Consider the following 105078-nt stretch of genomic DNA (forward strand, 5'->3'; position numbering starts at 1 on the left):
TTGATTAACGTGGTTGATGCATCAAACCTTGAGCGTAACCTCTATTTGACATTGCAACTGCTTGAGCTTGGTATTCCGTGTATCGTGGCATTAAACATGCTCGATATTGCAGAACACCAAGATATGCAAATTGATATCAAGGCACTTTCAGAACATTTGGGTTGTCCTGTTATTCCAATGATTTCAACCAAAGCATCTGGCATTGATAAGCTCAAAGAAGCCATTGATACCTTCCCGGCTGAAAAGAAAAAACCACAAGAATTACTCACTTCTTATCCACTATGGTTATTAAATGAAGTTGAGGTACTTGCTGAAAAAATTAATCATGATGAGTTTAATTTACAGCAACGTCGTTGGATGGCATTACAGTGTTTAGAGGGCGATATTTATACTCACCAACGAGCTCAAATCACGAGTGAAGATATCAAAAACATCCGCCAACGCATTCAAGACGAACAGAATAATGAACCAGAATTAGTCATTGCGGATGCCCGTTACCAAAATATTGAGCGCATCTGTCATACCGTGATCAATATGGAGTCCATTAAGCCGAATATTCTGACACAAAATATCGATAAAGTGATATTAAACCGTTGGTTAGGTGTTCCTATCTTCCTGTTTGTTATGTATTTAATGTTCGTTCTAGCAATTAACATTGGTGGTGCATTACAACCTGCTTTTGAAGGTGGCTCCGAAGCTATCTTTATTCATGGTATTCAATGGGTTGGTGCAACGTTTAACTTCCCTGAATGGCTGACAATTTTCCTTGCTCAAGGTGTCGGTGGCGGTATCAATACTGTTCTTCCATTGGTGCCACAAATCGGGATGATGTACCTCTTTTTATCTATCCTTGAAGACTCAGGTTATATGGCTCGTGCCGCATTTGTTATGGATAGATTGATGCAAGCTCTGGGATTGCCGGGTAAATCATTCGTACCACTGATTGTCGGTTTTGGTTGTAACGTACCTTCCATTATGGGTGCGCGTACTCTAGATGCACCCAGAGAGCGATTGATCACCGTATTAATGGCACCGTTTATGTCTTGTGGTGCTCGTTTAGCGATCTTCGCGGTATTTGCGGCAGCTTTCTTTGGTAAAAACGGCGCGAGTGTTGTTTTCTCGCTTTATCTTCTGGGTATTGTGGTTGCTATCCTCACAGGCTTGTTGCTAAAACACACCATTATGCGCGGCGAAGCGTCACCTTTCGTGATGGAACTGCCTGTTTATCATGTTCCTCACCTAAAAACGTTACTAATGCAAACTTGGCAACGTTTAAAAGGCTTCGTGGTACGTGCGGGTAAAGTCATTATTATTGCCAGTATGTTTATCGGTGCATTAAATAGCTTCACTTTCTCAGGTAAGCCTGCCGATAACATCAATGACTCTGCATTGGCAGAGGTCAGTAAAGTGATCACACCATTATTGCAACCTATTGGTGTTCATAACGATAACTGGCAAGCAACGGTAGGTTTAGTCACCGGTGCAATGGCAAAAGAAGTGGTTGTGGGAACATTAAATACCCTTTATACCGCGGAAAGCATTGTGAACGAGCCTTTTGATCCTGAAGAATTCGATCTGTGGGGTGAAATTGGTGACGCCTTTGGTGAAACATGGGATAGCTTAAAAGAGACTTTCACGCTAGCTGCACTTTCTAATCCAATTGAAGCAAGTAAAGGTGATGGTGAAATGGATACCGGCACAATGGGAACTATGGGGGCAAAATTTGGCTCCGGCATTGCTGCATACAGCTATTTAATCTTTGTTTTACTGTATGTGCCTTGTGTTTCAGTGATGGGTGCTATTGCGCGTGAAACCAGTCGTGGCTGGATGACCTTCTCTATTCTTTGGGGATTAAATATTGCTTACTCACTGGCTGCGCTGTTCTATCAAACCGCAACCTTTAGCGAGCATCCACAAAGTAGTGGTATCACCATTGCGGCTGTAGTTATCTTCAACTTAATTTTGTTTATCTTGTTGCGTAATGCCCGTAATCGTCTAACAATTAACTTAAGCAATAAACCTTCATTGGCTAAACAATGTTGTTCAAAAGGTAGTTGTCACTAAGTGACCAAGGAAAAGTAAGATGGCTAGTTTGATAGAAGTACGTGATTGTATCGCCCTTAATGGTCGAGCCGATGCCCGTCTTATCAGCCATCAACTCAATATGCCTGAACCGTTGGTGCAAGCAATGTTAGAGCGGCTCACATTGATGGGTAAGCTTCAAGAGGTAGATGTCGAGGATTGTCTTACGGGCAGTTGTAAAAGTTGCCCTGAAGCCACCGCCTGCCAGACAAAGCTTTATCAATTACGCTAACAATAATAGTGTATAACCGACTTAAATCCCCTATTTTTATAGGGGATTTTTCTATCATCACACTCGGTTCTATCTTGCTTGGTGCATAATAGTAGTTCATTCTTTACATGCGTGAATAAGTGCGTCACTAAATTCATCTGGATGTGAAATAAACGGTGCATGAGCCGCATTACGGAAAATAACCGAAGGTGATTGTGGATAAATAGCATCTAATAACCCAGCTACTTTTCGAGGTACTAACCCATCTAAATAACCGTAAAAACGAATAAAAGGGCAACTCAGCATTTTCAACTCTTCTCGTAAATCCTCTGTGCGCAGAATTTCTAATCCACCATTAAGCACTTCAACAGAAGGAAGAGGTTGCTCTAATACCACTGATTTTAATGCCTTCATATCTTCACGCGCACTTTGAGTACCTAATGTTTGCAGTGCTAAAAAGCGCTCAACTGTACGATGAAAATTCTCATTTAACTGCTGTTCAAACCCTCTTAAAACCTCAGGTTTGATACCAGGCCAATCGTCATGAGCACCAAAACAAGGTGAAGAAGCTACGGTAATCAACGCTTGCACATTATTAGGATTATCTAAAACAACACGGCTCGCGACTAATCCACCTAGAGACCATCCTAGCCAAATAGCATTAGCAGGCGCTTTTGTAAAAACAATCTCTGCCATCTCTTTTAATGTGAGGGCAGGAAAACCTTGGCTACGCCCATAACCCGGTAAATCAACAAGATGCAGTGTAAAATGCGAGCTTAGCCGCGGTATTAATGATTGCCAGACCTCGGCATTCAATCCCCACCCGTGTAATAGCACAAGATCTGTTTTTCCTTCACCGATTGTCTGCCAATACAATTTATTCATTGTTATGATCTCTTCTCTTAATACAGGGATTTTGATTATGTGGATAACAATAGCAGGATATTGTTGGTTATGTCGCCAACCCTTACATTATGATACTAAAGGTATTTGTTCGAGTTGTATTCGCTATTTACCTAAACAACATAACCGTTGCCCATGCTGTTTATATCCCTCATCTCACGCTATGATGCTATGTGGGCGCTGCTTACAATCACCTCCACCATGGAAACAGATGTTGACAGTCACAGACTATCAACCTCCATTAAATAAATTATTACACCTTTATAAATACCAACCTCGCCCTCAAATAGCTTTATGTCTCGCACGACTTTTTCTATTGCGATGGCTTTCACATCATAGAGAAAATGGGGTGCAGAAACCCGATAGAATTATTAGCGTTCCTTCGCATCGCCATCGCCGTTGGTCTAGGGGCTTTGAGCAAGTAGAAGCGATTGCTAAGCCTTTGGCAAGGTGGCTAAATTGTGCTTATCAACCAGATACCCTGATAAGAACTCGTGCTACACTGGTGCAAACGCATCTTAATGCCAAGCAAAGGCAACAAAATTTAAAGAATGCATTTATATTAAATAACACAGTGTCGGTATCAGGGAAAAATCTGGCACTAATTGATGATGTTATCACTACAGGCGCGACATTAAAGAGTATTGTCCCCTTGTTATTTCGTGCGGGAGCACGCTCTGTTGAGGTATGGGCGATTTGCCGAACCTTGTAGTTAACCGCCAATTGGGCGTATGATAACCAACCAGAACAGTCAACTATTGAGCAAGACGATATGATTATTATTACTGATGCCGCACAGGCGCATTTTGCCAAACTACTGGCTAACCAAGAACCCAACACCCAAATTCGTGTATTCGTTATCAATCCAGGCACACCTAATGCTGAATGTGGCGTTTCATACTGCCCACCTGATGCCGTAGAACCAAACGATACTGAAATTAAGTTCGAAAAACTTTCTGCGTATGTTGATGACATCAGCGCACCTTTCTTAGAAGATGCAGAAATTGATTTTGTTACTGACCAACTAGGCTCACAATTAACCCTGAAAGCACCTAACGCAAAAATGCGTAAAGTCGATGCTGATGCACCATTAATTGAACGCGTAGAATACGTACTACAATCACAAATTAACCCACAATTAGCAGGGCATGGTGGTCGTGTTAGTCTAATGGAAATCACAGAAGATGGTTATGCTATCTTACAATTCGGTGGTGGGTGTAACGGTTGTTCAATGATTAATGTCACATTAAAAGATGGTATCGAAAAAGAACTGTTAAACCAGTTCCCAAATGAATTAAAAGGTGTGAAAGACTTAACTGAACACCAACGTGGTGAACATTCCTACTACTGATCCTTCAGTATCACATCCCCTATGATACTCACCTGCACGGATATCATGGGGGATTTGTTTATTAAAATAATCATTTACAAAGTATAACGTCATCTTTACCTATTTGACGTTATGATAAATGTACCGTTCTCTCGCTCAGAACAAATAAATCAATTAACAATATAATAAATAAGACAATTATGGATAAGTTTCAATTTCTCAGCATTGAACAAGCCTATCAATTCTGGACATCTCAATCGGCAATCTTAGTTGATGTTAGAGATCCTCAGAGTTACCGCATGGGTCATGCTACCGGCGCATTTCATCTCACCAATGATACGCTAAACAAATTTTTACAAGATGCTGACTTTGATGTGCCTGTGATGGTGATGTGTTATCACGGTCATAGCAGTCAAGGAGCAGCTCAATATCTGGTCAATATGGGCTTTGAAACCGTTTACAGTGTTAATGGTGGTTTTGAAGCATGGCTAAGAGAGTTTCCACAAGCGATAACCTCTCTGCAATAACTACAGATGAGTTTTGTTAATGATCCACATTATTACGCTTTCTAACCCTCAAGCAGCTGATTTATTTGTCAATTATATGGCAACAAAAGGTGTGCGAATTCACGCAAAAAATGAAAATCAGCAGATCTCACTTTGGTTAGAAGACCAACATCAATTGGATATGGTTGAAAAAGAACTCAATACTTTTTTACGCGAGCCTTTTCACCCACGTTACCAAGCCGCAAGTTGGCAAACCGGTAATCCGCAAAATACGGGTATCAAATATCGCCCAGCTTTTTCGATAAAAAATATGGTGCAACGTTCAGGGCCGTTAACGGTACTGGTGATTATTTTATGTATCCTCGTTTTTATCTGGCAACAAGTGGTTGGTGACTATGATGTCATGCTCCATTTAGCATGGCCTTATGAAGAGAGCTTAAACCTTGAAGTTTGGCGCTATATTACCCCAGCGTTTATTCATTTTTCACTGATGCATATCGCCTTCAACCTTGCTATGTGGTGGTATCTCGCAAGTCAAACAGAGCAACAATTAGGCACCGGTAAATTATTTGTGATCATGCTCGTTTCTGCGCTCTTTAGTAATTGGGCACAATCCTTGTTTACAGATTCCAACTTTGGTGGGCTTTCTGGCGTTGTTTACGCATTAATTGGCTATGTCGGTTTAACAGGAATACGTAATCCAGAAAAAGGTATTGGCGCTCCAACAGGTTTAATCGTCTTTTCAATTTTGTGGATTGTTGCTGGTTATATGGGTGTTTTAGGTGACTCTATCGGAAATGCTGCACATTTTGCAGGCTTCCTTATCGGCTTATTGATGGCTTTGTGGGATAATCGACATCAATTATCTCGTAGATCATAATAAAATTAACATGATATTTTTAACATTAGGGGATACCTGTGAAGCAAACGCAACGACATGATGCCATCATTGAACTGGTACGCCTACAAGGCTATGTCAGCACTGAAGAATTGGTGGAGCATTTTGAAGTCAGCCCACAGACCATCCGACGTGATTTAAATGAATTAGCGGAAAAGAACAAAATCCAACGTCATCACGGTGGTGCGGCATTACCTTCAAGCTCAGTGAATACGGCTTATCATGATCGTAAAATTATGTGGTCTGATGAAAAATCACGTATCGCACAACGAGTAGCAAGCTTAATTCCTGATGGTGCAACACTGTTTATTGATATCGGTACAACACCTGAAGCGGTCGCACATGCATTAATTAACCACAAAAACCTACGTATCGTGACCAACAATCTCAATGTGGCAACGTTACTGATGGGCAAAGAAGACTTTCGCTTAATTCTTGCGGGTGGTGAAGTACGTACACGAGATGGTGGCATTGTCGGTGAAGCGACACTTGATTTTATCTCTCAATTCCGTCTTGATTACGGTATCTTAGGGATAAGCGGTATTGATATGGATGGTTCTCTACTTGAGTTTGATTACCATGAAGTTCGCACTAAACGCGCAATTATCGAAAATTCACGCTGTGTAATGTTGGTGACTGACCATTCTAAGTTTGGTCGTAATGCGATGGTGAATTTAGGTAATATGAATCTAATCGATTACTTATTTACCGATCAAGAACCCCCCGCAGGGATCCAAAAAATTGTTGAGCAACACAACGTTCAACTCGAATTATGTTAATTGAATAAATTCCTCAAAAAGTACCTTATCAGGTACTTTTTTTTCGCCTATTTCCTACTAAACTCAGATTAATCCATTCTATTTGCTCTCATTTTTGATCTGTCTACACTCTTTTTCATTAATACATGAACAATGTTGCTTATTATTAATAAACCCACAAAAAATGTGGATATGATAATAAATTGTTACCCATATCACGCGGTTATGTTTTTTATCAGTTATATAGTTGGCATTTTCATCAAACTTCATTACAATTGTGAGCGAAAACGAACATTAAAGAATTATTTCGCGCATTCGTAGGAGGATGTTATGAAAACTCAAGACTTGATTGTCATCGGCGGCGGGATAAACGGCGCTGGAATTGCGGCGGATGCAGCTGGCCGAGGCCTTTCAGTACTTATGCTGGAAGCTCAAGACTTAGCAAGTGCGACATCTTCCGCGAGCTCTAAACTTATTCATGGTGGTTTACGTTATTTAGAACACTACGAATTCCGCTTAGTTAGCGAAGCACTGGCAGAGCGTGAAGTATTATTACGCTTAGCACCACATATCGCATTTCCAATGCGGTTCCGCCTGCCACATCAAGCACACTTACGCCCAGCTTGGATGATCCGTATTGGTCTATTCCTTTATGATCATTTAGGAAAACGTGTCAGTCTACCAAGCAGTAAAGGCATTAAATTTGGTGCAAACTCTGTTTTAAAACCAGAATTAACACGCGGTTTTGAATATTCAGATTGTTGGGTTGATGATGCACGTTTAGTGGTACTCAATGCACAAGAAATCGTCCGTCGTGGTGGTGAAGTGCGTACTCGCACAAAAGTAACCCGCGCTTGGCGTGAAAATAATTTGTGGATGGTAGAAGCGCAAGATTTACGTACTGGTAAAACATCGCTTTATCAATCAAAAGCTCTTGTCAATGCGGCTGGCCCTTGGGTTAAAACCCTGTTTGACGAAGGCCTAAAACTGAAATCACCTTATGGTATCCGCTTAATTAAAGGTAGCCATATTGTTATTCCTCGTGCTCATAACGAACCACAAGCTTATATTTTACAAAACGAAGATAACCGTATTGTCTTCGTTATTCCTTGGATGGATGAATTCTCTATCATCGGTACTACGGATGTTGAATATAAAGGTGATCCTAAAGATGTCGCTATTGATGACAACGAAGTTCAGTATTTACTGAAAGTCTATAACGATCACTTTAAAAAGCAGTTAACCAAAGAAGATATCGTTTGGAATTACTCTGGTGTACGCCCATTGTGCGACGACGAATCCGATTCACCACAAGCGATAACCCGTGATTACACCTTAGATGTTCACGATGATAATGGTCAAACACCACTATTATCTGTATTTGGTGGTAAATTAACGACTTATCGTAAATTAGGCGAACACGCCGTTGATAAACTCGTAAGCTACTTCCCTAACATGGGTAAACCGTGGACCAAAAATGGTCAATTACCGGGTGGTAATTTAGAAGGTTGTGATCGTGATGGTTATTCACGTTTAATTCGTCAACGTCATCCTTGGTTACCAGAAGCACTAGCGCTGCGTTTTGCCCGCACTTATGGTAGCAACACTGAATTACTGCTTGAAGGTATTACTGATTTAGCCGGTATGGGCGAAAACTTCGGTCATAATCTGTATGAAGCAGAATTACGTTATTTAGTGAAACATGAATGGGTTATCGAAGTTGATGATGCGATTTGGCGTCGTACCAAACTCGGCATGTGGCTAGATGACGAACAAAAACAACGTATTAGTCAATGGTTAGCGGCTAATACACAAAATTCATAAGAATAGTCACCCTATTCTCTGACTCTGTTCGATGTTTTTATTAGCAATTTTTGTGGCGCCTAATACCGCGCCACTTTTTTTTGCTTTTTTTACCAAAACGCTAAAATTACTCATCATTGATCATGAGTTAACTGCTTTTCTAGAAAAGCTTTTAACACTGTTGCATTATTTTGTTGCTCGTCTTTACCTGAATAAAGTAATACCAGCGGTTGCTTTTTGGCTATTGCGACAAGTGATTGCCAATGTTCAGGTGCAGCCATTAATTCTTGCGTATAACGTTGCCTGAATTCAGTAAAATCGCCCCCTCCGCCATGAAACCATTTTCGTAATTCAGTCGAAGGCGCGACACCTTTATTCCATTCATCATAATGAAAATCGGTCTTTTTCACACCCCTTGGCCAGAGCCTATCGACTAACACACGATAACCTTCATGCTCGCCGTCTTTATCATCATAAACACGTTTACAAGTGATCATTTCGCCTCTCATCAATACGTTAGTTAACTTTATTGTAGAAGAAAAATGAGAAGATTGACCTCTCAATACGCTCATTTTCATCATAGAGTCTCTTTCAACATGAAATTTTCTCTCCTTTTGATTGAATTATCCTCATCAAAAACAAGGTGAATAGTTGTTGACTAAATAACCTAATTAAGAGAATCTACATCTAGACGTCTAAATGGTTAGATGGGTAACTAGGTAGTGATACTTAAATAAGAATAACAACACAGTGACATGATTGATGAGGTATAGGTATGAGCTTTTATCACGCAAGCCAACATGAAGCATTAAACCAAAATCTTGCCGAGCTTGATGGCCAGATCCAAGTTTCTTTTGAGTTTTTCCCACCTCGTACCGAAGAGATGGAAAATACTCTTTGGCAATCTCTTGCGCGCTTAAATACCTTAAAACCGAGCTTTGTTTCTGTGACTTATGGTGCAAACTCAGGCGAGCGAGATAGAACGCACTCGATTATTAAAGGGATCAAAGAGCGTACAGGATTAGAAGCCGCACCGCATTTGACTTGCGTTGATGCTAGCCGTGAAGAACTACAGCATATCGCACAAGATTATTGGCAAAGTGGTATTCGCCATATTGTTGCCTTACGAGGTGATTTACCGGACAACACTCAAAAGCCCGATATGTACGCCACCGATTTAGTTCATTTACTCAAAGGCGTGGGTGATTTTGATATCTCCGTTGCAGCTTATCCTGAAGTCCATCCTGAAGCAAAAAGCGCACAAGCGGATTTAATTAACTTAAAAAGAAAAGTCGATGCGGGAGCAAATCGCGCCATCACTCAGTTCTTCTTTGATGTCGAAAGCTATTTACGTTTTCGTGATCGCTGTGTTTCAACAGGTATTGATGTGGAAATTGTGCCAGGTATTTTACCTGTCACTAATTTTAAACAGTTAAAACGCTTTGCCGATTTAACCAATGTAAAAATTCCGGGATGGATGCATAAAATGTTTGATGGGTTAGATAATGATCCTGAAACCCGTAGTCTGGTAGGTGCATCAATTGCAATTGATATGGTGAAGATCTTAAGCCGAGAAGGCGTCAAAGACTTCCATTTTTATACACTTAATCGCTCAGAACTGACCTATGCTATTTGCCATACGCTAGGCGTTCGTCCTGAACTGGTACAAGCCTGATCCTAACTTACAATTACCCCGCTAATTAAGCGGGGTGACATCGTGATAGATTACTCACCAAAGTGATATGGCTTTTCTACTGGCAATAGGCTGTATGCGGTGTCGAGATCACCATTAGCAATACAATTATCTATTTTACGTGCCTTATCGGTAATATCCGTAATATTCACAATCCACTCTTGGCAATATTTTTCAACTGCTTGATTTCGCAAACCAATTTGGATAGTGCGATAACTGAGTCGATTCAGATAAATATCACGTTCAGGATCCCACTGAATACGGATATTACTGGTTTCTGATGCCGCTTTCCAAGCCTCAGCACTGACATAGCGGTCTGGGTCAAAATGACTCACAACACCTTGTGTCAGCATCTCTTGAAAGCCTTCATGGGTAATATCAACGGCAAGAATAGAAGCTTGGTTAGCATCTTTACGTCCCCAACCAGAACGGTACATCATCCAAAGAAAGGAAGGTTTTACCCAAGTCATGCGGGTCATACTAAAGGGGGGCGAAACAAATGTTCCGTTTGCGACTGCGCTCTGAGCAATAGTATTTGAATAGGCTTGATAAACACGAACAAAATCATTCGTATAATATGCCCTTACTTCGCATTCAGGACATCGGTCAACATCATCGTTCATCTTTCTTTAATATCCTTTTATATTAATAAAATGGAACTATCCGCTTAAATTATGAGCCTCTGATTACAGATAATCAAGAGTCCCCATTTTTTATAAGGCTATATAAATAGCGTAACGCGTGCCCACAGAAATAAAAAAAGAATAACAATAAAACGAGCAGACTCATGTTCCTATTGTGTTTTATTTATACAGTGATAAGTCAATTAATCTTGCTAATCTACTCACAAAGTGAGGCGAATAAGCAATTTAATTGACTCACTGGATAGAGATTAGGCGCTCGATAAGCTGTGTTTTGATAAGTGAAGGGGATTTCACGGTATTACCTGAAATTTTTGCCGTCATGATTTCAAACGCTTTTTCGACTAATAAAGCCTCATCTTGCTTCATTGACCACACGTTATTAGGTAAAAAGCTCAACATCACATGATCATCGAAGGTACCAATATGGAGGTGAGCAGGAATAACACCTTCACGCTGACGAATAACACTCAATAGACCTTCAAGAATAGGCAGTGATGAGGCAATAAAATGAGTCGGTATTTGCTGATGTTGCTCTAAATACTGTTTCATCATTTGTTCGCCATCTTTGGTCGTATTCTGTTCTGCATAAGAGACCGTGACACGACTATCATCGCCATAATGCTCTTTTATCGCTTGCACATAACCGCGCAAACGCGCTGCAATCGTAGGCAGTAATGCATCTCCCGCAAAAAAATGGATTGGTGCATCTTGCTTTATCATCGCTCTTGTCAGTTGAGCACCACTGTCACAGTTATCTGAAGCGACACAAATAGCCTCACTCACAGAGAAATCTCTATCTAAAAATACCAATGGTTTTTGACGATGCTTAACATGGTGTAGCTGATTTTTGCGGCTTGATGAAACAATGAAAATACCATCAACATTGCGTTCATCCATTGATTTAACAAGCTTATTTTCATTTTTGATATCACCATAGGTACAGCTAATTGTTAGCTGGCAACCAATTTGGTGACAATGCATCTCTAATTTTTCTGCTAAAGCAGCGAAGAATGGGTTAGAAAGACGAGGGATAACCAATCCGTAGGTATCTGTTTTATTCAGCTTTAAACTTCTAGCTGCATGATTGACGGTATAGCCAAACACCTCAACATAGTCCGCTATTTTCTTTTGCGTTTTTGCACTGATCCGGTATTGATCACCTTTGCCATTTAATACCAATCTGACTGTGGTAATAGACAAATTCAGGTCATTTGCAATCTGTTCAACTGTTTTTGCCATTAATATTCCATTATTGATATTGTGCCCTCATCGTAATGATGAGGGCCTGTTAACCTTTACTGAGCAGGCTTAGCTCGGTATTTCTTCCACATCGCTTTTAACGAAGGTCCAATAATGGGTAGGATCAACGTCAGTATCGCAATACCTAAGAATGTCGCTGTAATCGGGCGTGTATACAGGATAGATAAATCACCCTGAGACATCATTAAAGCACGACGTAAGTTTGATTCTGCCATCGGCCCTAAGATAATCCCGATAACCACAGGAGACATGGAAAAATCGAGCTTAATCATAATGTAAGCGAGCAATCCTGCCCCCATCATCACAAATACATCGATGATACTATGGTTCACAGAATAAGCACCGACACTACATAATACAAAGATAATAGGTACTAATACACGGCGTGGCACATCCATCACTCGAACAAAGAGTTTCATACATAAGAAACCTAAGATACCGAGGAAAATATTCGCCATCATCAAGCCAATAAAAATACTGTTTACTTCAACGGGATTGTCCGTAAAAAGCTGAGGCCCCAATGCCAATCCTTGAACCATAAACGCACCCATAATAATGGCGGTTGCGCCATCACCTGGGATACCTAAGGTCATTAACGGCACCATGGTTCCGCCTGTGACTGAGTTTGCACCAGCCTCTGGTGCAGAAACACCTTCTGGTGAGCCGTGACCAAATTCTTCAGGGTGTTTAGACCAACGTTTCGCTTCGTTATAAGAGATAAATGATGAGATATCTCCGCCCGTTCCCGGAATAGCCCCAATCGTTGTACCAATGGCAGATGAACGAAAATAAGTTGGTAATACACGTTTAAAATCAGCCCATGTCGGTAATACACGGTGAATACGTGCGTTAATTTTTTCGCTCTTCTTCTGTTTGCGTTCACGGTACTCTTCTTCAAAGCTAATAAGTCCTTGAGAGAAAGCAAACAGACCCACCAAGATAGGGATAAACGAAACGCCACCCATTAGGTAAACGGTATCAAAGGTGAAGCGAGGCCCAGATGTCATTGGATCAAGACCAATAGTTGCAATCGCTAAACCTATCGCACCACCCATTAATCCTTTCACAATCGATTGCGATGATACACTGGTAATAATACTTATGCCAAATACAGCGAGCGCAAAATATTCAGCCGCCGAGAAACCCGTCGCCACTTTTGCTAATTGAGGCGCAATAACAATCAGGGCGATCGTACTAAAGACGCCTCCAAACATAGAGCCCATCGTAGATAAACCCAACGCTCTGCCTGCTTCCCCTTTTTTCGCCATTGGATAACCGTCCAATACCGTTGCAGCGGAAGCGGGAGTACCCGGCGTACTAATCAATATCGCAGTAATTGAGCCGCCATAAACGGCACCACAATACATGCCTAATAACAGGAGGATCCCTGTCATTCCTTGGAAGGAATAAGTTAATGGGAGAAGTAATGCAATCCCCATATTCACTGTTAAGCCTGGTAATGCGCCGATAATAATACCCGCGAACACCCCTAACAGGATCATCGTTATCGTTTCCAGACTGAAAACGACCATTAAAGCGTCTAGTATTTCCATCTCAAAGCTCCTTTACCGCTTACTCAAAAAAGACGGAGGTTGGCAGAGGTGAATTAAAGATAATGTCAAAGAAGACATAAACGACGGCAACTATTACAACCGGAATAACAACCAATGCAATAGGTTTTCTTTCATTCATCAGCCACATAATGATCGGGATAAGAAGCAGTGACGGAATAATAAAGCCAAAAAAGTGCAGGCCTGTGGCATAGACCAACATAAAGAGGCCCAAACCGTAAGCGCGTTTAACTGCAGTAGAACTCAGGTCAACAGACTGGTGTACATGTTTGATTTTATCAACCACAACACTGATCCATTGAAAAATCCCCAGTAAAATAAATAAGATGGCTAAACCGTAAGGCCAAAAACGTTCCCCTGGTACACCATAATCATCAAACATGCTCATATCACGGGAGAGATAGATAATTAGTGCCCCGAAAGCCACTGAAATCGCACCGATGATTGTATTGATTTTTGTCATGTCGGGATCTCCCCGACCCTACCTGCCGTAACAGGTAGGGTGGTTTATAATAATAGAAAGGTTATTTTTTCAGGGTTGTTGAAATTAACTCAGCATACATCTCGTGGTCTTCTTTCATCATTTGGTAAGCATCGTCACCAGTGATGAATACAGGCATAATACCTTGTTTTTTCAATGCTTCTTGATATTCAGGTTTTTGAACCACTTCAGAGAATGCATCCACTAACTCTTTCTTCACGTTATCAGGTACATTAGCGGTTGTTGCTAATACAGCCCAAGCACGCATTTTCACGTTAGTATCTAATTTCAATGCTTCTTTGAAAGTCGGTACTGCTGGGAATAATGGGAAACGACGTTCATCCATTACACCAAGAACACGTAAAATACCCGCATCAACTTGAGATTTAACCGCACCTGGTGTGGTTAATACGCCATCAATGTGATTACCCACTAATGCTGCGATTGAAGGACCTGTACCTTCGTTATAAGGGATATGGTTAAATTTAGCGCCAGTAGTACGTTCGATATTCACGCCCGCTAAGTGATAAATAGCACCCATACCCGAGTTACCGACTTTCAGTTTACCCGGATTCGCTTTCGCGCCATCGATAAACTCTTGTAACGTGGTGTAAGGTGATTCTGCATTAACAACTAATACCACTGGGTCGGCAATAGTTGTTGCGATTGGGGTAAAGTCTTTATAAGTAACAGGTGATTTTCCTTGGTGTGGGAACATCGCCAATTCGACGGTTGTCATCACTAATTTTGTGCCATCTGGGCGCGCATTAGCAACTTCAATCAGACCCGTTAAACCATTACCAGCAGGCTTATTCACAGGAACAAAAATACGTCCAGCTGGCATAACATCTTTTGCAAATTCAATGATAGTACGAGCAGAAGTATCAGTACCACCGCCCGGATTTTTCGGGATGACAACATCAATATTTTTTGTAGGATACGTTAACTGTTGGGCAACAGCATTCCCCATGCCCAGTGTCATCGTAATCGCCAACGCTGCGAGTAGACTCTTTTTCATAAAACCCTTTCTCCACATTTTTATTGAGTAGCCATTAATTGCTGATAAACAATGTTTTTTCGATTCCAAGTAAAGGTCACGTGTAGGGTATTGTTTTCAGCAATAATAGCCGGATATGAAAATTCGCCTTCCCCATCGAGTAAATCGAATGGTTCAGACCAAGTACTGCCATTATCGGATGAAAGACTGACAGAGATAGGATAACGACGGCTCCAGTTACCTGAATTCGGGTTATACACCAATGCCAGTTGACCATCTGCGAAGGAGACGACATCAATGCCGCTATTATTATTTGGTAATATTGTTGCATAAGCCGGACACCAACTGCGCCCATAATCCGTTGAATCGCTACGATAAATAGTACCGCGCGTACTCCGCATCATGGCATGCACATGCCCAGGCTGGGATTCCCATAGTGTTGGCTGTATCACGCCATCCCATTGAAAAACACGTTGTAGATCAGTCTCCCATAGGGCATCGTCCTTTAAACCCTGCCAGATTTCATGTTCCATCTGCCCACCTTTATGATGTTCAATCGGAATATCCACTCGCAACCAGTGTTGACCGTTGTCACTTGAAATATCGACAAACGCATCCCAGAATTGGTCATCCTCAACCGATCCTGGTGCCAACCACTCGCCATTCGACATCACTAATACTTTGTTCTTCACAGGACCTCTAGGTGCTACATCACCAGAAACCAATTCACTCGGTAAACTCCAGCTATTTCCGCCATCCTTCGAGATAACGTATTGGGTCGTCCAACTATGTACATCGGGACCCGTTTTATAAAACAGCCAGATATTACCTGTTGATGGGTCAACATGTAAAACTGGATTCCAGTGTGCAACACCCGGATTTTTAACAACAGGTTGAGCGTGTTGCCAATGATCACCCTCTTTCATCACTAGCCAGATAGCGGTATTACCGCTACCTTCTTTATCGCCAGCGAAAAAAGCGGTTAACAAACGCTCAGAGTTAGGCACACGCACAATCGTTGAAGCATGGCAGTGATTAAAAAGTGAATGTGCATTATCAAGCACAAACTGGGTTTCCTTCATCACGAAAGGCATATTCCTACTCCTGTGTCCTAAATTAATCTAACGAAAGCCACTTCTTCATATTCTCACCCAATGCAGTCATGCTATTGACGGCAGAAGGGAAAAATGAGTTTTCAAACTGACTGCTGTTACGGGAACGGCAGACCAGTGTGCTGAAGTTACCAATCAGGCGCTGATGATATTTAGCGCATGCTGGATAATCCAGTGTTTCGGTCATCGCTGCTGTTGATAAATAATCTGCTAACACCGCAGCCTGCTCTGGTTTATCTTTCCAATTCTCATAAAGCCAAACATAAAGCTCTGGATGGAAATTTGCCATAACACCGCTATATGCCTGACATCCTGCTTGGAATGAAGCTAATAGCGTTTGACTGTTGGCGTTTGCAAGATGCAAGCGAGTTCCTTTTGATAATGCCAAACGGCGCTCTATCATTGGTAGAGAACAACACGTATCTTTGATGAAAGTAAAGCGATCACTTTGTGCACACCACTCTACAATCTCTTCAGATAACAAGCATTTGTAAGGATGAGGACATTCATAAATGCCCAAATCAATCTCTTTTGGTACCACATTGGTTAAGACTTGCAGTGTTTCCAGCGCTTTATCATCAGACTCACCAATAAGCGCTAAGCGATTACTGATCATAATGACGCCATCAACACCTGTACCTGCCATTGCCTGCAATTGTTCTTTTTGCTGGCTTAATGCGGTTGCAGTATGGCCAGAAGCCACTACAGGTACTCTTCCATCTGCTTTTTCAACGATAAAGCGGGTAAGCGCTTGAGTTTCCTCATCACTTAAATAAAACATTTCGCTTGATTGGCAGGCAGCAAAGAGTCCATGTACACCAGAATCGATATACCAGTCTACAAGGCGCTCTAATGACGCCCAATCAATCTCCCCTTTGGCATCAAAGGGAGTTAACATAACAGGCCAAACACCGACGTATTTTTGCTGGCTCATCATCAATTCCTTACAGTAAGTTAATGGCATCGCCTGCCACTTTCACTTGGATACCTTGAGTCAATGCTTGAGCAACGAATGCTTTAAGCACAAACGCCAATTTATCTTCATCAACATAAGCCACGGTAATGTGGTTACTTTGATGCCCCGCCATAAGGTCATCACGTGTTACGCCATCTAACGTACAGTTCAGTAATGGCCATTCGTAGTTAGTTGCTCTACGACGACGTTCAAATTCTGCTTCAGGTAATTCCACCGCTACGCCAGTACCAATATGCATAATTACATCAGTACCTTCATAGTGTGCACGCGCCCATAACAAACGCCCTGCTTTACCTTGACCTGCGATAGTTGATCCTCCTTTAGGGAAGAACATCGGAGGCTGACGATAACCTGTCGCACCTTTTAAGCCGCCTTTGAGGTGTTCAAAAGGAACCGATCCTGAAATTTCCATATCCCAGTAGAACGTGCCTTCATACTCACTACCCCAACGAATATCATGCAATGTGGTTTCCGCCGGTAATCCTAATGAGGTTAATAAACGCCATAACATCGTTTGAGGAATAGCCGTACCCATATCCACTTCGTTGATACAAGGAATTGGCGTATTAGGGCAGATAATCTCGCCGTTTTCATCTGGTAGTGGGAAACGCGCGGTTGAACCAATCGCACCTTCAGCAAAGTCAGACGCTGGGCAACAATCTTTTAAGCCCTGCTGATATTGCACGCCCACCGCAGTTAAACCAAAACGTTTGACGAAACGCGCCATTGCAATCATCATGGCGCACTGTTCCATCACCTGTTCACGAGTGAGTTCAGTTTTGTCATCTTGACCAAACATAAACGTCATCCCGTTATCTTCGTACCACTGTAAACATGCCTCTCTTAATTCTGTCGGCACTTTCGCCATTTCGACCAGTAACGCAGATTGAGAAAGGGATTCAATTGGCATACCAATATTGATCATCGCCTGTTGTGGGAAGACCCCGTTAATCATTCCCATACAGAATGTATCGAACAAACCAATTATTTCTTTATTTTTAATTATATATTCGCCGACTTTACGACCCACTTCGCCAGCGTCTGTCGCCATTACCCTGTGTGTTGGCGCAATATCTGTAAGATAGCTAAGCTTATGATTTACATAACCATATTTTAACCAAGTCGCTAAGCCATCTACAAAAAATTCATCATCAAATTCTTCTGACCATAAACGTGAATAATTTTTACCTAAACTGGTCATCGTGCCCGCTAAACACAACATTCCTACCAAACCCGGCCATGTACCATCAAAGTTAGCTAGCAGTAAAATAGGACCACGATGGTGTGCTAATGAAGAGGCAATATGGTGTGAATATTGCCATGCAGTTAATAACACGATAACCGGCGCATCAGGATCGATAGCGGCAAACATGTCGCAACCTTCACGCTGACTACTGATAAAACCATGACCGCGAGCTTCATTAATTTCATGAGCACGCTTCATTTTGTAACCTTGAGCTTCTAATGCTGCAGCCAATTTATCTTCAAATTTTTTCTGTACAGGCCAGCATGTTACGTTTGCAGGCTCACGTAAGTCTGCGTTGGTGACCATCAGGATCTCTTTCTGACCTGCTGTGATGGTTGTTGGTAATTTTGGTAGATTTAAGTTCAACATAAGATATCCCTGGTGAGGTAAACTTGGTTCATAATCGGAAAAATTAGAGGTCAACAATCTGACATCATTTCGTTATAACGCTGCTGATCTTGATACATCTGCAAATAAACTTGATATTTAGCTTGATGGAAAGCAAACGTGTCGCTATCTGGTGTGATAATGCTGCCTTCTCGTACCATTGCGCTGGCAGCTTTTGAGAAATCATCAAAGGCTTTACACGCGACAGCACCGAGTAACGCAGCCCCTAAATTCACCGCATCTTCTTCTTGTGCTAAATGAATTTCACGACCTGTCGCATTGGCGTATTCGCGTAGCCACAATGGATTTTTCGTTGCTCCACCGCACATCACAATGCGATTGATTTGATGTCCAGCATCTTCAAGTGTGTCGATAATATGGCGTGTGCCATAAGCAATAGATTGCAGTGTTGCAAGATAATAACGAGCCAATGCAACACGACCACTTTCCAGTGTTAATCCGCTTACCATACCTTTTGCAGCAGGATTGGCGCGCGGAGAACGATTGCCATGATGATCAGCTAAAACATGAAACTGTGTCGTTGGATATTGTTCATTCTCTTCCAATTCAGCGACAGCTTCGTTTAATAAGGCATAGTAGTTAACGCCTTTTTCATTCGCTTCTTGCTCTAATTCAGCCCATGACTCATGACGGCGGATAGACCATTCAACTAACGCACCAGCGGCACTTTGACCACCTTCGTTTAGCCACAATTCGGGTAACATCGCGCCAAAGTAAGGTCCCCAAACACCGGGCACCATAATGGGATATTGGCTCACAATCATATGGCAGTTAGATGTACCACTGATAATTGCCAAACTCCCTTCAGGTTGTGATGCCGTTAATGCCAAGCCACCCGCATGTGCATCAATAATGCCTGAAGCAACAATGACACCTGTGTGCAAGCCAAACGCATTGGCAACCGACTCATCTAAACAACCTGCTTGTTCACCCAATGCCAGAATGGTTTGTGGTACTTTTTCTAATAATTCATCCAAACCTACATCGGCTAACAAACTCTCACTGAATTGTCCCTGATGTGCTAAATAGTTCCATTTACAGGTTAATGTGCAGGTACTTGCTACATCTCCTGATGTTGCTTTCCAAACTAAAAAGTCTGCTAAATCAAAGAATCGCCATACATTTTGATAACGTTCTGGGTAATGGTTTTTCAACCACAGAATTTTTGGCAATTCCATTTCAATACTCACTTCACCACCAACATATCGCAGTGAAGGATCATTGGTCAGATTGATGGTGACCGTTTCTTGTACAGCTCGGTGATCCATCCACATGATGATATCTTGTTCAGTGTTACCGCTTGGTGAAACAGAAAGCCCTTTACCGTCCTTACCCACTGCAACTAAAGAACAAGTGGCATCAAAACCAATAGATTTCACATGGATAGGATCAATAGCAGATAACGCCACCGCCTCTTTTACGGTAGTGCAAACCTGCTGCCAAATATCGGTAGACGATTGCTCAACGAAATCCGTTTTTGGACGGAATTGAGCAATAGGGCGGACAGAAAAGCCCAAACGCTTTCCATTGCTATCAAATACCGCTGCACGGACACTGGCTGAGCCAACATCAACGCCAATAAAATATTGTTGTTCCATGCGAACCCTCATCATTTGCTAACGCTATGCTAATTTTTGCTACTTCGAGTTAGCAAGTTAATTCGAGCATGACGAAAAAACAATCACAATAAGAGTAGTTTGTGATGCAGATCTACATAGATAATTTAACTATATGATTTTATAGGTAATTTATTTATTTGGCTTTATGCATTATTTAGATGACGTACTGAATCGATTATGTTCGCTATGAAACTAACGAACATTTAATTAATAATGTAAGTAAAAACACTTAAAATAATATTAACGCCTCAACAATACCCTCTCTTCTATTAAAAGATATCTCACTAATAATGAAAGATATTATTCAAAAAATAATGAAATCAGGGAAAACAATAATATTCCTATTGCTATAACGCTCTATTACTTTATTTTTAATAAGTTAATTTAAATTTATATATTCATTTTTGGAGTGTTTGATCATGTTAAAAAATATTGCTGTCAGTCTCTCTCTACTACTTTTTCAGCGACATTAGCAGAAAAAGAATCACATCAAAAAATACTTAACAGTATTGCTGTTTATTAATTAGATAACAGATTGAATAAGTTTTTTAGAATAATCATGTGTAACATTACCTAGATTATTTACCTCACATAATTCAATTTTCTTACCTTGTAAAAAGAACATCACTTTATCGCAGAAATAAGCCACCGTTTGAATATCATGACTAATAAAAAGATAAGAGAGTGCAAATTCTTCTTTTAACTGTTTTAATAAATCTAATATTTGAACTTGAGTGGGAATATCTAAAGAGCTAAGCGCTTCATCTAATACAATAAGTTTTGGATAAGACGCTAATGCACGACATAAACATACCCGCTGAGCCTGACCACCAGACAGTTCAAATATATAACGGGTATAGCAACTTTTAGGTAATTCTACTTTATCTAAAAAAGCAAAAATAAGTGTTCTGAGTGCTTGATGGCGAATACTTGGATTAATGATTTTAATCGGCTCAGCAATAATTTCGCCTACCGTTAATGTCGGATTAACAGAAGTCAGATAATCTTGAAAAACGATACTGATTATACCTTGGCGATGAAGTCGTTTTGTAACGGGCTTATTATTTAAAGAGATAACACCACTATCAGGTAATTCTAATCCACAAATTAAACGAGCTAAGGTACTTTTACCACTACCACTTTCCCCTACTAAACCAAAAGTTTCTTGGGTATTTATATTAAAAGAAAGCGCATCAATAACCTTCACTTTTTCACCGAATAAAGTGTTATTTCTTTGAGTATAAAACTTACTGATATTCTCAACGTTTAATAACATAGCATCTCTTTTATTATGATGATATTAATCTGTTTTTTTATTAATCAATTGCTCAAAACGTAATGAAAGCTGTCGGCGTGCATTAATTAAATAACGCGTATATTCCTGTGTTGGAGATGTTAAAACGGTTGCTTTATCACCACATTCAACCATTTTTCCCTCTTGCATCACGACAATATCATCAGCAATTTCATTAACGAGTCCTAAGTCATGGGAAATAAAAATCAGCGTTGAATGATGAGTGGTGACGACATGCTGGAGTAGCTTTAAAATCTCTCGACGAAGGGGTGCATCAAGCGCCGTTGTCGGTTCATCAGCAATTAATAGTTTAGGTGACAACGCGAGCGCAATTGCAATCATCACACGTTGTAGTTGTCCGCCACTTAATTGATGAGGGAATGCCTGCATAATAGATTGAAATTGATGAGGAAAAACATGAGATAATGCCAACTGAGTTTCTTCCAGCGCTTGCTTTTTAGTATAGGAAAAATGGTAGATTAAAGTTTGGCTGATTTGCTTACCTATTTTCATCAAAGGATCAAACGCACTCATGCCATTTTGAACAATCAAACCTAAAGATGTTCCCAATAAAGCTCGACGTTGAGAAAATGCCTCATCACTGATTTTCTTTCCTTCAAAGAGGATCTCCCCTGATACTACTAATTGTTCAGGCAGTAATCCCATAATGGCTTTACTCATCAAGCTTTTGCCACTTCCACTTTCTCCGATAATTGCGAATGTACGCCCTTGCTTTATCGAGAAAGAGACATCATCAATCAGCTTTTTTCCGCTTTCTTGATGAGTAATAGAAACATGCTCAAGCGTCAGTAAGTTGTTCATGCTTTTCTCCTACTGACTGGCGATTATCAGGATCAAACACATCACGTAAAAAATCACCCCAAAAATTAAAGGCAGTGACAACAAGAGTGATAGCAATCCCCGCAGGCAACATCTGTTCTGGATGTAATACCATGACATTTTTTGCTTCACTGAGCATATTTCCCCATTCTGGGATCGGTGGTTGTACGCCTAACCCTAAAAAAGAGAGCGCCGAGATCATTAAAATAACACTGCCAATATCGGTTGATGCTAAGACGATAGTTTCAGCAAACGTCACAGGTAATAAGTGGCGTCGTAAAATATGGTGAGAAGGCGCACCAATCACGCGGGCGTAAGCAATATAGTTACGATGTGAATATTGGCGAACAACCCCCCTGATCATTCTGGCATACCATGCCCATTTCACTAAAACAACGGCAATTAAGATATTACCAATGCCCGGCCCCATTATTCCCACTAACGCTAAGATCATAATTTCTGCAGGAAATGACAAAACTACATCACATAATCGCATAATCAAGGTATCTGTCTTTCCATGGAAAAATCCGGCTAACATCCCCATTAACCAACCAATGATTAATGTCACACTCATGGCAAATAAGGCATAAAATACTGTCGTTCTTACACCAAACAATAACCTTGAAAAGATACAGCGCCCTAAATTATCCGTACCTAACGGATAATCAACACTCATGGGCTTAAATTTCAAACGTATTGAAGTTAATGTGGGATCATGCGGTGCTAACCAAGGGGCGAATATTCCTGCAATAACCACAATCATAATCACCAATAAACACAGTTGTGCACTTTTATCTTTTGCGAGCCGTTGCCAAAAAATCCGCCACATTATTCTCTCCTTAACCGTGGATCTGCCATCATTTGAATGACGTCCATCAGAAAATTAAAAAACAGAAAGAGCAGTGACATCAATAAAATATAAGCTTGTATCATCGGATAATCACGACCAAATATGGCGCTGATACATAGTCGCCCAATTCCCGGCCATGCAAAAATATTTTCAATGACCACTGTACCTGCAATAAGCTTCGGAATACTCATACCCAGTGCCGTTAAACTGGAATACAGCGAATTTCGTAAAATATGGCGACGTAAAATCAGGTTATCCGGTAATCCTCGTGCTTTGGCATAAAAGACGTAAGGCTGATGCCATTGGTTTAACATCGCACCTCTTAACAAGCGTAAATAAGTACCGATATACCCTAAAGAAAGCGCCAGAGCAGGCAAAATAACAGATTGTGGTGATAACATTCCACTGACAGGGAGCCAATCTAAATAAACGGCGACTCCCCAGATTAATAGCAATCCTAACCAATAATTAGGTATAGCCGTTAAAACAAACACAATGAAACGAATACATTTATCTATAAAACTTTGAGGTTTAGCCACACACCACAATGCTAAAGGCAGTGCCAAAATAATCGTAAAGAATAGCGCCGTCGAGGCTAGCCAAAGTGTTGGAGGTAATGCCCTTAACATCTCTTGAATAACAGGGGTTCTGGTAAGAAAAGACGTACCAAAATCGAGCTGGAACCCCGCCATTAACCATAAAAAATAACGCGTAAAAAAAGGCTTATCTAAACCTAGCTCATGACGCATGCCTTCAATGGCTTCGGGTGTGGGTACGATTTCATTGACACGTAGCGCAACCTCCGCAGGATCAGACGGGGCTAATTCCAACAGAATAAAAGCAATAAATGAAATCATCAGTGCCAGTGGGAAGATCGCCAGCACTCTCCAGAATATATAACGTAGCATAAGATTTAATCAGTGTGGCATGTTGATATTACGTGCCACACTTATTTGGGTTAATCTCATTGATGTATTAATTAAGGCTTAAAACGCATCTTTTCAAACGGTATTTCATATTGAGACGGATTAAAGCCAACATTTTCTAATTCACTGCGATGGATAGCCTTAGTACGTGAATAGGTTAATGGGATATAGACCGCTTGCTCTGCTAATGAAGTAAATAAGGTTTTATAGAGTTCCTGACGTCGTGTTTCATCAGGTGTAATTAATAGCTCACCAATCATGGCATCTAATTCGGCTTTATTAGCCAACCCTTTTTGCCCTTGATAATCCGCATGAGCCGGTATTCTAAATGATGAAACAAAAGAAGCCGGATCGTAAGGTGTTCCCCATGAGAGTGAATATTGTAAATCGAAATCACCATTTTTTTGTCTATCTAAATAGGCTTGTTTCTCTTCACCTAAAATCGTTAAACCGACACCAATCTTTTTAAAATCATCTTGAATAAGTTCAGCTATCTCTTTCTCAACCGCATTGTTCACATTATAAGAGAGCAACAGCTGTAATTTCTGACCTTGTTTCTCACGGATAGCCTGACCTTTTGGTAATACCCAGCCTTCGGCTTCTAATAGCTCAATCGCTTTTGTCGGTCGATAAACATAAGTTGGAGAAGTAAAATCACAGTAAGGCACGCTACGCGCCATTAAAGTATCAGCGACTTTTTCACTGCCCGCTAAAATACCTTGTGCTATCCCCTCTTTATCGACGGCATATTGTAATGCTTGACGAACTTTTTGGCTGGATGTTATTGCACGACTACTATTGAGCACAATCGCGCGAGACGCGATCGGTGCACTCATTTCAGTATTGAATTTATCTGATGCCATAAGAGCTTCAAATGAATCCATATCTAACATGTCGCCATCTGCACCAAAAATAAGCTGAATATCCCCTTTTTGTAGAGAAAGTAACATGGTTTGTCTATCGGGGATCACTCGCCACATTACCCCATTTAATACAGGTTTTTCTCCCCAATAATTTGGGTTAACTTTAAACTCTGCATATTGGTCTTTTTTATGTTCAGTTAATACCCAAGGCCCCGTACCAATATAGTTCGCAACACCTGTTTTTGTTTTGCCATTAATAAATGAATTTGGCGAAATAAAGCGGAATGGGCGAGTTAAACCTAATTCAGTTAATGTTGGGTAGTAAGGATGTTTTAAATTTAATTTAACGGTAAATTCATCGACAATTTCAACGTTATCAATCTGACGCACTAATTCTAACCATGCATGTCGTTCATAGTTGTCTAGCACAGCTTCAATGTTTAATTTTACCGCGTTGGCATTAAACGGTTCGCCATCACTAAAGGTCACATCATGACGTAAATAAAAGGTATAACTTTTGCCGTCTGGGGAAATATCCCAACGTTCCGCTAAATAAGGTGCAACACCTTTTTCGGTATTTAATACAAGGGATTCAAATACCATATTTTGAGCCGCCATCTCACCTGAGTAGAGATGCGGGTTAATATCACGAATATCTTTTGTGCTAGCATAATCCAACATATTATTACTTTTATCTGCTAACGCAGGAAAAGCACATGTAAATGTTAATAATAGTGTTGAGAACACTGAAAATAAGGGCTTCACGTTATTCTCCTTTAATCATTTATTCTTTGTTTTTGAGCGTGGATCATAAACATCGGTGTTGAACCATAATTAATTTTTTCTTCTTCGTTCCATACAAAATCACCAATGCGAGTATCTATCATATATCGACTAAAACCGACTTCTAACAAAGTATTAATATCCCATTGAGGACGCTTTATTTGACTCAATGGAAGTTGGCGGGCAATTCGTTCCATCTCTTTGGTATCTGTATTGACGTAATGATCTTCAACTTGCTTTTCAATTGAACGCTCTCTATCTGCTACAAAACCTTGCCAATAATTCTCATCAAAGAGATGTAAATACCAATTAGCATCAAAATTAATTAAACTGCCTCCCGGTTTTAATACACGAAACCACTCCGAATACGCTTTTTGCGGCGCTTTTAAATTCCAAGTGACATTACGGCTGACAACAAGATCAAACTGCTCATTGGCAAAAGGCAGTTGATGTACATCGCCTCGAATAAATTGAATATTTACCTGATGTGTTTGTGCATTTTGTTTAGCTTCCTGCAACATGCCCTCAGTTGCATCAATTGCCGTGACATCATGACCCGATAACGCTAATAAAATGGCAAAAAAACCAGGGCCTGTCCCAATATCAAGCACCTTTAAGGTTTCGCCTTCTTTGATATGCCCCAATAACAGATGACGCCATTTCTGTTGTTTCTCGCTCAGCAATTCCTGTTGATTAGACTCACTATAACTTTCAGCTCTGATATTCCAGTAGCGAGTTACATCATTAAGTAATTGGTTATTATTTATTTTATTTGTCATCAGAAACCTGCTGTTATATCCACATAAAAAGAGGAATAAATTCCCCTAAAAGCGAATGATTTGGCTATTTTTTAGTGTGGGTAACATACCTTGTAACCCCAAGATGCTCTATGTGCTATATCAATATTCACCAGTACTTAATCAGGAAGATCAGCCAATTTGCGATCTTCCTCTTTAACATAAATACGCATCCCAATAGGGGTGAAGATAAATAAGCAAATGGATTATTTCTCCTGTTAAAATAGAGAAATAAATTGAGCGAATTTAGAAATAAAAATAAAATTTGTCTTGTATTAAAAAAGTGGGCGCTTTAATTTCACCTTTTTTATAAAACCGTTATAGTCAATAATATTGTTATCTTAAATTTCTTTCTTTAAACGAATAAAGCCGTCACATAAGGCTCTCTAAAATATGAATCGAATCTCACGATTAACGGCTGATATTACCCGCGCCGATTTTGCCTTCACGCATCAACAGCAATTACTTCAATTGCTGACCCAACATTTTCCGACTAAGTATCATTCTCTATTTGCTACTCCAGAGAAAAAATCGGATGACGTGATTGAATGGTATTCTCCTGTTTCTGGCAACCCTGTCGCTTTAACCTCGTTACAAGACCAAGAACAACAAGAAATAAGACGCATTTTAGATGAACGCCTTAACGATATTAAAACGCAAACAGCGTTATTGGCTTCACAAAATAGAATTACGGATGAAGAGCGCCACCTTTTAGATACCGCATCAACGCTGCCTGATAGCGAAAGTGTCTATGTAATTAATGGGCAACCTGTTATTACATGGTGGCCTCGCACAACCCCATTGCCACCACCTATTGCTCAAGTTACTGCGGGTGCAAGTGCCGCGGCGGCGGGTGCTGCACTCGCTGATGTGCCAGCCAAAACACGCAATCGCTGGTTACGTTGGCTATTACTCTTCTTATTCTTGCTGTTTTTAATTTTATTGGCATCTTGGCTAAAAGGGTGTTTTGATCCCAAGACCGTTCCTCCTGTTGTGGAAGAAAAACCGGCTGTTGTTATACCGCCAAAACCAGAGCCTGCCCCTGAGCCAGAGCCGACCCCTGAACCCACTCCTGAACCTGTACCGGAGCCTATTCCTGAACCAGAGCCAGAACCAGTCCCAACACCTGCACCTGTGCCCAAGTCTATGCCAGTGAAAAAACTCACACCACTAGAAGCTTGTGTACAAGATGAATTGAAAAAAACCGGTGTGACAGAGAAAACGGCAAATGCAACTTGTGAAAATCGCTTGGCAAATAAAATTAAGCAAATGTGTCCAGCCGAACGTCCACCAGAATTAGCACCACAGGTCATTCTTATTTTTGATGCTTCTGGCTCGATGGCACTGAGCATGAATTTAACAGAAAGTGATTTAGATTATATTGCTTCAACTGGACAACTTTTCCCAGGTTATGATGCCGAACCCCGACGGATCACGACAGCAAGAAACGCCGCAATAAAAATCATTAATAACATTCCGTCAGATATGAAAATCACTACCGTTGTGGCATCTGACTGTGGTGTTGTGAAATCAAGCCCTGCTTATGGGGGTAATGAGCGGTCAAAATTGCTTAACTACATTAAGCGTATTGAGCCAGATAGTGGCACACCATTAGCCGAGTCGATTAAACGTGCGAGTAATCTAATTAAAGGCAATAATCGTGACACCATTATTGTGTTGTTATCTGACGGTTTAGAGTCTTGCGATCAAGATCCATGTTCAGCAGCCAGAACATTAAAACGTGCTCATCCTCGCGCGGTTATTAATGTTGTCGATATCTTAGGAACGGGTGCAGGTAACTGTGTGGCGAATGCAACGGGCGGTAAAGTCTTCACTGCACGTAATGCGAATGAAGTCAGTTTAATGACTCGCAAAGCGATTGAAGATTATATTCCGAAGAACTGTAAATAATGATTAATTACTATTTCTAATATTTAATTCACCCTCTTTGGTTTCACATTGAGGGTGAACTTTTTCACGTATCGCGTGTATTTTATTATTATATTGAAGTTAGCAATCTCTATATCTTATCGATTGCAGACCATTCTTTAATTATGTTTTTTTCTTTTCTTGCTCTCTCATTATTCAGAATAAACCTATTTTGTGATTATTATCACAGTGACTAGATGATTATTAATAGTTTATTCTTTTATATTTTTTCTTTTTTTCTTCTATTTCCTTATTTTTTAATGTAAAACCCAACATTCCAGTGATTTAATCTATATATTTCAAAAAATATAGCGCAACCTATATTGCCACGATTTAATTATCATAATCGCTATCTCAATATTCCCGCTTTCACGCAAGAAAAATAAAAAAGTCTTTAATAATAATCAGTTAATTAACCCTAAATAATCCGCTAGATAGACACCTAATTTCTGATAATATAAAATGTATATCAATTTTATATCTTTATTTTTAGCCTTAAAGCCTATTTACGGATAAGCCAACTTACCCATAGATAATCTTGCCTAGCGGAATGATCGTCGTGAATAAAGCATTCTTACGAAGTGGTAAATTAGAAAGTTACCTCCCGATGGGAGAAAATGGACAGGCTGTTTATATCTCTGCACTGCAGCTACGTGAAACTCTGCGTTTGAAAGGAAAGGCACATATTTCTCAATGCCTTGCCATTCCTCAGCCGAATGAAACTGGCGAGCGCATTGACTGGTATTCACCGATTGATGGCTCGGTTATTCCTTGGTCTGCAGCTTCCGAAGAAGAGCGTACAGCTGCTTATGCTGTGCTGAAAAAAAATCAAGATGATTTAATCGCTTTTAGTGAACAAGAGAGGCAAAAGGCTGGAAATAAAGAAAGTCAGCTTTTTGGCGCACTCCTCAGTAAAACCATCCAATTTCCTGACGAAAACCATATTTTTATTGTTGATGGCCAACCGATTATTACCTTTTGGGGATTTGTCAGCGCCAATCAACAACTAAGAGTTGATCCTGTTGCTTGCTTAAAACCCGTTGTTGCGACAATCGCACCAACATCAACAACGATCCCACCAGCGCAAGAAAAAGTCATTATCACTGAGACTAAGCGCCCTTGGTGGCGTTTCTTATGGTGGCTGTTACCTTTATTATTACTTCTACTCGCTATTTTCTTCTTAAGAGGCTGTTTCTCAGCGCCAACGTTACCTACGGTCGATATTAAAACACCCAATATTGAAGCGCCTCAACTACCCGATCCTACGCTTGAAAAGCCAAACGTTCCCACTGTGGTGACTAATGGTCATACCGTTGGTATACCAACAGGTACCGTTCACACAGGTACATTAGGCACCGTAGATGCAAATGGAAATGTGATTAATAGCACTGATGGGAACAGTGCAGTAGTTGATCCTAATACGGGGTTACCTGTGGTTGATCCTCAAATAGATAATAACCAAGGTGCTTTACCTGAAGGAGCCGCGCCCAACGATGCGCAACAATCGAATGTGCCTCCTGTTGATCCCACAACACAAAATGAGCAACCGAAAACAGATACTCCTCAAAATGCAGGGAATGAGAACAATACCGCCAACCCTCCGGTTGATCCTAATGCACCACCCGATGTCACACCACCAGCCACGGCTGATAACACAACACCACTGACTATTCCTGCAAATGCGTTAGCTAATGGCTCAACCCAATTCCTTAATGGCCAATGGAAAGCAGGTGCAGGTATTCAAGATCAAAAAACAGGTAAACCACTGAGCTTGAACTATCAATTAGATAATGGTAAAGGGCAAGTCGTCATGACACGCAGTGATGGCGTGACCTGCAAAGCCCCTGTTAACGCAGCCGTCAATCACGGTGGGCTGAATATAAATAACCAAGGTCAGGCTCTGTGTAGTGATGGCTCAAACTATTTGATGCCAAATATTATTTGCCAACCTGGAAGCCAAAATATTGCTGATTGCCAAGGGAAATATGAGAACAGTCAGCCATTCCCATTATCAATGAAGCGGGAGAATAATTAATTCATGTTAGCGCCACTGACCGATTATAAAGATAAAATCACCCTTATCCGTGACAGCAATATTCAGTTTCTGGATTTTGGTTTTACGCTACCACAGCGCAAAGAATATGGTGAGTTTGTTAAAAAAGGCGAAAACGGCCCGTTAATGCGACTCATCTATAATGAGCGAGACGATAACTATCTTTACCCAGCGCCGAAAAATCAACCACAAACACCGAGAGAAGCAGAATTTAGCTTCTCTCTTGAAGAGTCATTAAATTTACTCAATGACACTTGGTTGCCAGTGCCGTTTTTTCGCTTTAATCCGCCACGCTCATTCTCTCAAGGCCCTGATAACTGGGTGAGAATGATGTTTCACCAACTGCCAGAGCCAGATGAAGATGGGCATACACATCGCATTGTAGTGGCTTTTGATACTCGCATTGAGCCCAATCGCACTAATACGGCTTATCTCGCACCAAACGAAGAAGATGTTCGTTCTGGTGTTGCTTTTGCTCTCGCCTATCTAGGTTATGAGGTGGAAAATTTCCTTGAAACACCTTGGATTGATGGTTGGTTAAAGGAAGTCTTTAGTGAAAGAGCGCTGACTGTAACCAAAATGTACCATGATGAACTGGATGAGGCGCTGAAAGAGTTTCAACATCAGGCACATTATCTCAATTTGCTCAATATATTAGGTGAGAAACTCCACTTACCTGAGATCAAAATTAATGAATCCAAACCGCAAGAGCCTGCCATTGAAGTTGACCTTATCCTTGATGTGGGTAACTCACGTACATGTGGGATCTTAATTGAAGATCATATCAATGATAATAAAGGGTTAACTCAACTTTATGAAATGACATTGCGTGATTTAAGCCACCCCTATCAAATCTACAACGAGCCATTTGAAAGCCGTGTTGAATTTGCGCAAGCGGAATTCGGTAAACAAGATTTTTCAGTTAATAGCGGTCGAAATAATGCCTTTATGTGGCCAACTATTGGTCGCGTTGGCCCTGAAGCTAACCGCATGGCAGCACAACGCTTAGGAACCGAAGGCTCAACAGGTATTTCAAGCCCTAAACGTTATTTATGGGATGACTCACCCTATTCTCCAGGTTGGCGCTTTAGTCGCTCTTTTGGCCAAACAGACAGAGAGCCACTGGCAACCGCTGTACCTATGACATACCTTCTAAACGATCATGGTGAACCGTTATTCCGTTTAGAGCCTGATGAGCGTATGCCTGTCTTTACGCCAAACTACACACGTAGTTCATTAATGACCATGATGTTAACCGAGGTGTTAGCACAGGCATTAACGCAAATGAACAGCCCAGCTCAACGCCTTAAAATGAGTCACGCAAGTGCGCCTCGTCAATTGCGTAATATCATTTTAACGATCCCACCTGCGATGCCAAAACCAGAGCGCGCGATTTTTGAAACGTGCATGGAAAATGCATTAGGCCTCATTTGGAAAGCGATGAATTGGGACCCAACTGATGAAAAACTGCGTTTTGATGGTAAAGATGAACAATGTCGTATACCAATGCCAAACATCCATGTGAAATGGGATGAGGCCACTTGTGGTCAATTAGTTTACCTCTACAACGAAACACAAATTAAATTTGGCGAGCGTACTGAAGCCTTTTTTGCCAGCCAAGTGCGGGAAGATAACCGCGCATTAACCGGTGATAGCACGTTAAAGATTGCCTCAATTGATATTGGTGGCGGAACAACCGATCTCGTTATCACGCGCTATAAACTGGATACGGGTACCGGTAGCAACGTCAAAATTATTCCAACACAACTATTCCGCGAAGGATTCAAAATCGCGGGTGATGATATTTTATTAGATATCATCCAGATCTGTGTTTTGCCTGCATTACGCACAGCATTAACAGATGCGGGTATTTCTGATGCCGATGCTCTGATGTCTTCTCTTTTTGGTAGTGAAGGTTTAGATGCGGGTCAGCAAGTATTGCGTCAACAGCTTACCTTACAAATCTTCAATCCAATTGGATTACGTATTTTAAGCCAATACGAAAACTTCGATCCATTAGTGCCTCATGAAGGTATTAACAGCACCTTTGGCGAATTGCTAGATGTCCAACCAACAGAGCATGTGCGACGTTATATTGACGATGCCGCCAATAAAGAGTTAGGTGGCGGAGATAGCTTCTCTATCTTGAATGTGCCAGTACAAATTAACTTTACACAACTACACGCTGAATTTATTTCAGGTGAACGTATTAACATCACCCGTAGTTTAAAAGCATTGTGTGAGGTACTTTATTACTACTCCTGTGATGTTTTACTACTCACAGGTCGCCCTTCTCGCTTACCGGGTATTCAAGCACTGTTAAAAGTATTACAGCCTGTACCACCTTCTCGTATATTGCCATTACATGGTTACAAAACGGGGGGTTGGTATCCGTTCAATAAAAAAGGCCGCATTGACGATCCAAAATCAACCGCTGCGGTTGGTGCAATGTTGTGTTTAATGGCTGAGAATGCACGTTTACTCAACTTTTACTTCTCGACAGGTAATTTTAAAACTTACTCAACAGTCCGTTATTTAGGGATGTTAGATAATAACAACACGATTTCCGATAATGACGTTTATTACCGAGATATTCAGGATAAATTTGAACCTGATCCTGATACCTATTTTGAAGTCAGAGGCGGAATACGTTTAGGTTTTCGTCAATTAGATAACGCCCGTTGGCCTGCCTCGCCACTTTATACCTTACGCATTAAAAATCCGAAGTTGGCACAACAGTTAAGCCAAGAAGACAGCGTATTGCATATTAAGCTAGGCGAAGAGCGCGGAGCCTCTAGCCATAATAATGACAATAAATCTGAAAAATTACGGATTGAAGAAATGGAGCTTATTAATGGCAAAGGTGGCGTTAATAAAAACGGTTTAAGCTTCAAACTCAATACGTTAGCAGATAGTGGTATTGGTGAAACATCCTATTGGCTGGATAGCGGGAGTGTATTAGGTAAATGAATATGATGGATGAAAAACAGTTAACAGCCAAATGGGATGCCATTTATCAAGGTGCAGGCAAAGCCATTGATTGGGTAAGTGCTGTAAGAGGTAATGCACCTCGTTTAAATACCGAAGCCGATAGCCTTATCTATCGCCTGCGCCGTAGCCGTAATATGGCAAAAAATCTCAGCTTAGCGACCCAACGCCCAATGTCAGTGGGCTTTTTTGGTCTGTCTCAGGCAGGAAAATCGTATCTGATCTCAGCCCTTGCCGCAGGACAAGAAGGTCGTTTAAGAACCAGCATGTCAGGTAAAACACTTGATTTTATCGACCATATCAACCCACCGGGTAGCGGTAAAGAAGCCACTGGCTTAGTCACTCGCTTTAGTCGCAACGCCACAAAAGGTACACAAGCGTTTCCTGTCGAACTGCATCTTTTTAGCGAAATTGAGATCGTTAAAATTCTCGCTAATGCTTACCTGTATGACTTTAATCAGGAAAAAATTGATTTTGAATTAGATGAAGAAAAAATCTCTCGTTTAATCAATTCATTAAGCACACAACGCAGTGCGACACCTGTTGCTGGTATTACTCATGATGATGTTGTTTCATTATGGGATTACCTGCAACGCCACGCGGAAAAAAGTCAGAAGAAATTAGCAACAACCTATTGGCCTAAAGCGATTGAATTAGCGCCTTATCTCAGCATAGCCCAACGTGCTAAGTTATTTTCAGTGTTATGGGGCGACATTGCAGAACTGACATCTGCTTATCAGCGTTTTAGTACCACACTTGCCTCTTTAGGCAATGCACCTTTAGTTTTGGCTCCGCTTTCTTCTTTAGTCAAAGAACAAGACGGTGTGTTAGTACAAAACGACAGTATTATGAACGTAGATATGTTAGAGCGTCTCAATACTGCCAATGATAGCCAGATCAGCATTTGTCCTGTTCATGGTGATCGTATTGATGCCCCTGTAACCCTTTCATTAGCAGAGTTAACTGCACTCACGGTTGAATTAGTCGTCCCGTTATTAGATGCACCAAGTAAAACGCTGTTTGAACAGGTTGAGCTACTGGATTTTCCGGGTTATCGCGGGCGTTTAGGAGTTGAAACCATGGCGGATGTGCGCCGTCAGGTTAATGATGATAGCGCAAACCCACTCGCTCAGCTTATTCTTCGGGGTAAAGTTGCCTATCTGTTTGAGCGTTATACCGATAACCAAGAGATGAATGTGCTGGTGGTATGTACCGCATCAAACAAACAATCCGATGTAAAAGAAGTGGGAGCTGTCCTCACAGAATGGATCAATAACACGCAAGGTAAAGATGCACAAACTCGTGCTAAACGCCCTTCTGGCTTGATTTGGGCGATGACCATGTTTGATATGCGTATTACCAACTCCTTAACCATGAATGAAGCGTTATTACGCCAATCATGGGGTAAAGGGGGCATGATCAAAATGGCGATGTTAGAACGCTTTGGTCAATACCCTTGGATGTCAGATTGGATGAATGGAAATGCCTTTAATAACACCTTCTTGGTGCGTAAACCGAGTATGCCTACCCCGTTTATTCAAATCAGTAATGGCAAAGAGAGTGTGCTCAATGAGGACAGCGTTTCACAATTACATCTGATGAAAAAAACCTTTGCTGAAGACGAAACTGTCCAACGTTATATTCGTGAGCCTGACCAAGCATGGGATGCCATGTTGTCGCTTAACGATGGGGGTATGCAACGCCTTGCCGATTATCTTGAAACCGTTGCCTTAAAATCACTAAAACTTGAACGTATCAGTGAGCAACTGCAAGAAATTCAACGTGATTTAATCGGTCATCATCTTGAGAAATGGTATCAATCAGGTGGTGAAGAGGAATTACAAGTAAAACGTCGTAATGCCGCGACTATTTTGCGTTTTATGCAAAGTCGCCCTTATTTACAAGGTGCTTTACTAGATTACCTGTTGCCGTCTCGTAAATCTCTCTACGACCTGTATATGCAGGAAAAAGAGGTTGTCGATACCCTTTCAGACAACAAAAAAGCAACACAAGCCCCAGTTTCTGCCTTTGCTGCTATGGAACAACCGACTTTTGATCTCTTTAGCGATGCGCCAATCTCTTTGGTGCCAGAAGAAGATGAAGCCCCTAAAGGCCACGGCAATGAGGTTACCTACCCTAAAAAAGTGATGGCATTATGGATAAACCATCTGCGTAGTCTACCTGATAACAATACATTGTTAACCTATCTCGGTATCGACCAAGAAATTATGGTGCTGTTAGTTGATGAACTTATTACCGCGATTAATCGTCTTGGTGTTGAACAACGCATGTTGAAAACTCTGGCAGGAACTGAAGCCATTGCCCGCCGTGATGACTTAGCCGAACAGCAATCATCTCGTGTTTATAATGTATTGGGTGATTTTATTACTTGGTTTAATTTCAAAGATAACGGTGTTGAGAAGCCAGATAGCAAAATCAATGTAGGCCATAAAATCTTTGAAAGACCCGATAACACTAGCGTGCAATGGGGTGATGATGAGCGCTTAGTCCGCTTACCTACCAACCCAGTTAACTATACCCTTTTATTTGTGATTGATTGGCTTATCGCTTTATCGGCGGTTATTACTGAGAATGCAGGTCATTCAGCAGGAAGAGAAATCAGTGCTGAACAAAACGCACAGTTAGGCCAAATCATTCAAACCATGAAATCATCCGTCGTGGAGTCATAATTCGTGTTTAATCCAGAATTAAAACCCGTACAACCTGCTCGTCCTGGCTTTGCGGTATTAAGTATTCGTAATTGGGAAGGTGACGCTTCCCCTGTTTATTTAAGCATTCAGCGCAACCAAGATCGCTATTTCTTAAATGATAAAGGGGAGTGGGTAGGTAATGCCTTTTTCCACCAGCTGTCTCTTGAAGATGCTGATGACGGTTATCAAATCGTTCTTGATAAAACGTTAGTTGATCCCCTCGTTAGCAACTTACAAATGGCGTATCAATTTACGTTAAAAGACGATAATGAAACACAAGATATCGGTCGATTACGTATTCGTGATGGTGTATTAGCTTCTCAAGCACAAGGTCAAAGTGAAGCATTAAAATCAACGGCAACATTAGATACTCAAGCCGTTCCACCCGCTCCGATTGTCGAAACACCACCAGAGCCGAAGCCTGAAGCAATCAAAGAGCCTGAGCCGATTATTCCTGAAATTAAGCTAGATGAACCGCCACAACGACCGACACCACCTGCACCGAAAAAATCTAAAATTGGTTTAATTTTAGCAATTATCCTGATCTTAATTTTAGCGGGTATCTTAACGTGGTTCTTCTTACTAAGAGGCAATCCAGCAGGTGAACCAGCACCACAACCGATATCAGCGCCATCAACACCAAGTGTGTGTAGTGTTGAAAATATGAAATCAGGTACGGCGCTCGCTTTTGTACAAAGTTGCATACAGAGCCAACCAGATAGCAAAACTATCCTCGCAACGATCTCACTCGCAAAACAGAACAATCAATGTGATGTTGCTCAGCGTTTATATGCATATAAAGCGCAATCAGGTGATGTTGAAATCGCACTAAATTATGCTCGTGAATACGATCCAGAAACCGCATCAGCACAAGGTTGCTTTAGTGCAGACAAAGAGACCGCTATTTATTGGTACGAAGCGGTTTTAAATCATGATCCACAAAACAGTGACGCAAAAGCGCGTCTTGAAGCTTTGAAAAAATAGGAAAGTCACATGAAAAAGGCGCATTGGCTGACACTTATTCTCAGCGGTTTAATTCTAACAGCACCTGCCAGTGCTGAAGAGAAAAAACCGCTATTACAAGAGGGGAAAAAGACGCTCTATCAGCGTGTATTAACCTACCCAGGTTGCCAAGTGGCAGACACAATTGGTGCAGCAGGTAAAGAACAACCCGCATTTAGCCGTTTTTATGTTTATCAACGTCAAAAACAAGGCACCAATGAGTGGTTACAAGTCGGCCCTGATAGCTTGGGACATATTAGCGGTTGGATGAATGCAAGCTGCACATCTGAATGGAAAATGCAGTTAACACTCGCATTTACTAACCCTGCGGGTCGTAACCCAATGCTGTTTTTCAAAGATAAGCAAACGGTTGAAGGCTTACTTGAAAGCCCTACTCCCGAAAAACAGTATCAACCTTTTTTAGCTGATATCAAAAATCAAAAAGTCAATCCGGCTATTTTAGCTAAAGAGCCCGATTATATGATTGATCAGAAAAGTAATTTTTATCTGTTACCTGTACTAGGCTCAGATGAAGTCTTTACTGACGCGGGCTATAAAGTGCGAGTGCTTAATGTGGCATCGGTCTCTTCACAAACCAAAGACAGCAAAGACGCACAGAATACAAATGCAACCGCAAACAATACAAAACCAGCAACGCCAGATAGCAAAGATGCTGACAATATGATGCAAGGTTTTTCTGCGGCTGTCGTGTTTGTTATCGACTCAACAATATCAATGGACCCTTACATTGATAGAACCAAAGAAGCGATTCAGAAAGTTTATACTCAAATCGAAAAAGACAATATGTTGGATAAGGTAAAATTTGGTTTAGTGGCGTTTCGCTCTAATATCAAAGCCGTTCCCGCATTGGAATACGATAGCAAAATGTTTGTAAACCCCAATGACGTAAAAGATGGCCCTGATTTCCTGAATAAAGTAAAAGAATTGCGTCAAGCAAAAGTCTCAAGTAGTCGTTTTGATGAAGATGCATATGCTGGTGTTATGCAAGCCCTTGATGATGTTGATTGGACTCGTTTTGGTGCGCGTTACGTTATTTTAATCACCGACGCGGGCGCATTAACGGGCGATGATCCTCTGTCATCCACTAAACTCGATGCTGAACAAATTCGCCAAGAAGCCGCTTATCGTGGTGTTGCACTTTATACCCTGCATTTAAAAACCCCGTCAGGTGCAAAAAATCATGCTTCAGCACAAACGCAATATGAAGCATTAACGCTGAATCCGTTCTTACACAAATCGCTTTACTACCCTATCAACTCAGGAGATGTAAATAGTTTTGGTCGTATGGTAGACAGTTTAGCAACTGCTGTCACCACGCAAATTCAAACCGCTTATCGTGGTGAAGCTACTGTGGGAAGTGCATTAAATGCTGATCCTACTTATGGCAAAGATAAAGAGACTGACACCTTACTTAGTGATGCACACGATTTAGGCTATGCCATGCGTTTAGCGTATTTAGGTGAAAAACAAGGTACAAAAGCGCCTCCGGTCTTTAAAGCATGGATAAGTGATCGTGACTTATTACAGCAAAATATCCCAACCACAGAAGTACAAGTGTTACTGACCAAAAGTGAGCTTAGCGATTTAAGTGACGTGATGAAAAAAATCGTTAATGCGGCTAATGAAGGTTTGATCTCACCTGACAATATGTTTGCAGATTTACGCTCGATTGCTGCCACAATGGGTAACGATCCTAATCAAATCAAACAGGGTTCGGCAACCAAATTAGGTGAAATGGGCTTACTCGGTGAATATATCGAAAATCTCCCTTATTTAAGTGAAGTTTTAGGCTTAGATGAAGAGACATGGAAAAGCTGGGATGGCCTTGAGCAAGAGAAGTTTATCCGTCGACTCAATACCAAGTTGCAATATTATCAACGCTATAACGAAGATGTTGATCGTTGGATATCCCTCGCACCACAAAGCGATCCGCGCGATCACGTTTATCCTGTCCCACTGGAAAACCTGCCTTAATGATCCAGATTGAAGACATGGCAATTACGCGTGGTGATGCGCAACACGGTTTTCGTGTTGCGCTTCCTTCATTGACCCTTAAAAAAGGGGAAATTGGCGCGCTAACAGGATTAAGTGGTTGTGGTAAAAGCACCTTACTAGAAATGATCGGGTTAATCTTACGTCCTGATAAATTAACCCATTTCCAACTCGGTGATGATGTCATTATCACACAAGCGGTGTTGAGTAATGAGCAGGCACAACTCGCATCATTGCGTGCCGAAAAATTGGGTTTTATGCTCCAAAGTGGCGGATTACTTCCCTTTTTAACCGTCATGCAAAATATTCAATTACCTCGCAAAATGCTGGGATTACCGCCGCACTCCGCTTGGCTTGATCACGCCATTGACCATCTGCAATTACGCCCATTGTTAACTCGTCTTCCTCGCCAACTCTCTATTGGTGAGCGCCAACGGGCAGCGTTTATTCGCGCAATCGCTCATGAGCCTGCTTTATTACTTGCTGATGAACCTACAGCAGCCCTTGATCCCCATAATGCACAAGCGCTGTATGCACTCATTGTAGAGATGGTAAAGCAACTGGAAATTTCTGCGCTGGTTGTTAGCCACGATTGGTCTTTAGTCGAGCGTTTTGGATTTAGCCACTATCACGCACAACTCGAAGGAGGCGGTAGTGTCTTTATCAAACAATAGTGCCAATCCTAATCGCCTAGGGTTACTTAGCTCACTCGCTTGGCGCGACTTAATTTACGATCGCAAAGTCGCATTATGTATTGTGTTTTCTTTGGTCTCAGTCATTGCCCCACTGCTACTGCTGTTTGGATTAAAGAATGGCATTGTAACGCAGCTTCATAATCAACTGCTAAATGATCCTCGTAACCTTGAAATACGGATGTTGGGCAATGGTAATTATCCACAAAGCTGGTTTGATGAAATTGCGCAAAAAGAAGAAGTCCGTTTTGTTATCCCATTAACACGTAGCTTAAACACACAAGCCGATATTGTAATTGATGGGCAGCATTTTATTGATAACGCTGAAGTTATCCCGACGGCAGACAACGATCCTTTATTAGAAGGTGTCGCTATTCCCCAAAATGCAGACACTTTAGTCCTTTCTGCCAATGCAGCACAAAAGCTACAGGCAAATGTAGGCGATAGAGTGCGCTTATTTATCAGCCGTAAGCTTAATGGCGTTAATGAACGGGCCAAACGCACCTTTACTGTCGGCGCCATTATCAGTGATAGCAAATTTTCAAGAGCGGCGGCCTTTGTTTCTCTTGATGTTTTAGTCGCAATGGAAGATTACCGAGATGGTTATCAGGCGCCTCTTTTTGGTATTACACAAGGAGTTGAGTCAAAACCAAGAACCCAGTTTGCTAAAGCTCGCCTTTACGCCACAAATTTAGATGCCATCACACCATTAGATGATTGGTTTAGGCAACAACACATTGATGTAATAACACAAAAAAGCCAAATAGAGTCTGTAAAAGCGATCAGTTATGTCCTTAACGTTATTTTCTCTGTTATTGCTTGGGTCTCACTATTAGGTTGTATTGCCTCATTAATTGGCGCCTTTCTTGCCAATATTGATCGTAAACGCAAAGACATGGCAGTCCTTCGCCTATTAGGTTTTCGTCAATTTGCTGTTTCTTTATATATTGTATTGCAAGCGCTGCTATTAACGAGCGTTGCCTTTATTTTAGCCCTTGGGCTTTATGGCATTGGTAGCACCTTATTTACCACATTATTAGGCACCCATTTACCTGAACAAGCCTTTGTTTGTCAGTTAACGTTTTGGGATTTATTGATCGCCATGTGTAGCGCCTTACTTGTGGCCTTAGTAGTGGCAAGTATTGGCGCATTACGTGCCGTTTCGATTGAACCTGCGGAGAGCTTACGTGAAATTTAATTTATCGCTTTTAACTTTATCATTTGCGCTGTTATCTAGCAGTTTTACCGTATCTGCCAAATGGGACGATAAATTCGTTAACCCAAAAGCGTTGCCTGATGATGTGATCTTGCCTTTCCCTTGTGAAGGTTCAATGGTATTTCGCCAAGTGACTATCCCTCTCAGTCAGCCCTTACAAGACTACAGCGTGACTTTAGGGCAAGAAGGTGATGAATGGGGGTATTTAGAACAATCACGAGCTGAACATATCGCGGGTAGCTTTCCACTAAAAGGCAAAGAAAAAGGCCGTTACTACCTTATGGCAAAATACCCCGTTACCGATCTGCAATATAACGCCATGCAGAGCGTGATTAACAATAAAGAGTGCCCTGTCGCTTCAAATAAATTACGTTTACCAAAAGTGAATATTAGTTGGTACGAAGCGATGCAATTTGCAGACCAATATAACCAATGGTTAAGAAGCAAACATCCCGAGGCATTACCCGTTGAAGATGGCGCAAAAGGTTTTGCACGATTACCGACAGAAACAGAATGGGAGTTCGCAGCGCGTGGTGGCCTAAAAGTCTCAGCCTCCGAGTTTCGTGATGTGCGTTTTCCAATGCCAGAAGGTACCAAAAATTATATTTGGTCAGCAGGCAGCCAATCCGCTAATGGCTCATTACAACTCACCGGTTTATTATCACCCAATCCATTAGGCTTACATGATATGTTGGGTAATGTCGCTGAAATGATGTTTGAGCCTTTTAGATTAAATAAACTCGACCGCTTACACGGGCAAGCAGGTGGATTTATTGTACGTGGCGGTAGTTATCTCACGCCGGAGAGTGATATGCGCAGTTCATGGCGTCAAGAAGAGCCTTATTACACTGACACTGGTGCAAATAAAAACAAATACACAGGCTTTCGTTTAGCCATTGTTGCCCCAGCATTAACATCACGCGACAAAATCAAAGAGATAGAAAAAGAGTGGCAGCAATTAGGTAATGAGAAACCAGCAAATAATAAATCGAAATCCAATAGCGATAATTCCATTAATAGCCTGAATACACTCTCAACTCAAGTGCAAGATGAAGCATTGAAAAAACAGTTAGCTGAATTAAAAAATACATTACGGGCTAATGCACAACTGCGTGATGAGCAACGTGATCAAGCTATCCGTACTTCACTGCAATTAGGTGCTTTTTTGTGTACCAAATTAAAAGATGATGGCGAGTTCTACGACCGATTAATCGCATTACATGAAAAAAACTGCCCTACTGGCACTAAAGATGCCACTTGTGAACGACGTCAAGAACAAGTCAACGAACATAAGAAAACCCTCGACTTTGTTGTGAGCTATTACGCTGACACGTTAGTGGATATGGCAACAACATACGACGCCTCTTTAGTAAAACCGCAAATTGACGTTGTACGCCAATTGATGGAGGCCAGAGGTAAATCAAATTTAAATACGTACCTTTCAACGTATATGCAAGGACTTCAAGGATATTGGGCTAACGGTAAAGTTTCACGGAATGAATGGCTTGAAGCGTGTAAAAAACAATAACAGAGACTTTGGGATAGGTGTGGTATGAATAAACAACTTATGGCGGTACTTAGCATTAGTGCTTTACTTGCCTTATCAGGGTGCCAAAGTAATAACGGTACTGATCCTCGTTTGAAAAACAACAGTGATATGGAGTTTTTCAGCAAATCAGGTATTACAGCCTGTGCGGGGGGTGCCGCTATTGGTGCATTAGGCTGCTTAGTTTCAAATTCCAGCAATAAAGGCGCATGTATGCTCATTGCTGCTGTCGCGGGTTGTGGTGTTGGTATTGGTGCCAATGCCTATTTAGACAATAAACGCCAAAATTACGCGACAAAAGAAGAGATGCTCAATTCCATGATTGCTGATATTCAAAATGAAAATCAGCGCTTACAAAATGCTTCTAACACGGCGAAAGCCGTTATTGCTGATGATAAAAAAGCCATCGCTAAAATTCAGCAAGAGATGAAACAACAACGTTTAAATAAAGACGCCGCAGAGAAACAACTCAAAGGTATTGATGCCAATATTGCAGCGCTTCGTTCGCGCTTAGCTGATATGAAAAAACGTGAAGGTGAATGGCGTGATATCGCTGCTCAAAGTCGTCAAGATGGCTTAAAAACCGCACAGCTTGATAAACAAATCGATGGGATGAAGCAGCAAGTTGCCTCTTTACAAGAAGAGCTTGATAGTCTTTATACTCAACGCACAGCAATAAGACTTAGTTAACGTTAAAAAGGATGATAATGAAATTTTTACCTCTTTCCCTTGTTGGCATGAGCTTACTTTTAAGTGGATGTGTCACCAATCCCGCGGATTGTGATCCGACAACGGGTGATGTCAGTATAATTACCAAATTTAACTGTAATTATTCAGGGACTTATGACAACCGTATTGAACAAAAAAAAGCGATTTTAGGTAATGAACAAGCATTAAACACCGAGTTTAAAGCCGTTCTTGCTGCCATTGAGAAAGAAAAACAACAGACCAATGCAGACCTAAAAAGTAAACAAGCTAGTCAACGTGCATTAAGTCAATCAATGAATAATCTGTTAAATCAAATTCGCCAAAAAACCAAAGGGCAAAATGATATTCAAAAGCAGATCAATGAAATTGATAAGCAAATGAAAGCAGCACAAAACAACCCATCAAAATCAGTGATGGAAAAACAGCTTGAATTAGAAAACTTACAAAATCAAGTCATTAGTCTACAAAGTGATCTAGGACTTAAATAAACCTAAAAAGGCTCTCTATTATTATTTAGAGAGCCTTTATTTTAATTCTTATTTATTTTCATGATAACTTATATCGCATATATATTATTATTTAAATAATATTGACTATAATTAATAGGCCACTTTAATAAAACAACCATATTTAAATTCTCGTGCTATTTTTTATTCCATTATAAATGGACTCGTTATTATAATTTCATCGCTTAATAATGCGTTCTTATTATTTTAATTATGGGATATAACTAATGAAAACCAAATTACTATCAGCTTTATTTATCTCTAGTTTATTAGCTGCATCTTCTGTTTATGCTCAAGAAGATCTTAACTTTGGCAAAACAACACTTTCAGCGGGTTACGCACAACTCAAAATGGAAGGCCAAAAACCGATGCATGGTGGCACAATTTCGTTACGCCAAGAACTTAATCAACAACTCGGTGTTCTTATCACAGGTTCATACGCTCAAAAAGATTACGATTTAGATAAACCTGTTAAACAGTTCTTAAAAGATGTAGATACTCGCTATTATTCTGTTATGGCAGGCCCTACTCTACGCTTAAATGATTACCTAAGTGTTTATGGTGCCGCAGGGATTAGCCAAATTGAGATGAAGAATATTAAAGGTGTGGATCTCAACGAAAAAATCAAGAAAAATGCATTTAGCTGGGGAGCTGGCTTGATCATTAATCCTGCCGAAATGGTTTCTATTTCACTTGGCTATGAAAATAGCCGCTATAAACTTGATAAGTTGAGCGATAGTAAAATTGTCATGGATGGATTTATCGCTAATATCGGTTATCGATTCTAATAAAAAAAGCACATATTATTTTTATAATATGTGCTTTTTTCTTATTTTGATTATTATTAAATTCATTATTCTTATGAAAAAAATATTATTATCACTATTCTCTTCTACATTACTTTTTACTTCTTTCACTTATGCTAAAAGTGATCGTCCTTTATATTCTATTGGTTATGCTTATATTAAAGTGAAAGATTTACCCACAGCAAATGGGATTAATATGAGAATTCAAGCATTACCGGCAGCTAATAAAAAAATCTCAATACAACTTGCAGGAACTTTATCGAATCAATCATTATCAGATAATGGCAGGTTACGTTATGTTTCTATCGCTTTAGGACCTGCTTATGCTCTAACATCTTTTATTGATCTCTATGCCACAATTGGTGCCAGTGGAATAAGTTATCAAACCAAAGAAAATATAAATAAAGATAATTCATCTAAATCTGTCAGTTGGGGAACAGGTATCACATTTACATCACCACAAAATATTACACTTACTTTAGGCTATGAAGGCAGTTACTTTAAAATGGCAGGGAAAAGCTATCCAAGTTATGCACTTATCAGCAATATTGGTTATCGGTTTTGATTTCTACGGTGGTAAAAACAAAAACGCCTCTGCGTTATAACAAACAGAGGCAAAATAACTCAAAAAGACCCACACCAGGGAATAACACAGACATCAATCATCCAAATCACATTCCAAATCATTTCATTAAATCTTGATACGTTCCCAATTGATAACCTCGTTCAATAATCGCTTGTTTTAACGTCATATCTGTTAACACTTCAAGTTCCATTAAGCGCTGAAAACAATAACCACTCGCACGTAATGGATTATCCACAAAAGCTGGATGTGTCATCACTTCAATAGAGTGCTCATGACGCGCTTTCGACTCATCAAGCACCTTTAAAAATAAAGCTTGAGTGATTTCATCTCCATAAAATTGACTATCAAAACCATCACTACTTATCACACCTTGGGTATCAATCCCTTCTTTTTGCGCTAACGGTCTATCAACCCGTATCGGTAGCGATTTTTCTTTGGCAAACTCCGCCACGATAGGAAAAACTTGCTTAAACATATGTACATGATGGTGGCTATCAATATGGTCAGGCTCACGACCAAAGATCTCAATAAAACGCTGATATTGTGCGTTAAGTTCAACTCGAATTTCATCAAGCGGTAAATTGCCCTCTTCTGCCATTTGCCATACCCATTTCCCTAGTACACCTTCACGCGTTAAAGAAGGTAAAGGAGACAGCGGCTTACCCATCGTCAAAGTAAAATGAAGCCCAACACCCAGACCGGGTAACTCATGGCACAATTGTGCTGCATGTTTAATTCCTTCAGCGTTGACAAGTGCCGTTGTTGAACTAACCACTCCATGACGAAAACACTCTACAATGCCGTAGTTTTGGCCTTTACTCAGTCCGAAATCATCTGCATTCACAATTAATAAACCAGCCATTCTGTCTCCTTATTACTTATTTTTATCTACCGACAATTAATGAGCGGCTTTTTCTAACTCAGCAATTGTTTTAGCAAAATTAGGTAGATGCGCTTTATGTGCTAATAACATTTCGCGCGTAAGCACTTCTGAATCTTTATCTGAAAGTACTAATGGCGTTAAATTCATTGCTAATAAAGCATCATTTAATTCACCACTAATAGCCGCTTTGCTGGCCGCGATTTCAAAAGCTTTAATGGTATGAATTAATCCCATCACTTTTTCATCAAAATGTGTTAAACGTGGATGAGGTTTAGCACCATCACGCCCTAAAATCGCGGTCACTTCAATTGACCAATCTGCTGGAATATTATCGACATGACCATGATGAGGAATATTCACATAATGCTCAGCTTGTTTATCATTATAAATAGCATTAATCACTTCACAGGCCGCATCCGAATAATAAGCCCCTCCACGTAATTCCAACTCTTTCGGTTTGATATTCAAATCAGGATTTTTATACAATTCAAACAGTTGCTTTTCGACTTTTTGTACTACTTTAGCGCGAGCACCACCTTTATAGTATTCGCCCATTTCAATAGCTAACATCTCTTTTTGCTTGAAGTAATACAGCAAATAAGAGCACGGCAACAGATTAAGAGAGCGGATCAATCCCTCACTAAAGGGTAGGTCAAAAATGTTCTTCACAGAGCCAGCAGTTAATGTGCCTGAAGCAACACCGTCTAATAATTCAGGGAAACGAGACTGGCCATTTACAATAACGTCTTTAATAAACACCATGTGATTTAAGCCAAATAAATCAATGGAGAGTTCATCTTTATCTGTTAACTTAAGAACATCTGTAATAAACATCTTCATACCAATTGGGATATTACAAACCCCAATAAATTTCTTAAAGTTGGTATGACGATAAACCGCTTCTGTTACCATGCCTGCTGGATTGGTAAAGTTGATGATCCACGCATTAGGGCAAATTTCTTCAACATCTTTAATAATATCGAAAATAACAGGGATCGTGCGTAGCCCTTTAAATAACCCGCCCGCACCATTGGTTTCTTGTCCTAAATAGCCGTGACTTAACGGAATAGATTCATCAAGTTCTCTTGCTTTCAATTGACCAACACGCAATTGTGTTGTGACAAAATCAGCATCTTTTAACGCTTCACGACGATTAAGGGTTTTATAAATGGTTAAAGGAATACCCGCCTTTTTTACCATGCGTTGGCAAAGCTCAAAAATAATCTCGAGCTTCTCTTTTCCTTCTTCTACATCCACCAACCATAATTCAGTGATCGGCAGTTCATGATAACGTTTAATAAAACCTTCTAATAACTCAGGTGTATAACTGCTTCCGCCACCAATGGTAACAACTTTTAATTTATGACTCATAAAACACTCCCATACAGCGTAATCATGCTGTTATTTGTGTATTAATGGCAAAATTAAGGCGTAAAGAGCCATAAAGAAAATAAGCTTATTTTCTTCTTTCTCTTTTATTTTTAATAAATTTAATCTTTATTGTTGATTAATTTATTACGCCCAATAATGAATTAGTTTGTTTCTTTAATACTACATAAATTTTTTCGATAACTATTTGGGGTTAGCGAAGTTATTTTCTTAAATGTCTTAATAAATAAACTAGGACTACTGTAACCCGCATCAAAGGCAATATCTGTTATCGAATAGTTTGTAATTTCCAATTGCTTTTTCGCAAAATTAATTCGAATATCATGAATAATTTGCATTGGTGTTTTATCGTAATAACGCCGAGTTGCTCGGGTTAAATATTCTTGTGATTTCCCTGATAACATCACCATATTAACCAATGCATTTTCACCAAATTTTTGTTTGTCATGCATCTCGCTTACGGTATCTCTTAGCCATAAAGGAATATCATCTTCAATACGATTATCTCGATGGTGTCGTAATCTGTTCACCACATTAAAGGTGACAATTTCAATAAATTCATTAAATTCCGTATGGCGAAAATTCAAAGAGCCAATAACGGATTCAATATAGGAAAGAAATTCATTTTTTAATTCATAAACTTGTGAAGCGATAAAATAAGCAGGCAATAACGAGAAGTAATGTTTATCAAAAAAGGCCTTACTAATTCCCACATTTAAAATACGTGTTGCACCAAAATCATAGAAACTTTGATGATGAGAGCCTATAGGGATAAAAACAAAATCTCCTCGCTCTAATAACACCTTCTTACCATTAATCTCTTGATAATAACGCCCTGTTAAAACAATGGTGAATTCATAATAATCATGTTGATGCAGTCCGCTGACACTTTCTGTTTTATTATAAATAAAGACATGAAAGTTTTTGCCATTAAATAGCTGATCTTCATAGACCATGCGTATTTCGCTTGGTGCTCTCAATGACTCCACCACAATATTCATCTTATTTTATCTTCTCATGTAACTCGATTAATTCTGTCACTAACTCTCTGGCTAACATTGATGTCATTAAATGATCTTGCGCGTGAACTAATACTAAACTGACTTTCGTTTTTCCTACACCTTGGTCATCACCAATTAAACGAGTCTGTATTTTATGTGCTTCATTTAATGCTTCGCGAGATTGTTCCATTAACTTTCTAGCGCCTTCAAAATCGCCTTCTTTGGCTTTTTTTAATGCGCCATAAGCCACACTACGAGCTTGGCCTGAGTTAATGATAAGCCCCATAATGATCTCTTCAAATTCATCATCGGTTGCACTGCTATCAACGACATTTTCAATATCTAACATCATGTTTCCTCTTTGACACTGGCAAGTGCAGAGAAACCTCTGCACTTGTATTTTCTATCACTTAAAATTTCAACGCGTTAGCAATATCTTCTTCACTTTCTTCTTTTTCAATTTCAGTTTGAGCTTTATTTGAAATAATCACGAAAGGAAGATAAATCAGTGTTGCTACACCCAAGTTAAACAGCGCTAATAACAGTGCTGCGATACTGCCGTTAGTGTTAAAGAATGCACCTAATCCTGTTGGCATCGTCCATGGCGCTATATTTGTTACCGGTGGGATTATCCCTAAGTAATAAGCCGTCACAGTAATTGCGGCAAGAATAGGCTGAATAAGAATAAAGGGAATAAACATCACTGGGTTCATGATAATAGGCAAACCAAAAATAATCGGTTCATTAATTTGGAATAAACCTGCTGGTAATGCCAGTTTTGCCACTTGGCGATGATCGGCGCGACGAGATGCGATAAAGATAGCCAGAATCAGCCCCAGCGTTGCCCCCGTACCCCCTAAGAAGATAAAGGAGTCTAACATCGGTTTGGCCCAGAGATGGAATGTCTTACCTGCCGCTAATGCGGCTTCAACAGAACCGTACTCTGTATAAATCGCAATATTCTCTAATGCCCATGGTGTCATAATGCCACTATCAAGCGCTGTCAACGCTAGTGAACCATGAATACCAAAGAACCATAACAATGATGTGAAGATAACATACGCCCAACCCACTACAGAACCTAACGAGGCTAAAGGTGTTGAGATAGAGTCCAAAATAACTTGGTGGAAATGTGTCTCATAATGTCCTAATCCCCACGAAACAATTCCCATAACAGATAAGATAATAAAACCAGGGATTAAGGCCGAGAATGAACGTGAAACAGAAACGGGTACGCTATCAGGTAAGCGGATCACCCAATTACGACGCACAATAAAGGTAAACATTTCAGCCACAACAAGACCGATAATAATACCTGAAATAACATTCGCGCCCCCTAACCAATTGGCGCCAACAGCATACGCTCCCCCAGCATTATAAGGTGTGACAGTCATAAACGCAGCGATAGAGAGTAACCCCGCGGCGATAGGATCGACCTTTCGCTCTTCGGCTAATCCCATACCGATAAAAAAGGGTGTCATTAATGACATGATACCCAATGTTCCGTTATAGACATTCCCCCCAATGGCTTTAAAACTATTGAGTGTTTCTATTGTTGATGCATCAAGGCGGATACCTAAAGAATAAAAAAAGGAGCCCTCACCAAAACTAAGAAAGACGTTATTGATAAGTACAAACATTGCCCCTGCAAGGGTTAACGGCATTAAACGAATAAAACCATTTTTAATCGCATTAACGTGAGGTTGCTTTCCAATTTTAACCGCAAAAGGAAGGAGTAACTTTTCAAGTGAACCAATGAACTTACTCATAGAAAAATACCCTTAAAATGCCGCTAATTACTCGGCTTGCTGAAAAATTCGCTCTTTGACTGGAATAAAAAATTAAATAATAAAAAAATAAAATTAATTTGTTGTTGCAGATGCTTTTTTAATAGAGGCGACAGCGGCTTTTAACACGCCTAAGCCATCTACTTTTCCATATAACAGAGAGTCGATCACCTCGACCGGTTTATTTGGGAGTAATTTTTGGATATCAGGCAACATCCAACTAATTTGTGGACCAAGTAAAATGAGATCCGCATCCTGTCCTTTTTGTGCTGCTAAGGTTTCAGGAAATGCTTCAATAACCACAGGCACTTGATATTTTTCTGCTTGTGCTCGCATTTTGGTCACGAGAAGAGATGTTGACATGCCAGCAGAACAAAATAAGTAAATATATTTCTTTTGCATAAAACCCTCTTGAGTTGGCAACGATTTACCCTAGAGATAACAAGGCTTTCTCTTGTGCATTCATTACTGTGTCAGTACAGAAACCGAAGTAAGATTAAAATAAGGATTGTTTCTGCTTGAATGAAGTATACGCAATGATACTGGCTAACGATATTTCTTAGTGGTTCAGAATTGTCTCTCCTTGACCTACTCTTTTGACACTCTTCACAAATTGAGCAAATAATCTTAAGAGTTCTTTCACGTCACAAAATTTGTTCTTTATTTTCCTTTAATGATCTCTCACAAAATTTCGCCATTTTAGTCAAGTTAATCCTTTATTATTATGAGAATGTGAATTAGTATCATTACTCTTTATGTTTTTGATGGTATTATCGCCTTCTTTGTGGATCGACATTTAAGCCACTGCTGTAAAGATCCGTGTTATTTCGTGTTGCAACAATATGGGAAAGAGAATGTTTAAAAAGTCATTAAGCCCACTGTTTTTACTGCTTTCTTCACTTGTTATCGCAGGTTGTGATAACGCTCAAGACGCATCAACAGCACAATCAGCGGAGAAACAAACTCTCACGATTGAACATTTCCAAGGGACAACTGAAATCCCTGCACACCCGCAAAAAGTGGTTGTGATGAATATGGAAACCCTTGATATTATTGATGCATTAGGTGTTTCTATTGTTGGCATTCCACAAACGAATGTTCATTTACCAAAATTCTTAGAGAAATACACCAATCCGAACGACTATATCAATGAAGGTGCTTTATTCGAGCCAAACTATGAAAAGCTCAGCACAACAGCGCCTGATTTAATTTTAAGTGGTAGCCGTGCTCGTGATGCATATGCAAAATTAAGTGAAATTGCACCTGCGATTTCAATGGATATCGATCCGAAGCGTTTCGTTGAAAGCCTTGCTGAACGCACCACAACATTAGGTCAAATTTTTGGCAAAGAAGAACAAGCTAAAAAATTACTGGCTGATTTCAATAGCAAAATTGATACCGTAAAAGCCAAAACACCAGACGCAGGTAAAGCAATGGTGGTTTTAGTCAGTGGCGGTAAAATTTCGGCTTATGGCCCAAGCTCTCGCTTTGGCTTTATCTATGACGTATTAGGTTTTGAACCCGCTTATGTTTTTGATAGCCCTGGTTCACACGGCAACATTGTCAACTCTGAATTACTGTTAAAACTTAATCCAGATTGGCTGTTTGTCATTGACCGTGATGCAGCCATTGGTCGTGAAGATTCACAACCAGCTCAACAAGTTCTTGATAATGCACTAGTTAGAAAAGTAAATGCTTGGAACAAAGACCAAGTTATCTATCTTGATGCAAGTTCCATTTATATCTCCGGCGGGATCCAAACTTACTCTCGTTTAATGGATACAATTAATCAGGCCTTGGATCAAAAAAATAAAGTAACTGAATGAAAACGTTCCATTTATCATTGGGGGTAGGGGGTATCGCTATCCTCTCAATGATCAGTCTATTCATCGGCGCAGGAGATATTACTCCTGCTTCGCTTTTTACTGATCCCGATATGCGCGATATCTTCTTTATCAGCCGTGTTCCAAGAACACTATCATTATTACTCGCCGGTGGTGCCATTAGTGTTGCAGGATTGATTATGCAACTGCTCACCCAAAACCGCTTTGTCGAACCTTCTCTTGCCGGAACAACGCAATCTGCAAGTCTTGGATTATTAGTCGTCATGCTGCTCTTTCCAGCGGCAGGCATCTTCACCAAAATGATGGTCGCAACTGTTTTTGCCCTTCTTGGTACATTGTTGTTTATGTTGTTGCTGCAAAAGATCACCTTAAAAACAACACTGATAGTGCCTTTGGTCGGCATTATGCTTAGTGCGGTTATTGGCGCACTTACCATCTTCTTAGCGGTGTATTTCGATTTACTGCAATCATTAGATGCATGGACAAGTGGTGATTTCTCAAGTGTGCTACAAGGCCGTTATGAGCTGTTATGGCTTGTTGGTGCTCTAGCAATCATGGCGTGTTGGGTTGCAGATAGTTTTACTGTTGCCGGAATGGGACGAGAGTTCTCCATTAACGTGGGGCTGAATTACCGCAAAGTGATGATAATAGGATTATCGATTATTGCACTGATTAGTGGTGTTGTGGTGTCTGTTGTTGGTGCATTGCCTTTCCTTGGTTTGATTGTGCCCAATCTGGTGAGCTTAGTGATGGGGGATAATATCCGCAAAACCATCCCTTGGGTTTGCTTAAGTGGTGGTGCGATTGTTTTATTATGTGATGTCATTGGCCGACTTATTCGCTACCCATTTGAAATTCCTGCCAGTGTTATTTTAGGCGCGGTGGGTGCCGTTATTTTCCTTTTTTTACTACTAAAGCAGCAACGTTATGCAAAAAGTTAATTCATCCATAATTAGCAAATGTACTGGCGCTGCCGAACATAAGAAAACGCGCCTTTCGCCCATGTCACGTATCTGGTTATTATTAGGGGTATCGTTATTATCTATTGTGTTATTTATGACGATAAACCTAAACGGCAATATCTCTTATATTTTGACTCATCGTGCTTACATTATTCTCACCATGATTGTAGTGGCTTTTGCCGCGGGTGTTTCAACAATATTGCTCCAAACTATTGCAAATAACCGTATTTTGACACCATCACTTATGGGGTTAGAAGCCCTGTTTGTATTGCTACAAACCGTGTTTGTCTTTTTTGAAGGCGATATGCCTGCGTCATGGATGTTGAACTTATCAAAATTCTTTTTAGAATCAACATTGTTGGTGCTATTTTCGGTTGTACTTTATCGTTGGTTGTTTAGCTCGGTACGTTTTAACATCAATTTAGTCCTGATGATTGGGATCATCTTAGGTACGTTATTTCGTAGTTCAGCCACACTATTACAACGTTTGATGGATCCTAATGAGTTCTCCATTTTACAAGGTCGCATGTTTGCCACCTTCACCCGTGCAACCCCTGATCTTATCTTTTGCGCTTTAGCCATTATCGTTGTCGTCGGTGTTTTACTTTGGCGTATGCGCTATAGCTTTGATGTAATGGCATTAGGCCAAGCGAATGCGATTAACCTCGGTATTAATTACCGCAAACAGACCACTTATATTCTGTTACTCATTTCTGTCTTAGTGGCTGTTTCGACCGCTTTAGTCGGCCCGTTAACCTTCTTAGGTTTAATTGTCGCTAACCTTGCTTACCATATCAGTGGCAGTAGCCAACACCGTTTCTTAATGCCTGTTGCCTTCCTACTAGGTACTATTGCCTTAATCGGTGGGCAACTGGTTTTAGAATATGGCTTAAAAATGACAGGAACACTTTCTGTTGTGATTGAGTTTGTTGGTGGGATGTTCTTTATCTATTTGGTGTTAAGAAGACTTTAATATGATTGAAATCAGTAAGATATCAAAGCATTATCAAGATATAACCGTTCTCGATAATATTACAACAACCATTCAACGTGGCGGTATTACTTCGATCATTGGTCCTAATGGCGCGGGTAAATCCACACTACTTTCTGTTATTGGGCGTTTATTGCTTCCTGAAAGTGGCATGGTCAGTGTTAATGGTATGGATGTTGCGGCAACAGATAGTGATGTGCTGGCAAAAAACCTCTCAATACTGCGCCAAGAAAACCAGTTCGTCAGCCGTTTAACCGTAGAAGAATTAGTTGGCTTTGGGCGTTATCCTTACAGCAAAGGGCGGTTAACACTCGACGATAAAAAAGTCATTGATGAGTCATTAGCCTTTTTAAATTTGACTGAATTTCGTCATCGCTATCTAGATGAGTTATCAGGCGGACAACGTCAACGTACCTATGTTGCGATGGTGCTATGCCAAGATACAGAATATGTCATGCTTGATGAACCACTGAATAATCTTGATATGAAACATGCGGTAATAATGATGAAACTTCTGCGAAAAGCCGCAGATGAATTAGGAAAAACCATTATTATCGTTATTCATGATATTAATTTTGCTTCAGTCTATTCAGACTATATTTTAGCCATGCGTAATGGACAGCTGTATTATCATGGTTCACCAAAAGAGATCATGAAAGCCGATATTATCGAGGATATTTTCGATACCCCCGTTGACGTTAAAGAGCTCGATAATAAACTCATTGCTATGTATTACTAATTCCATTTAGCCATATTATCTTCAATAAAAAGCATGTTGTTTTTATTATTAGCAACATGCTTTTTTATTGTTTTTTCTCTTGTTCAAGCAACTCTGAATCAATATCTTCAAAGATAGATTGCCATTCGTTATCATCAATATCCATTAGTCCAAAATAACGCAATAAAAAGGTGCCTTCTGTCGCTAAAAATGCCAATCGTGCACGTTTTCCAACCTCCGTTGTTGTATCTAATCCCGCCAATCGCTGTTGATACCACTCTTTGGTACTTTGTAAATACTCAGGCGTCTGTAACAATGCCGCCATCAAACTCGCACCTTTGGCAAAAGCGACTTTGTCATGATTATGGGTCGCATGAATATGTGCAGCAACACGATTTTCTGGCGAGTTATCGTTTTCAACACTCTTTTTAAACTGCGCTTCATAGTGACCTTCCCAGTGTTCAAACATGGCATCAATCATCGCCTCTTTACTGCTAAAACAGTATTGAACACCCCCTTTAGAGATCCCCATTTTTTTTGCAACGGTATCAATCGTCAGTGCGGCAGCACCTTGTTCCATAACGATATCGAAGATCGCTTCTAATAATTTTTCTCTATCAATCGTTCTTTGCCGTCCCATAAAAAAACCTCTTTTCAATACGACCGTATGGATTTATATTGTAGCCGTTAGTAAAAATAATACACATAAAAATAACTGAGATTTCTATGATAAAAGATTATAAACGTTGGATAGTACTACTTTTGGTATCGAGTATGCTGTTTCTCATTGTTGTTGATGTCACAGTGCTTTATACCGCATTGCCACGTTTAACTCATGATTTAAACGCCAGTGCATCAGAAAAATTATGGATAATGAATGCTTACCCGTTAATTGTTGCTGGATTACTACCTGCAGCGGGTATGCTCACAGACAGGATTGGCCATAAAACACTCTTTATTTGTGGGTTACCGCTATTCGCTCTCGCTTCTTTGTGTGCAGCATTTTCACCCACCGCAACGACCTTAATTGCCTCTCGTGGTTTTTTAGCAGTTGGAGCCGCAATGAGTATGCCAGCTACTCTGTCAATAGTGCGCCAAGTCTTTAGCGACTCGCAAGAACGCGCTATTGCGATTGGCATTTGGTCTGCGGTTGCTTCTGGCGGTGCGGCTTTAGGGCCTTTAATTGGTGGGATGTTGCTTGAACATTTTTGGTGGGGCTCTGTCTTCTTAATTAACGTCCCTATTGTGCTTTTGGTATTACCATTTTCGATTTGGCTTATTCCTAAGTTTGCTGGACATGGTAACCATAAAATTGATTATTTAAGCTCAGTACTGATCCTAATAGGTTTAATCAGCGCTATTTATGCTTTAAAAGAACTAGGAAAACCTTATACACAGTGGAATGAAGTCACTATTACAGGTGTAATTGCGGTAATTTTTCTCACACTATTTACCTTGCGCCAACGTAAACAAACTCACCCGATGATTGATTTTGGGTTATTTAAAAACCGCTTTTTTAGTATCGGGATTTTAATGGCAGTGCTTTCTATGGTGATCATTGTGGGCATTGAATTACTACTTAGCCAGCGTTTACAGCTTGTTGCGGGTTTTACCCCTTTAAATGCAGCATTAGTGATCTTACCTATTCCAATTGGCTCTGTGTTGGCATCCCCTTTAGCGGGCTATTTTTTAACACGACTAGGGGAAATTCGCTTAATTATTGCTGGATTTATGCTTACTTTGATAGGAAATCTGTGGTTAATTGCTGTTTATCAAACAACATCACCCATGGTGTTAATTGGTAGCTTATTTTTAATCGGCTTTGGTTTAGGTATTATTTTTACCACCGCATCGACATCCATTATGTTAAGTGTCGCTGATAAGCAAGCAGGAATGGCGGCCTCCATTGAAGATGTGGCTTATGAGCTAGGGAGCGTGATTGGAGTGACATTTATGGGCAGTTTGATGAGTACAGTGTACACCTTAAAACTCGTACTACCTGATTCATTAGCTATCAATGATGCAGCCTATGACAGTTTAGATGAGGCTCTTATTGTGGCAGAAAAATTACCAAATGATGTGGCTTCTCTTGTGATATCTCAAGCAAATTTAGCCTTTGAAAATGCCTTTTTTGTTGTATTAATTGCCACGGCTATTATGACTGCATTAAGTTTATTCTTTTTGCCTTATTGTTTACGTCATACTGTAAGAAAAAAAACAATTAACCATAATTCACTATTAGATCAATAGTATAAATAACCTCACGCATCACCATGGTACGTGAGGTTATTGATTGCAATATGAGAGAATATTAAAGCGTAATAATTCCTTTCATCAGTAAACCGATAACTATCACATCAAGTAGTAATAAAATAACGAGATAAAGCGTCTCTTTTTTCTGAAAAATAGGTTTATTATCGTGTTTCTCTTTACGTGACCAGATAAAAACAGGCAGTCCACATGTCAATAAAATTGGGACTAATGCAACATATTGAATTTGGCTTGCATACAAAATAAAGAGGCAGAAAATAACACCTAATACACCACTTAATAAGGCTAATCCTCTTCCTGTTTTTGCATATTGATCATATTGGCGGTTAATACAAATCTTAGTGATATATAACGTTGTAGTGATGTAAGCGGGAACAACCATTAATGCGCTAATGTTATACATGGTATTCCATGCATTATTTGAGAAATAAACCAATAACATCGCTGCTTGCATCACAATACTGCTCACCCATAGAGATGTATTTGCGGCTTGGTTTTTATTGGTGCGTGCAAAGGCTTTAGGAAATGCACCTTTTTGCCCTGCGACCATCGGAATTTCTGCACATAACATTGTCCATGCTAACCATCCCGCTAAAACCGAAATAATCAGCCCGACATTCATTAACCAGTCCCCCCAATTACCAACAACTTTGGCTAATACACCCGCAGTTGATGGATTACTTAATTGAGACAGTTGTGGTTGTGGCATAATGCCAAAAGGTAAGATGGATAATAAAATATAAATAATTAATGCTAATAAAAAGCCTAATAAGGTTGCTTTACCAACATCTTTTTTATTTTTTGCTCTACCAGATAAAACGACAGCACCTTCAACACCAATAAATGCCCATAGGGTTACTGTCATCGGTGCCAGTATTTGGGACATTAATGACACTGGCTCTGCCTTATTATCCACCGTACTCATAATTTGTGGTGATGTACCCCAGAAGTTACTAAATAACTGGTAATAATCATTCAGCACACCCAGAATAATAACAAATAAAATCAATGGCACTAATTTAGCAATGGTTCCGAGTGTATTAACAAAGCCCGCAACTTTCGTTCCTGATAACACTAAAAAGTTATAGCCCCAAATTAAAATGGAACCACAAATAATGGAATTTAAATTATTGCCATCGGTAAATACACCGGGGAAAAACTGATCGAATGCATCCATCAAGATAACAGCGAAAGCCACATTACCAAATGCGGTCATTAACCAATATCCCCATGCAACATTAAATCCAATAAAAGACCCAAACCCTTCTTGTGCGTACATATAGACACCAGCTTGAAGATCAGGTCGTAAATCAGATAATAAGCGAAACGCATTAGCAATAAAGTAAATACCAATACCCGCAATAATCCATGCGATCAAAACCGGCCCTATCGCTGAACTTGCCGCCGTATTTTGTGGCAAGCTAAACACACCACCGCCTAACATAGAGCCCACAACAATTGCAATCAGGGCAAATAAACCCAACTTTGCACCATTATCACTCGCCGCGGGGGGGGGTATTCTTTGACGATGTGGTTTCTGATTTGTTTGCCATAAAAACCTCTTACCTTAAGATAATAATATCTGGCGCCTAATCCCACGCCAGATATTTTCATCGCATCATAATGTTGTCATTAATTACTGACGGCCTTTTTTAATTGCTGACACACGGCGTTTGAATTTCACATGTGAAGGTAATTCTTTCGCAATGCGTTCATCTTCAACAATCGCTCTTACCCAAAAATCACCCTTCTCATCGACATTGATCCCTTGTATTTCATGCTCAAACCCTGGAAATGCCTTATCAAAAATTTGTAAGGCTTTTAGGTAACCAATAATACCTTGATCTCCTTTAGGTAAGCGTTCACCCGGCATAAGAACAGGAATTCCCGGTGGATAAGGAACTAACATACTCGCCGAAATACGCCCTGAAAAATCATCTAAAGGGATATGTTCTGCTTTATAGCGAACGACTTTTTGATAAGCCTCCGCTGGTGACATGACAGGTTCTGGATCACTATTTACTGCATCATTAATATGTTTCATTAAATCAAGCTCATCCATCTTTTCATGCATAGATTGGCAGAGTTGTTTTAATGTCATTTTTGCATATTGAGGAGCGATTTCTTTTAGTGAGGGAATAGCATCTATCGCTAACGCATCGGAATCATAGAGCTTTTTAAAGGTCAGTAAACTTTCTAATAACGTTCCCCATTTACCTTTAGTTACCCCTACAGAAAAGAGGATTAAAACGGTATAGTCCCCCGTTCTTGCAATTTCAATACGCCGATCGTCCAAGAATTTAGTAATGATATAACCTGGGATACCCATCTTTTGATATTGACCATCGGCAGTAATACCAGGGCAGGTAATTGTGACTTTAACAGGGTCTAACATACTGTCGGTATCAGCAATATCTTCATCAGAAAAACCATGCCATTTATCACCGATTTTTAATGTCCAACAATCAGACTCTTGGCTTAACAAATCGAGAGGTGCTTGCTCAAAGCTGTGATTTTCGCCAGTTTTCGGATCACGTACTTGAGTTGGCTGTAATACATCGAAGAACCAATCAGAATCACCATTTTGCTCTTTTAATTGGCGTTTGACAGAAACGACGGCCTTACGAAATGCAATGGCTTCTTCTATCGATTCTTGTACTAAAGAATAACCAGATTCTCCTTTCATCATTCCGACTGCAACATCAATGGAAGCAATAATAGGATAATAAGGTGAAGTGGTGCCATGCATCATAAATGAGTCATTAAAGTCATCGAAATTTAACGGCGCTCGTTCGCTTTTTTCACGTGGATCATTGATGCCATAGAGAGTGATGGCAACATTTTATGTGTTGATTGCACGGCAAAAAGGGTAGGACAATTAGGAATATCTTCAGATACATCCATCGCAAAACGATTTTTATATAAAGGATGGAAACGCGCATAAGCATACCATGCTTCATCAAAATGAATTCGAGGTACGCTGGTTGCTAAATTTTTCACCACATCATTTACGTTGTAACAAAAACCATCATAAGTACAGTTTGTCACAACAGCATAAGTCGGTTCAGGGCTGATAGCACCTTCGGCTAGCGGACTCTCTTTTATCAGTTTGCTAATACTGGCTTGTGTTAAGCGTTTGGTTGGGATCGGACCAATTAAACCGTAGCCATTTCGTGTAGGTTTTAAATAAACAGGACGTCCTTGTGAAAGTGTTAAGCCATGATTCAATGATTTATGGCAGTTTCTATCCACAACAACAATCTCGTCTGCCCCAATAGCGCCTTGTGCCACAATACGATTGGAACCGGATGAACCTGAAACACCATAAAATGTCCAATCAGCGCCAAATAGTTCTGCTGCTATTTCTTCTGATGTTTTTGAAGGCCCCGCATGAATAAGGTAATCCCCCATTTCAGCCGTTGCGACACCAATATCAGCACGCATCATATTTTCACCAAAGAAATTGATGAACTCAATACCAATAGGATGTTTCAAATAAGCCATACCGCCCATATGTCCTGGGCAATCCCAATAATAATCACCATCCTCAGTGAAATCTTTTAATGTTTTAAAATATGGAGGTAAAAGGCTCTCTGCATAGCGATGAATTAAAGTATAAATACGATTAGCTGTAAATGTTGCGGTTTCTGAATAGAGATAGATATATTCACTTACTTCTTTAAGAATATTAATAGAAACATTATCGGTAATATTCTCTTCAGACAGTAGAATAATAGGGGTCGTTGGATTTCTTTTTCTAAATAATGAAATAAAGGCTTCACTCTCTATATTCATTTTTGGATTGTTTTTATCCCAGAAAATACCTACCGCACTGTATTTAGGGCTCTCTTTTATATATTTAATCCCATGATCAATATTATCTGCAATTTGAGCGATAAAACCACGCTCTGTAATTGCATGTTTTAATGATCCTAATGCTTGTTTTGCAGGGCTATCTTCTTTTAGTCCCGCAGATGAGACAAATAATACATGATGATTAAACTTCATAGACACCTCCATAGGTATCAATATTGATTGATATTGCCATTATCTGATTCATTTCATTGAAAAAATTTCAATTAATAATTATGCAATAATTAAAATTCAATATAATTATTGAGATATAGAAAAATCGTCAATACGTCCAGTAAGATAATAAAAACAAATAAAATACGCTCTGTTGGATTAAATAGCGTCTTCTGCTCTTGATATCTCGACCAAATAAAAAGGGGAATACCTAATGTCAATAAAATAGGCACCATCGCTAAATATTTAATTTCACAAGCATAAAACATAAACAAGCAGAACATTAATCCAATAAATCCACTAATTAAAGCAGAAGCCTTACCTTTATTGGCATATTTTGAAAAGTCACCCGACAAACAAAGCTGTAATAAATAAGCTGATGTTGCCAAATAAGCAGGTAGAACCATTAATGCAGAAATAGCTAACATTGTTAGCCAAGCATCATTAGAAAAATAAGCAACAAAGACAACCAATTGCATAAATAGGCTACTCACCCACAGAGAGGTAGAGGCAGCGCCATTTTTATTTTTTACTGAAAATGCTTTAGGAAAAGTACCATTTTGAGCCGCAACCATAGGTATTTCAGCACAAATCATCGTCCAAGCTAGCCAACTGGTTAATACGGACACTAATACGCCGATATTAATTAACCACTCACCCCAATCGCCAACAACAGTTTTTAATATTCCAGCTGTTGATGGTGTTGGTATTATGCTTAATGCTTTTTGCGGTAAAACACCAAAAGGTAATACTGAAATAAAAATACAAATAATCAGTGAGACAATAAACCCTATCAATGTTGCTTTGCCCACATCTTTTTTATTGCGCGCTCGACCAGATAGCGCAACCGCACCTTCGACACCGATAAAACACCACAGAGCAACATCTAAAGGCGCTAAAATTTGTGCAGGAATAGGCCCTAAATTATCAGCTGAAATAGGTGCTGAATTTCCCCAAAAATTATTAGTTAGCTCTTCATAATTCAAGAAGTAAACCAGTATAAACACGAAAATACTTAAAGGAATTAACTTCGCAAACGTACCAATAATATTAATCGCACCCGCCAATTTCGTGCCGGATAAAACAAGGTAATTAAATCCCCAAATAAGAATAGAAGCACCGATAATAGAGGGAATATTATTTCCGCCTTTAAAATCACCAGGTAAGAAATAATTTAAGGTATCCATCACCATAATAGCAAAAGCAACATTGCTAAAAATGGTCATTAACCAATAACCCCAAGCAACAATAAAAGCAACAAAAGCACCAAATCCTTCACGAGCATACATATAAATACCTGATTGAAGATCAGGTCGAATATCTGAAAGCACCATAAAGATCCGGGCAATAAAATACATACCAAAACCGCAAATTAGCCAAGCAATAATGACTGGACCAATTTCAGATGTTGCTGCCATATTTTGCGGTAATCCATCAACTCCACTACCTATCATTGAGCTGATTACGATGGCAATCAACGCAAGTAGTCCTATCTTCTGGCCTGTATTATTATTTGAATTGCCTTTTGACATATTCTTAACCCTATTGTAACGACTTCTGTATTAACATGATGAGCTAATGAATGAGTATAGTAGAATATAAAAATCATACACTCCAAACTATTACGATAATTGTAACTTATTATGTCTAAATGAAAAAAACATGACTTAAATATTAATGGGTTTTAATATTTAATCACCTAAAGAAAATAAATAACAATAGATCCCTTTCAATAGATAAGAATCAAAAATTAAGTGTTTAAAATTTTATACATATAACAACCATCTTCATGAAAAGTAAAAAGATATATTTTTCATCATCAGATAATAATTATATTCATATAAAACGAACATTAAAAGTATTTGTTATTTTATATATATCAATCAACTAGTTAAATATAAATTTAGTATACTTTCCTTTTATTAAGATAGTAATAAATACGTAATTCACATATAAGGTAAATCTTAAAAAGAATTATTCTTTATTTAAAATATTGGAAAGAATCTTAAAAAGAATAGTAATTGAAATTAAATATTAAAAACGATCTAATTTCAGCCCATCCGCACTAAAATGAGAAGGCGATTGTCCCATCTGTTTTTTAAACATTGTCGAGAATGAGCCCGCGCTGTTATAACCTAAATCAAAGGCAACTTCAGTAATACCGCGCCCAGATAAAATTTGTGTTAATGAATTCAATAAACAGACTTGTTGTCGCCATTGTGAAAATGACATTCCTGTTTGTTTGCGGAAAAAACGGCTAAAAGAGCGCTCACTTTTATGTAATTTATCTGCCCACTGTTGCGGTAAAGAATCTATTTTTGGGTTACGAATAAAATCACGACATAATTGAGCTAATTTACTGTCTTGTGGAATAGGCGCAAAAAACGGTAACGGTTTTGCTTTTGCTAACTCACATAAGATTAACTGCATTAAAAGACCATCTCGCCCTTTTTTATCATATTCTGCAGGCACATCTACAGCTTCAAGCAGTAACTGGCGAAAAAGAGGAGAAACACTGACAACTTCACACTGTTTACTGTGCCGAGGTGCAGCTGAAGGCTCAATATAAAGGCTGCGAGTGCTTACATCTAACATACGCGTTTCATGCCCAGTCTGCGGAGGTATCCACACACCACAAGACGGTGGAATAATCCACTCACCATCATCTGTACTCACTTCAATTAAACCCGTAGCAGGGTATAAAAATTGCGCTCGACGATGTTGATGTGTTTCTAACAGCGTATTGGGCAAATAGTCTGTACCCAGCGCAATAACATCTCGGTCAAGTGAATCAACGCTTTTTAACGGTACATTTCTCACAGTCTAGGTTACCCTTTTTTTATTTTCGTCCTTTTTAATATAACAGTTCTCACGCACTCTACACACTGGCAAATAATGAGTTATATAATTAAAATCGCTATATGTTTTAATAAATAACGAAGATATTTTATGTGAAATTTCAACCTTCTTGATATCTATTAAATAAACTTCGTTAACAATCAAAAAACGCGCTTTTAACACCCTTAGTAAATAGGCTGAAATTCAAATGTCATTGTCTGGTTTTAGAATGTTGGCAAAAGATTAATCAACTACTATCCCTCTCGCAGAGGTTAATTCAAGCATTCTGCAATTATCTATGCATTCAATAATAATGCAGCGGATACCAGACATTCCCTTTATTCATAGCCTAGAAAAATCACGCACGTTCTTTATATCAAGTATCGGGTATATCGGGGTCCGCCTATTATGTTTAAGGTAGAGTTCATTATGAGCAATCAGTCCGATCACGATCATGATACAAAGAGCATTCTCAACGATGTTAGCCGCCGTCACTTTATTCAAGCGAGCTCAGCATTAGTCACCCTTCCTTTTCTCGCATCAAACTCCTTTGCTGCGACAACCGATAACGCTATCCCAGTAAAATCAATAACGACCGAAGAGGGTGAACGGGTTGTTTCAACTTGCAGTAGCTTTGACTGTGGCGGTAAATGTGATATTCGAGCCCACGTAAAGGATGGCAAAGTCACCCGTATTAGCACACGTCCCGATGCTGATCTAGATGAAGAGATGCCTATTATGCGTGCCTGCGTTCGAGGTCGCGGTTATCGAAAATTTGTCTATCATCCAGACCGTTTAAAATACCCAATGAAACGCGTTGGCAAACGTGGCGAAGGCAAATTTGAACGGATCACGTGGGAAGAAGCGACCACTCTTATTGCGCAAAATATGCAGCGTATTAACCAACAATATGGCCCCGCATCACGCTTTGTCAGCTTAAGTACAGGTGTGACTGGCGGTGTTTTCTCGGGTGCGAATATGTTACGTCGCCTGTTTAATATCACGGGGGGTTTTCTAGAAAACTATCACTCCGTTAGTAATGGAAATACCCTTGCAGTCACCCCTTATACTTACGGTACAGCTGCTAGTGGTAGCACACTTGATACATTAGAAAACACCCCTCTTGTGATTTTATGGGGCCATAACCCTAACGAAACGATTTTTGGTCACTCAAACCATTTCTTCCAAAAAATGAAGAAAAATGGCACTAAGTTTATTGTTGTTGATCCTCGTTATTCTGATACCGCCTCTTCTTTAGCTGATCAATGGATCCCATTATTACCAACAACGGATAACGCCATGATGGATGCGATGATGTATGTCATCGTCAGTGAGAACCTTCACGATCAAGCATTTATCGATAAATACACTATTGGCTTTGACGAACACCAAATGCCAGAAGGTGTAGGTAAAAATGAATCTTTAGTTGCCTATTTGATGGGTAAAAAAGATGGCATTAAGAAAACACCTGAATGGGCAGAACCTATCACTAAAGTGCCTGCTGATACTATCCGCCAATTAGCCCGTGAATATGCATCGACAAAACCGGCAGCATTGATGCAAGGTTGGGGGCCTCAGCGCCATATTTGTGGTGAACGGACGGCACGTGGTGCAACATTACTTGCAACGATCACTGGTAATGTGGGGGTTCGAGGTGGTTGGGCTGCCGGCTATGGTATGGCTTTAAACTCTGAATTGCGTAAAACCATCGCAGGGCCAAGCCTATTAACCAACCCAGTAAAAGCGAAAATTAATATCACCAACTGGGTGCAAGCGTGTGAAGACAAAAATTTAGTCACACCACAAAATGGGTTACTGAACGCCGAGAAACTTGATACTGAAATCAAGATGATTTTCTCAATGGCGGGTAACTACATGACGAACCAAAATACCGATATTCTTCATGCTGCTAAAGTCCTTGAAGATGAATCAAAGGTAGAATTTATCGTCTGTAGCGATCTGTATCTGACACCAAGTGCAAAATATGCCGATATTTTACTGCCTGAAACCAGCTTTTTAGAACGCTGGAACATCGGTGGTACATGGAGTTATGGCGACTACATTATTCTTTCTGAAAAAGTGATTGAACCTGAATTTGAACGTCGTACTGACTACGCTTGGTTACGTGAAGTTGCAGATAAATTAGGCGTTGGTGAACAATTTAGCGAAGGCAAAGAGACTGATCGCGATTGGATTGAATATTTAGTCGATGACGCCAGTGTGAAACGTCCTGAAGACGGCATTCCAACCTTTAAAGAGCTATTGGTTAAACGCCGTCATTTATTAAAACATCGTCCACATACTCAAAATGTGGCATTTGAGAAAAATATTCAAGATATCGAAAACAACCCATTCCCAACGCCGTCAGGCAAAATTGAGATTTTCTCTAAACGCTTATATGACATGAATAATGTCGATATTCCGGCGCTCTCTCATTACGTACCCGCTATTGAAGGCCCTGAAGATACGCTAACGGATAAATTCCCGTTACAACTTATCACATGGAAAGGGCGTAATCGCGCAAACTCAACGCAGTTTGCCAACCCTTGGTTACAAGAAGTACAACGCCAAGAACTCTGGTTAAACCCGTTAGATGCCCAAGATAGAAACATCAAAGAGGGCGAGAAAGTCAAAGTGTATAACGATCGTGGAGTAACGATGGTGCCCGCCAAATTAACACAACGAATTATGCCTGGCGTCGTGGCCTTGCAAGCAGGAGCTTGGTGGCAACCTGATGCAAAAGGCATAGATCAAGGTGGATGTGCCAATGTATTAACATCATCCCGTAGCACCGCAATGGCACACGGCAATGCTCACCAAACATTATTGGTCGAGGTAGCAAAAGTATGAGTCAATTTATCGTTTATCCCGCTGTGAGCAACAAACAGTTAGGATTTTATATCGACAGCGCTCGCTGTTCAGGTTGCAAAGCGTGTCAGGTTGCTTGTAAAGATAAAAACAACCTTGATGTCGGACGCAAATTTCGCCGTGTCTATGAAATCACTGGCGGGGGTTATACCCGTAATTCGAAAGGTGCGCTGATCAATAATGTCTTCGCTTACACCTTATCTATCTCTTGTAACCATTGTGACGATCCGATTTGTGTTAAAAACTGCCCAACAACAGCAATGCATAAGCGTAAAGGCGATGGCATTGTCATGGTAGATACCGACAAATGTGTCGGTTGTGGTGCTTGTGCGTGGTCTTGCCCTTATGGCGCGCCACAGATGAACCCAGAAACCAAACAGATGTCAAAATGCGATTTTTGTATCGATTTACAGCAAAAAGGTGAACAACCGGTTTGTGTCGCCACTTGTCCGCTAGGTGCAATCCAATTTGGCCCTATTGATGAACTGCGTGAACGCTATGGCGATTTAGATTATGTCACGGGTTTACCTTCCCCTGAAATAACACATCCCAACCTTGTTATTAACCCACATCAGGGTGCAAACAATGACGGAATTAATAATAAGGGAGAAAGAAAATGAATGAATGGTCATTATTAATCTTCACATTTATGATGAATGCGACCATTGGTCTTGCACTAACAACAGGGCTTTTTGCTCGTCGCCTTTCTCATTATCTCAATGCAGAAAGCTACTATCGCTTTATGCTGTTGACCTTATTTGTTATTTGTGGATTGGCAGGTTTAGGCTCTATCGCTTCAATAACTCACTTAGGTGTGCCATTAAATGCCCCTAATGCCATTAGAAATGTTTTTTCTGCTTGGTTAAGTCGTGAAGTCGCCGTCACTGCTATTTTTGTCGGTTGCCTAGGATTAACCTTTTTATGGCTCTGGCGCACTCGCAAACTCTCAATGCTGTTATTAAGTAGCAGTATTCTGATTGGGTTATTTGATATTTATTGTATGGCATCGATTTATCGCCATACCTCTATTTTGACATGGATGGACCCTAACACTTACATCATGTTCTTCGGCACGATGTTAACACTTGGTGCCGCTATTTTCTTTTTGCTGATCAAAGTATTACAACACGTAGGCAGTAAGTTAGGTATTGAAATACCACAAGACTCATTCCCAATACGCTGGAAATGGCAATTATGGGGAATAATGGCATTTAGCTTAATTGGCCGATTACTGTATCAACCTTTTTATGAGCGATATTTAACTAGCACACTCTATAGCCAAAAATCGGTGACATTCCCGTTATCACCTATTCAAGTGTATTACTCTATTGGCTCGCTACGGACTGCCTGTTGGATCTTAGCCACCTTTGCAGTATTAGCTTGTGGCTATAGTTTAGTGAAATTCCTAACCCCTAAAAATCAAGGTCAATCAACTGAGTCTATTTTTGCACTTGGCTGTGTTATCGCAATTATCGCTGACTTTATGTTGCGCTATGTTTTCTACTCAATTCACTAATTGCAATTGAGTATGGTTGTTTTAAGAAAGTATCAAAATTTATGAGCAGACTCTCTTAATTATTTAAGGTAATTTGGATCACGCACCCAGATTACCTTTTTTCGTTTAGGGCATTCCTTTTTAAAATTATTATTTTAGCCCTAAACGTTTTGTCAAACGACGTAAATTAGCCGGATCAAGCGATAATTCTCGTGCCGTTGCCGCCCAATTTTGGTTATTACGTAGTAATGCTTGTTTAATTAAATCTCGTTGAAACTCATCCGTAGCTTCTTTTAAATTTTTGTCCGCTGATGGTAATGATTGTGATATTGGATGAGTAAGATTTTCTGTGCCTAAATCAAAATGACTAACTTGTAAAATAAGACTGTCTGTCTTATTCCCTGCTCTCGCTAATACGATTGCTCGATGAATAGTATGTTCTAATTCACGCACATTACCCGGCCAAGAATAATGCAATAAATAAAGGCGTAATTCAGGACTAATAATCACTTGTGTAAGATTAAAACGCTGACGATATTGCTCGCAGAAATAACCCACTAATAGCAAAATATCGTCGTCTCTTTCTCGTAATGGCGGAACATGCACAGGAAAGATACTTAAACGATGGAAAAGATCGGCACGGAAATTTCCCGCCAAGACTTCTTCCCATAAATCACGATTTGTTGCTGCTATTACACGCACATTAACGCGTAAGTTACGATCATCACCAATACGTTGAATATCGCCATATTGTAAAACACGCAGTAATTTTGCTTGGAGTGATAATGATAACTCCCCAATTTCATCAAGAAATAAAGTGCCATTATCTGCCATTTCAAATTTACCACTACGATGGCTAATTGCTCCGGTAAAAGCCCCTTTTACATGCCCAAATAATTCACTTTCTGCCACACTCTCAGGAAGTGCGGCACAATTTAAATAGACTAACGGATTATCTGCACGATTAGACATTTCATGAATGGCTTTTACCACCAGATCTTTACCGGTTCCTGTTTCGCCATTCACTAAAATATTCATATCTGCGGATGCAACAATTTCTATCTCTTTTTTCAGTTGCATCATCGAAGGCGATAAACCAATAATTTCTGTTTTTACTGTGGGCTTAAACGTATTAGTTGGCATAAATAACATATTTTGATTTTCGAGTTGCTCAATCAATAACGCATTATTTAATGCACCAGAAGTTAAGGCCGCAATTAAACGAAGCTCTTCATCACTGAAAGTATCAAACTGATGAGGGTCCATTCCATCAAGTGTTAAAGTGCCAATTAAATCTTGTCCTGCAAATAACGGTAACCCCACACAAGCATGCACTTTTAAATGCTCTCTATCTGGAATAAGGCCATCATAAGGATCGGGCAAATCACTGTCTGCAGGAAAACGCACCACATCCCCTGCTCGCGCTATCGTTTCGAGACGAGGATGCCCTTCTAGTAAAAAACGACGCCCTAATACATCAGGCACGAGGCCATCTATGGCTAATGGGATAAACTGATGAGGCTCGTAGCGAAGCAACGCGGCAGCATCGCAATTTAGCACTTGCCGAAGTGTGGTCACCAGCCGCTGAAATCTATCTTGGTGACCAACATCTTTTTGTAATTCAATGGCAATTTTAGCCAACACATCAACAGAAAAACCCATAAAAACACCTCATAGTCATTATGATTGTTATTATGGTCATTTTGACATGACAAAGATAGTCATATTGACAATATATTAAATAACTATAAAAACAAAAATCATTTTAAAACAATAAGATATTGACCCTAATGTGTTTGTAAAAAGCGATAACGTCGCCAAAAGTGATAAAATGGAAAGTAAATGAATTGCTCGGTCAGAGCAATCATTAGAAAAATCAGTAAACCTTACCGTTCACCTTGTGTATCAATCAATAAACGCTGATTTATATACTCAATAGTCTCGTCTATCGTCATAATATTATTAACGACATTAGTAATACCTTGCCCAATAATAATTTCGGCTTGGCGTAAATTAAATAACTTACCATTAGGCACCGAAGATTCTCGTATTCCTTTATTAATTTCTTGATAAGCTAACGTCATCCATGGATAACGATGGCTAATTTCTTGATTATGGCTAAAATTTTTATGATTACTATTTCCACCTAATAAAATTAGGTGATCCATTACCATTGGGGAATAAAGCCAACGATAAAATTGCTCTGCATATTGTGATTTTTGGCTATAACGTGAAACCCCTAATACGCCACCGCCTAATTGTGGAATACTACCGGGTACAGGTGCAAAACCTGTTTTAGGTAAAATATTGCTATGTGCGACATCGTTAAATAAATTCATATAAGCGATCAGCATAGCAAGATGCCCTTGCTCAAATTGCCTAACCGACTCACTCCACCATTTATTATGAATATTCTCAGTGATCGACAACTGTTTTAAATATTCTTCTAATATTTCGCCGGCTAAAGGCATTTTTAATCTAGGAATATTATCGTTTCCTATTAAACACCCACCTTTGGCGTAATAACGTAATAGATACTCTGTTGCAATCAGCCCCGCACTACCTAATGTTGTTGAAGCCCCCATTGGCCGACTTAATTGCCCTTCTTCATGTTGTTCAGTAAAAAACTGCGTCACATTATCGTATTCTTCAAATGTTGTTGGTACGGTTAACTCATTACCTGTTTTCTCGTAATACATTCTTTTTAAGATAGGATCTTCAAACAAGTCTTTTCGATAAAACAGAAGTTGCGCACTGGCATCAAAAGGCATGGCATAAGCAACATTATTCACTAAACTAAATTTTTGCTGAGTAGGTAGTGAAAAATTATTTAATAAGTCCGTTAATCCATTACCAATCTTATCTAATGGCTGTAATATTCTTTCTGCAAACCAAGGAAAACAGGCCATATCAATACGCAATAAATCATAATAGGGATGCAAATGTAACTGACTTAAAATTTGATAAACTTCATCGTAAGGATGTATCGCTAAATTAACTTTAATCCCTGTTTGACGATAAAAATGAGGTAGCAACTTTTTTAATGCACTGGTTGAAGGGCTAGGTAAAATCAGTAAGTTAAGACTTATATTTACTTTATCCTCACTGATAACCGCGGGTGTTAAAGTATAAAGATGATCACTTTGATTACGCACACAAGTTACATTATTCTCGATAATCTTCTCATTCTCTTCATCTTGAATGAGTGCATCAATCACTTCTAACCCGAGTTGAGCATAATTCATAGGAAAGTAATATACCCCTTTTAATACAGGTGGAATATTGTCGCTCAATGCAAAAATAGGCGGGCAATCATTATGGCTACCAAAATAACTCGCTTGCGTTAAATAACGTGCCTTCTCTATATCTTGAGCAATAAAGATGTCTGGGATTTGCTCCAGAGAAAAGAAATCAAACGCAATTTTATAACTCTCTTCATCTGATGCACAAAGCACCACATTTTTTTTATTGGGAGCAGTCTCTAAAAGTCGATGTTGTAATTGATTGGCAAAGTTTTGATTATTTAAATAATCACTACTCCCCATAAAAATGCCCACTAATTTACCAGGGGTTTTTGCAACCTGTTGGCAAATAGCCTCTGCGGCTTGAGCAAAATCTAGCGTGAAAAATCGTTGAGTATTAAGTGGCTGGCGATAAACAAACGCAACTTGAGAGGGGGGTAATTTTAACGTGTCAAAATAGATATTTGCATCTTTGAGACAACTTACCGTGATCACTTGTTTATAACCACCCGCGGCAATTTTCTGTAATGCCTCTAATTCTGTGGTTTCCAGATCATCCGTTAAAAAAAGATCGTAAGTGACCTCAGGAAAGTGAGCAATAGATTGCCTTAAGGAATTAAAGAAAACCGCATATTTTTCAGAAACTAATTGAGGTAAAAGTATAGCTATTTTATGGCTTTTATTGGTTCTTAACAGTTGAGCTTGTGTATTTAACTGATAGCCCATTTGTTTGGCGGCTTGATACACAGCTTCAATTTTCTCAACACTCACATTCCCACGTTTATTCAATACGTTAGAAACCGTTCCATGAGAGACACCTGCTAGTTTTGCAATATCTTTAATCGTTGCCATTGACCTTTTTCCATCTCAATTTCTGCTTTCACTAGCATACCTGAATTATTTATCGCGACTACTGCTAATTGATTTGAACGTTCCATCTTTAATTTGTTTATAAAACAAGCGTTTGTTACTTATCAAAAATAAATAATTATCAATATCAATTAAAATATATATCAATATTAATCAATGTGATAAGAAATTTAATTTGAATAAGATCACTGATCTGATCTTCATTTATTGGCAAATGAATACCACCATTTTATTATTGGAACGTTCAAATCAACCTATAACTTATAGATAGCCAACACCAGATAATTAATAAAATCATAATAAAACAATAGGATAAGGGGATTTCTTATGAAACTTCATTTTTTAGGGACGGCTGCCTCAGAAGGCATACCCAATCCCTTCTGCCGTTGTGAACACTGTCTGAAAGCAAGAGAACTTGGTGGGAAAGATATCAGAACTCACTCTTCTGCCATTGTCGATGACATTATGTTAATCGACGTATCACCTACATTTAGTTACCAGTTAATGCGTGATGGGATGGATGCAACTAATTTTGAAAGCCTTCTATTCACTCACACGCATCCTGATCATTTCAATGTTGGCGATCTGTTTAGCCGAATGGAAGGTTATGGTTTTGAAATTAACCATCCCCTTCATATTTTTGGTAATGATCGCGCAATTAATGGTTGTATCGAAGTTTTACCTGGTTACAGCAAAGAGCGTTTTGCTTTTCACTGCTTAATTCCTTTTGTTACCGTCGAAAGAAACGGTTATAAAATTACGCCATTACTCGCTAATCATGCGAAATGGGAACTTTGCTATGTTTATCATATTGAGAAAGATGGCAAGGTTATTTTCTATGGCCATGATTCTGGTTGGTTCCCTGAATTAACATGGAAATGGTTAGAAAACAAGCCACTGGATATCGTTGTTTTTGAATGTACTTATGGACTCAATGGTAAAGATCGAACTGATAATCATATGAGCCTAGAAACCGTATTTGCAGCGAAAGAAAAACTGCAACAGCAAGGTTGTTTACATCAAGATACACAAATTGCTGTTTCGCATATTTCACATAGTGGCAAATTGCTTCACCACGAATTAGAAGCTGTTTGTGCTCCTCACAATATCCGCGTTGCCTATGACGGGTTAACGTTAGAAACAAATTAAGAGGAGAACGATGATGGATATGAAAATAACCTCTCGCTTACTGATTATGATGTTTGTGCAATATTTCATGCAAGGCGCATGGAATATGACCATGGGGCTAGTATTAAGTAGCTATGGTATGGCAAGCATTATTGGTAATGCCTACGCTTTATTAGGCGTCGCAACCATTATTTCCCCATTATTTATTGGTATGGTGGCTGACCGTTTCTTTGCTTCACAAAAAGTCATGGGCATCCTTCATTTAATTAATGCCGCTGTCATTATTTGTGTTCCTCAATTTATTGAAGCACAAAACAGTGGCATGACATTATTCTTAATTTTCATTATTGGATTATTGTTTTATCCAACAACTGCGCTTTCAAATAGTATTAGTTTCTCCCATATTAATGGCGTGAAATATTTCCCTATTATTCGTGTATTCGGTACGTTTGGTTTTATGGCTATCGGATTTATATTAGGTGAAATGGGCTTCTCTGGTAGTACGATGACTTGGTATATCGCTTCGGCTGTGGGGGTTTTACTCGGTTTCTACTGCTTTACTTTGCCTAATACGCCACCTAAAGCGAAAGGTAAGCCATTCTCTGCTCGTGATGTTTTATGTTTAGATGCACTTTCATTATTTAAAGATCGTTATTTCGCTATCTTAATGTTTAGTATCTTTATTTTAATGATCCCTAAAACAGCTTATTCCGCTTATATTCCGGTATTTATTAAAGCATTAGGTTTTAATAATGCGGCGTCTATTATGCAAATCGGTATAGCCTGTGAAGTGCTGTTTATGTTTGTGTTGTCATTCTTCTTAATGAAGTTTGGCTTCAAAATTACATTACTTTTAGGGGCTGTTAGCTGGATCATTCGCTCAATATTCTTCTCTTATGCAGCGGTAAATACAGAGTTTTATTTTATCGTTATCGGATTAATGTTACAGGGATTATGTTGGGACTTCTTCTTTACCGCTGGTGATATCTATGTTGACCGCAAAGCTAAACCTGAAATCCGCGCTCAAGCACAAGGTCTACGTTTTATTGTCTCTAATGGTTTCGGCTTATTATTTGCTTCCACTATTTGTGGTCAAATCTTTAATTCAACCGTAACAGAAACAGGTGATGCTGCATTACCACAGTGGTCAACATTCTGGATATACCCAGCTATCGTTGCCGCTGTTGTGACAATATTCTTTATCTTCTTCTTTAAAGATGATGTGAGTAAAAAGAAAAATAACGAAGATAAAAAAGTACAAGAAAGTATTGCAACACAATAGTCTTAAAATAAAGGAATGAGCCAACGTTAGGGGCAAACCATGGACGCATTAATTCAGTTTGTTGACAGCATTGGCCCTTTATCACTATCAAGTATCGCTAAATTATTGGCCGCCTTTATTTTGGGCGGCTTTATTGGCTTAGAGCGTGAATCAAAGGGAAAACCTGTCGGTTTTAAAACTTGTGTCATTATTGCCGTTGCCAGTTGTTTATTAACTATTGTTTCTATTCAATCTGCAGAATATTACGCCAATATCTCCGACAACATTCGTAGTGATCCAATGAGATTAGCAGCACAAATTATCAGTGGTGTCGGCTTTCTTGGGGCTGGTGTTATATTGCATCGACGTGATGATGCCATTCCAGGACTGACAACAGCCGCTATCGTATGGGCATCAGCGGGTGTTGGTATTGCTTGTGGCTCAGGTTTTTATTGGCATGCCATGATTGTGACGATTCTATTTTTTATGGCTATTCAACTTAGCCCACAAGTGGTGTTATTTCAGATGAAAAACCACCGTTTAGGTAAGATAAAAGTGCGAATGTTATTTACTCATGAAAGCGGTGTTCCTCTGTTAATTGAGTATTTAAAAAGCCACAAAGACGTGATTGAAAATCTCACTATTCGCGACATTAAAAAAGAGCGTGTTGAAGTGAATTTGAAACTGTTAGTGAGACAAAAAATTACTTTACCTGAATTTTATTGTTCATTAAAACAGCTTGAACATGTTCATTCTGTTTCGTTGGAGCATTAATATATTTAAAAGTAAAAAAGGCAAGAAAAGATAAATAACTATTTAATTTTAATAACACCTAAATGGCCATAACTGATTAAATTCCATCGTTAAACCTATCTGTACTTCAGTTGAAAGTGAACCCTTGCTCACTACAAATTTAGGGTGTCGAATAACGATAGGAGTATTAATCGCATTATATATTAATGATGATCGGTTTTGCTCTAATTCATCATAAAGCTTCTTCATTTCTGCTGATGACGTATTCTCTCTTAATCGCCCAAGCGTAATATGAATAATATTTTTATGAAGAGTGTTATCAATAGGGATCTGCTGATAAATCTGCTGCCTGAAGCGTGTTAATTCCTCGGAGATACCCGTTAATATCAAGCTACCATTGGATGTTAGGATAACGTTTTTAAATAAAATTTTGATACTTTTTATTTGATTAAAGATTTTTGCAATCTCATGACACCATGCCAATAATACAGGTCGTTGCAGTTTAAACTGTTCATTTTGTTGATTAAAAATCGTTAATAACGTGGAATGAAATTCTTGTGGCTGAGCAAATTCAATAAATGGAAATTTAAGCTTAAGCTGTTCACAATAAGCCATTAGCTTCTGGCTAAAGGGAATAAAGCTTTCTTCAATTTCAGGCTGACAAATTATTAATTGCCCAGCATTTAAGCTGACATCAATAATATCTTCATCATTAACTTGTCGTTGCCAAGCGTCACCTGTTGCCAATTTTTTGAGTGTTGCTTGTGTCAGGAATTCATATGCCATCCGCGCACCTTAATTAAGAATAAAATAATAACTCATACTTTGGTTTGAGTGACATTTAAAATCAAGCTTTAGAAAGAAGAATAAAAAAGTGGCTTTCTTCTGAAAGCCACAGTCACATCAAAGGGGGAGATGTTGAAAGATGGGTCTATCTACAAAGAACTCAATCAAAGTCAAATCGATTACAGAAAATTAGCCGCTTTAAACTTCGCGAGTGCATCAGCTTTTTGTTCTGCTGTCATTGGGCGTAACGGACGACGGGGATCACCCACATCAATGCCATGCAATTGCATTGCCACTTTTCCTGCTGCAACACCACCGTATTCGACTAATACACGAATAATCGCAATCACTTTATCCATGCAAGCAGTAACACCTTCATGATCACCAGTTTTAAATTTTTCAATAATTTCAAGATATAATGGCGCAGCATAATTATATGTACTGCCGACAGCGCTTAATGCACCACAAGCTAATCCTGCAGGAATAAATTCATCAACACCAAATGGAACATCGTACTTTCCGCCATCTACGCGTAAGCAACGCTGGAATTCATACATATCAGGAGAATTAAATTTCATACCAGATAAATTAGGTATTACTTTACCCGCTACTTGTAGGAATTTTTCCATATCAATACTTAAGCCTGACATGGTGGAGTGATAATAGTAAAAACCTTTAGATGGCGCGCTAGCAGCAGCCAAACGACAATATTCAACAAGATCATCAACATTGCCGGGTTTAAAGAAACAAGGGCCAATAACGGATGTTGCTTTAATATCTAAAGTTTCGGCATGGCGGGCAAGTTCTAGCGTATCAGCAATACTTAATGCACCGGTATGAATAATAAGATCAAGCTTGCCCTGACTTGCCTTAACCCAGCGTTCAGCCACTTTCTTACGTTCTTCAACAGAACAATGAATACCTTCGCCTGTTGTTCCTAATACGTAAGCACCTGTCACACCACTTGTAATCAGGTGTTTTGCTATCTCATCAATGACAGGATAATTAACGCTACCATCTGTTGCAAAAGGCGTATGAGGTGCGGCAATCAGTCCAGAGAGTTTGTTCATGATAACTTCCTTTGGAGGTTAATTTCTTTTGTATTAATCTTATGGAGCTTAACTCTATATTAGGGAGCAATACTTCAGAACGCAATAACGAAATGAGCATTAAAGGAAGAGAAAAATGAAAGTGTGATCTTTAGCCAATTTTCACTAAAAACCACACAATAATGTAGAGATAAACTTATGCGGAATGAGTCTGTTTTAGTGCATTCAATGTTCGTAATTTTTGCTCTTTAACCATGTCAGGTTGAGCTTGGACTAATAGTGTATAAAGAAGATCTAATACAAAGAGTTGTGCTGTTTTTGTACCAATAGAGTCACCTTGCAGTTTCCCTTGTCGGTTACCATTAATTAAATGGTGATCAGCATACTCCATAATTTGTGAGCCTAAATTATGCGTCAATGCAATCGTGCTGGCTCCTGCTTCTTTAGCCAATTTAAGTGCATGAACAGTTTCTGGAGAATTGCCTGAGTGGCTAATTCCAATCGCCACATCACCAGGTTTTAATAATGAAGCTTGCATATACATAAAGTGATTATTTGTCACAGCATCAACACGATAACCAATTCGCATCAGTTTATTTTTTAAATCTTCTGCGGTAATTCCTGAAGAGCCAACACCACAAATAAAAATATAGTTTGCAGATAATAAAGCATTTACAGCACCTTGAACTTGCTTCATATCGAGCAGATTCAATGTCTCTGATAGTACGTTATTAATCGTTGCTTGAAGTTTTAAACCAATAGTATGGATATCGTCTTGATGGGTTACTTCTGCATCAAGAATAGGTGACTCGTCATTATCAGAGGTCGCCATTTCAATCGCCAAATCCATTTTAAAATCTTGAAACCCTTTATAACCCAATGTACGGCAAAAGCGCACAACAGTCGCTTCACCCGCTTTTGTCGCTTGTGAAAGTTGAGCAATAGAGAGCTGAGTGACTTCTGTAGGATGGAACAGGATATAGTCTGCAATACGCTGTGATACTCGCGTTAGACTATTTTTCATTGCGCCTAGCGTATCAAGTATTTTACCCGGCTTTAATCGGGTCGTTGCCTGTTCTGTCATGGAGATTATCCTTGGTTGCAGAAGATACACGGGAAAAAAATTCTGCCAACAAGAGTACCAATTCCAACAGGTTAAAAAAAGCCTTGCCCATACAATAATGTGATAATAAAAAACGCTTTATTCCTTAATATCATCAGAATACAACTTACTGATACATCAGAAATAAAGCGCTTAATAAAGACCGTAATTGCTAGTCAGTTAATGTGGTGACATCTAGCTTAACAACCACTTTCTTCAGTACATTTACACTCTTTTCAGCCGAAATTCCCGGTTTATGTGGTTCATAAGGCATAAAAACAGCAAACATGTTTGGTGTAAGCGTTAAAGTTTGTTGACCTATTATTGTATCAGTGAGTTGATAATCATCAGTCTCATTATAAGGTGTCACATCTTGAGCTGAACCCTGTATACCAAAATCAATGATCTCTTCGCCACTAAGCAATATTTGAATATCAATATAACGCTGATGCAACTCAGCTCGCTTCTGTTCACGAGGCTGAGTTTCAAACGTCATCACATTCATAAACAGCGTTTCGTCATCAATTTTATAACTACCCGGAGCAAGTGAAGCGGGATCTAGTGCTAATGCTTTTTCCATCGCGTGACGTAACGCGGGATTCATTTCTGGCATTGTAGCCAAATCTGATATGTGTCCAAATATCATAGATTATTCCCTATTAGTTTCCTGATGTTTCGTTCTCATCTAATGAAATTTGTTTTGCTGATGCGAAAAGCGGTGCTGTAACTGTGCCTGCAATAACAACAGACATTGCACCAATCACTCCATAGAAGAAGAAATTGAGATCACTGCCATAACGCGCGGCTAATACTGCAATAATACTGACAATGATCCCAACAATGGCACTACCTGCATTCGCGCGTTTAACAAAAATACCCAGCATAAACAAACCCGTCATGGGGCCACCCATTAAACCAATCAGACTATTAAAGGCATCCCAAATTTCAGATTCATCAGATAAAACTAACCAGATTGCTGCCAAGCTACTGAAGACGCCAGCAACAATAATGACTAACCTTGCGACTTTCATTTTTTGTTCGGCACTGCGCTCAGATTTACTTAAACGAGTGTAAATATCAGAGTTAAAACAACTTGAAATACTGTTTAAGCTACTCGAAATACTGGATTGAGCCGCAGCAAAAATAGCGGCAATAATTAATCCTGCAATACCAACGGGCATTTCAGTCACAATAAACAGAGGCAAAATCCCTCCCGTATTAAAGCCTTCAGGTAAGAAATTAGGATTCTGTTTGTAATACACAAACAAGGCAGATCCAATAGCAAAGAAGAAGATAGGAATAATGGCAACTAATTTCGCATTCGTTATCAGTGTACGTTTTGTTTCTTCAATGGAATCTGTCACAATATAACGCTGCACCACATCCTGACTTGCAGTAAACTGTTGAATATTAGCGAATAAAAAACCGATCATCAAAACAGGGATGGTGCTATCAGTCCAACTCCAACGAAATTGAGTCGTAGGAAAAAATTTATCGGCTTGTGATGTTGCAGTGAAAATTTCACTAATTCCGCCATCAACTTTAAAGCAGATCATAATAAAAATAAGAACTGCACCACCTGAAAGTAATAACCCTTGAATAACGTCTGTCCAAATAACCCCTTCAATTCCGCCCATCCATGTATAAATAATACAAAGCAAGCTAATCAGTACAATTAAGACAACAGGATCGATACCCATAAAAGGACGTAAAGCCAGTACAGTTAAATAAGTAATAATGGCAATCCGACCAATATGGAATAACATAAATGAAAGGCTGGCAAATAAACGACTGCGTACATCAAAACGTGCTTCTAAATATTCATAAGCCGAAGTGATTTTTAATTTTCTAAAGAAAGGAATATAAAAATAAAAAACTAAAGGCAAAATAGCGATAGCCAAGTATTGCCCGATAATAAAAGTCCAATCAGAGGTATAGGCTTTTGCTGGGATCGACATAAAAGTAATGGAACTTAAAGTCGTCGCAAAGACAGAAACTCCTGCCGCCCAACCTGGAACGCGACCTCCTCCACGAAAATAATCATCCGCTGTTTTTTGGCGTTTAGAGAAATAAACACCCACGAGTAACATTGCTGCCAAATAACCAAACAGCACTGCATAGTTAATAAAACCAAAATCATGTAATTGCATTTTTTAGTCCTGCCATATGTAGGGTAAAAGGTAAGTTTTACGACAGTTTTTTTATTGCTCTCTAGCCCAAAGGACAGCGCCCCAGAGCCCGGCATCATGATGATAGTGAGCCGATAATATCGGCACTTGTAATGCAACTGGTTGCTTTATCTGGGCAGCTTGAACGAGTTCGATATATCCCTTAGCTAGCCCGACACTTCCCCCAAGAACAACACAATCAGCATCCGTTGTTGCTTTAATATCGGTCACCAAATTTGCAATGGTGTTTGCTGAACGTTCAATAATTGATTTTGCTTGTGAGTTTCCCTGATGAAAGGCAGCAAAAATCGCTTTTGCATCTTTTCCAGCAAGTTCCTCTGTCGCTTGCGACGCAATTGCACGGCCAGAAGCAATTGCTTCAACACAACCATAGCGACCGCAACCACAAAGTGGACCATGAGGATCAGCAAGCGTGTGACCTAAATGGCCTGCAATACCTCTTTTTCCTGTAAAGAGTTGTCCTTGTTGAATTACGCCACCACCCACACCTGTGGATACAGTGATAAATGCCATATCAGAAATAGTTTCACGACGATGATCATACTCAGCCCATGTAGCTGCTTGAGCATCGTTGAGTAGCCAACAAGGCAATCCTGTGAGTTCAAAGAGTGTTTCTTTTAAAGGAAAATCTTTTAGCCCACCTAAATTATCAGGATTTAATGCGGTCAAAATGCCATTACAAATAATTCCTGTTGATGCAACAGCAACACTATCTGCATAGCTTTTTAGTGGTGTAGTAATAGCAACTAAGGCTTCATAAAGTTGCGTTGGTGATGCACTTGCTGGTGTGGCTATCTGAGCATGTTGTGTCAGTTCGTTATCTCGACTAATTAGTGCTGCCGAGATTTTTGTTCCTCCAATATCAATGGCTAATGTATTCATTTATCTAACTCCTGCTGCCACTTTAATGCCTGAGTAAACCAATCACAGACATGCTCAAGACGCGTTAATGCAGAACCTACTGTGACAGCCCAAGCACCAGCTTGCATTCCTCTTGCGGCTATCATTGGTGTGTTATAACGCCCTTCAGCAATCACTCGACATCCTTTTTCAGCCAATGCGGTAACCAGCTGCAAATCAGGTAATTTCGGTATTTCGCCACCGGTATAACCCGACATCGTTGAACCAATAAATTCAGTGCCTAACTCTTGGCAATACATGCCTTCATCAAAAGTGGCACAATCTGCCATCGCTAATTTTCCTAGGCGATGAATATGGGCTAGTAGCGTTTTCACTGGCACAGGACGTACACGATCAGTACCATCAAAAGCAATAATATCGGCACCCGCTTTAGCCAAGTCATCAACATCACTAAGCCACGGAGTGATCCTCACAGGGCTATCAGGTAAATCTCGCTTCACAATGCCAATAATCGGCACATCAATAAGAGGACGAGTTGCTCTTAAATTATCAATTCCCTCAATACGCACAGCAATTGCTCCTGCATTTACCGCTGCTTGAGCCATTGCAGCAACAATTTCTGGCTTATCCATTGGGCTATTATCAACAGGCTGGCAAGACACAATTAGTCCACCTTTTTGTTGAATATCTTTAGTCATCTTTTCAATTAGCGCCATTTTGAACTCACTGTTCTCTTTTTTTGAAATGTAACTCCAAATTATAGTATTTTACGGAGTTTAATTTCTCAATCAAAAAAACAGTAAATTGTGAAGAAGATCAAACAATAACCAAAATCACACAACTCACTGATAAATAAATAGAATAAAAAACAGAATGATGTTTACACCACTCTGCTTTTTTATTCCGTTTTACTTAAATTAAAAATGGAATTGCAACCCAACTCGATAACGAGTCTGACGATCATCGCTGAGAGGGCTTACAGCCATATTGCCAACTTCAATATAAGGTGTGAAAGTACTGTTGATTTGATAAGAGAGAGCGACGTTATGCTCATAATTGCGTTTTTTATTATCATATTTTATAGCGTCGCTATACATTTGAGTATAATCATATTCCACTTTAAATTTGTTATATTTATAACCGATAAAACCATCAAGGCGATTTGTTTTTTCATCATCAACACCTTGTTTTGTTTTACGGGCATAATCAAAACGATAACGTCCTGCAATATATAAACCATTATCAAAGTTATATTGTGCTTTTAAATAGGGTTTATATATAGAAGTATCTGTTACAGTTTCAAAAATAAGGCCAGGCTGCAATGTAATATGGTTATTTAGTTTATAGTTATAACTTAATCCCATTTCAATCGCATTATTAACAACATCACTAAATAGTTTATCTTTTTCACCATCAACACCACCCGATTTAACGCTAGCATCAATATAAAAACCAACGCCATTTGAAAAAGAGTGAATAAATGCAACTCTATCTTTATTAATTCGAGTAGAGTCTGCATATTCATGACGAAAGTCCAACGTAGTCGCATATAATTGAGATGATATTAATAAAGTACAGCATGACAATAAAAGTTTTTTCTTTTTATTTAGCATAATATTTATCCAAAAGGTGAGATCCCCTGAATTAAACAAGGAGATCTTTATAATTTATTTTAATTTATATGTAGGAAGAGATTATTCAATAATTAATTTTTTATCTTTCATCGTTAAAGTAATAACTGAATTAACAGCTTCACCTTTATTTGTTTCACCTCCAATTAAATAAAGTGAATTATTATGTGAGATAGTGACACCATAACCAAGAGGAAGAGGTAATTCACCAATGACTTTCCATTGATTATTAATAAAACCATAAATTTCTTTATGCCATGTCTTTTCTAATCCTTGATGCGCAAAATAATGTTGCTGTGCATATTTTTCCTGTGCGCCCGGAAAATTAGCCCCACCAGCAACAAGTAAAGTATGCATACTATAACCTGTAAACGCACCAGCTAAGCCATCTTGCCGTTGATTAGATATAGGGGCGGGTAGTTTCTGAGCAACAGAATCCCATTGTAATTGATTATTTTTTAATGTGGCAGTTTGTACTTCACTGGTACGTAATCCAGGTTTTATTTCACCATTGATTAAAGTGATTTTATTGCCATCATAAGCTAATGCAGAACCTGCTGTTCCATTAAATGGTATAACACCTAATAATCGCCATTGATTATTTTCAGCATTATATTCCATTACATTTCGATTAAAAAAATAGCCCTCTACTGGCTTATTAAAATAATCACTAATGACTTTTTTATTTTCAATTTCATTCGATTTAGTTCGATTTAAATCCACGAAATAACCGTCAAATATTTGTTGATTAACACCACCAAGAATAATGGCTTGATCATTGTTAATGTTAATCCCTGTGTGCCCCACTAATCCATAAGGCGCTCGTGTATTGACCTTTTCCCATTTATTTTCTTTTGGTAAATAGCGATAAACATCCGTAAGCGCACTAATTGTTACGCTATTTTCATTTTCTTTACCTGCTCCACCAAAAATATAAATATCGTTATTTAACTCTAGTGCAATAGCTTGCTCTCTTTGTGTTCCAGGAAAGTCTGCCATTTTTTCCCATTGTTTTATCGAATTATTGAGATCAAGCTTGTACCATGATTTCCCCGCTGTACCTAAACCAGCATAAATAACATTTTCGCTGATTGTTCCAGCCCCACTTTTAAATGTTACGGGTAAATTAGGGAGTTTTTCTGCAAAACTAGCAGACGTGAATATTGTCGTCACTAGCATTACAGAAAGACAGGAGTAAGATATTTTCTTTATTCTGTTCATACTTATTAGCTCTTATTATTGTCATCAAGTAGGGTATTTTTCTTGTATCTTAAATATCACTCCAATATATAATTATTTTCGGAGTTAAACTTCAAATCGATCTTTTCTGAATTGTGAAGGCGATCAAAATGTCTATTTTTTAATCTCATATTTTTACAGCTTTCTTTAAACTAAATTTAGGAATAAAAATCTGACAATGAAATGAAAAATAGTCACAACAAATTATTATTGAGATTTTATGCAGAATATAATTTTACTTCTTTTGCAGTAAAAAAATTTTATGACACAGGTAAAAATGGAGTTTTATTTCAAGTGCCTTTTTAATCGATTTAATGCTTATTTTTACCTTGTGTGTTAATTAAAAAACGAGTTATGTAACATGATGGAGTGGTGAGTTGATCACCTGAATATAAATAAGGTGTACCCATATCTTCAATATCAGTACAAGGCCATTGAATATGCGCTAAACCTGCCAATTTTTCATAAGTGACACCAAAAATAGCGGACATATTCCATAACTTATTACGACCTTCAACTATTGGCATCAGAAAAACATTTAGAAATAAAAATTAACACTGAATTCTAATAAAATTTCTTTCTTTAGTTTGAATTTATGATATAAATAATAAATACGCATTTTGAAAAACAATATTTCATATTGCATTGCGATCATATCCATTTCAATAAAGAGCAAAAAGATGAACATGAACACCGATAACCGACTTTTAGGCCTAAACCTACTACTCCTTCGTTAGGTGGCCAAGCACGTTCATTTTTTTGCAAAAGCCACCAGTAAGGTGGCTTTTTTGTCTGTAGCCTTCTGGTGGAGCTGTTTTTAGGGGAGTTCTATGATGTATAGTTTCACCACAAGGATTAAAAGTTGCAGTCACTTACCAACAACCTATTGTTTGGCAATCACCTCCATAACACACATGATTAAACAGGGGGAAAAATGAGCCAACAATGGACATCACGAATCGGCCATATCTTAGCAGCCGCAGGCTCTGCAATCGGTATTGGCGCAATCTGGAAGTTTTCTTATGTTGCCGCCAGTAATGGGGGAGGCGCATTCTTAATCGTCTTCTTATTATTCAGTTTTATTATCGGGCTTGCGGTATTACTGGCTGAGAATATCTTAGGTAGCAGCACTCACGCTGAAGCCGTTAATGCCTTTAAGAAAATGATGGGACGCAATTGGGTCATCATTGGCGTTATTGGTGTATTCAGTTCATGGTGTATTTATAGCTTCTATAGTGTTGTCGGTGGTTGGACAATTGGCTATACCGTTATGGCGGCAACAGGTCAGTTGAATATTACAGATAGCGCTGAATTAACTGGTATTTTTACCCACTTTATTAGTGATCCTTTATGGCCTATTTTGGCTCACCTTGCCTTTGCTGGATTAACCTGTTTTGTGGTTTTAGCTGGTGTACAACGTGGATTAGAAAAAGCCGTCAAAATCATGATGCCAATGTTATTTATCATTATGATTTTATTGATTATTGTTGGTATCAGCTTACCCGGTTCATCTGAAGGCTTAAAATTATTTTTATACCCTGATTTTAGCAAGTTAACCCCTCAAGGCGTATTAGATGCGTTAGGGTTAGCCTTCTTTTCACTGTCTATCGGTTTAGGTATTCACATCACTTATAGTGCTTATTTAGCGGATAACAAAGGTATCGCTAATTCCAGCATGTGGGTGGTTATTTTGTCCTGTATGGTGTGCGTACTTGCTGGATTAATGATTTTTCCTGCTTTATCTGCCGCAGGTTTAGAACCTAATGCTGGCCCTGGCTTAACCTTTATGACGATGCCGGTTTATTTTGCTCACTTACCCGGTGGCAATATATTAGCTGTGACGTTCTTTATCCTGTTATTAATGGCGGCATTAACCTCTGCAATTTCATTACTTGAGCATATCGTCGCTTATGTGCAGATGCGTTTTCAGTGGACTCGTCGTCGTGCAGGGTTAGTGGTTACCGCCTCTATTATGTTGATGGGTATTCCAGTTTCATTATCTTTCGGACCGATGAGTGATGTGACACTGGGGGGGGAAAACAGTCTTTGATTTGTTGGATTACCTGACTTCTAATATTTTGATGCCACTGTTTGGTATTGCAATGTGTTTAATCTTTGGTTGGTCACGTAGAGCGAATGCATTTATTCCTGAAAATATCACGGGATTAAAACGTCAAAGCTTATTATTGGTGTGGCGTTATATTGGTCCAATCTGTATCGGTATTATTTTAGTTCATGGTTTAATTGGCTAACTATCAACGAAAAAGAGCTACTCAAATGAGTAGCTCTTGACTTAACTGATAATGATTTTTTATGGATACTTGATAGTTTTTACTATTTATTTATAACTTTGTTTAATTTCTTGAGAAATCGCTAACCCACGTTTTGCTTCTTTTTCAGCAAGCTCAACAGATAAACCGATATAAGAGCGAGGATCTAGCATTGCTTTAATTTCATCCGCATTAAAGGTAGCGCTAATGATCTCATTCTTCATTAGGTTAGTGTAAAAATCCTCACCATCTGCTGCTGTTTTAATGGCTTCTTCATATAACAGTGAATGCGCTTTATCTTTACCTAATTTTTCTGCCATTTTCATCATAACGTATTCGGTATTATCTAATCCCTTATTTCTCATCACGTTATGTAGCATTCTCTCTTCATGAGGAACAATGGTTCTTGAAAGCTCTTCCGTTCTTAACAAAACTTCTGTTGTTAATTCTAATGCTTCTTCAATTAAGCCATCGAATAACATATAAGAACTGCTGTCACCTTCATAAGGTCTTACCGCAGAGTACATTCCCACATTTGGTAACGAGTACAATTTCTGAGAGTTAGCAATAATACCTTTCGCTAATTTTGGATTAATTTTATGAGGCATCGTGCTACTACCCACAGTGCCTTTGGTAAATCCTTCAGAAACCTCAGCAATTTCTTCTAATGTAGTGCTATAAACTTCTTCACCAATTTTATGGCAGATATTAGCCATCAGTGCCAAGTTCATCATGTACTCTAATTTGTGTGTACTTAGGTTACGTGATGGTACTTCCATTGCCTGCATACCCACCAATTCAGCAACGCGTTTTTGTACTTTCATTCCCACTTCAGGCATTGAGTTAAAAGCACCTACAGCGCCACCCATCATAATGGTGAATACACGCTTCTCACACTCTTTCATGCGCTGATAGCAGTCAATAAAATCGCTGATCCACACTGACACTTTATACCCGTAAGTGATAGGAATAGCATGACGACCGTGCGTTCTACCCGCCATTACCATATGTTTTGTTTTTTCAGCGAGGTTTGATAAGTTTTCAATAATTTCGCTTAACAACAACATAAATTTGTTATGTACGGTTTTCATCATATACAGCTGTGAGCTTTGCTGTATATTTTGTGTGGTAATGCCGTAGTGCACATATTTACCACTCTCTTCAGAGCATGCATTCACTAGTACTTTTAAGAAAGGCACAAAGCCATGACCGATTTTTTGATAAATACGGTTCATCTCTTCAAAATCAATATTCTCTATAATCGCCTTTTCTTTAATTTCATCTGCGGCAGACTGTGGAATAAAACCATATTCAGCTTGTGCTTGCGCTAACATTGCTTCAAACATCAACCAAGTTGAATATTTAGCTTCATTGGACAGCAGCTTTTTTATACCGCGATCGTCGATTGTTTTACTTTTAGAATCGTATAACGCTCTCATCATGTATCCTTTTATTTCTTCATTGCTTCATCAACAGCATTGCGAACAAATTCGACTTTAGGGCCATAAACGACATGGACATGGTTTGCTGCCGGAAAGAAGAATGCTGTACATCCAGACTCCAACATTAATTCTTTATCTATTTGATTAACTTCATTAATATCAATACGTAGCCGTGTAATACAGTTATCAACATTACGAATATTTTGTTTGCCACCTAACGCCTGAATAAGAATGTCTGCAATTTCGCCATAACGTTTTTCTTTGATTAGCGTATTTTTCATATTGCTTGATTCTTCTCTACCTGGCGTTTTGATATCAAATTTGACGATAGCCCAGTAGAAAATGAAGTAAGTCACAACCGCCAGTGCGCTACCAATCAACACTAAGAAGATCCAGTTAGTGTGTTCGTACAGCAAACCAAAGATAGTGAAATCAAAGACGGTGCCTCGGATATAACCAATTGCAACACCAGCAAAAGAGAGCAGAACTGCGCCAATACCTACGATAATCGCGTAAATTAAATAGAGTAACGGTGCGATAAAGACGAAGGTAAATTCAAGCGGTTCGGTAACGTTACCTAACATGGCAGTTAAGACCATCGTCACCAACATCGATTTAACTTCAGCGCGGTTCTCTTTTTTCGAGGTTTTATAAATTGCTAATGCAATCGCAGGGAATAAGAACAACGTAACCAACATTTGTTGCTGAGCCATAAAACGCGTCAAGCTTGGCATCATTGCCCAATATTCACTACTTGGCCCTTGGTTAAATAACACTTCTGTCATTGCTGGAACAACGCCCACATAGGTTTGGCCGTCAATCACATAAGAACCACCAGCTTCAGTAAATCTAAACAGAACGTTCCAGACATGGTGTAAACCAAATGGAATAAATAGACGCTCACCACCTGCGGTAAAGAAAGGTCCGACAGGACTTAAGAAGACAGCCGAGAGCTTAGTTAAGCCCATGACTAATACTTCCCAAATAAATGGCAGTAATGCACCTACGCCAATCATTAATCCGACCATAATAATGGCGACAGATTTTTTTCCTGAGAAGAAGGCAAATGCGGTCGGTAATTCAAGGTTATAGAATTTATCGGTAGCCCATGCAGCGATTAATCCGGTGATAATCCCCCCTGCGGCACTGATGTTCATAGTTTGTATACCAAGCACCTTGATTTGCCCCACCTGTGTCATAATCGCAGGATCGGCAAGTTTTCCAGTCAATACCAACCAGATATTGATTGTACTTATCAAGGTTAAATAACCCACCACAGAGGCAAAGACCGCTATCCCCTTATCTTTGTGGCTCATACCATATGCCACACCCATTGCAAATAAGAGTGGGATATTGTCAAACACAACGCCCGCAATAGAACGGATACTCACTAATAAAGCATTGACTGTTTCATTTCCTAAAAAAGGAAAGCGTGCAATCATATAAGACTGAACTAAAGCACCACTGATCCCCAAGATCATACCGATAGGTGCCAATACGCCGATTGGTAGAAGTAGGGTTCTACCAAAGCGCTGAATAGATTCGCTGAACTTTTTCCTGGCCATATTTGTTTCCTTATGACTTCTCGAATATAAAAGAATTACCGAGGTACTCTAGCTTAGGGATTATAGGAAATGAATGACGTGGCGGTTTTAAATATTATCTCAGGTCACAACTTATGACTTAGGTCTTTTTTTAATTATCAACTTAATCAATAACAGTGAATAAATAATTTTACTCTATTAAATAATATTTATTTTAGAACTTAGAAGTAAGATTGAAAAGAAAGACTATTTTAGAATAAATGATAATTATTCTAACGGAATAGATTAATACTATTCACGCTTTAATAATTAAAAGAGGAGCTAATAAATCAGATAGATGATGTTATCTTTTTTTAAAGTAGATTTTCCAGCTCGTTAATCAATAAATCTACCAGCATAAAAAAACCAATACGTGATTTGGTATCGTCTTTTTTTGTATCATGATTATCCGCAAAACAAAATAGCGCATGTGTTGCGTAACTGGTTAATTCATTAGTATTAAATGCTGTCATGCTAATGATATTGGCATCTTTTAACTGAACGATTTTTGCTGTCTCGATGATTTTCTTGGTGCCACCAGAAAGAGAAATGAAAATAACGGTGTCGTCTTCATTAACAAGACGCGTAAACGAATCAGATAAATTGTAATCATTAATAAAAAAGCAATGTAGACCTAATGCAAACAATAGGTGTTCAAGGTAATACCCTACGGCTTTACTGGTGCCTCTTGCAACAATAAAAATATTCCTAGAATGGCGTAAAGTTTTTGCACACTCCTGAATTTGTGCTTCATTAATTAAGGTAAATGTTTTATTAATGTTTTTTTCTAACTGTTTTTTATAAGATGCCGCACTCGTCTTTTCAACCTTATTTCTGGTCAAAATATAATTATTAATTTGGAATTTAAGCTCTTTAAATCCACTAAACCCTAATTTTTGCGATAAATTAATGATCACCGTTTTTGATACAAAGGTTTTGGCAACTAAATCATTAATATTTAAATATGGAATATCCGCAATATTATCGGTGAGATATTTTAATACTTTTTTTTCGCTGATCGTTAAATTGTCATAATTTTTTAAAAAATCCAGCATATCTCACCCAATAAATTAATCTAACGCATTCTATGAAAACAGCAAACATCAAAAAAGCAGCTCTGTTCTTTCTGCGAGTTTATGTGAAATAAAGTACATTACGAGTATACGTCAAATCATACAGTTATGTAGGCTCAGAGTGATATTTTGTGAATTAGGATAATATTGAGCCCACTTTTTAATGAACCCAATACGTGTTATTCATTACCCCAGCGATTTAGAAATTCAGCGATATCATCAATGCGTTTTTTATCAATACCCGCTTCTTTTGCCATCTCTTGTTGTGCCGATTCACTAATTTCTTCGTTATTTGTGAGTCGAGTGAGTAACAACTGAAAATAAAGTGCTAGCGCATCTTCTTCAGCTTGAGCGACAGGCTTTGCGGATTCCATCGCATACTCTTCTACCATGTCATAATATTTAAAATGAATGTCATTGTTCATAAGTTATTCCCAAGAATTAACGTTTCTACTCGCCATATTCAAATGAGTAAGAGTATATCTCTACATTCGCCTGATAACCTAAAATTCGCTATCATCCACTTTCTTCTTTTTTGCGGATAAGCTGATGTCTACGATTATCGATACTTTTATCGCCCCACCTTGCCATGATGAAATCGAGATCCTTTATCAAGACGAGCACTTAGTTATTATTAACAAACCAACCGGACTATTGAGCTTATCGGGAAAAAATCCACAAAATATCGATTCGGTGCATTATCGATTAGTGAAGCTATTTCCAGGATGTACGCTTGTTCATCGGCTTGATTTTGGCACATCTGGATTGATGATTGTGGCACGCAATAAAGCAATCAATGCGCTTTTATGTCAGCAATTTAGCCAGCGCAATATAACCAAAATATACAACGCACTACTATGTGGTCATTTGAAAAAGAATGAAGGGGTGATTGATGCACCAATTGCAAAAGATCCCGCTCTATTCCCACGCATGTCGATTTGCCCTATTAATGGTAAACCTGCACGCTCTGGTTATCACGTTATTGAGCGTTTTTATCATACATTAGAAGATGGAACATTATTGCCTTTAACACGCGTACAATTTACCCCTGAAACAGGAAGAACGCATCAACTTCGTATTCACAGCCAGTTTATAGGGCATTCTATTTTAGGTTGTGATTTATATGGTGGATGCGACGGAGGTTTAATTGAAAAAAGGGAAGGAACTGAACGGACTCCGCGACTTATGCTTCATGCAAGTGAACTTCATTTTGTTCACCCTATTAGCCAAACACCAATAAAAGCGCGTTGCGAAAGCCCGTTTTAAATGTCGATATTTACAGTTTGAGCGCTTTTACTGTTTCATCGATATCGAGTTCATCTTCAGTAAAAACTATCTCTGTTCCATGCATTGTCATGATCGCCAGTTTTCTCAAAGTACGCATATTATTAGCACCATCCGCTGATTTTGGTCTGATGCTATTCATTAAAGTCCCGACAGAAAGTACCGTGTTTTCTTTATCGATATGCGTATCTGCGGATACTTCCTCACTATAAATTCGAAATGATTTAATAGATGTTAGCTTAATTCGCTCACCTGCAATATAAACGTATTTGCTGTCTGGGATCACTTTAACCGCATACGCAGACAGCCCTTTGGTATTGGTGGTCGGCTCAAAAGTGACATTTGCATCTGTCTTTATCAAAGCAGGGTTGGCAACTTTAATCACATGAAAATAACGGTTATCCCCGTTTTCATCTTTAATAAATCCAAAACCTTTATCTTCAAACCACTTTGTGATTATTCCGTTCATTGCCATTATTATCGCCTACTTAATCGTTTATCTACAAAAATTTGCTGATGCAGTATAAAGCACAATGCTTATACAGACTATGCCTGTGAGCGAATATGCTACGTTGCTTACTACCACATCAAATCATCTGGAATTTTAAAATCAGCATAAGGATCGTCTTCATCTTGTTCTGTCTCGCTAAGCGTGTTATTTAACAAGATACAGTCCACATCTCTTTGTGTAATTTTATCCGCAACACTGGCTGGAATAATCGCGTATTCCGTTTTATCTGCACTATCCAGACGAGCAATAGCAAGACGCCCACTAATTAATTGGGATTGCGTTAGTTTATCCACTACGATGTTTTTAATCACATTATTGTCAGTGAAATTAAAATCAATATCACCTTTTGCTGGTGTAATTCTATTCATCTCAATAAGTTGCTTAACTTGCGCTTTATATTCTTTAGATAAAGTTGCTTGTTTTTGTTGTTCACTAAGCAATCTATCGCGCTCAAGTTGGGCTTTTTTATTTTCTTCTACGGCTTCTCTTGCTTCTCGCGCTTGAACGCGTGATTTTTTTGCCGTTCTTTGGACTTTTGCCATTTTTTTACTGGTCACAAGCCCTGCTTTTAACATTTGCTCTTGTAAGGTAAGTTTTGCCATTTTTATGCCTAAATCTGCTCAATCATTTTTGAAATTATACCTGTAATTTCCAAGAGTGCATCAGATTGTAAGATTGGTCGTTTATTAGAAAAATAGGACTAGTGCGATTTGAACCTACCTGTGTATTTAGAGTATATTGGAAAAACTATCGCCAAACCTTCTCTTATAACAGGTAATACTAACAATGGCTCTGATCCCCAAAAACTATGCACGGTTAGAAAGTGGTTACCGTGAAAAAGCACTGAAAATCTATCCGTGGGTATGTGGACGTTGTGCTCGTGAGTTTGTCTACTCGAACTTACGTGAACTAACCGTTCATCATATTGATCACGACCATACCAATAACCCAGAAGATGGTAGTAACTGGGAGTTATTGTGTCTGTTTTGCCATGATCACGAACATTCAAAATATACAGAAGCAGACCAATACGGCACAACTGTTGTCGCAGGTGAAGATGCGCAAGATGATGTCGGTGCAGCAACCTATAATCCTTTTGCTGATTTAAAGTCGATGCTCAATAAGAAAAAATAGTATTATTAACATCTGCAAATAATATAAAAATAACACTGTGATTTAGTGAATATAATAAAAATAGTAAGGCTTCTCTTTTTACTGATTTATTTCAGTAAGCCTTTCTATACTCTACCTCTCAAATTTTTATCCATATTTAAATTATCATAATGAAGTTTTTAATACTCTTTTAATGACAAAAAATAATTAGCAAATTAAATTCATTTAAATAACCAGATAACCAATACTATTAAAGAGTTCTTTTCATTAGAAAACACAATCAATCTATTAAATAGAAAACCAATCACCCCACATCAAAAAAACCTTTGTTTTCTTTATATTAATTGGATCACATCTCAATATTTCTATATGACTGCTTAAATAAATTATTAATAAACAATAAGCGCAATTAATCATAAATACCATAAAAGAAAACTATTTAAATAGTTTATCAACTTATAAAAAAACAATAAGATAAATTTAAACTTATTAGCAATATAATAAATCTCAAAATTTCAAATCAATATAAAATTACCTTGATTTCTTCATACTAACTTGGCTAAATTAAAACCAAGGCAAATCTAATTAAGTTATTATTTTAAATATTCATGGCATTACTTCTTATATATATTAGCGATAAATAGCATCGCCATTTTATTACTGCGTGATATATAAAACCATTGACTAACAATTAGCATTATTAGGAAGTTATTCAAACAATGAATAAACATCATTATATAAAATGGGGATTGTTCTCTTTTTATTTTTTATCTATTCCGTTAATTGCAGTACCATATACTTCCCCTATACCGGCAGAACAAGCCGTGTCGATTGATGATCGAGAACAACAACGCCAAAAAGAGCGAGAGCGTATTTTACAACAACAAAATAGACCTGATATTGATACTCGTCTTTCTCACTCAGATATCGAACTTCCTGACTACCCTATTAATGAAAAACCCTGTTTTTGGATTAATACCTTTACGCTTGAGGGCGAAGCTTCTCGTGATTTTCAATGGACACTAAAAGCGGTAGATGACGCTAAAGATCATTGCCTTGGTGGACAGGGTGTTTTGTTAGTCGTGAACAAAATTCAAAATGAAATATTATCAAAAGGCTATGTCACCACACGAGTTATGGTACAAGAACAAGATCTTACACAAGGTCATTTAACGCTCACACTACAACCCGGTCGAATTCATGAGATCCGTTTTGATGATAATGTCTCTTGGCGTGCTCGTTTATGGAATGCGATCCCCACATCATCAGGCAATATTCTTAACTTACGTGATATTGAACAAGGGCTGGAAAATTTTAAACGGGTACCGAATGTCACAGCAAACATTCAAATCGTCCCCGGCAAAGAAGATGCCACCAGTGATTTAGTTGTGAGTTGGCAAGAACAGCGCCCTATACGGCTAAGTTTGGGGTTAGATGATAGCGGTTCAAAAAGCACTGGGCGTTATTTAGGTTCGGCGACATTGGCCATTGATGCACCTTTCTCTCAAAACGACCTATTTTATGCCAATGTGGGTAAAGATTACTTTGATAATGGCCCATTTGGTAATCGTTCTTACACCTTTAACTATTTTATTCCTGTTGGAAACTGGGGCTTTGCCGCTAACTACAACCATTATACGTATCATCAAAACATTCCTAATGCGAATGAGATATTGCGCTACAGCGGTGAAAGCGACAATACCCAATTTACCGTATCCCGATTGCTATTTCGTAATCAGTTTCATAAAACCACACTCAATATGCGGGTCTATCGCAAGCATTCTACCAATGCGGTCAATGGGATTGATATTGACCAACAACACCGCCGAACCGCAGGGTGGGAAATCGGTTTTAACCAGCGGAGTTATTTCGGTAATGCCACCTTAGATGCCAACCTCAATTGGCGCCGTGGTACGGGGGCATTTGGTGCTCTACGTGCCCCCGAAGAAGACACTCACAGTGGGAGTGCCAGAACCGGACTTTTTTTAGGTAATATCGGTTTTAATCAGCCTTTTTCTTTGGGTAAGCAGCCTTGGCGCTGGAACACCTCGCTACGTGGTCAATGGAGTCAACATGCCTTAACTCCACAAGACAGAATGGCAATCGGTGGACGTTATACCGTGCGCGGTTTTGATGGCGAGCAAAACCTATCTGGTGAAAAAGCCCTGCTTTGGCGCAATGACATTGCGTGGAACCTGTTTTCTCAAGGACAAGAGCTCTATTTAGGTATCGACTATGGTCGTGTTGAAGGACAAAACACACGCTACCTCGTGGGACACCAATTAGCGGGTACAGCATTGGGTTTACGCGGCTCACTATGGTCTCGAATAAGTTATGACGTTTTTGTGGGTACACCACTTTATAAACCCGAAGGTTTCCATACTTCAGGTGCGACCGCTGGTTTTAATCTTAATGTAGAGATTTAGTCTTTCTGTGGCAGTTATTCCCTTGGTTTAACTAATCCTTTCTCTTTTTTTGGATTGTTGATTTTAAAGGTATTATTTATGAATAAGCATTGTTATCGCCTTATCTTTAGTCGTACCCATGGGGAATTACGTGTTGTTTCAGAATTAACCAAAAGTTGTAGTACTGAAGCAGGACAAACAAGAGGCTCCCAAGGTACTCGGATATGGGTCACACTTCGGCGTAGCGCTTTTTTACTTTGGTTGGCGTTAGGTTCTCCTTACGTATTGGCTAATGGTATTGTTGCTGATAACAACGCACCACAAAATCAACGACCAGAAGTCATTAATACTCAAAATGGTCTACCACAAGTTAATATCAGTGCGCCTAATGAGGCGGGAATTTCTCATAACCAATACAAACAATTCGATGTCGATCAACGCGGTGCTATTTTAAATAACTCAGCGGTCATGACTTCAACACAAACGGCGGGCATGATCCAAGGTAACGCCAATCTTGATCCGAACAAAGCGCCAGCTCGCGTTATTTTAAATGAAGTCAACAGTAATAATCCAAGCCAATTGAAAGGGTTTATTGAAGTTGCTGGTGGGAAAGCACAAGTGATTATTGCTAACCCTTCGGGCATTATTTGTAATGGGTGCGGCACGATCAATGCGGGTCGAATGACGCTAACAACGGGTAAACCTCAACTTAATCCTGATGGAAGTTTAGCGGGATATCGTGTTGAAAGTGGCGTTATTCATGTTGAAGGTGGTGGGTTAAATGGAGATAGTCGCCATGATACACAATACGTTGATCTGCTCGCCCAAGCGGTAAAAATCAATGCAGGCGTGTGGGCAAAAGAAAAAATTGAAGTTGTCGCAGGGCGTAATCAAGTCGATACGCAAAACAATGCCACGGCACTTGAACAAAAAGAGAAGACTGCAAAACCGGAATTTGCCATTGATATGGGACAAATGGGGGGAATGTACAGTGGTCAAATTAAAATGGTGGGCACTGAACAGGGCGTTGGTGTACGTAATCAAGGTGGTCATCTACAAGCCAATAAAACCTTAACGGTGACAAGCCAAGGGCAACTCGTTTGGCAGTCAACAAAAACGCAAGAAGCAGTGACACAAGCAGGTGGCGATATTAACCTGATTGCCAAAGAAGATCTTATTCATCAAGGTAAACTTCATAGTGGCGGTCAGTTACGTGTAGAAAGTCAAGACGGTGCGTTGAAGCAATCAGGCACATTAGCCGCAACAAAAGACGTGACTTTAATTGCCCAAAAAGAGATCCAAACACAAGGAAATTTACTGGCGGGCAGTGATCTTAATAGCCAAATCATCCAAGACGCAAATCTCACTTTAAACAGCCAAAATAATATTCGCGCTCAAGGTAATTTACTGAATAAAAAAGCGATTAATATTACGGCAAAACAGGTCGATTTAAGCCAAAGCCAAATTGCTACTTCAACGTTAGCGATAAAAGCAACACAAGGTGATGCTCGTTTAGACAATGCACGAGTTGATACCCATAAAGTTGATGTTATCGCAACGGGGAATATTTCTTCTCAACAAGCCAAAATAAAAGCCCAATCTTGGGATATCGATGGGAATCATCTTTTCAACCAAAAAGGTATTTGGACACAAACAGGAAAAAGTGAAAGTCGTTTTGCATTAAAAGGCCTATTTGATAATACGAAAGGCAGTGTTGAAGCTTATCAATTATCCCTTAATGGCCAAGACTTAAATAATACCGATGGGCGTTTAGTGACGTTAAATAACTCGCAACAACATTGGCAATTTAATCAATCGATAAATAATCAACGTGGCGAGTTAGGGAATAATGGGAATTTACAGCTTGATACTCAACATCTTAATAGTGAGTCAGGGAGTATTAAAAGCCCAACGCAATTAATAATAACAGCAAAATCAGGGATTAATAATCAAAAAGGTCAGCTTCTTTCTGGTGAACAGCTTATTTTAAATACGGACAATTCTCTTAATAATCAATCCGGAAAAATAAACAGTAACCAAATTGACATTAAGACGTCTTTATTCAATAACACGCAAGGACAGCTAGTTGGTCAAGATACTTTAACGCTTTCTACCCAAAAGACATTAACCAATACTCAAGGTTTTATTGGTGCGGGTAAAGCATTAACGTTGTCTGCACAAGGTGATTTAAATAATCAAGCAGGCATTGTGCAAAGCGAATCTCTATTTAACCTTGTTGCCAACCATATTGATAATCAAGAAGGACAATTACTTTCTGGTCATCAAATGAAGGTGAAAGCAGCTTCATTAAGCTCATCGAAAGGTAATATCAGTGCAAAAGAGATTGATCTTAATGCAAATACGGTCAGTAATGTTGCGGGAAAAATTATTGGTCAAGATAGGTTAACGCTCACAACGCATCAATTGCTCGATAATACACAAGGTACATTATTAACAAATAAAGCTTTGGTGCTTTTAAATGAAAATAACCTTATCAATGATAATGGTCTGATACAAAGTGGCAAAATTACGAAGATTGATGCTCAAAATATTAGCAATAATCAAGGTAAGCTTATTGCTGGTCAACAGATAACATTAACCACTCCAAAAAACCTCGATAACCAAAAAGGTGAAATCAGCGCCAAATCGTTAGCCGTCACCACCGATCAGTTAACAAACCAACAAGGTAAATTGGTTGCCACTGACAATCTCGACCTTATTGCTCACCAATCTCTTAATAATACTCACGGTTTATTGGAAGCAGGGAAAACACTAAAGATAACTACCGCAGGACGTTGGAATAATCAAGAAGGGATCACCCAAGCAGGGCATCAAATTATTGCCAGTGCTGATACCATTGATAATACCCAAGGGCAGTTACAATCAGGGGATAAACTTACCTTCAAGACGACTCATGATGTCATCAATACATTAGGTAAAATAACCGCACAACACCTTTTACAGTGGCAAGGTCACGATAATAGCCAATTTAATAATAATAACGGGTTACTGCAAAGTAATGGCACGCTAACGTTAGAAGGCGGGGCACTGAGCAATCAACAGCAAGGCAATATCTTTAGCCAAAAGGCGCTACAGTTAGTGCTAAAAGGTGATTTACTTAATCAACATGGCAAAATCACGAGTAATGAAAATAGTGTGATTAAAGCGAATAATCTTATCAATACACAAGGTGAGATAAATTCCCTTAATACACTCAATATTGATTTATTGGAGCAACTGGATAATCGCCAAGGTCGCCTGTTTAGTCAATCATCACAACACTTACAAGCCACGGATATTCTCAATACCAAAGGTTGGATGGGCAGTTTAGACACATGGTTTGCAAAAGCATCAGCCTTTAATAACCAAACGGGACAAATACAGAGCCAAAAAGAGGCCTCTTTAGTTGCTAATACCTTTGATAATACAAATGGATTGCTTCAATCTAGCGATAGCGCTCAATTACGTATTGCTAAGAGTATAAACAATACCCAAGGTAAAATTAGTGCACAGAATACAGTTGATGCACAAGGTACACAGCCTAACGGTGCTATTGAAACGGTTAATAATATTGCTGGTCAATGGTTAGCAGGCAACAGACTCAATTTACATGTACTCAATCTCGATAATTCACAGCATGGCTTGTTATATAGCCAACAGCATACACAGTTAGCTGTGGATAATGCCCTGAATAATCGTCAAGGAAAAATTCAAAGCGGTGATAATCTCGCCTTAACTGCCAAAACGCTATACAACCAATCAGGTTCAATTGATGGTCAGCAAGGGATAACGCTGACGCTAGCGGATTTACTCGATAACTCACAGGGTAAAATAAGAAGTAATCAACACCAATCCATTTATGGCTCTAGAATTCAAAACCATCAAGGTCATATCAGTAGCCAAGGTGAATTAACGGTTAATGGTGCACAGCTTGATAATACGCAAGGTATGCTGATTAGCCAGAAAAACAGCCATTACGATATTGAACACATTAATAATAATGCAGGAAAAATACACAGTGGACAGTCATTAACACTGACTGCAACTGATCTTCAAAATCAGCAAGGCCAGCTCGTTTCAACACAGGCGTTAAAGGTTAATACCGCTCAATTAGATAATCATAATAACGGTATTTTAAGTAGCCAAGATGCCCTTAATATCACCACAAACACGCTAAATAATCGCGATAATGGCTTAATTTGGGGTACCACCCAAAATGTGATTTCAGCAAAAAATATTGATAACACCCAAGGGCGCCTACAAAGTAATGGATTGTTATCCTTAAATTCTCTCTCTTTATTGAATAACCAAAAAGGGCATATTTTAGCTAATGGGGCGATTGCGATAAATGCGAAAGACGCCCCTATTGCCTCAACCTTAATGTTATTGAATCAGCGTGGCGTTATTCAAAGTGGTGATAAACTCACACTTAATACTCAGACTTTCAATAACCAAGGTGGCACGTTACAAAGCGAAAAAGCTTTAACGCTTACCGCAAAACAGGATTATACCCGACGTGATGGAGATATTTTAAAGAGCAATCAATCTGTTTCCCTTTCTATTTCTGGCGTATTTACGAATTTAGCTGACTGGTTATTACCCGCTTCACTGACGATAAAAAGCCAAGATATGATTAACTCGGGCACGTTAGTTAGCCGTAAATTTAATGTAAATACAGGAACGCTCAAAAATACGGGACGTCTTGAGTCTGATGATTTTACGTTTAACCTTACAACGCTAGATAATACCGCCGCTATTATGGGCGATAATGCAGTTATTCACGCCCAATCAATCGACAACAACAGTAAAAATGCCGTTATTGCAACGACACAATCGCTCGATTTAACCGCGAGCAATAACCTGATAAATCATAACGGTGCATTGATTTACAGTGGTGATACGTTATCGCTTACCAGCCCAGAGCTTGAAAATAAAGCCAGCTTTATTGAAGCCGAAGGTGATATGGTAATCAAAGCTGACCAACTCCGTAATTTACGTGAAGGACTGGAGATTGAGCGAGAGGTGGAGAAAAAAGATTATCGTTGGCATCGTTATAGCTACAATTGGCGTTCTTATGATTCTGGCGTTAATAGAGATAAAACAACAATTGAGCCAACGACTCAGAGACTTTCATTTAAAAATAATGACGAGGTTATAACAAACCGTTATGGCACATTATTAGACATCGATGCAAATAATAAACGAGCTCAAGTCCGCGTTAAAAACAATGAAGGGCAACTGACTGACCTTTGGGTTAATTATCTTGCCTTAAAACTCAATAGCGATGGCAGTTACGCCATGACTTTTTATGAGACGCGAGGCTGGAGACAATATGATGTTCCAACGCCTTATCATAATACCGTATGGCGTGAACATGATATTGGTTCTATAGAACAATGGGACCCTGAATTACACCTTGATCTTGCCGATATTCCTTATGTCGATGACTACAACAACCTGCGTGAACGTTCTGTTTCAGGCACAGTAACACGAGATAAATTGATTTCTGAAGGGATAGGTGCACGCATCCTTTCGGGTGGCAATATGAAAGTGGCTATTTCAGGATTGTTACTTAATGATGCCAGTGTGATCACCTCAATAGGGGATCAAACGATTGATGGGAATGGTAAAATCGAAAATAACGCCTACTCCGTTAATGAGCGTCACCAAGAATATATTGTTGATCACTATGATCGAGATACTAAACACTGGTACCCAAGCTTTAATCATGATGAAACCACCGCATTAGCTACCATTGATAGCATTATTTCGGGCAATGGTAATGTGACGATTAAAGGGACCTCAATCACTAATACCACGGTGAATGCCGCACAAATTAACGATATTGAAGCGGCACTCAATGCGGTTAAGGCAGAGCGGGCGGAATTCGAGCGTAATCCGCTGGGATTTAATATTGATGGCGTGGAGAAACAAACCGTCAATACCGAAATAAACACCAGTGATAAAACAGACTTAACCCATACGGATGTGACATCGCCTTTAACGCGTCCACTTTTACCGTCTGAAATCGCGCTGACTGAAAAACAACATTTAGGCAATGTGATCACCGATTTGCCTGATAATGGTCTCTTCCGACAAAATATCGCCCCCGATAATCCATTCTTAATTGTGACGGACGAACGTTTTACCAGCCGTACTAAATTTATTAGCAGTGACTATTTACTTGATCGTGTGGGGTACGATCCTGCGCAAGTACCTAAACGATTAGGGGACGGATTCTACGAGCAACGTCTTGTGCGTGAGCAAGTATTAAAACTGACGGGGCGCCCCTCACTTTATGAAAGCGATGCCATGGCACAGTATCAATATCTTATGAACAATGGTGTGAAAGTCGCGAGTGATTTCCATTTACGCCCCGGTGTTGCGCTTACACCAGAGCAAATTGCGTCATTAGAACAAGATATTGTTTGGTTGGTCAGTGAAACAGTCGATACCGCACAAGGGCCACAAACTGTTTTAGTGCCAAAAGTGTATTTAGCGAATAAAACCTTAAACTTATTGAACAGTGGCGCGATTGTAAGTGGCGATCATTTACATCTTTCTGCTGATAGCATCAATAATGCAGGACAACTGCTTGCCAATAAAGGGCTTGAAATTGATGCCAACCAATTTGAACACCAAGGTGGCGATATTCAGGGTGAAAATGTCAATATTCAAGCGGATAGCATTAATTTAAGTACTAATCTGCAAGATGCTCTACGCCAAGCCCGTATCAACGGTACCGATATCACTCTAAAAGGCCACGATATTCAACTGCAAGGGGCAAAACTGGATGCATTAAACGACATTAATCTAAATGCGCGTGATAATCTCACTATCACTACAGCAAAAAGTACCCATTCAGGTGAATTTGATGTGATTTCGGGTGCGATGGGCAATCGTACGAGTGATGGCATGGAGCAAGCGGGTGAACATCGTCTTGCGCATATTAGCGGTGAGTGGCAACGCTCACAAGGAAGCGAACTAAACGCTGTCGGTAACCTTAATCTCATCGCTGGAAAAGACGTTACACTGCAAGGTAGTCAAGCTAAAGCGGGTGAGCAAGTTGCAGTAAATGCAGGGGAAAACCTCAATATTATTGCTGATAGTACCACGACTAAAAGCCACCTTGATGCCAATAGTAAAAGCACCACCGTGAGCAATACTCGTGAAGAAGAGCGCTTGCAATTAAGTACGCTCAGTGGTGATAAAGGCGTCAGCCTAAATGTGGGGCATACCTTGACAGCACAAGGTGCTCAAGTAGATAGCACCGAAGGTAAAACCACCGTTCGAGCTCAAGATGTAGATATCCAATCCGTCACACAACAGATTGAAGACAGTGACTATCAGCATTCAGGCGGAGGACGTAAAAGTTACAGTCGTCTTGTGGATACCGCCCAAGAAAACGTGGTTGGAAGCACCTTTAGCGGACAGCAAGGTGTTGAAATTACTGCTAGTGAGGGTGATATCAATTTAACAGGTAGCACTTTACACAGTGAAAAAGGGGCTGTTGATTTAAGCGCCACACAAAATATTAATCTCAATACCGCGACAGAAACCCATACGGAGTTTTTAGAAGAACATTCAAAGAGTAAAGGATTTTTAAGTTCTAGTCAGACTCATACTCTCCAAAATGATCATGTGACACGTGAGCAAGGTAGCGTCGTCAGTGGAGAGCAAGTCAATATTCAAGCGGGTAAAGATATTCAAGTTACAGGCTCTTCGGTGGTCGCAGAAAACGATGTCAGCTTAACCGCTGGTAACAATGTCGATATCACCGCTGCGACCGAGACCGACTCGCATTATCTCCTCGAAGAGAAGAAAAAAAGCGGTCTAATGAGTAGTGGTGGCATTGGTTTTAGTGTGGGTAAACAATCCTCCCGCCATGAAGTGGATGAAAAAGGCACCACCCAAAGCCAAAGTGTCAGTACCATTGGCAGCACACAAGGTAATGTCAATATCACCGCAGGTAACAAACTGCATGTGGGTGGCGCTGATCTGATTGCCCAAAAAGACTTAAACCTCACCGGTGATAGCGTCCAAATCGACCCGGGCTATGATGAACGGACTCGCACTGAAACCTTTGAAACCAAACAAAATGGGTTTAGTGTTGCACTCTCTGGAAGTGCAGGTAGCGCCCTCAATACTGCCGTCAGCACCGCACAACAAGCTCGCAAAGAAAGTGACGGTCGTTTAAGTGCCCTGCAAAATACCAAGGCAGTATTATCCGGTGTCCAAGCCCAGCAAGCGGTTGAGTTAGATGGGCTGAAAACCGATGCAGCCAATGCACACAACCTTGCCAACAACCTCAAACCGGGCGATGAAGACTATCAAAAAGGCGCCACCAATACAGTTGGTGTCAGTGTGTCTTACGGTAGCCAATCGTCGAAAAGCGAAACCCATACCGACAGTCGCCAGTCTCAAGGCAGTACCTTAAATGCCGGACAAAATCTGTCGATTACCGCAACGGGTAAAAATAAAGACAGCAACCCAGACAGCGGTAATATCACGGTTGTTGGCAGTGAACTCAAAGCCGGCAAAGACTTATCACTGTCTGCCACGCAAGATATCAACCTTGTTTCTGCCCAAAATACCGAGCAAACCAC

84 protein-coding genes and 1 pseudogene (1 of these 85 running past the window's edge) are annotated in these 105078 nt (G+C 39.4%); 38 read left to right on the plus strand and 47 right to left on the minus strand.

Going from position 1 to position 105078, the window contains the following annotated elements; all coding sequences use genetic code 11:
* Positions 1-2064 carry the 3' portion of a Fe(2+) transporter permease subunit FeoB gene (gene feoB, locus CUB63_RS10765; protein ID WP_006534548.1) on the plus strand. Its footprint begins 264 nt before the window's first position, so the window shows 2064 of its 2328 coding nt (coding positions 265-2328); its start codon lies off the left edge, out of view; it ends in the stop codon at positions 2062-2064.
* 19 nt (positions 2065-2083) lie between these two features.
* Positions 2084-2314 (plus strand): FeoC-like transcriptional regulator, encoded by a 231-nt coding sequence (locus CUB63_RS10770; RefSeq protein WP_006534547.1) that lies wholly within the window; start codon positions 2084-2086, stop codon positions 2312-2314.
* A gap of 96 nt (positions 2315-2410) precedes the next feature.
* Here CUB63_RS10770 and bioH read toward each other — a convergent pair whose 3' ends face one another.
* A complete protein-coding gene (gene bioH, locus CUB63_RS10775; protein ID WP_006534546.1) occupies positions 2411-3178 on the minus strand; it encodes a pimeloyl-ACP methyl ester esterase BioH in 768 nt (255 codons plus the stop codon).
* 37 nt (positions 3179-3215) lie between these two features.
* On the opposite strand from bioH, the gene gntX reads away from it, so the two are divergent.
* The 6 genes from gntX to glpD all read left to right on the plus strand — a co-directional run bounded on the left by gntX (position 3216) and on the right by glpD (position 8512).
* A complete protein-coding gene (gene gntX / locus CUB63_RS10780; RefSeq protein ID WP_072064903.1) occupies positions 3216-3908 on the plus strand; it encodes a DNA utilization protein GntX in 693 nt (230 codons plus the stop codon).
* Between the two features lie 60 nt (positions 3909-3968).
* Entirely contained in the window at positions 3969-4547 is a 579-nt protein-coding gene (nfuA, locus tag CUB63_RS10785; protein WP_109848010.1) for a Fe-S biogenesis protein NfuA, read from the plus strand.
* A gap of 179 nt (positions 4548-4726) precedes the next feature.
* Entirely contained in the window at positions 4727-5053 is a 327-nt protein-coding gene (glpE, locus tag CUB63_RS10790) for a thiosulfate sulfurtransferase GlpE (RefSeq protein WP_006534543.1), read from the plus strand.
* Positions 5054-5072: 19 nt separating this feature from the next.
* Positions 5073-5912, plus strand: a complete 840-nt coding sequence (glpG, locus tag CUB63_RS10795; protein WP_109399129.1) for a rhomboid family intramembrane serine protease GlpG — start codon at positions 5073-5075, stop codon at positions 5910-5912.
* A gap of 38 nt (positions 5913-5950) precedes the next feature.
* Positions 5951-6709, plus strand: coding sequence for a DeoR/GlpR family transcriptional regulator (locus CUB63_RS10800; protein ID WP_006534541.1), 759 nt, complete (start codon positions 5951-5953; stop codon positions 6707-6709).
* A 309-nt stretch (positions 6710-7018) separates the two neighbouring features.
* Positions 7019-8512: a glycerol-3-phosphate dehydrogenase gene (gene glpD / locus CUB63_RS10805; RefSeq protein WP_006534540.1), complete on the plus strand. Its 1494-nt coding sequence runs from the start codon at positions 7019-7021 to the stop codon at positions 8510-8512.
* A 113-nt stretch (positions 8513-8625) separates the two neighbouring features.
* On the opposite strand, the gene CUB63_RS10810 is transcribed toward glpD, so the two are convergent.
* The gene (locus CUB63_RS10810) at positions 8626-8988 is read right to left on the minus strand and encodes a DUF488 domain-containing protein (protein WP_072064908.1); all 363 of its coding nucleotides are present in this window, start codon (positions 8986-8988) and stop codon (positions 8626-8628) included.
* A gap of 278 nt (positions 8989-9266) precedes the next feature.
* Here CUB63_RS10810 and metF point away from each other — a divergent pair, with 278 nt between their 5' ends.
* On the plus strand, positions 9267-10166 hold the full coding sequence (gene metF, locus CUB63_RS10815; RefSeq protein ID WP_109399131.1) for a methylenetetrahydrofolate reductase: 900 nt from the start codon (positions 9267-9269) through the stop codon (positions 10164-10166).
* A gap of 50 nt (positions 10167-10216) precedes the next feature.
* On the opposite strand, the gene CUB63_RS10820 is transcribed toward metF, so the two are convergent.
* The 15 genes from CUB63_RS10820 to CUB63_RS10890 all read right to left on the minus strand — a co-directional run bounded on the left by CUB63_RS10820 (position 10217) and on the right by CUB63_RS10890 (position 26833).
* Entirely contained in the window at positions 10217-10807 is a 591-nt protein-coding gene (locus CUB63_RS10820; protein ID WP_006534535.1) for a DUF4291 domain-containing protein, read from the minus strand.
* 255 nt (positions 10808-11062) lie between these two features.
* On the minus strand, positions 11063-12067 hold the full coding sequence (locus tag CUB63_RS10825; RefSeq protein ID WP_109848011.1) for a LacI family DNA-binding transcriptional regulator: 1005 nt from the start codon (positions 12065-12067) through the stop codon (positions 11063-11065).
* Between the two features lie 56 nt (positions 12068-12123).
* A complete protein-coding gene (locus CUB63_RS10830; protein WP_006534533.1) occupies positions 12124-13641 on the minus strand; it encodes a tripartite tricarboxylate transporter permease in 1518 nt (505 codons plus the stop codon).
* Positions 13642-13660: 19 nt separating this feature from the next.
* A complete protein-coding gene (locus CUB63_RS10835) occupies positions 13661-14122 on the minus strand; it encodes a tripartite tricarboxylate transporter TctB family protein (protein WP_006534532.1) in 462 nt (153 codons plus the stop codon).
* A 61-nt stretch (positions 14123-14183) separates the two neighbouring features.
* Entirely contained in the window at positions 14184-15158 is a 975-nt protein-coding gene (locus CUB63_RS10840; protein WP_228407144.1) for a tripartite tricarboxylate transporter substrate binding protein, read from the minus strand.
* Between the two features lie 20 nt (positions 15159-15178).
* Positions 15179-16231 carry a sialidase family protein gene (locus CUB63_RS10845; RefSeq protein ID WP_109848012.1) on the minus strand — a complete coding sequence of 351 codons (1053 nt, stop codon included), beginning with the start codon at positions 16229-16231 and terminating at the stop codon, positions 15179-15181.
* Between the two features lie 22 nt (positions 16232-16253).
* Complete coding sequence (locus CUB63_RS10850) at positions 16254-17183, minus strand: dihydrodipicolinate synthase family protein (protein WP_109848013.1); 930 nt, start codon at positions 17181-17183, stop codon at positions 16254-16256.
* Between the two features lie 10 nt (positions 17184-17193).
* The gene (locus CUB63_RS10855; protein WP_006534527.1) at positions 17194-18840 is read right to left on the minus strand and encodes a hypothetical protein; all 1647 of its coding nucleotides are present in this window, start codon (positions 18838-18840) and stop codon (positions 17194-17196) included.
* A 50-nt stretch (positions 18841-18890) separates the two neighbouring features.
* Positions 18891-20477, minus strand: coding sequence for an FGGY-family carbohydrate kinase (locus CUB63_RS10860; RefSeq protein ID WP_109848014.1), 1587 nt, complete (start codon positions 20475-20477; stop codon positions 18891-18893).
* A gap of 544 nt (positions 20478-21021) precedes the next feature.
* Positions 21022-21774, minus strand: a complete 753-nt coding sequence (locus tag CUB63_RS10865) for an ABC transporter ATP-binding protein (protein WP_072064925.1) — start codon at positions 21772-21774, stop codon at positions 21022-21024.
* 24 nt (positions 21775-21798) lie between these two features.
* The gene (locus CUB63_RS10870; RefSeq protein ID WP_109399137.1) at positions 21799-22614 is read right to left on the minus strand and encodes an ABC transporter ATP-binding protein; all 816 of its coding nucleotides are present in this window, start codon (positions 22612-22614) and stop codon (positions 21799-21801) included.
* Positions 22592-23461 carry a nickel/cobalt ABC transporter permease gene (gene opp1C / locus CUB63_RS10875; RefSeq protein WP_109848015.1) on the minus strand — a complete coding sequence of 290 codons (870 nt, stop codon included), beginning with the start codon at positions 23459-23461 and terminating at the stop codon, positions 22592-22594. Before opp1C ends, CUB63_RS10870 begins: the two co-directional genes overlap by 23 nt.
* Positions 23461-24390 carry a nickel/cobalt ABC transporter permease gene (gene opp1B, locus CUB63_RS10880; RefSeq protein ID WP_109848016.1) on the minus strand — a complete coding sequence of 310 codons (930 nt, stop codon included), beginning with the start codon at positions 24388-24390 and terminating at the stop codon, positions 23461-23463. Before opp1B ends, opp1C begins: the two co-directional genes overlap by 1 nt.
* A 71-nt stretch (positions 24391-24461) precedes the next feature.
* Positions 24462-26036, minus strand: a complete 1575-nt coding sequence (nikA, locus tag CUB63_RS10885; protein WP_109848017.1) for a nickel ABC transporter substrate-binding protein — start codon at positions 26034-26036, stop codon at positions 24462-24464.
* Positions 26037-26047: 11 nt separating this feature from the next.
* Entirely contained in the window at positions 26048-26833 is a 786-nt protein-coding gene (locus CUB63_RS10890; protein ID WP_072064934.1) for a class I SAM-dependent methyltransferase, read from the minus strand.
* Between the two features lie 411 nt (positions 26834-27244).
* On the opposite strand from CUB63_RS10890, the gene CUB63_RS17510 reads away from it, so the two are divergent.
* From CUB63_RS17510 to CUB63_RS10965, 13 genes are all read left to right on the plus strand, one after another.
* On the plus strand, positions 27245-28762 hold the full coding sequence (locus CUB63_RS17510; RefSeq protein WP_157955980.1) for a vWA domain-containing protein: 1518 nt from the start codon (positions 27245-27247) through the stop codon (positions 28760-28762).
* Between the two features lie 577 nt (positions 28763-29339).
* Positions 29340-30815 carry an SrfA family protein gene (locus tag CUB63_RS10910; protein WP_109399142.1) on the plus strand — a complete coding sequence of 492 codons (1476 nt, stop codon included), beginning with the start codon at positions 29340-29342 and terminating at the stop codon, positions 30813-30815.
* 3 nt (positions 30816-30818) lie between these two features.
* Positions 30819-33803, plus strand: coding sequence for a virulence factor SrfB (locus tag CUB63_RS10915; RefSeq protein WP_072064938.1), 2985 nt, complete (start codon positions 30819-30821; stop codon positions 33801-33803).
* Positions 33804-33805: 2 nt separating this feature from the next.
* Positions 33806-36511, plus strand: coding sequence for a putative virulence factor (locus CUB63_RS10920; RefSeq protein ID WP_232240007.1), 2706 nt, complete (start codon positions 33806-33808; stop codon positions 36509-36511).
* Positions 36512-36514: 3 nt separating this feature from the next.
* Positions 36515-37516 carry a hypothetical protein gene (locus CUB63_RS10925; protein ID WP_006534512.1) on the plus strand — a complete coding sequence of 334 codons (1002 nt, stop codon included), beginning with the start codon at positions 36515-36517 and terminating at the stop codon, positions 37514-37516.
* A 9-nt stretch (positions 37517-37525) separates the two neighbouring features.
* Positions 37526-39529 carry a vWA domain-containing protein gene (locus CUB63_RS10930; protein ID WP_109848018.1) on the plus strand — a complete coding sequence of 668 codons (2004 nt, stop codon included), beginning with the start codon at positions 37526-37528 and terminating at the stop codon, positions 39527-39529.
* Positions 39529-40221: an ABC transporter ATP-binding protein gene (locus CUB63_RS10935; RefSeq protein ID WP_109848019.1), complete on the plus strand. Its 693-nt coding sequence runs from the start codon at positions 39529-39531 to the stop codon at positions 40219-40221. The genes CUB63_RS10930 and CUB63_RS10935 overlap by 1 nt, the downstream gene beginning before the upstream one ends.
* Positions 40202-41437, plus strand: coding sequence for an ABC transporter permease (locus tag CUB63_RS10940; protein ID WP_109848020.1), 1236 nt, complete (start codon positions 40202-40204; stop codon positions 41435-41437). Before CUB63_RS10935 ends, CUB63_RS10940 begins: the two co-directional genes overlap by 20 nt.
* Positions 41427-42983 carry an SUMF1/EgtB/PvdO family nonheme iron enzyme gene (locus CUB63_RS10945; protein WP_109848021.1) on the plus strand — a complete coding sequence of 519 codons (1557 nt, stop codon included), beginning with the start codon at positions 41427-41429 and terminating at the stop codon, positions 42981-42983. The genes CUB63_RS10940 and CUB63_RS10945 overlap by 11 nt, the downstream gene beginning before the upstream one ends.
* Positions 42984-43007: 24 nt before the next feature.
* Positions 43008-43691: a hypothetical protein gene (locus CUB63_RS10950; protein ID WP_006534503.1), complete on the plus strand. Its 684-nt coding sequence runs from the start codon at positions 43008-43010 to the stop codon at positions 43689-43691.
* A 17-nt stretch (positions 43692-43708) separates the two neighbouring features.
* A complete protein-coding gene (locus CUB63_RS10955) occupies positions 43709-44197 on the plus strand; it encodes a coiled-coil domain-containing protein (RefSeq protein WP_229096460.1) in 489 nt (162 codons plus the stop codon).
* A gap of 245 nt (positions 44198-44442) precedes the next feature.
* Positions 44443-45003 (plus strand): Ail/Lom family outer membrane beta-barrel protein, encoded by a 561-nt coding sequence (locus tag CUB63_RS10960; RefSeq protein WP_006534501.1) that lies wholly within the window; start codon positions 44443-44445, stop codon positions 45001-45003.
* 73 nt (positions 45004-45076) lie between these two features.
* Positions 45077-45586, plus strand: a complete 510-nt coding sequence (locus CUB63_RS10965; RefSeq protein WP_157955981.1) for an outer membrane beta-barrel protein — start codon at positions 45077-45079, stop codon at positions 45584-45586.
* Positions 45587-45704: 118 nt separating this feature from the next.
* On the opposite strand, the gene chbG is transcribed toward CUB63_RS10965, so the two are convergent.
* The 6 genes from chbG to CUB63_RS10995 form a co-directional block, all read right to left on the minus strand.
* On the minus strand, positions 45705-46469 hold the full coding sequence (chbG, locus tag CUB63_RS10970) for a chitin disaccharide deacetylase (protein ID WP_109848023.1): 765 nt from the start codon (positions 46467-46469) through the stop codon (positions 45705-45707).
* A 36-nt stretch (positions 46470-46505) separates the two neighbouring features.
* Positions 46506-47861, minus strand: a complete 1356-nt coding sequence (locus CUB63_RS10975) for a 6-phospho-beta-glucosidase (RefSeq protein WP_006534496.1) — start codon at positions 47859-47861, stop codon at positions 46506-46508.
* Positions 47862-48022: 161 nt separating this feature from the next.
* The gene (gene chbR, locus CUB63_RS10980; RefSeq protein ID WP_072064957.1) at positions 48023-48880 is read right to left on the minus strand and encodes a transcriptional regulator ChbR; all 858 of its coding nucleotides are present in this window, start codon (positions 48878-48880) and stop codon (positions 48023-48025) included.
* 1 nt (position 48881) lies between these two features.
* On the minus strand, positions 48882-49229 hold the full coding sequence (gene chbA, locus CUB63_RS10985) for a PTS N,N'-diacetylchitobiose transporter subunit IIA (RefSeq protein WP_072065055.1): 348 nt from the start codon (positions 49227-49229) through the stop codon (positions 48882-48884).
* Between the two features lie 61 nt (positions 49230-49290).
* A complete protein-coding gene (gene chbC, locus CUB63_RS10990) occupies positions 49291-50649 on the minus strand; it encodes a PTS N,N'-diacetylchitobiose transporter subunit IIC (RefSeq protein WP_109848024.1) in 1359 nt (452 codons plus the stop codon).
* 93 nt (positions 50650-50742) lie between these two features.
* Positions 50743-51069, minus strand: a complete 327-nt coding sequence (locus tag CUB63_RS10995; protein WP_006534491.1) for a PTS sugar transporter subunit IIB — start codon at positions 51067-51069, stop codon at positions 50743-50745.
* Between the two features lie 452 nt (positions 51070-51521).
* On the opposite strand from CUB63_RS10995, the gene CUB63_RS11000 reads away from it, so the two are divergent.
* From CUB63_RS11000 to CUB63_RS11015, 4 genes are read left to right on the plus strand one after another with little or no spacing between them, the layout of a single operon-like run.
* Entirely contained in the window at positions 51522-52493 is a 972-nt protein-coding gene (locus CUB63_RS11000) for a siderophore ABC transporter substrate-binding protein (RefSeq protein WP_109848025.1), read from the plus strand.
* Entirely contained in the window at positions 52490-53452 is a 963-nt protein-coding gene (locus CUB63_RS11005) for an ABC transporter permease (RefSeq protein ID WP_109848026.1), read from the plus strand. The genes CUB63_RS11000 and CUB63_RS11005 overlap by 4 nt, the downstream gene beginning before the upstream one ends.
* The gene (locus tag CUB63_RS11010; RefSeq protein ID WP_109848027.1) at positions 53439-54446 is read left to right on the plus strand and encodes an iron chelate uptake ABC transporter family permease subunit; all 1008 of its coding nucleotides are present in this window, start codon (positions 53439-53441) and stop codon (positions 54444-54446) included. The genes CUB63_RS11005 and CUB63_RS11010 overlap by 14 nt, the downstream gene beginning before the upstream one ends.
* 1 nt (position 54447) lies before the next feature.
* Entirely contained in the window at positions 54448-55203 is a 756-nt protein-coding gene (locus CUB63_RS11015) for an iron ABC transporter ATP-binding protein (protein WP_006534486.1), read from the plus strand.
* A 64-nt stretch (positions 55204-55267) separates the two neighbouring features.
* Here CUB63_RS11015 and CUB63_RS11020 read toward each other — a convergent pair whose 3' ends face one another.
* The gene (locus CUB63_RS11020; RefSeq protein WP_006534485.1) at positions 55268-55822 is read right to left on the minus strand and encodes a TetR/AcrR family transcriptional regulator; all 555 of its coding nucleotides are present in this window, start codon (positions 55820-55822) and stop codon (positions 55268-55270) included.
* 86 nt (positions 55823-55908) lie between these two features.
* Here CUB63_RS11020 and CUB63_RS11025 point away from each other — a divergent pair, with 86 nt between their 5' ends.
* Complete coding sequence (locus tag CUB63_RS11025) at positions 55909-57432, plus strand: MFS transporter (protein ID WP_109848028.1); 1524 nt, start codon at positions 55909-55911, stop codon at positions 57430-57432.
* A gap of 61 nt (positions 57433-57493) precedes the next feature.
* Here the strand turns inward: CUB63_RS11025 and CUB63_RS11030 are convergent, their stop codons facing one another.
* From CUB63_RS11030 to CUB63_RS11045, 5 genes are all read right to left on the minus strand, one after another.
* Positions 57494-58936 (minus strand): basic amino acid/polyamine antiporter, encoded by a 1443-nt coding sequence (locus CUB63_RS11030; protein ID WP_072065056.1) that lies wholly within the window; start codon positions 58934-58936, stop codon positions 57494-57496.
* Between the two features lie 153 nt (positions 58937-59089).
* On the minus strand, positions 59090-60205 hold the full coding sequence (locus CUB63_RS17855; RefSeq protein WP_269669688.1) for an Orn/Lys/Arg family decarboxylase: 1116 nt from the start codon (positions 60203-60205) through the stop codon (positions 59090-59092).
* 26 nt (positions 60206-60231) lie between these two features.
* On the minus strand, positions 60232-61461 hold the full coding sequence (locus tag CUB63_RS11035; RefSeq protein WP_269669687.1) for an Orn/Lys/Arg decarboxylase N-terminal domain-containing protein: 1230 nt from the start codon (positions 61459-61461) through the stop codon (positions 60232-60234).
* A gap of 89 nt (positions 61462-61550) precedes the next feature.
* Positions 61551-63011 carry a basic amino acid/polyamine antiporter gene (locus CUB63_RS11040; RefSeq protein ID WP_006534477.1) on the minus strand — a complete coding sequence of 487 codons (1461 nt, stop codon included), beginning with the start codon at positions 63009-63011 and terminating at the stop codon, positions 61551-61553.
* Positions 63012-63513: 502 nt separating this feature from the next.
* Positions 63514-64299 carry an AraC family transcriptional regulator gene (locus CUB63_RS11045; RefSeq protein WP_109848029.1) on the minus strand — a complete coding sequence of 262 codons (786 nt, stop codon included), beginning with the start codon at positions 64297-64299 and terminating at the stop codon, positions 63514-63516.
* 447 nt (positions 64300-64746) lie between these two features.
* On the opposite strand from CUB63_RS11045, the gene CUB63_RS11050 reads away from it, so the two are divergent.
* Genes CUB63_RS11050 through CUB63_RS11060 form a run of 3 tightly spaced genes read left to right on the plus strand, consistent with a single transcriptional unit; the run spans position 64747 to position 68701 of the window.
* The gene (locus CUB63_RS11050) at positions 64747-67167 is read left to right on the plus strand and encodes a DMSO/selenate family reductase complex A subunit (RefSeq protein WP_109848030.1); all 2421 of its coding nucleotides are present in this window, start codon (positions 64747-64749) and stop codon (positions 67165-67167) included.
* Entirely contained in the window at positions 67164-67805 is a 642-nt protein-coding gene (locus CUB63_RS11055) for a DMSO/selenate family reductase complex B subunit (protein ID WP_109848031.1), read from the plus strand. The genes CUB63_RS11050 and CUB63_RS11055 overlap by 4 nt, the downstream gene beginning before the upstream one ends.
* Positions 67802-68701 (plus strand): dimethyl sulfoxide reductase anchor subunit family protein, encoded by a 900-nt coding sequence (locus CUB63_RS11060; protein ID WP_109848032.1) that lies wholly within the window; start codon positions 67802-67804, stop codon positions 68699-68701. Before CUB63_RS11055 ends, CUB63_RS11060 begins: the two co-directional genes overlap by 4 nt.
* 129 nt (positions 68702-68830) lie before the next feature.
* Here the strand turns inward: CUB63_RS11060 and norR are convergent, their stop codons facing one another.
* Positions 68831-70342 (minus strand): nitric oxide reductase transcriptional regulator NorR, encoded by a 1512-nt coding sequence (gene norR, locus CUB63_RS11065; protein ID WP_109848033.1) that lies wholly within the window; start codon positions 70340-70342, stop codon positions 68831-68833.
* A 224-nt stretch (positions 70343-70566) separates the two neighbouring features.
* Positions 70567-72774, minus strand: coding sequence for an extracellular solute-binding protein (locus CUB63_RS11070; RefSeq protein ID WP_109848034.1), 2208 nt, complete (start codon positions 72772-72774; stop codon positions 70567-70569).
* A gap of 345 nt (positions 72775-73119) precedes the next feature.
* Here CUB63_RS11070 and CUB63_RS11075 point away from each other — a divergent pair, with 345 nt between their 5' ends.
* Genes CUB63_RS11075 through CUB63_RS11085 form a run of 3 tightly spaced genes read left to right on the plus strand, consistent with a single transcriptional unit; the run spans position 73120 to position 75955 of the window.
* Complete coding sequence (locus CUB63_RS11075) at positions 73120-73941, plus strand: MBL fold metallo-hydrolase (protein ID WP_006534465.1); 822 nt, start codon at positions 73120-73122, stop codon at positions 73939-73941.
* A 13-nt stretch (positions 73942-73954) separates the two neighbouring features.
* A complete protein-coding gene (locus CUB63_RS11080; protein WP_109848035.1) occupies positions 73955-75202 on the plus strand; it encodes an MFS transporter in 1248 nt (415 codons plus the stop codon).
* A gap of 39 nt (positions 75203-75241) precedes the next feature.
* Positions 75242-75955, plus strand: coding sequence for an MgtC/SapB family protein (locus CUB63_RS11085; protein ID WP_109848036.1), 714 nt, complete (start codon positions 75242-75244; stop codon positions 75953-75955).
* Positions 75956-76003: 48 nt separating this feature from the next.
* Here the strand turns inward: CUB63_RS11085 and CUB63_RS11090 are convergent, their stop codons facing one another.
* The 10 genes from CUB63_RS11090 to CUB63_RS11135 form a co-directional block, all read right to left on the minus strand.
* A complete protein-coding gene (locus CUB63_RS11090; RefSeq protein WP_109848037.1) occupies positions 76004-76720 on the minus strand; it encodes a hypothetical protein in 717 nt (238 codons plus the stop codon).
* A 179-nt stretch (positions 76721-76899) separates the two neighbouring features.
* Positions 76900-77790, minus strand: a complete 891-nt coding sequence (locus CUB63_RS11095) for a dihydrodipicolinate synthase family protein (protein ID WP_072064991.1) — start codon at positions 77788-77790, stop codon at positions 76900-76902.
* Positions 77791-77965: 175 nt separating this feature from the next.
* The gene (locus CUB63_RS11100; RefSeq protein WP_006534458.1) at positions 77966-78853 is read right to left on the minus strand and encodes a MurR/RpiR family transcriptional regulator; all 888 of its coding nucleotides are present in this window, start codon (positions 78851-78853) and stop codon (positions 77966-77968) included.
* A 190-nt stretch (positions 78854-79043) separates the two neighbouring features.
* A complete protein-coding gene (gene nanQ, locus CUB63_RS11105; RefSeq protein WP_109399172.1) occupies positions 79044-79517 on the minus strand; it encodes an N-acetylneuraminate anomerase in 474 nt (157 codons plus the stop codon).
* A 13-nt stretch (positions 79518-79530) separates the two neighbouring features.
* Positions 79531-81021 carry a sodium:solute symporter family protein gene (locus tag CUB63_RS11110; RefSeq protein WP_006534456.1) on the minus strand — a complete coding sequence of 497 codons (1491 nt, stop codon included), beginning with the start codon at positions 81019-81021 and terminating at the stop codon, positions 79531-79533.
* 51 nt (positions 81022-81072) lie between these two features.
* Complete coding sequence (gene nanK / locus CUB63_RS11115; RefSeq protein ID WP_109848038.1) at positions 81073-81942, minus strand: N-acetylmannosamine kinase; 870 nt, start codon at positions 81940-81942, stop codon at positions 81073-81075.
* Entirely contained in the window at positions 81939-82637 is a 699-nt protein-coding gene (locus CUB63_RS11120; protein ID WP_072064997.1) for an N-acetylmannosamine-6-phosphate 2-epimerase, read from the minus strand. Before CUB63_RS11120 ends, nanK begins: the two co-directional genes overlap by 4 nt.
* A gap of 201 nt (positions 82638-82838) precedes the next feature.
* Positions 82839-83534: an oligogalacturonate-specific porin KdgM family protein gene (locus CUB63_RS11125; protein ID WP_006534451.1), complete on the minus strand. Its 696-nt coding sequence runs from the start codon at positions 83532-83534 to the stop codon at positions 82839-82841.
* An 81-nt stretch (positions 83535-83615) separates the two neighbouring features.
* Positions 83616-84773 carry an N-acetylneuraminate epimerase gene (locus CUB63_RS11130; RefSeq protein WP_109848039.1) on the minus strand — a complete coding sequence of 386 codons (1158 nt, stop codon included), beginning with the start codon at positions 84771-84773 and terminating at the stop codon, positions 83616-83618.
* A 329-nt stretch (positions 84774-85102) separates the two neighbouring features.
* Positions 85103-85318, minus strand: coding sequence for a hypothetical protein (locus tag CUB63_RS11135; RefSeq protein ID WP_006534448.1), 216 nt, complete (start codon positions 85316-85318; stop codon positions 85103-85105).
* Positions 85319-85725: 407 nt separating this feature from the next.
* Here CUB63_RS11135 and CUB63_RS11140 point away from each other — a divergent pair.
* Positions 85726-87043 (plus strand): annotated as a pseudogene (locus tag CUB63_RS11140) (sodium-dependent transporter).
* Between the two features lie 86 nt (positions 87044-87129).
* On the opposite strand, the gene CUB63_RS11145 reads toward CUB63_RS11140, so the two are convergent.
* From CUB63_RS11145 to CUB63_RS11160, 4 genes are all read right to left on the minus strand, one after another.
* Entirely contained in the window at positions 87130-88500 is a 1371-nt protein-coding gene (locus tag CUB63_RS11145; protein ID WP_109399176.1) for a class-II fumarase/aspartase family protein, read from the minus strand.
* An 11-nt stretch (positions 88501-88511) separates the two neighbouring features.
* Positions 88512-90068, minus strand: a complete 1557-nt coding sequence (locus CUB63_RS11150; protein ID WP_006534444.1) for a PTS transporter subunit EIIC — start codon at positions 90066-90068, stop codon at positions 88512-88514.
* Between the two features lie 332 nt (positions 90069-90400).
* Complete coding sequence (locus CUB63_RS11155) at positions 90401-91141, minus strand: MurR/RpiR family transcriptional regulator (protein ID WP_072065002.1); 741 nt, start codon at positions 91139-91141, stop codon at positions 90401-90403.
* 197 nt (positions 91142-91338) lie between these two features.
* Positions 91339-91584, minus strand: a complete 246-nt coding sequence (locus tag CUB63_RS11160; RefSeq protein WP_006534442.1) for a DUF2543 family protein — start codon at positions 91582-91584, stop codon at positions 91339-91341.
* Positions 91585-91708: 124 nt separating this feature from the next.
* Here CUB63_RS11160 and CUB63_RS11165 point away from each other — a divergent pair, with 124 nt between their 5' ends.
* Positions 91709-92425 (plus strand): RluA family pseudouridine synthase, encoded by a 717-nt coding sequence (locus CUB63_RS11165; protein WP_006534441.1) that lies wholly within the window; start codon positions 91709-91711, stop codon positions 92423-92425.
* Positions 92426-92435: 10 nt separating this feature from the next.
* Here the strand turns inward: CUB63_RS11165 and CUB63_RS11170 are convergent, their stop codons facing one another.
* On the minus strand, positions 92436-92912 hold the full coding sequence (locus tag CUB63_RS11170) for a cold-shock protein (protein ID WP_161669695.1): 477 nt from the start codon (positions 92910-92912) through the stop codon (positions 92436-92438).
* Positions 92913-93022: 110 nt separating this feature from the next.
* Positions 93023-93556, minus strand: coding sequence for a DUF2058 domain-containing protein (locus CUB63_RS11175; protein WP_109848040.1), 534 nt, complete (start codon positions 93554-93556; stop codon positions 93023-93025).
* A 184-nt stretch (positions 93557-93740) separates the two neighbouring features.
* Here CUB63_RS11175 and yajD point away from each other — a divergent pair, with 184 nt between their 5' ends.
* The 3 genes from yajD to CUB63_RS11190 all read left to right on the plus strand — a co-directional run.
* Positions 93741-94088, plus strand: a complete 348-nt coding sequence (gene yajD / locus CUB63_RS11180) for an HNH nuclease YajD (protein WP_006534437.1) — start codon at positions 93741-93743, stop codon at positions 94086-94088.
* A 698-nt stretch (positions 94089-94786) separates the two neighbouring features.
* The gene (locus tag CUB63_RS11185) at positions 94787-96493 is read left to right on the plus strand and encodes a ShlB/FhaC/HecB family hemolysin secretion/activation protein (RefSeq protein ID WP_109848041.1); all 1707 of its coding nucleotides are present in this window, start codon (positions 94787-94789) and stop codon (positions 96491-96493) included.
* 78 nt (positions 96494-96571) lie between these two features.
* Positions 96572-105078, plus strand: an 8507-nt coding sequence (locus CUB63_RS11190; RefSeq protein WP_109848042.1) for a two-partner secretion domain-containing protein, incomplete at its 3' end; no start/stop codon positions are given.

Source organism: Proteus penneri (genome assembly GCF_003144535.1).
GTDB classification, from domain to species: Bacteria; Pseudomonadota; Gammaproteobacteria; order Enterobacterales; family Enterobacteriaceae; genus Proteus; species Proteus penneri.

Bases quoted from the DNA above. Each gene is read 5' to 3' on its own strand.
- CUB63_RS11120 (WP_072064997.1), bottom strand. From the start codon at position 82,637: ATGGCGCTAATTGAAAAGATGACTAAAGATATTCAACAAAAAGGTGGA.
- CUB63_RS11175 (WP_109848040.1), bottom strand. From the start codon at position 93,556: ATGGCAAAACTTACCTTACAAGAGCAAATGTTAAAAGCAGGGCTTGTG.
- chbR (WP_072064957.1), bottom strand. From the start codon at position 48,880: ATGAATATTGTGGTGGAGTCATTGAGAGCACCAAGCGAAATACGCATG.
- CUB63_RS10865 (WP_072064925.1), bottom strand. From the start codon at position 21,774: ATGTTATTAAACGTTGAGAATATCAGTAAGTTTTATACTCAAAGAAAT.
- CUB63_RS10995 (WP_006534491.1), bottom strand. From the start codon at position 51,069: ATGCAAAAGAAATATATTTACTTATTTTGTTCTGCTGGCATGTCAACA.
- chbA (WP_072065055.1), bottom strand. From the start codon at position 49,229: ATGTTAGATATTGAAAATGTCGTTGATAGCAGTGCAACCGATGATGAA.
- opp1B (WP_109848016.1), bottom strand. From the start codon at position 24,390: ATGCTACGTTATATATTCTGGAGAGTGCTGGCGATCTTCCCACTGGCA.
- CUB63_RS10870 (WP_109399137.1), bottom strand. From the start codon at position 22,614: ATGAACAACTTACTGACGCTTGAGCATGTTTCTATTACTCATCAAGAA.
- CUB63_RS11125 (WP_006534451.1), bottom strand. From the start codon at position 83,534: ATGCTAAATAAAAAGAAAAAACTTTTATTGTCATGCTGTACTTTATTA.
- CUB63_RS11085 (WP_109848036.1), top strand. From the start codon at position 75,242: ATGGACGCATTAATTCAGTTTGTTGACAGCATTGGCCCTTTATCACTA.
- CUB63_RS11095 (WP_072064991.1), bottom strand. From the start codon at position 77,790: ATGAACAAACTCTCTGGACTGATTGCCGCACCTCATACGCCTTTTGCA.
- CUB63_RS10935 (WP_109848019.1), top strand. From the start codon at position 39,529: ATGATCCAGATTGAAGACATGGCAATTACGCGTGGTGATGCGCAACAC.
- nfuA (WP_109848010.1), top strand. From the start codon at position 3,969: ATGATTATTATTACTGATGCCGCACAGGCGCATTTTGCCAAACTACTG.
- CUB63_RS11185 (WP_109848041.1), top strand. From the start codon at position 94,787: ATGAATAAACATCATTATATAAAATGGGGATTGTTCTCTTTTTATTTT.
- yajD (WP_006534437.1), top strand. From the start codon at position 93,741: ATGGCTCTGATCCCCAAAAACTATGCACGGTTAGAAAGTGGTTACCGT.
- CUB63_RS11155 (WP_072065002.1), bottom strand. From the start codon at position 91,141: ATGCTGGATTTTTTAAAAAATTATGACAATTTAACGATCAGCGAAAAA.
- CUB63_RS11060 (WP_109848032.1), top strand. From the start codon at position 67,802: ATGAATGAATGGTCATTATTAATCTTCACATTTATGATGAATGCGACC.
- CUB63_RS11040 (WP_006534477.1), bottom strand. From the start codon at position 63,011: ATGTCAAAAGGCAATTCAAATAATAATACAGGCCAGAAGATAGGACTA.
- CUB63_RS11170 (WP_161669695.1), bottom strand. From the start codon at position 92,912: ATGAACGGAATAATCACAAAGTGGTTTGAAGATAAAGGTTTTGGATTT.
- CUB63_RS10845 (WP_109848012.1), bottom strand. From the start codon at position 16,231: ATGCCTTTCGTGATGAAGGAAACCCAGTTTGTGCTTGATAATGCACAT.
- CUB63_RS10835 (WP_006534532.1), bottom strand. From the start codon at position 14,122: ATGACAAAAATCAATACAATCATCGGTGCGATTTCAGTGGCTTTCGGG.
- glpG (WP_109399129.1), top strand. From the start codon at position 5,073: ATGATCCACATTATTACGCTTTCTAACCCTCAAGCAGCTGATTTATTT.
- CUB63_RS10930 (WP_109848018.1), top strand. From the start codon at position 37,526: ATGAAAAAGGCGCATTGGCTGACACTTATTCTCAGCGGTTTAATTCTA.
- CUB63_RS10950 (WP_006534503.1), top strand. From the start codon at position 43,008: ATGAATAAACAACTTATGGCGGTACTTAGCATTAGTGCTTTACTTGCC.
- CUB63_RS10830 (WP_006534533.1), bottom strand. From the start codon at position 13,641: ATGGAAATACTAGACGCTTTAATGGTCGTTTTCAGTCTGGAAACGATA.
- nanQ (WP_109399172.1), bottom strand. From the start codon at position 79,517: ATGATATTTGGACACATATCAGATTTGGCTACAATGCCAGAAATGAAT.
- chbG (WP_109848023.1), bottom strand. From the start codon at position 46,469: ATGGCTGGTTTATTAATTGTGAATGCAGATGATTTCGGACTGAGTAAA.
- CUB63_RS11135 (WP_006534448.1), bottom strand. From the start codon at position 85,318: ATGCCAATAGTTGAAGGTCGTAATAAGTTATGGAATATGTCCGCTATT.
- glpE (WP_006534543.1), top strand. From the start codon at position 4,727: ATGGATAAGTTTCAATTTCTCAGCATTGAACAAGCCTATCAATTCTGG.
- CUB63_RS11035 (WP_269669687.1), bottom strand. From the start codon at position 61,461: ATGAAGTTTAATCATCATGTATTATTTGTCTCATCTGCGGGACTAAAA.
- CUB63_RS10955 (WP_229096460.1), top strand. From the start codon at position 43,709: ATGAAATTTTTACCTCTTTCCCTTGTTGGCATGAGCTTACTTTTAAGT.
- CUB63_RS11150 (WP_006534444.1), bottom strand. From the start codon at position 90,068: ATGGCCAGGAAAAAGTTCAGCGAATCTATTCAGCGCTTTGGTAGAACC.
- gntX (WP_072064903.1), top strand. From the start codon at position 3,216: ATGTGGATAACAATAGCAGGATATTGTTGGTTATGTCGCCAACCCTTA.
- CUB63_RS11010 (WP_109848027.1), top strand. From the start codon at position 53,439: ATGCAAAAAGTTAATTCATCCATAATTAGCAAATGTACTGGCGCTGCC.
- CUB63_RS11005 (WP_109848026.1), top strand. From the start codon at position 52,490: ATGAAAACGTTCCATTTATCATTGGGGGTAGGGGGTATCGCTATCCTC.
- opp1C (WP_109848015.1), bottom strand. From the start codon at position 23,461: ATGTGGCGGATTTTTTGGCAACGGCTCGCAAAAGATAAAAGTGCACAA.
- CUB63_RS10770 (WP_006534547.1), top strand. From the start codon at position 2,084: ATGGCTAGTTTGATAGAAGTACGTGATTGTATCGCCCTTAATGGTCGA.
- CUB63_RS10915 (WP_072064938.1), top strand. From the start codon at position 30,819: ATGTTAGCGCCACTGACCGATTATAAAGATAAAATCACCCTTATCCGT.
- CUB63_RS11090 (WP_109848037.1), bottom strand. From the start codon at position 76,720: ATGGCATATGAATTCCTGACACAAGCAACACTCAAAAAATTGGCAACA.
- CUB63_RS11050 (WP_109848030.1), top strand. From the start codon at position 64,747: ATGAGCAATCAGTCCGATCACGATCATGATACAAAGAGCATTCTCAAC.
- CUB63_RS11110 (WP_006534456.1), bottom strand. From the start codon at position 81,021: ATGCAATTACATGATTTTGGTTTTATTAACTATGCAGTGCTGTTTGGT.
- CUB63_RS10860 (WP_109848014.1), bottom strand. From the start codon at position 20,477: ATGGAACAACAATATTTTATTGGCGTTGATGTTGGCTCAGCCAGTGTC.
- CUB63_RS11055 (WP_109848031.1), top strand. From the start codon at position 67,164: ATGAGTCAATTTATCGTTTATCCCGCTGTGAGCAACAAACAGTTAGGA.
- CUB63_RS10855 (WP_006534527.1), bottom strand. From the start codon at position 18,840: ATGTTGAACTTAAATCTACCAAAATTACCAACAACCATCACAGCAGGT.
- metF (WP_109399131.1), top strand. From the start codon at position 9,267: ATGAGCTTTTATCACGCAAGCCAACATGAAGCATTAAACCAAAATCTT.
- CUB63_RS17855 (WP_269669688.1), bottom strand. From the start codon at position 60,205: ATGATGCATGGCACCACTTCACCTTATTATCCTATTATTGCTTCCATT.
- CUB63_RS11025 (WP_109848028.1), top strand. From the start codon at position 55,909: ATGATAAAAGATTATAAACGTTGGATAGTACTACTTTTGGTATCGAGT.
- CUB63_RS10965 (WP_157955981.1), top strand. From the start codon at position 45,077: ATGAAAAAAATATTATTATCACTATTCTCTTCTACATTACTTTTTACT.
- norR (WP_109848033.1), bottom strand. From the start codon at position 70,342: ATGGGTTTTTCTGTTGATGTGTTGGCTAAAATTGCCATTGAATTACAA.
- CUB63_RS11015 (WP_006534486.1), top strand. From the start codon at position 54,448: ATGATTGAAATCAGTAAGATATCAAAGCATTATCAAGATATAACCGTT.
- CUB63_RS10975 (WP_006534496.1), bottom strand. From the start codon at position 47,861: ATGAGTCATAAATTAAAAGTTGTTACCATTGGTGGCGGAAGCAGTTAT.
- CUB63_RS11080 (WP_109848035.1), top strand. From the start codon at position 73,955: ATGGATATGAAAATAACCTCTCGCTTACTGATTATGATGTTTGTGCAA.
- CUB63_RS11100 (WP_006534458.1), bottom strand. From the start codon at position 78,853: ATGACAGAACAGGCAACGACCCGATTAAAGCCGGGTAAAATACTTGAT.
- CUB63_RS10920 (WP_232240007.1), top strand. From the start codon at position 33,806: ATGATGGATGAAAAACAGTTAACAGCCAAATGGGATGCCATTTATCAA.
- bioH (WP_006534546.1), bottom strand. From the start codon at position 3,178: ATGAATAAATTGTATTGGCAGACAATCGGTGAAGGAAAAACAGATCTT.
- CUB63_RS11165 (WP_006534441.1), top strand. From the start codon at position 91,709: ATGTCTACGATTATCGATACTTTTATCGCCCCACCTTGCCATGATGAA.
- CUB63_RS10840 (WP_228407144.1), bottom strand. From the start codon at position 15,158: ATGAAAAAGAGTCTACTCGCAGCGTTGGCGATTACGATGACACTGGGC.
- CUB63_RS11070 (WP_109848034.1), bottom strand. From the start codon at position 72,774: ATGGCAACGATTAAAGATATTGCAAAACTAGCAGGTGTCTCTCATGGA.
- CUB63_RS11130 (WP_109848039.1), bottom strand. From the start codon at position 84,773: ATGAACAGAATAAAGAAAATATCTTACTCCTGTCTTTCTGTAATGCTA.
- CUB63_RS10810 (WP_072064908.1), bottom strand. From the start codon at position 8,988: ATGATCACTTGTAAACGTGTTTATGATGATAAAGACGGCGAGCATGAA.
- CUB63_RS11145 (WP_109399176.1), bottom strand. From the start codon at position 88,500: ATGAGAGCGTTATACGATTCTAAAAGTAAAACAATCGACGATCGCGGT.
- glpD (WP_006534540.1), top strand. From the start codon at position 7,019: ATGAAAACTCAAGACTTGATTGTCATCGGCGGCGGGATAAACGGCGCT.
- CUB63_RS10825 (WP_109848011.1), bottom strand. From the start codon at position 12,067: ATGGCAAAAACAGTTGAACAGATTGCAAATGACCTGAATTTGTCTATT.
- CUB63_RS11075 (WP_006534465.1), top strand. From the start codon at position 73,120: ATGAAACTTCATTTTTTAGGGACGGCTGCCTCAGAAGGCATACCCAAT.
- CUB63_RS11020 (WP_006534485.1), bottom strand. From the start codon at position 55,822: ATGGGACGGCAAAGAACGATTGATAGAGAAAAATTATTAGAAGCGATC.
- CUB63_RS11000 (WP_109848025.1), top strand. From the start codon at position 51,522: ATGTTTAAAAAGTCATTAAGCCCACTGTTTTTACTGCTTTCTTCACTT.
- chbC (WP_109848024.1), bottom strand. From the start codon at position 50,649: ATGAGTAAGTTCATTGGTTCACTTGAAAAGTTACTCCTTCCTTTTGCG.
- nanK (WP_109848038.1), bottom strand. From the start codon at position 81,942: ATGAATACATTAGCCATTGATATTGGAGGAACAAAAATCTCGGCAGCA.
- CUB63_RS10890 (WP_072064934.1), bottom strand. From the start codon at position 26,833: ATGACAAATAAAATAAATAATAACCAATTACTTAATGATGTAACTCGC.
- CUB63_RS10960 (WP_006534501.1), top strand. From the start codon at position 44,443: ATGAAAACCAAATTACTATCAGCTTTATTTATCTCTAGTTTATTAGCT.
- CUB63_RS11160 (WP_006534442.1), bottom strand. From the start codon at position 91,584: ATGAACAATGACATTCATTTTAAATATTATGACATGGTAGAAGAGTAT.
- CUB63_RS10820 (WP_006534535.1), bottom strand. From the start codon at position 10,807: ATGAACGATGATGTTGACCGATGTCCTGAATGCGAAGTAAGGGCATAT.
- CUB63_RS10850 (WP_109848013.1), bottom strand. From the start codon at position 17,183: ATGAGCCAGCAAAAATACGTCGGTGTTTGGCCTGTTATGTTAACTCCC.
- CUB63_RS17510 (WP_157955980.1), top strand. From the start codon at position 27,245: ATGAATCGAATCTCACGATTAACGGCTGATATTACCCGCGCCGATTTT.